108 protein-coding genes, 6 pseudogenes and 1 riboswitch (1 of these 115 only partly in view) are annotated in these 110,772 nt (G+C 72.2%); of the genes and pseudogenes, 59 read left to right on the plus strand and 55 right to left on the minus strand.

Going from position 1 to position 110,772, the window contains the following annotated elements; genetic code table 11:
* Positions 1-249: 249 nt before the first annotated feature.
* Positions 250-900 (minus strand): DNA-3-methyladenine glycosylase, encoded by a 651-nt coding sequence (locus LMU33_RS30295; protein WP_228623850.1) that lies wholly within the window; start codon positions 898-900, stop codon positions 250-252.
* A gap of 100 nt (positions 901-1,000) precedes the next feature.
* On the opposite strand from LMU33_RS30295, the gene LMU33_RS30300 reads away from it, so the two are divergent.
* The 3 genes from LMU33_RS30300 (at position 1,001) to LMU33_RS30310 (ending at position 3,043) form a co-directional block, all read left to right on the plus strand.
* Positions 1,001-1,783, plus strand: a complete 783-nt coding sequence (locus LMU33_RS30300) for a sporulation protein (protein WP_228623852.1) — start codon at positions 1,001-1,003, stop codon at positions 1,781-1,783.
* Positions 1,784-1,828: 45 nt separating this feature from the next.
* Positions 1,829-2,368: a YbhB/YbcL family Raf kinase inhibitor-like protein gene (locus tag LMU33_RS30305; RefSeq protein WP_228623853.1), complete on the plus strand. Its 540-nt coding sequence runs from the start codon at positions 1,829-1,831 to the stop codon at positions 2,366-2,368.
* A 168-nt stretch (positions 2,369-2,536) separates the two neighbouring features.
* Complete coding sequence (locus LMU33_RS30310) at positions 2,537-3,043, plus strand: HNH endonuclease (RefSeq protein WP_228623854.1); 507 nt, start codon at positions 2,537-2,539, stop codon at positions 3,041-3,043.
* Positions 3,044-3,095: 52 nt separating this feature from the next.
* Here the strand turns inward: LMU33_RS30310 and LMU33_RS30315 are convergent, their stop codons facing one another.
* The 3 genes from LMU33_RS30315 to LMU33_RS30325 form a co-directional block, all read right to left on the minus strand.
* On the minus strand, positions 3,096-4,064 hold the full coding sequence (locus tag LMU33_RS30315) for an SPFH domain-containing protein (RefSeq protein WP_228623856.1): 969 nt from the start codon (positions 4,062-4,064) through the stop codon (positions 3,096-3,098).
* A 105-nt stretch (positions 4,065-4,169) separates the two neighbouring features.
* A complete protein-coding gene (locus LMU33_RS30320; protein ID WP_228623858.1) occupies positions 4,170-4,604 on the minus strand; it encodes an NfeD family protein in 435 nt (144 codons plus the stop codon).
* A 94-nt stretch (positions 4,605-4,698) separates the two neighbouring features.
* The gene (locus tag LMU33_RS30325) at positions 4,699-5,490 is read right to left on the minus strand and encodes an ABC transporter ATP-binding protein (RefSeq protein WP_228623860.1); all 792 of its coding nucleotides are present in this window, start codon (positions 5,488-5,490) and stop codon (positions 4,699-4,701) included.
* Positions 5,491-5,640: 150 nt separating this feature from the next.
* On the opposite strand from LMU33_RS30325, the gene LMU33_RS30330 reads away from it, so the two are divergent.
* Entirely contained in the window at positions 5,641-6,429 is a 789-nt protein-coding gene (locus LMU33_RS30330) for an Rv1486c family protein (RefSeq protein WP_228623862.1), read from the plus strand.
* A gap of 170 nt (positions 6,430-6,599) precedes the next feature.
* Here LMU33_RS30330 and LMU33_RS30335 read toward each other — a convergent pair whose 3' ends face one another.
* The 3 genes from LMU33_RS30335 to LMU33_RS30345 form a co-directional block, all read right to left on the minus strand.
* Positions 6,600-6,845, minus strand: coding sequence for a chaplin (locus LMU33_RS30335; RefSeq protein ID WP_228623864.1), 246 nt, complete (start codon positions 6,843-6,845; stop codon positions 6,600-6,602).
* A gap of 159 nt (positions 6,846-7,004) precedes the next feature.
* Complete coding sequence (locus tag LMU33_RS30340) at positions 7,005-7,646, minus strand: response regulator (RefSeq protein WP_228623865.1); 642 nt, start codon at positions 7,644-7,646, stop codon at positions 7,005-7,007.
* On the minus strand, positions 7,639-8,784 hold the full coding sequence (locus tag LMU33_RS30345; protein WP_228623867.1) for a GAF domain-containing sensor histidine kinase: 1,146 nt from the start codon (positions 8,782-8,784) through the stop codon (positions 7,639-7,641). Before LMU33_RS30345 ends, LMU33_RS30340 begins: the two co-directional genes overlap by 8 nt.
* A 227-nt stretch (positions 8,785-9,011) precedes the next feature.
* Here LMU33_RS30345 and LMU33_RS30350 point away from each other — a divergent pair, with 227 nt between their 5' ends.
* The 3 genes from LMU33_RS30350 (at position 9,012) to LMU33_RS30360 (ending at position 11,832) form a co-directional block, all read left to right on the plus strand.
* Complete coding sequence (locus tag LMU33_RS30350) at positions 9,012-9,707, plus strand: SDR family NAD(P)-dependent oxidoreductase (protein ID WP_228623868.1); 696 nt, start codon at positions 9,012-9,014, stop codon at positions 9,705-9,707.
* A complete protein-coding gene (locus tag LMU33_RS30355; RefSeq protein ID WP_228623869.1) occupies positions 9,704-10,786 on the plus strand; it encodes an S-adenosylmethionine:tRNA ribosyltransferase-isomerase in 1,083 nt (360 codons plus the stop codon). The genes LMU33_RS30350 and LMU33_RS30355 overlap by 4 nt, the downstream gene beginning before the upstream one ends.
* 299 nt (positions 10,787-11,085) lie before the next feature.
* Positions 11,086-11,832 carry a transglycosylase SLT domain-containing protein gene (locus tag LMU33_RS30360; protein ID WP_228623871.1) on the plus strand — a complete coding sequence of 249 codons (747 nt, stop codon included), beginning with the start codon at positions 11,086-11,088 and terminating at the stop codon, positions 11,830-11,832.
* Positions 11,833-11,916: 84 nt separating this feature from the next.
* Here the strand turns inward: LMU33_RS30360 and LMU33_RS30365 are convergent, their stop codons facing one another.
* The gene (locus LMU33_RS30365; protein ID WP_228623873.1) at positions 11,917-14,511 is read right to left on the minus strand and encodes an ABC transporter ATP-binding protein/permease; all 2,595 of its coding nucleotides are present in this window, start codon (positions 14,509-14,511) and stop codon (positions 11,917-11,919) included.
* A 242-nt stretch (positions 14,512-14,753) separates the two neighbouring features.
* Here LMU33_RS30365 and LMU33_RS30370 point away from each other — a divergent pair, with 242 nt between their 5' ends.
* Together LMU33_RS30370 and serB are read left to right on the plus strand one after the other, a co-directional pair.
* On the plus strand, positions 14,754-16,655 hold the full coding sequence (locus LMU33_RS30370; protein WP_228623874.1) for a streptophobe family protein: 1,902 nt from the start codon (positions 14,754-14,756) through the stop codon (positions 16,653-16,655).
* A gap of 256 nt (positions 16,656-16,911) precedes the next feature.
* Entirely contained in the window at positions 16,912-18,135 is a 1,224-nt protein-coding gene (gene serB / locus LMU33_RS30375; RefSeq protein WP_228623876.1) for a phosphoserine phosphatase SerB, read from the plus strand.
* 64 nt (positions 18,136-18,199) lie between these two features.
* Here the strand turns inward: serB and LMU33_RS30380 are convergent, their stop codons facing one another.
* From LMU33_RS30380 to LMU33_RS30390, 4 genes are all read right to left on the minus strand, one after another.
* Positions 18,200-18,718, minus strand: a complete 519-nt coding sequence (locus tag LMU33_RS30380; RefSeq protein WP_228623879.1) for a SixA phosphatase family protein — start codon at positions 18,716-18,718, stop codon at positions 18,200-18,202.
* A 77-nt stretch (positions 18,719-18,795) separates the two neighbouring features.
* Positions 18,796-19,002, minus strand: a complete 207-nt coding sequence (locus tag LMU33_RS30385; protein WP_228623880.1) for a hypothetical protein — start codon at positions 19,000-19,002, stop codon at positions 18,796-18,798.
* Between the two features lie 183 nt (positions 19,003-19,185).
* Positions 19,186-19,305: an SGM_5486 family transporter-associated protein gene (locus LMU33_RS41505; RefSeq protein ID WP_283844224.1), complete on the minus strand. Its 120-nt coding sequence runs from the start codon at positions 19,303-19,305 to the stop codon at positions 19,186-19,188.
* Positions 19,306-19,999: 694 nt separating this feature from the next.
* Complete coding sequence (locus LMU33_RS30390; protein WP_228623882.1) at positions 20,000-21,415, minus strand: CynX/NimT family MFS transporter; 1,416 nt, start codon at positions 21,413-21,415, stop codon at positions 20,000-20,002.
* An 82-nt stretch (positions 21,416-21,497) separates the two neighbouring features.
* Between LMU33_RS30390 and LMU33_RS30395 the strand changes: the two genes are divergently transcribed.
* The gene (locus LMU33_RS30395; protein WP_228623884.1) at positions 21,498-22,190 is read left to right on the plus strand and encodes a FadR/GntR family transcriptional regulator; all 693 of its coding nucleotides are present in this window, start codon (positions 21,498-21,500) and stop codon (positions 22,188-22,190) included.
* Between the two features lie 10 nt (positions 22,191-22,200).
* On the opposite strand, the gene LMU33_RS30400 is transcribed toward LMU33_RS30395, so the two are convergent.
* The 3 genes from LMU33_RS30400 to fabG form a co-directional block, all read right to left on the minus strand.
* Positions 22,201-22,551 carry a hypothetical protein gene (locus tag LMU33_RS30400; RefSeq protein WP_228623885.1) on the minus strand — a complete coding sequence of 117 codons (351 nt, stop codon included), beginning with the start codon at positions 22,549-22,551 and terminating at the stop codon, positions 22,201-22,203.
* 155 nt (positions 22,552-22,706) lie between these two features.
* Positions 22,707-23,474 (minus strand): enoyl-ACP reductase FabI, encoded by a 768-nt coding sequence (gene fabI, locus LMU33_RS30405; protein ID WP_228623887.1) that lies wholly within the window; start codon positions 23,472-23,474, stop codon positions 22,707-22,709.
* Between the two features lie 5 nt (positions 23,475-23,479).
* A complete protein-coding gene (gene fabG / locus LMU33_RS30410; RefSeq protein ID WP_228623888.1) occupies positions 23,480-24,184 on the minus strand; it encodes a 3-oxoacyl-[acyl-carrier-protein] reductase in 705 nt (234 codons plus the stop codon).
* A gap of 249 nt (positions 24,185-24,433) precedes the next feature.
* Here fabG and LMU33_RS30415 point away from each other — a divergent pair, with 249 nt between their 5' ends.
* From LMU33_RS30415 to tyrS, 3 genes are read left to right on the plus strand one after another with little or no spacing between them, the layout of a single operon-like run.
* Positions 24,434-25,957: a TldD/PmbA family protein gene (locus LMU33_RS30415; protein WP_228623890.1), complete on the plus strand. Its 1,524-nt coding sequence runs from the start codon at positions 24,434-24,436 to the stop codon at positions 25,955-25,957.
* Complete coding sequence (locus LMU33_RS30420; protein ID WP_228623892.1) at positions 25,954-27,348, plus strand: TldD/PmbA family protein; 1,395 nt, start codon at positions 25,954-25,956, stop codon at positions 27,346-27,348. The genes LMU33_RS30415 and LMU33_RS30420 overlap by 4 nt, the downstream gene beginning before the upstream one ends.
* Before the next feature lie 56 nt (positions 27,349-27,404).
* Complete coding sequence (tyrS, locus tag LMU33_RS30425) at positions 27,405-28,673, plus strand: tyrosine--tRNA ligase (protein WP_228623893.1); 1,269 nt, start codon at positions 27,405-27,407, stop codon at positions 28,671-28,673.
* 84 nt (positions 28,674-28,757) lie between these two features.
* Here the strand turns inward: tyrS and LMU33_RS30430 are convergent, their stop codons facing one another.
* On the minus strand, positions 28,758-29,045 hold the full coding sequence (locus LMU33_RS30430; protein ID WP_228623894.1) for a GlsB/YeaQ/YmgE family stress response membrane protein: 288 nt from the start codon (positions 29,043-29,045) through the stop codon (positions 28,758-28,760).
* Between the two features lie 202 nt (positions 29,046-29,247).
* Here LMU33_RS30430 and LMU33_RS30435 point away from each other — a divergent pair, with 202 nt between their 5' ends.
* Complete coding sequence (locus tag LMU33_RS30435) at positions 29,248-29,640, plus strand: DUF3099 domain-containing protein (RefSeq protein ID WP_228623896.1); 393 nt, start codon at positions 29,248-29,250, stop codon at positions 29,638-29,640.
* A gap of 226 nt (positions 29,641-29,866) precedes the next feature.
* Complete coding sequence (locus tag LMU33_RS30440) at positions 29,867-30,085, plus strand: hypothetical protein (protein WP_228623897.1); 219 nt, start codon at positions 29,867-29,869, stop codon at positions 30,083-30,085.
* On the opposite strand, the gene moaA is transcribed toward LMU33_RS30440, so the two are convergent.
* The 3 genes from moaA to LMU33_RS30455 form a co-directional block, all read right to left on the minus strand.
* Positions 30,082-31,071: a GTP 3',8-cyclase MoaA gene (gene moaA / locus LMU33_RS30445; RefSeq protein ID WP_228623899.1), complete on the minus strand. Its 990-nt coding sequence runs from the start codon at positions 31,069-31,071 to the stop codon at positions 30,082-30,084. The two genes, LMU33_RS30440 and moaA, sit on opposite strands and share 4 nt — an antisense overlap.
* Positions 31,072-31,225: 154 nt before the next feature.
* Positions 31,226-32,845, minus strand: a complete 1,620-nt coding sequence (locus LMU33_RS30450) for a monocarboxylic acid transporter (RefSeq protein ID WP_228623901.1) — start codon at positions 32,843-32,845, stop codon at positions 31,226-31,228.
* A complete protein-coding gene (locus tag LMU33_RS30455) occupies positions 32,842-33,198 on the minus strand; it encodes a DUF485 domain-containing protein (protein WP_228623903.1) in 357 nt (118 codons plus the stop codon). Before LMU33_RS30455 ends, LMU33_RS30450 begins: the two co-directional genes overlap by 4 nt.
* 259 nt (positions 33,199-33,457) lie before the next feature.
* Here LMU33_RS30455 and LMU33_RS30460 point away from each other — a divergent pair, with 259 nt between their 5' ends.
* The 3 genes from LMU33_RS30460 (at position 33,458) to LMU33_RS30470 (ending at position 37,551) form a co-directional block, all read left to right on the plus strand.
* Positions 33,458-34,990, plus strand: a complete 1,533-nt coding sequence (locus tag LMU33_RS30460) for a S8 family peptidase (RefSeq protein WP_228623905.1) — start codon at positions 33,458-33,460, stop codon at positions 34,988-34,990.
* Between the two features lie 51 nt (positions 34,991-35,041).
* A complete protein-coding gene (locus tag LMU33_RS30465; RefSeq protein WP_228623907.1) occupies positions 35,042-36,418 on the plus strand; it encodes a CoA transferase in 1,377 nt (458 codons plus the stop codon).
* A gap of 122 nt (positions 36,419-36,540) precedes the next feature.
* The gene (locus LMU33_RS30470; protein ID WP_228623909.1) at positions 36,541-37,551 is read left to right on the plus strand and encodes a CopD family protein; all 1,011 of its coding nucleotides are present in this window, start codon (positions 36,541-36,543) and stop codon (positions 37,549-37,551) included.
* A gap of 4 nt (positions 37,552-37,555) precedes the next feature.
* On the opposite strand, the gene LMU33_RS30475 is transcribed toward LMU33_RS30470, so the two are convergent.
* The 6 genes from LMU33_RS30475 to LMU33_RS30500 form a co-directional block, all read right to left on the minus strand.
* Complete coding sequence (locus LMU33_RS30475; RefSeq protein WP_228623911.1) at positions 37,556-38,605, minus strand: zinc-dependent alcohol dehydrogenase family protein; 1,050 nt, start codon at positions 38,603-38,605, stop codon at positions 37,556-37,558.
* Positions 38,606-38,719: 114 nt separating this feature from the next.
* Positions 38,720-39,430 (minus strand): VIT1/CCC1 transporter family protein, encoded by a 711-nt coding sequence (locus tag LMU33_RS30480; RefSeq protein ID WP_228623913.1) that lies wholly within the window; start codon positions 39,428-39,430, stop codon positions 38,720-38,722.
* A gap of 39 nt (positions 39,431-39,469) precedes the next feature.
* Positions 39,470-40,699: an amidohydrolase family protein gene (locus LMU33_RS30485; RefSeq protein ID WP_228623915.1), complete on the minus strand. Its 1,230-nt coding sequence runs from the start codon at positions 40,697-40,699 to the stop codon at positions 39,470-39,472.
* Positions 40,696-42,009, minus strand: a complete 1,314-nt coding sequence (locus LMU33_RS30490) for an amidohydrolase family protein (RefSeq protein ID WP_228623917.1) — start codon at positions 42,007-42,009, stop codon at positions 40,696-40,698. Before LMU33_RS30490 ends, LMU33_RS30485 begins: the two co-directional genes overlap by 4 nt.
* 17 nt (positions 42,010-42,026) lie before the next feature.
* The gene (locus tag LMU33_RS30495; RefSeq protein ID WP_228623918.1) at positions 42,027-42,866 is read right to left on the minus strand and encodes an SDR family NAD(P)-dependent oxidoreductase; all 840 of its coding nucleotides are present in this window, start codon (positions 42,864-42,866) and stop codon (positions 42,027-42,029) included.
* Entirely contained in the window at positions 42,866-43,684 is an 819-nt protein-coding gene (locus LMU33_RS30500; protein ID WP_228623920.1) for an acetoacetate decarboxylase family protein, read from the minus strand. The genes LMU33_RS30495 and LMU33_RS30500 overlap by 1 nt, the downstream gene beginning before the upstream one ends.
* Positions 43,685-43,803: 119 nt before the next feature.
* Here LMU33_RS30500 and LMU33_RS30505 point away from each other — a divergent pair, with 119 nt between their 5' ends.
* The 6 genes from LMU33_RS30505 (at position 43,804) to LMU33_RS30530 (ending at position 49,427) form a co-directional block, all read left to right on the plus strand.
* Positions 43,804-44,463, plus strand: a complete 660-nt coding sequence (locus tag LMU33_RS30505) for a TetR/AcrR family transcriptional regulator (RefSeq protein ID WP_228623922.1) — start codon at positions 43,804-43,806, stop codon at positions 44,461-44,463.
* A 145-nt stretch (positions 44,464-44,608) separates the two neighbouring features.
* Positions 44,609-45,601, plus strand: a complete 993-nt coding sequence (locus LMU33_RS30510; protein ID WP_228623924.1) for a DEDDh family exonuclease — start codon at positions 44,609-44,611, stop codon at positions 45,599-45,601.
* A gap of 112 nt (positions 45,602-45,713) precedes the next feature.
* Positions 45,714-45,947 carry a metallothionein gene (locus LMU33_RS30515; RefSeq protein ID WP_228623926.1) on the plus strand — a complete coding sequence of 78 codons (234 nt, stop codon included), beginning with the start codon at positions 45,714-45,716 and terminating at the stop codon, positions 45,945-45,947.
* A gap of 34 nt (positions 45,948-45,981) precedes the next feature.
* Positions 45,982-46,791 (plus strand): SURF1 family cytochrome oxidase biogenesis protein, encoded by an 810-nt coding sequence (locus tag LMU33_RS30520; protein WP_283844226.1) that lies wholly within the window; start codon positions 45,982-45,984, stop codon positions 46,789-46,791.
* Positions 46,792-46,881: 90 nt separating this feature from the next.
* Positions 46,882-48,666 carry a glycoside hydrolase family 15 protein gene (locus LMU33_RS30525; RefSeq protein WP_228623930.1) on the plus strand — a complete coding sequence of 595 codons (1,785 nt, stop codon included), beginning with the start codon at positions 46,882-46,884 and terminating at the stop codon, positions 48,664-48,666.
* A gap of 5 nt (positions 48,667-48,671) precedes the next feature.
* Positions 48,672-49,427, plus strand: coding sequence for an SDR family oxidoreductase (locus LMU33_RS30530; protein WP_228623931.1), 756 nt, complete (start codon positions 48,672-48,674; stop codon positions 49,425-49,427).
* A gap of 16 nt (positions 49,428-49,443) precedes the next feature.
* On the opposite strand, the gene amaP is transcribed toward LMU33_RS30530, so the two are convergent.
* The 5 genes from amaP to LMU33_RS30555 are packed head-to-tail and all read right to left on the minus strand — an operon-like array spanning position 49,444 to position 51,757.
* Positions 49,444-50,025, minus strand: coding sequence for an alkaline shock response membrane anchor protein AmaP (amaP, locus tag LMU33_RS30535; protein ID WP_228623932.1), 582 nt, complete (start codon positions 50,023-50,025; stop codon positions 49,444-49,446).
* Positions 50,026-50,030: 5 nt separating this feature from the next.
* Positions 50,031-50,645, minus strand: coding sequence for a DUF6286 domain-containing protein (locus LMU33_RS30540; RefSeq protein WP_228623934.1), 615 nt, complete (start codon positions 50,643-50,645; stop codon positions 50,031-50,033).
* The gene (locus tag LMU33_RS30545) at positions 50,645-51,037 is read right to left on the minus strand and encodes an Asp23/Gls24 family envelope stress response protein (protein ID WP_228623936.1); all 393 of its coding nucleotides are present in this window, start codon (positions 51,035-51,037) and stop codon (positions 50,645-50,647) included. The genes LMU33_RS30540 and LMU33_RS30545 overlap by 1 nt, the downstream gene beginning before the upstream one ends.
* A gap of 6 nt (positions 51,038-51,043) precedes the next feature.
* Positions 51,044-51,238: a hypothetical protein gene (locus tag LMU33_RS30550; RefSeq protein ID WP_228623938.1), complete on the minus strand. Its 195-nt coding sequence runs from the start codon at positions 51,236-51,238 to the stop codon at positions 51,044-51,046.
* Positions 51,239-51,286: 48 nt separating this feature from the next.
* The gene (locus LMU33_RS30555) at positions 51,287-51,757 is read right to left on the minus strand and encodes an Asp23/Gls24 family envelope stress response protein (protein WP_228623940.1); all 471 of its coding nucleotides are present in this window, start codon (positions 51,755-51,757) and stop codon (positions 51,287-51,289) included.
* A gap of 97 nt (positions 51,758-51,854) precedes the next feature.
* On the opposite strand from LMU33_RS30555, the gene LMU33_RS30560 reads away from it, so the two are divergent.
* Entirely contained in the window at positions 51,855-52,577 is a 723-nt protein-coding gene (locus LMU33_RS30560) for a nucleopolyhedrovirus P10 family protein (RefSeq protein WP_228623942.1), read from the plus strand.
* Between the two features lie 38 nt (positions 52,578-52,615).
* Here LMU33_RS30560 and LMU33_RS30565 read toward each other — a convergent pair whose 3' ends face one another.
* From LMU33_RS30565 to LMU33_RS30580, 4 genes are all read right to left on the minus strand, one after another.
* Positions 52,616-53,419: an enoyl-CoA hydratase/isomerase family protein gene (locus tag LMU33_RS30565; protein WP_228623943.1), complete on the minus strand. Its 804-nt coding sequence runs from the start codon at positions 53,417-53,419 to the stop codon at positions 52,616-52,618.
* A gap of 128 nt (positions 53,420-53,547) precedes the next feature.
* Entirely contained in the window at positions 53,548-53,769 is a 222-nt protein-coding gene (locus LMU33_RS30570; protein WP_004002281.1) for a helix-turn-helix domain-containing protein, read from the minus strand.
* A gap of 357 nt (positions 53,770-54,126) precedes the next feature.
* Positions 54,127-55,725 (minus strand): ribosomal protection-like ABC-F family protein, encoded by a 1,599-nt coding sequence (abc-f, locus tag LMU33_RS30575; RefSeq protein ID WP_228623946.1) that lies wholly within the window; start codon positions 55,723-55,725, stop codon positions 54,127-54,129.
* Positions 55,726-55,843: 118 nt separating this feature from the next.
* Positions 55,844-56,353 (minus strand): hypothetical protein, encoded by a 510-nt coding sequence (locus tag LMU33_RS30580; RefSeq protein WP_308280824.1) that lies wholly within the window; start codon positions 56,351-56,353, stop codon positions 55,844-55,846.
* A gap of 63 nt (positions 56,354-56,416) precedes the next feature.
* Between LMU33_RS30580 and LMU33_RS30585 the strand changes: the two genes are divergently transcribed.
* Together LMU33_RS30585 and LMU33_RS30590 are read left to right on the plus strand one after the other, a co-directional pair.
* Complete coding sequence (locus LMU33_RS30585; protein WP_228624134.1) at positions 56,417-56,638, plus strand: hypothetical protein; 222 nt, start codon at positions 56,417-56,419, stop codon at positions 56,636-56,638.
* 312 nt (positions 56,639-56,950) lie between these two features.
* Complete coding sequence (locus LMU33_RS30590) at positions 56,951-57,364, plus strand: VOC family protein (protein ID WP_228623948.1); 414 nt, start codon at positions 56,951-56,953, stop codon at positions 57,362-57,364.
* Positions 57,365-57,380: 16 nt separating this feature from the next.
* Here the strand turns inward: LMU33_RS30590 and LMU33_RS30595 are convergent.
* From LMU33_RS30595 to LMU33_RS30610, 4 genes and pseudogenes are all read right to left on the minus strand, one after another.
* A pseudogene (locus LMU33_RS30595) lies at positions 57,381-58,109 on the minus strand (hypothetical protein); the annotation flags it as partial.
* 543 nt (positions 58,110-58,652) lie between these two features.
* Positions 58,653-59,195 (minus strand): annotated as a pseudogene (locus LMU33_RS30600) (hypothetical protein); the annotation flags it as partial.
* A gap of 333 nt (positions 59,196-59,528) precedes the next feature.
* A complete protein-coding gene (locus LMU33_RS30605; RefSeq protein WP_228623949.1) occupies positions 59,529-60,656 on the minus strand; it encodes an alpha/beta hydrolase in 1,128 nt (375 codons plus the stop codon).
* A gap of 217 nt (positions 60,657-60,873) precedes the next feature.
* Positions 60,874-61,548 carry a class II aldolase/adducin family protein gene (locus LMU33_RS30610; RefSeq protein ID WP_228623951.1) on the minus strand — a complete coding sequence of 225 codons (675 nt, stop codon included), beginning with the start codon at positions 61,546-61,548 and terminating at the stop codon, positions 60,874-60,876.
* Between the two features lie 190 nt (positions 61,549-61,738).
* Between LMU33_RS30610 and LMU33_RS30615 the strand changes: the two genes are divergently transcribed.
* From LMU33_RS30615 to cobI, 10 genes are all read left to right on the plus strand, one after another.
* Positions 61,739-62,485 (plus strand): lysozyme, encoded by a 747-nt coding sequence (locus LMU33_RS30615; protein ID WP_228623953.1) that lies wholly within the window; start codon positions 61,739-61,741, stop codon positions 62,483-62,485.
* Between the two features lie 143 nt (positions 62,486-62,628).
* Entirely contained in the window at positions 62,629-63,879 is a 1,251-nt protein-coding gene (locus tag LMU33_RS30620; RefSeq protein ID WP_228623955.1) for an inorganic phosphate transporter, read from the plus strand.
* 34 nt (positions 63,880-63,913) lie between these two features.
* A complete protein-coding gene (locus LMU33_RS30625) occupies positions 63,914-64,141 on the plus strand; it encodes a hypothetical protein (RefSeq protein ID WP_228623956.1) in 228 nt (75 codons plus the stop codon).
* A gap of 142 nt (positions 64,142-64,283) precedes the next feature.
* A riboswitch (cobalamin riboswitch) is annotated at positions 64,284-64,425 on the plus strand.
* Between the two features lie 104 nt (positions 64,426-64,529).
* Positions 64,530-65,495 (plus strand): cobalamin biosynthesis protein, encoded by a 966-nt coding sequence (locus LMU33_RS30630; protein ID WP_228623958.1) that lies wholly within the window; start codon positions 64,530-64,532, stop codon positions 65,493-65,495.
* On the plus strand, positions 65,492-67,000 hold the full coding sequence (locus LMU33_RS30635; protein WP_228623960.1) for a cobyric acid synthase: 1,509 nt from the start codon (positions 65,492-65,494) through the stop codon (positions 66,998-67,000). The genes LMU33_RS30630 and LMU33_RS30635 overlap by 4 nt, the downstream gene beginning before the upstream one ends.
* Positions 66,997-70,650, plus strand: coding sequence for a cobaltochelatase subunit CobN (cobN, locus tag LMU33_RS30640; protein WP_228623962.1), 3,654 nt, complete (start codon positions 66,997-66,999; stop codon positions 70,648-70,650). The genes LMU33_RS30635 and cobN overlap by 4 nt, the downstream gene beginning before the upstream one ends.
* Positions 70,647-72,638: a putative cobaltochelatase gene (locus LMU33_RS30645; RefSeq protein WP_228623964.1), complete on the plus strand. Its 1,992-nt coding sequence runs from the start codon at positions 70,647-70,649 to the stop codon at positions 72,636-72,638. The genes cobN and LMU33_RS30645 overlap by 4 nt, the downstream gene beginning before the upstream one ends.
* Entirely contained in the window at positions 72,638-73,237 is a 600-nt protein-coding gene (gene cobO, locus LMU33_RS30650; RefSeq protein ID WP_228623965.1) for a cob(I)yrinic acid a,c-diamide adenosyltransferase, read from the plus strand. Before LMU33_RS30645 ends, cobO begins: the two co-directional genes overlap by 1 nt.
* Positions 73,231-74,610: a cobyrinic acid a,c-diamide synthase CobB gene (locus tag LMU33_RS30655; protein ID WP_228623967.1), complete on the plus strand. Its 1,380-nt coding sequence runs from the start codon at positions 73,231-73,233 to the stop codon at positions 74,608-74,610. Before cobO ends, LMU33_RS30655 begins: the two co-directional genes overlap by 7 nt.
* Entirely contained in the window at positions 74,607-75,338 is a 732-nt protein-coding gene (cobI, locus tag LMU33_RS30660; RefSeq protein WP_228623968.1) for a precorrin-2 C(20)-methyltransferase, read from the plus strand. The genes LMU33_RS30655 and cobI overlap by 4 nt, the downstream gene beginning before the upstream one ends.
* Positions 75,339-75,568: 230 nt before the next feature.
* Here cobI and LMU33_RS30665 read toward each other — a convergent pair whose 3' ends face one another.
* A complete protein-coding gene (locus LMU33_RS30665) occupies positions 75,569-76,303 on the minus strand; it encodes a ZIP family metal transporter (protein WP_228623970.1) in 735 nt (244 codons plus the stop codon).
* Positions 76,304-76,421: 118 nt separating this feature from the next.
* On the opposite strand from LMU33_RS30665, the gene cobM reads away from it, so the two are divergent.
* Genes cobM through cobC form a run of 6 tightly spaced genes read left to right on the plus strand, consistent with a single transcriptional unit; the run spans position 76,422 to position 82,748 of the window.
* Entirely contained in the window at positions 76,422-77,240 is an 819-nt protein-coding gene (gene cobM / locus LMU33_RS30670; protein WP_228623972.1) for a precorrin-4 C(11)-methyltransferase, read from the plus strand.
* The gene (gene cbiE, locus LMU33_RS30675; protein ID WP_228623974.1) at positions 77,237-78,493 is read left to right on the plus strand and encodes a precorrin-6y C5,15-methyltransferase (decarboxylating) subunit CbiE; all 1,257 of its coding nucleotides are present in this window, start codon (positions 77,237-77,239) and stop codon (positions 78,491-78,493) included. Before cobM ends, cbiE begins: the two co-directional genes overlap by 4 nt.
* The gene (gene cobJ, locus LMU33_RS30680; RefSeq protein ID WP_228623975.1) at positions 78,490-80,193 is read left to right on the plus strand and encodes a precorrin-3B C(17)-methyltransferase; all 1,704 of its coding nucleotides are present in this window, start codon (positions 78,490-78,492) and stop codon (positions 80,191-80,193) included. Before cbiE ends, cobJ begins: the two co-directional genes overlap by 4 nt.
* Positions 80,194-80,198: 5 nt before the next feature.
* On the plus strand, positions 80,199-80,786 hold the full coding sequence (locus tag LMU33_RS30685) for a precorrin-8X methylmutase (protein ID WP_228624129.1): 588 nt from the start codon (positions 80,199-80,201) through the stop codon (positions 80,784-80,786).
* The gene (locus LMU33_RS30690) at positions 80,783-81,703 is read left to right on the plus strand and encodes a sirohydrochlorin chelatase (protein WP_228623977.1); all 921 of its coding nucleotides are present in this window, start codon (positions 80,783-80,785) and stop codon (positions 81,701-81,703) included. The genes LMU33_RS30685 and LMU33_RS30690 overlap by 4 nt, the downstream gene beginning before the upstream one ends.
* Positions 81,693-82,748 carry an Rv2231c family histidinol phosphate aminotransferase CobC gene (gene cobC / locus LMU33_RS30695; protein ID WP_228623978.1) on the plus strand — a complete coding sequence of 352 codons (1,056 nt, stop codon included), beginning with the start codon at positions 81,693-81,695 and terminating at the stop codon, positions 82,746-82,748. The genes LMU33_RS30690 and cobC overlap by 11 nt, the downstream gene beginning before the upstream one ends.
* A 73-nt stretch (positions 82,749-82,821) precedes the next feature.
* Here the strand turns inward: cobC and LMU33_RS30700 are convergent, their stop codons facing one another.
* The 5 genes from LMU33_RS30700 to LMU33_RS30720 form a co-directional block, all read right to left on the minus strand.
* On the minus strand, positions 82,822-83,724 hold the full coding sequence (locus LMU33_RS30700) for an SCO1860 family LAETG-anchored protein (protein ID WP_228623980.1): 903 nt from the start codon (positions 83,722-83,724) through the stop codon (positions 82,822-82,824).
* A gap of 158 nt (positions 83,725-83,882) precedes the next feature.
* Complete coding sequence (locus LMU33_RS30705) at positions 83,883-84,974, minus strand: amidohydrolase family protein (RefSeq protein ID WP_228623982.1); 1,092 nt, start codon at positions 84,972-84,974, stop codon at positions 83,883-83,885.
* Between the two features lie 18 nt (positions 84,975-84,992).
* Complete coding sequence (locus tag LMU33_RS30710; RefSeq protein ID WP_228623984.1) at positions 84,993-85,787, minus strand: amino acid ABC transporter ATP-binding protein; 795 nt, start codon at positions 85,785-85,787, stop codon at positions 84,993-84,995.
* Positions 85,784-86,617, minus strand: a complete 834-nt coding sequence (locus LMU33_RS30715) for an amino acid ABC transporter permease (RefSeq protein ID WP_228623986.1) — start codon at positions 86,615-86,617, stop codon at positions 85,784-85,786. Before LMU33_RS30715 ends, LMU33_RS30710 begins: the two co-directional genes overlap by 4 nt.
* The gene (locus LMU33_RS30720; RefSeq protein ID WP_228623988.1) at positions 86,614-87,465 is read right to left on the minus strand and encodes a transporter substrate-binding domain-containing protein; all 852 of its coding nucleotides are present in this window, start codon (positions 87,463-87,465) and stop codon (positions 86,614-86,616) included. The genes LMU33_RS30715 and LMU33_RS30720 overlap by 4 nt, the downstream gene beginning before the upstream one ends.
* 151 nt (positions 87,466-87,616) lie before the next feature.
* Between LMU33_RS30720 and LMU33_RS30725 the strand changes: the two genes are divergently transcribed.
* The 6 genes from LMU33_RS30725 to thpD all read left to right on the plus strand — a co-directional run bounded on the left by LMU33_RS30725 (position 87,617) and on the right by thpD (position 92,666).
* The gene (locus LMU33_RS30725) at positions 87,617-88,660 is read left to right on the plus strand and encodes a pyridoxal-phosphate-dependent aminotransferase family protein (RefSeq protein ID WP_228624130.1); all 1,044 of its coding nucleotides are present in this window, start codon (positions 87,617-87,619) and stop codon (positions 88,658-88,660) included.
* Positions 88,661-88,705: 45 nt separating this feature from the next.
* Complete coding sequence (locus tag LMU33_RS30730; protein ID WP_228623990.1) at positions 88,706-89,236, plus strand: DinB family protein; 531 nt, start codon at positions 88,706-88,708, stop codon at positions 89,234-89,236.
* Positions 89,237-89,498: 262 nt separating this feature from the next.
* A complete protein-coding gene (gene ectA / locus LMU33_RS30735; protein WP_228623991.1) occupies positions 89,499-90,017 on the plus strand; it encodes a diaminobutyrate acetyltransferase in 519 nt (172 codons plus the stop codon).
* Between the two features lie 13 nt (positions 90,018-90,030).
* Positions 90,031-91,302 (plus strand): diaminobutyrate--2-oxoglutarate transaminase, encoded by a 1,272-nt coding sequence (ectB, locus tag LMU33_RS30740; RefSeq protein ID WP_228623992.1) that lies wholly within the window; start codon positions 90,031-90,033, stop codon positions 91,300-91,302.
* Positions 91,303-91,361: 59 nt separating this feature from the next.
* Complete coding sequence (locus LMU33_RS30745) at positions 91,362-91,766, plus strand: ectoine synthase (RefSeq protein ID WP_228623994.1); 405 nt, start codon at positions 91,362-91,364, stop codon at positions 91,764-91,766.
* Between the two features lie 6 nt (positions 91,767-91,772).
* Positions 91,773-92,666: an ectoine hydroxylase gene (gene thpD, locus LMU33_RS30750; RefSeq protein WP_228623995.1), complete on the plus strand. Its 894-nt coding sequence runs from the start codon at positions 91,773-91,775 to the stop codon at positions 92,664-92,666.
* A 69-nt stretch (positions 92,667-92,735) separates the two neighbouring features.
* Here the strand turns inward: thpD and LMU33_RS30755 are convergent, their stop codons facing one another.
* The 4 genes and pseudogenes from LMU33_RS30755 to LMU33_RS30770 all read right to left on the minus strand — a co-directional run.
* Complete coding sequence (locus LMU33_RS30755; protein ID WP_228623997.1) at positions 92,736-93,842, minus strand: aminotransferase class V-fold PLP-dependent enzyme; 1,107 nt, start codon at positions 93,840-93,842, stop codon at positions 92,736-92,738.
* A gap of 59 nt (positions 93,843-93,901) precedes the next feature.
* Positions 93,902-94,630, minus strand: coding sequence for a DsbA family oxidoreductase (locus tag LMU33_RS30760; protein ID WP_228623999.1), 729 nt, complete (start codon positions 94,628-94,630; stop codon positions 93,902-93,904).
* A 75-nt stretch (positions 94,631-94,705) separates the two neighbouring features.
* A complete protein-coding gene (locus LMU33_RS30765) occupies positions 94,706-95,209 on the minus strand; it encodes a GNAT family N-acetyltransferase (protein WP_228624000.1) in 504 nt (167 codons plus the stop codon).
* A 40-nt stretch (positions 95,210-95,249) separates the two neighbouring features.
* Positions 95,250-95,770, minus strand: a pseudogene (locus LMU33_RS30770) (GlxA family transcriptional regulator); the annotation flags it as partial.
* Between LMU33_RS30770 and LMU33_RS30775 the strand changes: the two are divergent.
* Positions 95,757-96,056 (plus strand): annotated as a pseudogene (locus tag LMU33_RS30775) (MFS transporter); the annotation flags it as partial. The pseudogenes LMU33_RS30770 and LMU33_RS30775 overlap by 14 nt on opposite strands.
* On the opposite strand, the gene LMU33_RS30780 reads toward LMU33_RS30775, so the two are convergent.
* Both LMU33_RS30780 and LMU33_RS30785 read right to left on the minus strand, forming a co-directional pair.
* Entirely contained in the window at positions 96,016-96,624 is a 609-nt protein-coding gene (locus LMU33_RS30780; RefSeq protein WP_228624002.1) for a DUF1349 domain-containing protein, read from the minus strand. The pseudogene LMU33_RS30775 and the gene LMU33_RS30780 sit on opposite strands and share 41 nt — an antisense overlap.
* A 41-nt stretch (positions 96,625-96,665) precedes the next feature.
* The gene (locus tag LMU33_RS30785; RefSeq protein ID WP_228624004.1) at positions 96,666-98,195 is read right to left on the minus strand and encodes an aldehyde dehydrogenase (NADP(+)); all 1,530 of its coding nucleotides are present in this window, start codon (positions 98,193-98,195) and stop codon (positions 96,666-96,668) included.
* Positions 98,196-98,326: 131 nt separating this feature from the next.
* Between LMU33_RS30785 and LMU33_RS30790 the strand changes: the two genes are divergently transcribed.
* The 6 genes from LMU33_RS30790 (at position 98,327) to LMU33_RS30815 (ending at position 104,091) form a co-directional block, all read left to right on the plus strand.
* Entirely contained in the window at positions 98,327-99,097 is a 771-nt protein-coding gene (locus LMU33_RS30790; protein ID WP_228624006.1) for an IclR family transcriptional regulator, read from the plus strand.
* 49 nt (positions 99,098-99,146) lie between these two features.
* A complete protein-coding gene (locus LMU33_RS30795; protein ID WP_228624008.1) occupies positions 99,147-99,617 on the plus strand; it encodes a GNAT family N-acetyltransferase in 471 nt (156 codons plus the stop codon).
* Between the two features lie 78 nt (positions 99,618-99,695).
* Positions 99,696-100,640, plus strand: coding sequence for a hypothetical protein (locus LMU33_RS30800; protein WP_228624010.1), 945 nt, complete (start codon positions 99,696-99,698; stop codon positions 100,638-100,640).
* On the plus strand, positions 100,637-101,926 hold the full coding sequence (locus LMU33_RS30805) for a sensor histidine kinase (protein WP_228624012.1): 1,290 nt from the start codon (positions 100,637-100,639) through the stop codon (positions 101,924-101,926). The genes LMU33_RS30800 and LMU33_RS30805 overlap by 4 nt, the downstream gene beginning before the upstream one ends.
* Complete coding sequence (locus tag LMU33_RS30810) at positions 101,923-102,582, plus strand: response regulator transcription factor (protein WP_228624014.1); 660 nt, start codon at positions 101,923-101,925, stop codon at positions 102,580-102,582. The genes LMU33_RS30805 and LMU33_RS30810 overlap by 4 nt, the downstream gene beginning before the upstream one ends.
* A 54-nt stretch (positions 102,583-102,636) precedes the next feature.
* A complete protein-coding gene (locus LMU33_RS30815) occupies positions 102,637-104,091 on the plus strand; it encodes a peptidoglycan D,D-transpeptidase FtsI family protein (RefSeq protein ID WP_228624015.1) in 1,455 nt (484 codons plus the stop codon).
* Positions 104,092-104,098: 7 nt separating this feature from the next.
* Here the strand turns inward: LMU33_RS30815 and LMU33_RS30820 are convergent, their stop codons facing one another.
* Complete coding sequence (locus LMU33_RS30820; RefSeq protein WP_228624017.1) at positions 104,099-105,496, minus strand: NCS2 family permease; 1,398 nt, start codon at positions 105,494-105,496, stop codon at positions 104,099-104,101.
* Between the two features lie 169 nt (positions 105,497-105,665).
* Between LMU33_RS30820 and LMU33_RS30825 the strand changes: the two are divergent.
* Positions 105,666-106,022, plus strand: a pseudogene (locus LMU33_RS30825) (SigE family RNA polymerase sigma factor); the annotation flags it as partial.
* A gap of 210 nt (positions 106,023-106,232) precedes the next feature.
* Here the strand turns inward: LMU33_RS30825 and LMU33_RS30830 are convergent.
* Complete coding sequence (locus LMU33_RS30830) at positions 106,233-107,030, minus strand: HAD family acid phosphatase (RefSeq protein ID WP_228624019.1); 798 nt, start codon at positions 107,028-107,030, stop codon at positions 106,233-106,235.
* 108 nt (positions 107,031-107,138) lie between these two features.
* Between LMU33_RS30830 and LMU33_RS30835 the strand changes: the two genes are divergently transcribed.
* Complete coding sequence (locus LMU33_RS30835; protein ID WP_228624021.1) at positions 107,139-107,621, plus strand: hypothetical protein; 483 nt, start codon at positions 107,139-107,141, stop codon at positions 107,619-107,621.
* Positions 107,622-107,640: 19 nt separating this feature from the next.
* Positions 107,641-108,123, plus strand: a complete 483-nt coding sequence (locus LMU33_RS30840; RefSeq protein WP_228624023.1) for a hypothetical protein — start codon at positions 107,641-107,643, stop codon at positions 108,121-108,123.
* A 160-nt stretch (positions 108,124-108,283) separates the two neighbouring features.
* On the opposite strand, the pseudogene LMU33_RS30850 reads toward LMU33_RS30840, so the two are convergent.
* The 3 genes and pseudogenes from LMU33_RS30850 to LMU33_RS30860 form a co-directional block, all read right to left on the minus strand.
* Positions 108,284-108,652 (minus strand): annotated as a pseudogene (locus tag LMU33_RS30850) (carbohydrate ABC transporter permease); the annotation flags it as partial.
* Positions 108,653-108,738: 86 nt separating this feature from the next.
* On the minus strand, positions 108,739-110,472 hold the full coding sequence (gene araD / locus LMU33_RS30855) for an L-arabinonate dehydratase (protein ID WP_228624025.1): 1,734 nt from the start codon (positions 110,470-110,472) through the stop codon (positions 108,739-108,741).
* Positions 110,460-110,772, minus strand: the 3' portion of a protein-coding gene (locus LMU33_RS30860) for a dihydrodipicolinate synthase family protein (RefSeq protein ID WP_228624027.1). It continues 599 nt past the right edge of the window; 313 of the gene's 912 nt are visible here — the last part of the coding sequence; its start codon lies off the right edge, out of view; its stop codon occupies positions 110,460-110,462. Before LMU33_RS30860 ends, araD begins: the two co-directional genes overlap by 13 nt.

Raw genomic sequence — 110,772 nt, forward strand, 5'->3', positions numbered from 1 at the left:
CCCGGTCGGCGGGGTGTCTTCGGGGTTTTCGGCTTTCGGCCGTCCGCCCTTTCGACATTCACTACGTTAGCTCATTCTCTCGGCGACTCATAATCGAGTCTCGCGGGTTCGAATTCGGGCACGCGGGCGCGCCAAAATCCACCCCGGCGAGGGGTTGTAGCTGAGTAGTGGGTTGGCCGCTCCGGCTGCAGGCGATTGCCGTACCCGGTTCAGCGGCTCGGGATACATTACGCACCTCGGCAGGGCGCGTCAACTTCGGCGCCGCCGCGGTACATGTGCCCGGTAGGGGCTCACCGTGGGGTCGCCCGCCACCCAGTAGCGCCACGGATGGATGTCGCCGTTCCCGCCTTCGCCGGCGACTCCGGTGCGCGGGCCGTTTCGTACCTGGTCAGCGGCTACCGGCGTACCGGTGAGCATCCGCAGCGGGGTCTCGCCGGTGGCGCACGCGTCCGTGCCGTCCAGGGCGCGGTCGACTTCCAGGGCCGTGGCCAGACGGGCCGGACCTTTGGCCAGTTCCTTGTCGTTCCGGGCCGAAACTCGTCGTTTGCGGGCCAGTTCGACGCCGTCGACGACCTCGCCGGCGCGGAGCAGGACGGCGCTCGCCCGGCCCTCGGGGCCGCAGACGAGGTTCATGCAGTGCCACATGCCGTAGGTGAAGTAGACGTACACGTGTCCGGGCGGACCGAACATCACCGTGTTGCGGGGAGTGGGGCCACGGTAGGCGTGTGAGCCGGGGTCGTTCGGGCCGTCGTACGCCTCGACCTCCGTGAGGCGGACGGCGATCGGGCCGTCGGGTGTCGTACGGACCAGGATCCGGCCGAGGAGGTCCGGTGCCACCTCCAGGACCGGGCGGTCGAAGAACCCTCTGGGCAGGGGCGTACGGTCCGGGGGCGCGATCATGTCCTCCGAGGGTAATGCAGACGGGAGACCGCGCCGGCGGAACCGGTCGGGGGCGGATCGCGTTTGTAGGGGTCGAGGGTCCTTCGTAAAGGGAGAGTCAATGGCGTTCAAGAAGCTGCTCGCGAGCCTCGGGGCCGGTGGGGCGTCGGTGGAGACGGTGCTGACCGAGGTCAATGTCGTGCCGGGCGGTGTCGTCCAGGGTGAGGTGCGGATCCAGGGCGGGTCCGTGAACCAGGACATCGAGGGGCTGTCGGTCGGCCTGCAGGCCAAGGTCGAGGTGGAGAGCGGCGACGAGGAGTACAAGCAGAACATCGAGTTCACCAAGGTGCGGCTCGGTGGTGCCTTCGAGCTGCAGGCGGGTGCTGTGCACGCGGTGCCGTTCGGTCTGGAGATCCCCTGGGAGACGCCGGTCACGATGATCGACGGGCAGGCGCTGCGCGGGATGCACATCGGGGTGACGACCGAGCTGGCGATCGCGCGGGCGGTGGACTCCGGTGACCTCGACCCGATCAACGTGCATCCGCTGCCGGCGCAGAAGGCGATCCTGGACGCCTTCATCCAGCTTGGCTTCCGGTTCAAGAACGCGGACATGGAGCGCGGCCACATCCGGGGGACGCGGCAGCGGCTGCCGTTCTACCAGGAGATCGAGTTCCACCCGCCGTCGCAGTACCGGGGCCTGAACCAGGTCGAGCTGAGCTTCGTGGCCGACGAGCACGCGATGGACGTCGTGCTGGAGATGGACAAGAAGCCGGGCCTGTTCAGCGAGGGTTCGGACACCTACCGGTCCTTCCAGGTGGGGCTGAACGACTGGATGGGGACCGACTGGGCGGCTTATCTGAACCAGTGGCTGTCCGAGGTCGGCAGCAAGCGCAACTGGTTCTAGGCTCGGTAGCTGCTGGTTCCAGATCATCGATCAGGAGGTACCGAGGTGACCGAGCTCAAGCGGCGGCCGCTCCCCCACGACTTCCATCCGCCGGTGCCGTCGTTCACGGTGACGAGCGACGATGTCGAGGAGGGTGCGACGCTGAAGAGCGCCCAGGTCCATGCGGAGGGCAACACCTCGCCGCACCTGCGGTGGGAGGGCTTCCCGCCGGAGACCAAGAGCTTCGCCGTGACCTGCTACGACCCCGATGCGCCGACCGGCAGCGGGTTCTGGCACTGGGTCCTGTTCGACATCCCGGCCTCCGTGACGGAGTTGCCGGCGGGTGCGGGCAGCGGCAAGTTCGAGGGCCTGCCCGAGGGCGCGGTGCATGTGCGCAACGACTACGGGACGAAGGACTTCGGTGGCGCCGCGCCGCCGCCCGGGGACGGGCCGCACCGGTACGTCTTCACGGTGTACGCGGTCGACCAGGAGAAGCTCGGTCCGGACTCCGACGTCTCACCCGCCGTCGTCGGCTTCAACCTGCGGTTCCACGCGATCGCGCGTGCCCAGCTCATCGGTGAGTACGAGAACCCGGCGCAGGGCTGACCGCATAGTACGGATTCAGCCGAGCGTTCATTGAACGTTTGCCCGCCTCCGGTCTTGGAAGTGATCGGAGGCGGGCATTTTTTATTGCGTTGTCCATCTCGGCGCGCCCGTCCAGAGTTGATCCAAGCCCGCCGGGGGGTGGGCAGGTGCACACGGGAGGTGGGCTGGATGCGGGACACGCTGGTGCTGAACGCGAGCTTCGAGCCGCTGTCGACGGTGACGCTGAATCGAGCCGTCGTCCTGGTGCTGCAGGACAAGGCCGTCGTCGAGCAGGCCCATCCCGAACTGCGTATGCGCGGAGCGGATGTGGACATACCCGCGCCCCGGGTGATCAGGCTGTGCAGGTACGTACGGGTGCCGTTCCGAAGACAGGCTCCGTGGTCGAGGCGGGGTGTGCTGGTCCGGGACCGGCACCGCTGCGCGTACTGCGGGCGCAGGGCGACGACCGTGGACCATGTGCTGCCGCGGGCGCAGGGAGGGCAGGACACGTGGCTGAACACGGTCGCCGCGTGTGCGGAGGACAATCACCGGAAGGCCAACCGGACTCCTGAGGAGGCGGGAATGGCTTTGCTGCGGGAGCCTTTCGAGCCGACTCCAGCCGATGCGATGCTCCTGGCTCTGGGCGCCGAGGAGTTCGAGGCTCTGCCTGAGTGGCTGGCCCGGGATGCTGCCTAGTTCCCCGCGCCCCTGACGGGGCGCGGGTACGACCCGGCGTCGGAAGAGATCCTCAGTCGATGCTCGGCTTCTCGCGGCGTTCGGTGGCCGGCCCGTTGTTCTGTGCGGGCACGTTGGCTCCGCCGTTGCCCTGACCGCCGCCGCCCAGGGGGCCGAAGTTGCCCATGGCGCCGGAGAGGCCCTTGAGGGCGTCGCCGATTTCGCTGGGGACGATCCAGAGCTTGTTGGCGTCGCCCTCGGCGATCTTTGGGAGCATCTGCAGGTACTGGTACGACAGGAGCTTCTGGTCGGGGTCGCCGGCGTGGATGGCCTCGAAGACCGTACGGACCGCCTGGGCCTCGCCCTCGGCGCGCAGGGCGGCCGCCTTGGCCTCACCTTCGGCGCGCAGGATCTGCGACTGCTTCTCGCCCTCGGCGGTGAGGATGGCGGCCTGGCGCGTGCCTTCGGCGGTGAGGATCGCGGCGCGCTTGTCACGGTCGGCGCGCATCTGCTTCTCCATCGAGTCCTGGATGGAGGTGGGCGGTTCGATGGCCTTCAGTTCGACACGGTTGACGCGGATGCCCCATTTGCCCGTGGCCTCGTCGAGGACGCCGCGCAGGGCGGCGTTGATCTCCTCGCGGGAGGTCAGGGTGCGTTCGAGGTCCATGCCGCCGATGATGTTGCGCAGCGTGGTGACCGTCAGCTGCTCGATGGCCTGGATGTAGCTGGCGACCTCGTAGGTGGCCGCGCGGGCGTCGGTCACCTGGTAGTAGATGACCGTGTCGATGTTGACGACCAGGTTGTCCTGGGTGATCACCGGCTGCGGCGGGAAGGGGACGACCTGTTCGCGCAGGTCGATGCGGTTGCGGATGGTGTCGATGAACGGGACCACGATGTTCAGGCCCGCGTTCAGTGTGCGTGTGTAGCGGCCGAAGCGCTCGACGATGGCGGCGCTGGCCTGTGGGATGACCTGGATGGTCTTGATCAGGGCGATGAAGACCAACACCACCAGAATGACCAGGACGATGATGACCGGTTCCATCGTGTTCCCCGTACCCCTCTCGGCGCCTTCGGCAGATCTCGTGGTTGCAGAAGATCTTGCTGGTCGAGTCTGACAGACCATCGCCCAACTCGTGGGCATGATGCCTCAGATGACGATGGCGGTGGCCCCTTCGATGTCGACGACGTCCACTTCCTGGCCCACTTCGTAGGTGCGGTCGGTGTCGAGGGCGCGGGCCGACCAGATCTCTCCGCCGAGCTTGATGCGGCCGCCGCCGGAGCCGTCGACACGCTCGAGGACGACCGCCTGCCTTCCCTTCAAGGCGTCGACGCCGGTGGCGAGTTGCGGGAGCTGTCTGCCGTGCCGGGCCGCGATGGGGCGGACGACGGCGATGAGCGCGACGGAGACGACGACGAACACGAGGACCTGGATCACGGCGCCCAGGCCGAGGCCCGCGACGACGGCGGCCGCGATGGCTCCCACCGCGAGCATGCCGAACTCCGGCATGGCGGTGACCACGAGCGGGATTCCGAGCGCCGCCGCGCCGACGAGCCACCACACCCATGCGTCGATGTCGTTCACACGGTCATGGTAGGGCCGGGGCCGGGCGGCGGACAGGGCGCGAAAGGGAGCGGGCCGGGTTCGGGAGGGACTTGGGAGGGCGCTGGGCGAGGGGTCAGGACAGGGGCAGGCCCTGTGCCGTCCAGCGCTCACCGACCTGCTCCACGACGAGCGGGAGGCCGAAGCAGAGGGAGAGGTTGCGGGAGGTGAGTTCGAGCTCGATGGGTCCGGCGGCGAGGACCTTGCCCTGGCGGATCATCAGGACGTGGGTGAAGCCGGGGGCGATCTCCTCGACGTGGTGGGTGACCATGATCATCGAGGGGGCGATGGGGTCGCGGGCGAGCCGGCCGAGGCGGCGGACCAGGTCCTCGCGGCCGCCGAGGTCGAGGCCGGCGGCGGGCTCGTCCAGCAGGAGCAGCTCGGGGTCGGTCATCAGGGCGCGGGCGATGAGGGTGCGCTTGCGCTCGCCCTCGGACAGGGTGCCGAAGCGGCGGTCGAGGTAGTCGCTCATGCCGAGGCGGTCGAGGAAGGCGCGGGCGCGCTGCTCGTCGACCTCGTCGTACTCCTCCTGCCAGTGGGCGGTCATGCCGTAGGCGGCCGTCAGGACCGTCTCCAGGACGGTCTGGCGCTTGGGGAGCTTCTCGGCCATAGCGATGCCGGCCACGCCGATGCGCGGGCGCAGCTCGAAGACGTCGACCTTGCCGAGGGTGTCGCCGAGGATGGTGGCGGTGCCCTTGCTGGGGAAGAGGTAGCTGGAGGCGACGTTCAGGAGGGTGGTCTTGCCGGCACCGTTGGGTCCGAGGATGACCCAGCGCTCGCCCTCCTTCACCGACCAGGAGACCTGGTCCACCAGAGCCCGGCCCTCGCGGACCACGGATACGTCCTGAAGCTCCAGAACATCGCTCATGAGCGCGTTGTCTCCCCTTGCAGTGTGGCCGGTCTCGGCTGTCGCGTACGCCTGTGGCTCGGTCCGCCGCGCCTGTGGGCGCAGCCCTTATGAAATCTACGCCACGAGTGCCCCGCACCATTCCATCGGTCCGGTCCTTAGGGTGGGGGCATGCTCTCGGAACCGCGTTCAGGACGCCTTGCCGCTTGGGGAAATGCCCTTTTGGTCGGACTTGTCTCCCCGGATGACGCCGCGCTCGCCATCGTGGGCGAGGACGCCGTGCACCGGGTGGAGGGGCTGCCCGGGGAGTCCGCGCCGGTCGGGCTCACGCTCGCGCTGGGGCGGCTGCGGATGCTGGGGGCGACCGGGCTGCGGGTCGCGCTGCCGGCGCCGGGGCATCCGCTGGGGCTGAGCGGTCCGCCCGCGTTCAATGCGCGGGCGCTGGAGGCCGAGGAGGCGGTGGTCTGCCACGGCGCCGCGTTCGGGCTGGTGCCTCAGGTGTACGAGGCCGGGCCGGCGGGCGACGTGCATGCCGAGGTGGTCTGGCAGGTGCTGCCGGTGCGGGAGGCGCCGCCCGCCGATGTGCCGTCGCTGGGCGAGGCCGAGCGGGAGCTGGCGGAGGCGCTGCGCGAGGCGACCGAGGTGCTGTCGAAGCTGGACGTCGCCGGGTCGGGTCCGGTGGCGGAGGCGGCGATCGACGCGTACCGGGCGCGGGCCGAGCGGGGCCGGGAGGTGCTGGCGCCGGGTTATCCGCCGCGGGCGGTGCGGGTGCTGGAGCTGGCGCAGCGGGTCGCGCTGCTGGTGTCGCTGGCGTACGGCAACGGGCACGGGGGTGCGGTCAGCTCCTCGGAGATGGCCGCACGGGCGGAGGCCCTGCGGCCCGTCGAGCGGACGGCGCGGCGGGCGCAGGTGGCGGCGTACAACTCCATCGTGGAGGAGCGGGAGCGGGGAGCGCGGTAAGCCGAGGGGGCCGGGTGCCGGTGCGGGCGTACCTGGGGACTGCCGCCCCGGACCCCCTCGTCGGGGTGGCGGCCCTTGTTCTCGAGCGCCGGACGGGCCGGCGGTCGTACGACAACATGACAGGCCTCCCGGTGGGCACCGGGAGGCCTGTGGTCGTCGTCGGCCGGACCTCAGCCGTTGAGGCCGCTGTTGCCGAAGGCCGGGTTCAGCACGCCGACCACGCTCACGCTGTTGCCGACCGCGTTCACCGGGATGTGCACAGGGGCCTGGATGACGTTGCCCGAGATGACGCCCGGGGAGCCCTGGGCGTCGCCGCAGGCGTGGGCGCCCTCCGTGGCGGAGGCCATCCCCGCACCGGCCGCCACCAGGCCGCCGGCCACCATCGTCACGGCCGCGACCTTCTTCAGGTTCTTCACTTTCCAACCCCTCCTAGACGTTCACCGCGGCGGTTCGCCGCAGCACGCACTGGAGAACGGTGGAGATCGCCGGAGGATGCGCCGTCCGGGTGACATTCCCACGACGGTATGAATCTCAGCCTGGGTTGTTGCCGTGGGTGAGGCCTTGGGGAGGGCGTTTCAGCCGGTCACGCCATGGCGTACGGCCCAGAGCGCGGCCTGGGTGCGGTCGGCGAGGTCGAGTTTCATCAGGATGTTGGAGACATGCGTCTTGACGGTCTTCTCGGACAGCACGAGGGCGCGGGCGATCTCGCGGTTGGAGCGGCCGTCCGCGATCAGGCCGAGCACCTCGCGCTCCCGGTCGGTGAGCGAACCGCCTCTGCTGTGGCCGGAGTTGGCCTCCTCCTGGGAGAGCAGGGCGCCGGCGACCTCGGGCTGGAGCAGGATGTGGCCGGCGTGCACGGAGCGGATGGCTCCGGCGAGGGCGTCGGGGTCCACGTCCTTGTAGACGTATCCGGCGGCGCCCGCGCGCAGGGCCGGTACGACCGTGCGCTGCTCGGTGAAGCTGGTGACGATGAGCACGCGCGCGGGGTTGTCGAGTTCGCGCAGCCGGCGCAGGGCCTCGACGCCGTCCATGCCCGGCATCTTGACGTCCATCAGGACGACGTCCGGGCGCAGTTCCTCGGCGCGGGCCACTCCCTCGGCGCCGTCGGCGGCCTCGCCGACCACCTCGATGTCCTCCTGTACCTCCAGGAAGGTGCGCAGGCCCCGGCGGACGACCTGGTGGTCGTCGACGAGCAGCACCCTGATCGCGTCAGCCACCGGGGACCTCCATCTCGATCGTGGTGCCCTTGCCGGCCACCGACTCCACGGTCAGCGTGCCGCCGACCCCGCTCGCGCGGTCTCGCATCGAGACCAGGCCCAGATGCCGTCCGGCGCGGCGGACCGCCTTCGGGTCGAAGCCGCTGCCGTCGTCGGTGACGCGCAGCACGGCTCCGCAGCCGCGCCGCCCCACGCTCACCTCGACGTGTTCGGCGCCGGAGTGGCGCAGTGCGTTGTGCAGGGCTTCCTGGGCGACCCTGAGCAGGGCCTCCTCCTGGGCGGCGGGCAGGGCGCGGAAGCCGTTGCCGGTGAAGGTCACGCGCGCGGTGTGGGCGCGGTCGAGTACCTGGATCTGGGTGCGCAGGGTGGCGATCAGGCCGTCCTCGTCCAGGGCGGCGGGGCGCAACTCCACGACGGCGGCGCGCAGTTCGTCGGCGGCCTCGGCGGCGAGCGCGGCGACCTGGTGGAGTTCGCCCTTGGCGCGGGCGGGGTCGCGGTCGACGAGCGCCGCCGCGGCCTGGGCGGTCAGGCGCAGGGAGAAGAGCTTCTGGCTGACCGCGTCGTGCAGTTCGTGGGCGAGGCGGGAGCGTTCCTCGGCGATGGTCAGTTCGCGGCTGCGTTCGTAGAGCCGGGCGTTGGTGAGGGCGATGGCGGCGTGCTGGGCGAGGATGGCGAGCAGTTCCTCGTCCTCCTCGGTGAAGCCGCAGCTCCCGTCCCGCCTGGGGCAGTTCTTGTTCGCCAGGAACAGGGCGCCGATGACCTCGTCGCCGTCGCGAATGGGCAGGCCGAGGAAGTCGGCCAGATCCGGGTGTGCGGCCGGCCAGCCCTCGAAGCGGGGGTCCTTGCGCACGTCGGCGAGGCGCTCGGGGCGGGCCTCGCGCAGCATCGAGGCGAGGATGCCGTGCTGGCGGGGCAGCGGGCCGATGGCCTTCCACTGGGCGTCGCTGACGCCGTCGACGACGAACTGGGCGAAGCCGCCGTGATCGTCGGGGACACCGAGGGCGGCGTACTGCGCGTCGAGCAGTTCGCGGGCGGAGGCGACGATCGTCTTGAGGACGTCGCGCACCTCCAGATGCCTGCTCATGGCCAGCAGCGCGGAACTGACCGCTGCCAGGCCGGACCGGGGGCGGTGACTCATGTCCTCACGGTACCGGCGGGGTGTGACAAGCGGATCGGACCTGTGGCGGCGGGGCCCGGTCCGCTGGTCCTAGGGCGGCCGGTGTAGGTCCCGCGGCCCCGGACGTGCGGTGTACGCCGAAGGGCCCCTGCGCATTGGGGCCCGCGTCCGAGGCGGCCGGGACGGCGCCGTTCCTACGGTGTGGTCACCGCCCGACGCAGGCGGGAGGCGACGAGGGGACGGTAGTCATGCCGGTGGCGATCATCACGGGGGCCTCGAAGGGCCTGGGGCGGGCACTCGCAGAGGCACTCGCCGCGCGGGGCTGGGATCTGGTGCTGGATGCCCGGGGCGCCGAGGCCCTCAAGGAGGCCGCGGAGAGCGTCGCGGGGCACGGCACGCGCGTGGCGGCGCCCGCCGGGGATGTGACGGATGCCGGGCACCGGGCGGAGCTGGTGGCGGCCGCACGCCGGCTGGGCGGGCTCGACCTGCTGGTCGGCAATGCGAGCGCGCTGGGCGCCGAGCCGCTGGTGCGGCTGGCCGAGCTGCCCCTGGAGGGACTGCGGCGGGCGCTGGAGGTGAATGTGGTGGCCGCGCTCGGCCTGGTCCATGAGGCGCTGCCGCTGCTGCGGGAGTCGCCGGCCGGCACGGTGGTCGCGGTCAGCTCGGACGCGGCGGCCGAGGCGTACGCGACCTGGGGCGGCTACGGCGCCTCGAAGGCGGCCCTGGACCAGCTGGTGGCGGTCCTGGGCGTGGAGGAGCCCGGCCTGCGGGTGTGGGCGGTGGATCCCGGGGACATGGCGACTGACCTGTACGCGGCGGCCGTACCGGGCGACGACGACCATCGTCCGGCGCCGGAGACGGTCGTACCGGCGTTTCTGCGGCTGCTGGACGAACGGCCGGCCAGTGGGCGGTACGCGGCGCAGGCGCTGCTGGAGGCGCGGTGAGGACGGTCGTGCGCGTGCCGGAGGGGCTGTCCGCGCGCTTGCCCGCCGAGCAACGCGGTCCGGGGCTGGACCGGGACGCCGTACGGCTGCTGGTCTCGCGCGGTACGCAGGTGACGCATCACGCGTTCCCGGAGCTGGGGCTGCTGCTGCGGGCCGGGGACCTGCTGGTGGTGAACACCTCGCCCACGCTGGCCGCCGCGGTGGACGGACGCAGCGGCCACGCGCGCGTGGTGGTGCATTTCTCCACGCGCGGGGACGACGGCCGGTGGGCGGTCGAGCTGCGGGAACCGGACGGGCGGGGCACCACGCGCGCGCGTACGGGCACACATGCGGGTACGGAGGTGCTGCTGCCGGGGAGGGGGCGGCTGGTGCTGGAGGAGCCGCTGAGCCCGCGCGGGGAGCGGCTGTGGTGGGCCCGGGCGGACGGGGACGTCCCCGGGACGCTGCGCGCGCACGGGCGGCCCATCCGCTACTCCTATACCGAGCGCGACCAGCCGCTGTCGGCGTACCAGACGGTGTTCGCGCTGCCGTCGCCGGACGGGGCGGGCAGTGCGGAGATGCCGAGCGCGGCGCGCCCCTTCACCCCGGGCCTGGTGGCGGAGCTGGTGAGCCGGGGGGTGCAGTTCGCGCCGATCACACTGCACACGGGGGTGGCGTCGGCGGAGGCGCACGAGCCGCCGTATCCCGAGCGGTTCTCGGTTCCGGCGGCGTCGGCGCGGCTGATCAACACGGTGAAGGCGGGCGACCGAAGGGTGATCGCGGTCGGTACGACGGCCGTGCGGGCCGTGGAGTCGGCGGCCGGGCCGGACGGGGTGGTGCGGGCGGCCGAGGGGTGGACGGACCTGGTGGTGACGCCCGAGCGCGGGGTGCGGGTGGTGGACGGGCTGCTGACCGGGCTGCACGAGCCGGAGGCCTCGCATCTGCTGATGCTGCGGGCGGTGGCGGGACGGGCCGCGGTCGACCGTGCCTACGAGGAGGCGCTGAGGGGGCTCTACCTGTGGCACGAGTTCGGCGACGTGCATCTCATCCTCCCGGCGGAGAACCCTCACGCAGAGCGTTGCGACGGCAACTCCTGGTGAAACTGTTACGCGTCCGATGTGAGCCCGCGCATAGGGCCCACATCACGTACGACCGGGCATAGGAGATAAAGCATCCCGGCATGAACGGGAATAACGGTCTAGTCTGTCCGGTTTTGCCCTTCCCCGATCCACTAGGGAGGATCGTAGGTCACACCTTTGCCTGGGCATTTTGCGCCAGCTAAGAATTGCTCCGTCGCTCAGCGCCGTGGGTCACCGGCCCGCGGCGTTCGTGTGGGAGGAGCCGATTCCCCCGGCGGACGCAGGAGCGACCTCCGCGCTATCGAAGAGGTCCATCAGCCATGCCCAAGAACATCCTCAACCGTGCTCATAGTGCCCTGACCAAGCAGCACAAGATCGCCATCGCCGGCGTCGCCGCTCTCGGCACCGCCGCCATCGCCCTCTCGGCCGTTCCCAGCAACGCCGACACCGTCACCACCGGCTCCCCTGCCACGGCCGCCCAGGTCGCCGGCAGCACGACGCTGAAGAACGTCAAGGGCACGGTCACCGACCAGCTCGCCCCTCAGACGGTCAAGCTCGACACGCTCGCCGCGAAGAAGAAGGCCGCCGACGCGGCCGCCGCCGCCAAGCAGCGTGCCGAGGCCGCGAAGAAGAAGGCCGCCGCCGCAGCCGCCGCGAAGAAGGCCGCGCAGGACCGCGCCGCCAAGGAGGCCGCGAGCCGCTCCACCCAGCGGATCGACATGCAGCCGGTCGCCGCGAAGACGTACGCGAACAACCTGGACGGCTGGATCCGGCAGGCGCTGGACATCATGCACTCCAAGGGCATCCCGGGCAGCTACAACGGTCTGTACCGCAACATCATCCGGGAGTCCTCGGGCAACCCGATGGCCATCAACAACTGGGACATCAACGCCGCCAACGGCATCCCGTCCAAGGGCCTGCTGCAGGTGATCCAGCCCACCTTCAACGCCTACCACGTGTCCGGCACGTCGTGGAACATCTACGACCCGGTCGCCAACATCACCGCCGCCGCCAACTACGCGGCCCACCGGTACGGCTCGATGGACAACGTCAACAGCGCGTACTGAGGCCTGGCGCGGACCTCAGCGACGTGGACGCCGAAGGGCGGCACCCCCTCACGGGGTGCCGCCCTTCGCGTCGTACCGGCGCGGTTACTTGCGCATGACCTCCGGCTCGTGGCGGCGCAGGAAGCGGGCCACGACGAAGCCGCAGAGCACGCCCAGACCGAGCAGCACGCCCATGTCGGTGAACCACTGGCTGAGCTTGTGGTCCCACAGCGGGTCCGGGTTGGTGGGATCCCAGGGCAGCAGCACGTTCAGCTGGGCCGTGGCGCCCGCCGCCGACACCGCCCAGCGGGCGGGCATCAGCCAGGCGACCTGCTCGACGCCGACCTTGCCGTGCAGCTGGAAGAGGCAGCCGGTGAAGACGACCTGGACGATCGCGAACATCACCAGCAGCGGCATGGTCTTCTCGGCGGTCTTCACCAGCGAGGAGATGATCAGACCGATCATCATCGAGGTGAAACCGAGCGCCATGATCGGCAGGGTGAGCTCGAGGACCGGCGAGTTCTTCAGCAGCAGGCCCTCCTGCGGCACCTTGTCGCCGCGGAAGAGCAGGCCGATCGCGCCGATGATGCCGCCCTGCAGCATCGTGATCAGGCCGAGCACGATCACCTTGGACATCAGGTACGCCGAGCGGGACAGGCCGGTGGCCCGCTCCCGTTCGTAGATGACCCGTTCCTTGATCAGCTCACGCACCGAGTTCGCGGCTCCGGCGAAGCAGGCGCCCACGGCGAGGATGAGCAGGATCGTGCTGCCGTCCCGGTTGGTGAAGTGGGTCCTCGCGGGGCCGAGACCCAGACCGAACTCGGCGGGGATCAGCGTGCTCACCACGCCGAGCACGGCCGGCAGCAGGAACATCAGGGCGATGAAACCGCGGTCGGAGGCGATCACCGAGGAATAGCGACGGACCAGGGTGACCAGCTGCGAACCCCAGCTCTGCGGCTTGGGCGGCTTGATCGGCTGCATCGGATGCATCGGTACGGACTGCGGCGCAACGGCGTCGATGTCCGCGGCGTACATCTGGTAGTGCTGCGAGCCCTTCCAGCGGCCCGCCCAGTCGTAGTCGCGGTAGTTCTCGAAGGCGGAGAAGACGTCGGCCCAACTGTCGTAGCCGAAGAAGTTCAGCGCCTCCTCCGGCGGGCCGAAGTACGCGACCGCGCCGCCCGGCGCCATCACCAGCAGCTTGTCGCACAGCGCCAGCTCGGCCACCGAGTGGGTGACCACGAGGACCGTACGGCCGTCGTCGGCGAGGCCGCGCAGCAGCTGCATGACGTCGCGGTCCATGCCCGGGTCGAGGCCCGAGGTCGGCTCGTCCAGGAAGATCAGCGACGGCTTGGTGAGCAGCTCAAGGGCCACCGAGACACGCTTGCGCTGGCCGCCGGACAAGGACGTGACCTTCTTGTCCTTGTGGATGTCGAGCTTGAGCTCCCGCAGCACCTCGTCGATGCGGGCATCGCGCTCCTGCGCCGTGGTGTCGGCCGGGAAGCGGAGCTTGGCCGCGTACTTCAGGGCCTTCTTGACGGTCAGCTCCTTGTGCAGGATGTCGTCCTGCGGGACCAGACCGATGCGCTGGCGCAGTTCGGCGAACTGCTTGTACAGGTTCCGGTTGTCGTACAGGACCTCGCCCTGGTTGGCGGGCCGGTAGCCGGTGAGCGCCTTGAGCAGGGTCGACTTGCCGGAGCCTGACGGGCCGATGACCGCTATCAGGGACTTCTCCGGGACACCGAAGGAGACGTCCTTCAGGATCTGCTTGCCGCCGTCGACCGTGACGGTCAGATGGCGCGCGGAGAAGGAGACCTCACCGGTGTCGACGAACTCCTCGAGCCGGTCGCCGACGATCCGGAACGTGGAGTGGCCGACGCCGACGATGTCGGCCGGGCCCAGCTGGACCGAGCCGCCCTTGGGGATCGGCTGGCCGTTGACGTAGGTGCCGTTGTGCGAGCCGAGGTCGCGGATCTCCAGCCGGCCGTCGGGCGTGGCGTGGAACTCGGCGTGGTTCCGGGAGACCTGGAGGTCGGAGACGACCAGGTCGTTCTCCAGCGCACGGCCGATCCGCATCACCCGGCCGACGGCGAACTGGTGGAACGTGGTCGGGCTGCGGTCGCCGTAGACCGGCGGCGCCCCCGCGCCACCGCCGGGTGTGTTCTGCGCGTACTGATCCGCGGGCCCCGCCTGCTGCTGCGGGAACGCGGGCGCCTGCTGCTGCCAGCCCTGCTGCGGCTGCTGTGCGGGCGCCTGGTGCGGTACGGCCTGCTGCTGGGCCGGTGCCTGCGGGGCCGGAGCCTGCTGGGCCTGCGGCTGTGCGGCCTGTTGGGAGGCGGGTGCCTGCTGGGCCCAGCCCGGCGTCCCGGCGCCCTGCGCGGCGTACGGCGCCGGCTGCTGCCGGCCCACCGCGGCGCCCGACAGGTTCAGCCGCGGACCGTCGGTCGCGTTGCCGAGGTGCAGCGACGCGCCCGGCCCGATCTCCACCTGCTGGATCCGCCGGCCCTGCACGAACGTGCCGTTGGTGCTGCCATGGTCCTCGATGACCCAACTGCGGCCGTTGAAGCTGACCGTGGCGTGCCGCCAGGACACCCTGGCGTCGTCGAAGACGATGTCACCCTGCGGATCGCGGCCGAGGGTGTAGGGCCTGGACGGGTCCAACGTCCAGGTCCGTCCGTTTGATTCCAGTACGAGTTCCGGCACTCCATGCCCCACTGAGTTGTCCCCCGAATTACCCCCATCACAGGGAGTCTAGGGATGTCGAACATCGGGGGGAACTATTTCAGGCTCCGCCCGCTGACCGAAACCCGGGCCTTGTCAACGGGCGCCCGCGCACGCTTCAACTCGCCCCGTTGACGGGGTTGAAACCGGGCCGGAGAGTGGTAATCCCGGCGAGGGGGACAAGCGCGGCTCCGGTGCCGCGCCGCGGATCGGGGGGGTCTGCCATGAGGTCTGCCACGAACGCCGAGACCACGCCGCGCGCCGCCACGGTGCCCTGGAAGGACGTCCTGCTGTCCGCGATCGCCGCGGTGAGCTGGGCGTTGATCGCGATGGCGGGCACGGCCGCGCTCGGCCTGCACCTCCTGCGAGCGGACACGGCGGGTTCACTGGGCCCCATGACGGCGGCCGTTGTGGCCCTCGCGGCAGGTGGTTCGGTCACGCCGTCGGGCGATGTGTCCGCCTTCGGACTGAAAGGCGCCGAGGCCCACACCGCCATCGAGATCACGCCACTCGGGGTGAGCCTGGCCGGCGCCCTGCTGCTGTCGTGGCTCTTCCTACGGTCCCTGCGCACGGCCGGAGTTGTCGTCGCACCCGCCGAACTCCTCGCCCGCGCGGGCACCGTGGTCGCGCTCTTCGTCGCCATGCTGGGCGGTCTCGCCTGGGCCGGTCACGACATCGTCACGATCGACGGCGGCTCGCTCGGACTGGACAGGCTGCCGGGCGCGGGCGGCAAGGGAGGCGGCGGGCTGAGCATCCCCGGCCTCGGTGACGTGGGCGGACTGCTGCCGGACCGGATCGGCGGCCTCGTCCACGCCAAGGCCTCGGTCGGCTTCACCGTGGACACGGCGGCCACACTGGTCGGCGGCGTCCTGTGGTGTGCCGGGGTCCTGCTGATCGCCCTGCTCGCCTCCCGCCGCGCTCCCCTGCCACCCGGCTGGTCCGTCGTGCACCGGGCGGTACGGCCGGCGGTCTCGGCGCTGGTCGCCGTGCTGCTTCTGGCCGTGGCGGCGGGGCTCGCGGCGGCGGCGTACGCGGCGATCGGCGACGACCATCCCGGGCGGATCGCCGGCGCGGCCCTGCTCGGCACGCCGAACGGGGTCTGGCTCGGCCTCCCCCTCGGTCTCTTCGTGCCCTGGGACGGCCACGCCACCGGCGTCCTCGGCAGGTTCCTCCCCCACCCGCTGGACCAGCTCCTCGGGGCGCACACCGACCGGCCCGTGACGCTGGGCCGGCTGGCCGAGCTGGACGGCCGGGTGTGGCTGCTGGCCGTCGCCGCGGCACTGGCGATGCTGCTGGCCGGTGTCCTCACGGCGGTCCGCACACCGGTGGGACGGCCGGCCGACAGCGCCGGGGGGCGGCAGGCCGACAGCGCCCTGGCTTTCGCCGCCCGGTGCGGCCTGCGCCTCGGCGTCGCCACCGCGCTCGGCCTGCCGCTGCTCGCCTGGCTGACGGGCGTGTCGGTCGCCTCGTCCCTGTCCGTGCTCGGCTTCGACGCCTTCGGCGCCGGCCTCGAACTGCACGGCCGCCTCGGCACGGCACTGCTGCTCGGTGCGGGGTGGGGCGCGGGCGCCGGAGCGATCGGGGCGCTGACGGCCTGGGCGACCGGGGCGGCGGGGGCCCGGGCGGCGTGGGCGGCTCGGGGGGCGCCGGGGAAGGCGGCGGTCGGGGGTGACGGTGGGAGGCCGGTGTACGGCGGTGCGGGCGGGGGTGAGGCCGAGGGCTTGAGGTACGGGGGTGCGGTCGGGTCCGCTCCGTACGGTGGCCCCGGCGACGGCGGCGACGGTCGTCCCGGGCTCCGCGACGGGGTCGGGCCGTACGCGCCGGGTACGCCGTACCGGCCGCCGAACCCGGACACCAATCCCTATCTGCGGGTGCCGGAGGACCTCCAGGTGCCGCAGGACCTGCGCGAGGAGCCGCCGGGTGCCGGACCGACGGCCACCGGGGACGACGTGTACGGCGCCCCGACGATCGCCCGGCCGCTCGACGCCGCTCCCCCACCACCCCGGCGCCGTCCCACGGCGCGGCGGGGCGACCGCTCGCAGGGGTCGGACGGCACCGAATGGCCGCCGCCACCCCCTCCGCCGCCGCCCCCGGCACCGCCGGGGAAGCCGAAGCGCCGCGGGTGAGTCGGCCGAGCGTGTGCACGGGTGCGTCGGCCGGGGCGTGCACGGGTGAGTCGGCCGGGGCGTGCAAAGGGCGCATGTCCTGCCAGCCACGGCATCTCGTGGCACAGTCGTGGTGGGGCCGGGGGCCGCCGTGTGGGGGCGGGCGGTGTCTCCCGGTGGCAAGATCCCTGACACCGGCGCGACATCCATTGTTCCGTGTCCGTCAGTCGGACCTCGACGGCGGACGGCACTGGGTGCCGGATACGGTGGTGACACCATGAGCGCTTCGCAGACCTCCGCTGAACAGACCCCCGAGGCTCCCACCCTCCTCGTCAAGATCTTCGGCAAGGACCGGCCGGGCATCACGGCGGGCCTCTTCGACACCCTCGCCGCCTACGTCGTCGACGTGGTCGACATCGAGCAGGTCGTCACCCGGGGCCGCCTGGTGCTGTGCGCGCTGGTCACCCAGCCGCCGGCCGGTCTGGAGGGCGACCTGAGGGCCACCGTGCACAGCTGGGCCGAGTCGATGAAGATGCAGGCGGAGATCATCTCGGGGCACGGCGACAACCGGCCGCGCGGGCTCGGCCGTTCGCTGGTGACCGTCCTCGGCCATCCGCTGACCGCCGAGTCGACGGCCGCCATCGCCGACCGGATCGCGAAGGCCGGCGGCAACATCGACCGTATCTTCCGGCTGGCCAAGTACCCGGTGACGGCAGTGGAGTTCGCGGTCTCCGGCGTGGAGACGGAGCCGCTGCGCACGGCCCTGGTCACGGACGCGGCGGCACTGGGTGTCGACGTCGCGGTCGTCGCGGCGGGCCTGCACCGGCGCGCCCAGCGCCTGGTGGTCATGGACGTGGACTCCACGCTGATCCAGGACGAGGTCATCGAGCTGTTCGCGGCGCACGCCGGCTGCGAGGACAAGGTCGCCGAGGTGACGGCGGCGGCGATGCGCGGGGAGCTGGACTTCGAGCAGTCGCTGCACGCGCGCGTGGCGCTGCTGAAGGGGCTGGACGCCGCCGTGGTGGAGAAGGTGCGCAAAGAGGTCCGGCTGACGCCGGGCGCCCGCACCCTGATCCGCACGCTGAAGCGGCTCGGCTACCAGGTGGGGGTCGTCTCCGGTGGCTTCACCCAGGTCACGGACGATCTGAAGGAACGGTTGGGCCTGGACTTCGCGCAGGCCAACACGCTGGAGATCGTCGACGGCAAGCTCACCGGCCGGGTCACCGGCGAGATCGTGGACCGCGCGGGCAAGGCGCGGCTGCTGCGCCGGTTCGCCGCGGAGGCCGGGGTACCCCTGTCGCAGACGGTGGCGATCGGCGACGGCGCGAACGACCTGGACATGCTGAACGCGGCCGGGCTCGGCGTCGCCTTCAACGCCAAGCCGGTGGTCCGCGAGGCGGCGCACACGGCGGTGAACTTCCCCTTCCTCGACACGGTCCTGTATCTGCTGGGCGTCACCCGCGAAGAGGTCGAGGCCGCCGACACGCACGACGAGGGCTGAAGCGGCCCGGATGCGGCAGGGGCCCGGCACCATCAGGTGCCGGGCCCCTGCCGCAGGGGTGGGGTCACTCGGCGGGTGCCCAGTAGTCCTTGAGAGTGGCCACGCCCGGCTCGAGGCTCTTCCAGGGGCCGTCGAAGGACAGCAGCGCGAAACCGGCGGCCGGGAAACCGCGGCGGTTCATCCGGTCGCGGGCGTCGCCCTCGGCGGTGCCGGACAGGATGTCGGCCAGACCGTGGACGCCCGGGTTGTGGCCGATGAGGATCACGTGCCGCACATCGTCCGGGGTCTCGTTCAGCACGGCGATCAGTTCGCCGGGCGAGGCCTCGTAGACCCGCTCCTCGTAGATGGTCCTCGGCCGGTGCGCCAGTTCGTGGACGGCGAGCTTCCAGGTCTCGCGGGTCCGGATGGCGGTGGAGCACAGGGCGAGGTCGAAGGTGATGCCGGTGTCGGCCAGCTTGCGTCCGGCGACCGCGGCGTCCATGCGGCCCCGCTCGGCGAGCGGGCGTTCGTGGTCGGACACCTGGGGCCAGTCGGCTTTCGCATGCCGGAGGAGGACGAGACTGCGAGGTTCTGCGGCGCTCATGGGACCCAGCTTCGCATGAAACAGACCATGCGGCGCAGGGAGTTGACATGCGGATTCACCGCGTACGGGGCGCCTGGTCAGCGCGCGAGGAGCTGCTGGGCGCGCTCGAAGAGGTGCGTGATCGCCGGGTCGCCGCTCGCCGCGTGGGCGTCCGACGGGTTCAGTATCAGCGCCAGCAGTGCGATGAAGGCGAGCGCGGGGAGGGCGAGGGCCCACCAGGGCAGCCGGATGTCGACGCCGCCCGTGGTCGCCGGGTGGGTCCGGGGGTGGGTGCGGGCCGGCATGATCGCCTCCGTGGGTCTTCGAGGGGGTCCGTGACCGTGTCGTGCGGTCACATCTCGAAGTTACGGAAACCGGGGCCGCCAACCCATCCGGACTTCCACCCAGTTCACCCTGACCCTTTCCCCCTAGGGGATGGTGGAGCTAACCCCACCATCCGCCGGGAGAGGCGGGCCGGGACGCGGCCGTCAGGGGGACGCGAGGGTCGCGACGATGGCGATGATCACGAAGATGGCGAAGAACGAGCCGAAGACGATCAGCATCTTCTTCTGGCCGTTCTGCGGGTTCGGGTCGAGCACAGGCTGCATGCGCCCAGTCTCGCACCCTCCGCTCCCCAGAGGGCGGCCGGGGCCAGGTGTCGTCCTGCCCGGACCTGCCCGGACCGCCGGACGGGTCAGCCATCGCACAGTCGCCCGGGAGCCGGCCCGCCTGCGACGGACGACGACGTCGCTGTCTCCGCCCCGCGCCCCGGCGCGTGCCGGCCCCTCTCAGGCCGGTCTCGCCGAAGGCCGACGGAACCCCGTCCGCACCGGCCTGCCACCGGCCGTGGAGGTCGGCGCGTCGCACGCTGCCAGGTGCCCTCGGCGCAGATCGGCGCGACGCCCTCCGGGCCGGACCGTCCGCAGATCAACGCCTCACCGCCTCGCGCCCCGTCTTCGTGCCCACCCGCCCTGGCGCGTCGCCGCCGCCCTGCCGTCCTTGCGAGCCACCGCGTCGCCACCCGCCGAGCCCATCCGCGCGACTCGGTCCAGCGCCACCCACCGAGCCCGTCCACACGCGACACCCCGTCACCGCAGCCCGAGCCCGTCCCTCGCGCGAGTCAATCCATCGCCGCCGTCCTCCCCGTCCCTGCCAGGCACCGCCTCGCCGAGCCCATCCGCCGTCCGATTCAGGCCCGCCCCGCCACCCGAGCCCGTCCACACGCGACACTCCCTCGCCGCAGCCCGAACCCGTCCCTCACGCGAGTCAATCCAACGCCGCCGCCCGAGACCGCCGGGCGAGTCAGTGTGCGGTCGCCTCTTCCTCCACCGTGCGGTCGCGGCCCGCCAGGAAGCCCACTGCCATCTGCGGCAGCATCAGGACGGCCATGAGGGCGATCGGCAGGCCCCAGCCGCCGCTCTGCTGGTAGAGCACGCCGACCAGCAGCGGGCCGGGGATGGAGATCAGATAGCCGGTGCTCTGCGCGAACGCGGACAGCTGGGCCACGCCCGGCCCGCTCCGGGCACGCATGCCGACCATCGTCAGGGCCAGCGGGAAGGCGCAGTTGGAGACGCCGAGCAGCGTCGCCCAGGCCCAGGCGCCGGCGGCCGGAGCGAAGTACAGGCCGGCGTATCCGGCGAGCCCGCACACACCCAGGACCAGCACGATCGGTCCCTGATGGGGCAGCCGGGTGGCGACCCGGGGGATGACGAAGGCCAGCGGCACCCCCATCACCATGGTGACGGCAAGCAGCACCCCCGCGGTCCCGGCCGGGACGCCGGCGTCGCGGAAGATCTGCGGCATCCAGCCCATGGTGATGTAGGCGGCGGTGGCCTGGAGGCCGAAGAAGACGGCGAGCGCCCAGGCGGTGCGGCTGCGGGTGATGCGCAGCGGCACGTGCTGTGCCGCCGCCCCAGCCTGCCGTGCCCCCACCTGCCGTGCCCCCGCCTGCCGTGCCTCCGGGCGCCGTACCTCGCCGCCCTGTGCCTCCGCGCGCTCCTGCCGCCCCGCCCGCGCGGGCGCGGTGTCGCTGCCGCGGTCCCGGAGGAGCGGCAGCCAGGGCAGGATGGCGGTGCCCGCGAGGGCGGCCCACACGGCGAGGCCGGACCGCCAGTTGCCGCCGAGGGCGTCGGTCAACGGCACGGTCACCGCGGCGGCGAGGGAGGTGCCGAGGGCGAGGGCCATCGAGTACAGGCCGGTCATGGAGCCGACCCGGTCGGGGAACCAGCGCTTGACGATGACCGGCATGAGCACGTTGCTGAGGGCGATGCCCATCAGGGCGAGCGCGCTGGCGGCCAGGAACCCGGCCGTGTTGCCGACGAACGGCCGTATCAGCAGGCCGGCAGTGATGGCGGCCATGCCGGCGCACACCACGGCGGCCGGGCCGAAGCGGCGGGCCAGCCGGGGTGCGGTGACGCCGAAGACGGCGAAGCACAGCGGGGGCACGGAGGTGAGCAGGCCGGCCACGCTGCCGCTCATGCCGAGCCCGTCGCGGACCTCCTCCAGGAGCGCGCCGAGGCTCGTGATGGCCGGGCGGAGGTTCAGCGCGGACAGGACGATGCCCAGGACGACCAGACGGGTCGCCCACGCGCGCGTGCGGGCGGCGCCGGGGGTCGTCCCGGGCCTGCTCGTCGGGGCGGCCGTACCGCGTTCGGTCGGTGACATCGCCGTACGGGTGTCCACTGTCCGGGTTTCCTCACGTGCCATGAGACCCATCATAGAATCATGGGATGATTGGTTGTCCATTCGGTTCTCCGGTCCCGGGGCGTCCCCGCCCGGGCCTCGCGTGCGAAGGTGTGCCATGCCCTTGAGCCACCCGCGCCGTTCGGCGCTGTCCGAGCAGGTCATCGCCGAACTGCGCAACCAGATCACCTCGGGCGAGTGGCCGGTCGGCTCGCGCATCCCGACGGAGCCGGAGCTCGTCGAGCAGCTCGGCGTCGCCCGCAACACCGTCCGCGAGGCCGTCCGCGCACTCGCCCACAACGGGCTGCTGGACATCCGGCAGGGCTCCGGCACCTACGTGGTGGCGACGAGTGAGCTGGCCGGCGTGATGCACCGCCGGTTCGCCGACGCCGATCCCCGGCACATCGCCGAGCTGCGCGCCGCGCTGGAGTCGGCCGCGGCGAAGCTGGCCGCCGAGCGGCGCACCGAGAGGGACCTCAAGCAGCTGGACGCGCTGCTGGACCGGCGCGAGGCGGCCTGGGAGGCGGGCGAGGCGGAGGCCTTCGTGACCGCCGACGCCACCTTCCACCTGGCCGTCGTGGCCGCCTCGCACAACGACGTGATCACCGCGGTGTACGCCGATCTGGGCGAGGTGCTGCGGGACTGGCTGCGCGCGGACGTGGGCGCGGAACTGACTCCGGAGACGTACATGGACCACACGCGCCTGCTGGACGCGATCCGCGTCGGGGACGCGGAGGCGGCGGCCGCCGAGGCCGCGAGCTATCCCTTCCTGTGCCGCCCGGGCCGGTTCGGCGCCCCTTCCGCCGACTGACCCAGCCGGTTCAGTGCTCGTTCTGGTGACTGATCCACACCGAGCGGACCTCCTTCCAGCACCGCCCGGTGAGCCGTACGGTCATGGCGGGTCCGGTGTCCACCGGGGCGCTGTCGGTGTCGATGTCCCACCAGCGGGCGCACTCGATGTGCAGACGCACGCGATCGGTGTCGACATAGGGATTGTGGCAGTAGGCCACCACATGGGAGCCGTGGACGGTCGTACGGCAGGAGGCCCCGAAGAGGCTCGGCGCGGGGGGCTTTGCGTCGTCCACGCGCGCGTAGGGCATCGCGTCGTACGGCAGGGACAGCACGAGGGCCACGGCCACGGTCACCGGGGCCAGGCTTCGGGACAGGCGCACAAGGGGACCTCCTCGGCCGGGCTGGGGAGGAACGCGTGAGGTGAACGCTCAGTCCAGGGTGCGCCGCCGGGGCCGAGGGGCGCCCGACAGGTGGGCCGAACGGGTGACGCCCCGCTCCCCGCGCGCTGCGGGAAACGGGGCGTCGGGCACGAGGATCAGGCGCCGATCGCGTGCAGACCGCCGTCGACGTGGATGATCTCACCGGTGGTCTTCGGGAACCAGTCGCTCAGCAGGGCGACGATGCCGCGGCCGGCCGGCTCCGGGTCCTTCAGGTCCCACTCCAGCGGGGCACGGGTGTCCCACACGGAGGCCAGCTCGCCGAAGCCCGGGATGGACTTGGCGGCCATGGAGCCGATCGGGCCGGCGGAGATGAGGTTGCAGCGGATGTTCTGCTTGCCCAGGTCGCGGGCGATGTAGCGGCTGGTCGCCTCCAGGGCGGCCTTGGCCGGGCCCATCCAGTCGTACTGCGGCCAGGCGAACTGCGCGTCGAAGGTCAGGCCGACGACCGAACCGCCGTTCTGCATCAGCGGCAGGCAGGCCATGGTCAGGGACTTCAGGGAGTACGCCGAGACGTGCATGGCGGTGGCCACCGACTCGAACGGCGTGTTGAGGAAGTTGCCGCCGAGCGCGTCCTGCGGCGCGAAGCCGATGGAGTGCACGACACCGTCGAGGCCGCCCAGCTCCTCGCCGACGACGTCGGCCAGCCGGCCCATGTGCTCGTCGTTGGTGACGTCCAGCTCGATGACCTTGGTCGGCTTCGGCAGCTTCTTGGCGATGCGCTCGGTCAGCGTGGGCCGCGGGAACGCCGTCAGGATGATCTCCGCGCCCTGCTCCTGGGCCAGCTTGGCCGCGTGGAAGGCGATGGAGGACTCCATCAGCACGCCGGTGATCAGGACGCGCTTGCCCTCGAGGATTCCGCTCATGGTGATCAGTGACCCATTCCCAGTCCGCCGTCAACGGGGATGACGGCTCCAGTGATGTACGAGGCGTCGTCCGAGGCGAGGAACCGCACCGTCGCGGCGATCTCCTCCGGCTGCGCGTAACGGCCGAGCGGCACCTGCGAGACGATGTTGTGGCGCTGCTCGTCGGTGAGCACCTTGGTCATGTCGGTGTCGACGAAACCGGGCGCGACGACGTTGAAGGTGATGTTGCGCGAGCCCAGCTCACGGGCGAGGGAGCGCGCGAAGCCCACGAGGGCGGCCTTGGAGGCGGCGTAGTTCGCCTGGCCCGCCGAGCCGAGCAGGCCGACGACGGACGAGATCAGGATGACGCGGCCCTTCTTGGCGCGCAGCATGCCGCGGTTGGCGCGCTTGACGACGCGGAAGGTGCCGGTGAGGTTGGTGTCGATGACCGAGGTGAAGTCCTCCTCGGACATGCGCATCAGGAGCTGGTCCTTGGTGACACCGGCGTTGGCGATCAGTATCTCGACGGGACCGTGCTGGTCCTCGATCTCCTTGTAGGCCTGCTCCACCTGCTCCGGGTCGGTGATGTCGCACCTGACGGCCAGGAAACCGGCCGGCGGCTCACCCGAGCGGTACGTGATGGCGACCTTGTCGCCGGCGTCGGCGAACGCGCGGGCGATGGCGAGGCCGATGCCCCGGTTTCCTCCGGTGACGAGAACCGAGCGGCTCAACGGATCACCCTTTCGATAGCGGTCTGCAGATGTCGGACAACCCGCCCGAACACCTGGATGACAGGCGGCTTCACCGAAAACCTATCGGTACGGCCGGGCGCGTGGGCATTCGGGCACCGACAGTGGCGAGCGGGTGTCACTGTCGGGTCCCTACAGAACCGTCCCGGTCCGGGCTCGAAACATGTGGTCCGCCGGGCCGCTCCCACGACATGATCGGACCCGACAGGCCACGACAGCAGGGAGACCTCCGTGCCTCATTCCATCGACGAAGCCTTCACGGCGCTTCCGCTAAGGTCGCTCGCCGACGCCGCGCTGGCACGCGCGCGTGCGCTCGGGGCCGAGCACGCGGACTTCCGGTTCGAGCGCGTGCGCAGCGCGTCCTGGCGGCTGCGGGACGCCCGGCCCGCCGGATCGTCGGACACCACCGACCTCGGCTACGCGGTGCGGGTCGTGCACGGCGGTACGTGGGGCTTCGCCTCCGGTGTGGACCTGACCATGGACGCGGCCGCCAGGGTGGCCTCGCAGGCGGTGGCCATGGCCAAGCTGTCCGCGCAGGTCATCAAGGCGGCGGGCTCCGACGAGCGCGTGGAGCTGGCCGACGAGCCGGTGCACGCCGACCGGACGTGGGTGTCGTCGTACGAGATCGACCCGTTCTCCGTGCCGGACGAGGAGAAGGCGGCGCTGCTGACGGACTGGAGCACGCGGCTGCTGTCCGCCAAGGGCGTCAACCACGTGGACGCCTCCCTGCTCACCGTCCACGAGAACAAGTTCTACGCCGACACCGCCGGGACCGTGACGACCCAGCAGCGGGTGCGGCTGCATCCGCAGCTGACCGCGGTGTCGGTGGACGAGTCCAGCGGCGAGTTCGACTCGATGCGCACCATCGCGCCGCCGGTCGGGCGGGGCTGGGAGTACCTGACCGGCACCGGCTGGGACTGGGACGAGGAGCTGGCGCGGATGCCGGAGCTGCTCGCCGAGAAGATGCGGGCACCGAGCGTGCAGCCGGGCCTGTACGACCTGGTGGTCGACCCGTCCAACCTGTGGCTGACCATCCACGAGTCCATCGGGCACGCGACGGAGCTGGACCGTGCGCTCGGCTACGAGGCCGCCTACGCCGGCACCTCCTTCGCCACCTTCGACCAGCTGGGCAAGCTGCGTTACGGCTCCGAGCTGATGAACGTCACCGGGGACCGCACCGCCGAGCACGGCCTCGCGACCATCGGGTACGACGACGAGGGCGTCCAGGCGCAGTCCTGGGACCTGGTGAAGGACGGCACGCTGGTCGGCTACCAGCTGGACCGGCGGATCGCCCGGCTCACCGGCTTCGACCGGTCCAACGGGTGCGCGTACGCCGACTCCCCCGCACATGTGCCGGTGCAGCGCATGGCCAACGTCTCCCTGCGGCCCGACCCGGCGGGGCTGTCCACAGAGGACCTGATCGGGGGTGTCGACCGCGGTATCTATGTGGTCGGCGACCGGTCCTGGTCGATCGACATGCAGCGGTACAACTTCCAGTTCACCGGCCAGCGCTTCTTCAGGATCGAGAACGGCCGGATCACCGGGCAGCTGAAGGACGTGGCCTACCAGGCCACGACCACCGACTTCTGGGGGTCCATGGCGGCCGTGGGCGGTCCGCAGACCTACGTCCTCGGCGGCGCCTTCAACTGCGGCAAGGCCCAGCCGGGGCAGGTGGCCTCCGTGTCGCACGGGTGCCCGTCCGCTCTCTTCAGGTCCGTCAACATCCTCAACACGACCCAGGAGGCCGGTCGATGAGCGCCCGCACGAACAAGCCGCACGAGATCGTCGAGCAGGCGCTCGCGATGTCCCGGGCCGACGGCTGTGTCGTCATCGCCGACGAGCACTCCACCGCCAACCTGCGCTGGGCGGGCAACGCGCTCACCACGAACGGTGTGACGCGCGGCCGTACGCTCACCGTGATCGCGACCGTGGACGGCAAGGAGGGCACCGCCTCGGGAGTGGTGTCGCGCTCGGCGGTCACCGCTCAGGAGCTGGAGCCGCTGGTGCGGGCCGCCGAGACCGCCGCGCGCGGTGCGGGGCCCGCCGAGGACGCGCAGCCGCTGGTCGGCGACGTGCCGCAGTCGCCGGACTTCACGGACGCGCCCGCCGAGACCTCCTCCGCGGTGTTCGCCGACTTCGCCCCGGCGCTCGGCGAGGCGTTCGCACGCGCGCGTGCGGGCGGTCGTGAGCTGTACGGCTTCGCCAACCACGAGCTGGTGTCGACGTACCTGGGCACGTCCACCGGGCTACGCCTGCGCCATGACCAGCCGACCGGCACGCTGGAGCTGAACGCCAAGTCGCCCGACCGCCGGCGCTCGGCCTGGGCGGGCCGTTCCACGCGGGACTTCAAGGACATCGACGCCGGGGCGCTCGACGCCGAGCTGGCCGTACGGCTGGGCTGGGCCGAGCGGCGCGTGGAGCTGCCCGCCGGCCGCTACGAGACGCTGCTGCCGCCCACGGCCGTCGCGGACCTGCTGATCTACCAGCTGTGGTCGGCCTCGGGCCGGGACGCGGCCGAGGGCCGGACGGTGTTCTCCAGGCCGGGCGGCGGCACGCGCGTGGGCGAGAAGCTCGCCGAGCTGCCGCTGACCCTGCGCAGCGACCCGAACGAGCCGGGACTGGAGTGCCCGCCCTTCGTGGTCGCCCACTCCTCCGGCGGGGACCAGTCCGTGTTCGACAACGGGCTGCCGACCCACGCGACGGAGTGGGTCGCCGAGGGTGTGCTCAAGCACCTGACGACGACCCGGCACAGCGCGGGCCTGACCGGGCTGCCGGTGGCCCCGGTGCTGGGGAACCTGATCCTGGACGGCGGGGACGACCGCTCCCTGGAGGAGATGGTCGCGGCCACCGAGCGCGGGCTGCTGCTGACCTGCCTGTGGTACATCCGCGAGGTCGACCCGGCGACGCTGCTGCTCACGGGCCTGACCCGGGACGGCGTCTACCTCGTGGAGAACGGCGAGGTGACCGGGCAGGTCAACAACTTCCGGTTCAACGAGTCGCCGGTGGACCTGCTGCGACGGGCCACGGAGGCCGGGCGCACGGAAAAGACGCTGCCGAGGGAGTGGAGCGACTGGTTCACTAGGGCTGCGATGCCCGCCCTGCGGGTGCCCGACTTCAATATGAGCTCTGTCAGTCAGGGCGTATAACCTCGTAGGCGGTAGTCGCTCGACTGCCCGAGGACCATCAAGGAGATACGAGAACCGTGACGGACATCGTCGACGAGCTGAAGTGGCGGGGGCTCATCGCCCTTTCCACGGACGAGGACGCACTGCGCAAGGCGTTCGCGGACGGCCCCGTCACGTTCTATTGCGGCTTCGACCCGACCGCGCCCAGCCTGCACCTCGGCAATCTCGTGCAGATCCTGACCATGCGCCGGATCCAGCAGGCGGGCAACCGCCCGCTGGGTCTGGTCGGAGGCGCCACCGGTCTGATCGGTGACCCGAAGCCGAACGCCGAGCGGACGCTGAACTCTCCGGAGGTCGTCGCCCAGTGGGTGGAGCGGCTGCGCGCGCAGATCGCCCCGCTGCTGGACTTCGAGGGCCCGAACGCGGCGATCATGGTCAACAACCTGGACTGGACCCAGGGCATGTCGGCCATCGAGTTCCTGCGGGACATGGGCAAGCACTTCCGGGTCAACAAGATGATCGCCAAGGAGGCCGTGGCCCGCCGGCTCAACTCCGACGCCGGAATCAGCTACACCGAGTTCAGCTACCAGATCCTGCAGGGCATGGACTTCCTGGAGCTGTACCGGCGGTACGGCTGCACGCTGCAGACCGGCGGCAGTGACCAGTGGGGCAACCTCACCTCGGGCACGGACCTGATCCACCGGGTGGAGCAGAACGCCGTGGTGCACGCCCTGGGCACGCCGCTGATCACCAAGGCGGACGGCACCAAGTTCGGCAAGACCGAGTCCGGCACGGTGTGGCTCGACCCCGAGATGACCACGCCGTACGCGTTCTACCAGTTCTGGGTCAACGCGGACGACCGTGACGTCTCGAAGTTCCTGCGCATCTTCAGCTTCAGGTCCCGGGAGGAGATCGAGGAGCTGGAGCGGCAGACCGAGGAGCGGCCGCAGGCCCGGGCCGCGCAGCGGGCGCTCGCCGAGGAGCTGACGACGCTGGTGCACGGCGCCGACCAGACGGCCGCCGTGATCGCCGCGAGCCGTGCCCTGTTCGGGCAGGGTGAGCTGGCGGAGCTGGACGGTCGGACGCTGGCCGCGGCGCTGTCCGAGGTGCCGCACATCGAGGTCGCCGAACTGGGTCCGGTGGTCGACCTGTTCGCCGAGGTCGGGCTCGTCGCCAGCAAGTCCGCTGCGCGGCGGACGGTGAAGGAGGGCGGGGCCTACGTGAACAACGTGAAGGTCGCCTCCGAGGATGCGGTGCCCTCGTCCGAGGATCTGCTGGACGGGCGGTGGCTGGTGCTGCGGCGGGGGAAGAAGAACCTTGCCGCGGTGGAGGTTGTTTCCGCCTAGCGCCGTGGGGGCGTGGGTTGCGCCGCGGGCTGCGGCTTCGTCGTGGCCTGCCGCGCAGTTCGCGCGCCCCCTCACGGGGCGCTCTCACGCACCGACCCTCTCCTGCTTCCTCTTTCCCAGCGTCGCCATGTAGAGGGCGTCCACGGCCGCGACGATGATGATCGCGGCCACCAGCTGGAAGGCGTGCCGGGTCCAGTCGATGCCGCGCGTCGCGGCGACGCCGAGGGCGCCGGCGACCGCGTTGCCCACGATGGCGCCGAGCATGCCGCAGATGGTGGTCAGCCAGAGGGGGCTGTGCTGCTTGCCCGGGATGACCGCCTTGGCTATGACGCCCAGCACGAATCCCACGATGATCGCCCACAACCAGCCCATGGCTGCCTCCTCGTACGGCTCGACGTGAGCATTAGGGCCAGTCTGGGCGGGTGGGCCGTACGGCGCATGTCGGGTTCCCCCGTGCGCGGCACGGCCGGTGCCGTTACCGCAGGCAGCGGGCGACCCGGTCTCGTGGGCGGCGCAGCCACGGCGTAACGTAAGAAGGTCGGGGCGAGCCGAAGCGGGCGGATGGTGGAATGTGATGCGGAAACAGCACGGCGGCAGCGCCCAGGTGTTCCGGATCACCGGGGCCCGGACGGGACTCGCCGAGGACGTACGGGGCCGGCAGCGGAGGTACGTCATCTCGATGACGATCCGCACGGTGTCGGTGATCCTCGCGGTCTCCCTGTGGAACGTCGAGCGGTATGTCGCCATCGTCGCGCTCGTCGCCGGAGCGCTGCTCCCCTATGTCGCCGTGGTGATCGCGAACGCCGGCCGGGAGCGGCCGCCGTCCCTTCCCTCGACGTTCATCACCGCGCCGACGCGGCCGATGATCACGCCGCCGCCGGCGGAGGGGGCGCAGACGGAATCCGTTCCGGAGGACGCGGCGGCTCATCCGACGGGCGCGCGTGGTGAGCGCGCCGGCCCGAAATGAGCACGACGGGTACGCCGGAAGCGGAACGCAGCCGCCCGTCAAGCTCAAGAAAAGCTCAGATCAATCGTGTAGTTCCAGTGCCGGGCGACGGGGTAACCGTGACATACTGCGTACGCGCTCCGCATCCCCCGTCGGAGCGACGGACCGACGCCGGGCAGCTCCCCCCGTGGCTGCTCGGCGTCGCCTTGTTCGGGCCCTTTCTGTACGACGAACCCGAGACGAACCTGTGAGTGACGAGACCCCGATCTGCTCCGCCAAGGGCTGCCGTGCCGCTGCCGTCTGGGTGCTGGCGTGGAACAACCCGAAGATCCACACGCCGGAGCGGCGCAAGACATGGCTGGCGTGCGAGGAGCATCGCGAGCATCTGTCGCAGTTCCTCGGGGTGCGGGGCTTCCTGAAGGACGTCGTGAAGTTCGCCGACTGGCAGGATCCCGAAGGGGCCTAGCCGCCGATCGCCGACATCGGTCGGTCCGGCTGCACGAACGACGGGTCGTCCAGGCCCGCTCCCGCCTTCTTCCCCCACATCGCCAGCTTCCAGATGCGGGCGATCTCCTCGTCCGGGGCGCCGGAGCGCAGGGCCGCGCGGAGGTCGGTTTCCTCGGTGGCGAACAGGCAGGTCCGTATCTGCCCGTCGGCCGTGAGGCGGGTGCGGTCGCAGGCCGCGCAGAAGGGGCGGGTGACCGAGGCGATGACGCCGACGCGGTGCGGGCCGCCGTTCACCAGCCAGCGCTCCGCCGGGGCCGAGCCGCGCGCGTCGGCGCCCTCCGGGGTGAGGTCGAAGCGGGTGCGCAGGGAGGCCAGGATGTCCCCGGCGGTGACCATGCCCTCGCGCTTCCAGCCGTGCTGGGCGTCCAGCGGCATCTGCTCGATGAACCGCAGTTCGTAGTCGTGCTCCACGGCCCAGGCCAGCAGCTCGGGGGCCTCGTCGTCGTTCATGCCCGGCATCAGGACCGAGTTGACCTTGACGGGGGTCAGACCGGCCTCGCGGGCGGCCCGCAGGCCATCGAGGACGTCCTTGTGGCGGTCGCGGCGGGTCAGGGTCTTGAAGACGTCGGGGCGCAGGGTGTCCAGGGAGACGTTGACCCGGTCCAGGCCTGCCGCCTTCAGCGCGGTCGCGGTGCGCTTGAGGCCGATGCCGTTGGTGGTCAGGGACATCTGCGGGCGGGGGGCGAGGGCCGCCACGCGCTCGACGATGCCGACCAGGCCGGGGCGCAGCAGGGGCTCGCCGCCGGTGAAGCGGACCTCCTCGATGCCGAGCGTGCGCACGGCGATGTCGACGAGGCGGACGATCTCGTCGTCGGTGAGCAGGTCGGGCTTGGCCAGCCACTGCAGGCCCTCCTCGGGCATGCAGTAGGTGCAGCGGAGGTTGCACCGATCGGTCAGCGAGACCCGCAGGTCGGTGGCCACCCGGCCGTAGGTGTCGATGAGCACGTGGGCCCCCTCCCTCGATCCCGAGCACTTGTTTCCCGTCACTGAGAGCCTACGTGACACCACTGACAACGACAGCGGCCCGATCCGACGAGGTACGGCACGGCCGCGTCGTAGGACCGTACAGTCCCCTCACGACGCGGCCGCCGTACGAATGTCAGTGCGCTCCGGTGCCGGTCAGGGACCGCACCTCCAGTTCGGCGTACTTGCCGGCGTCCGGGACCTCCTTGGAGAGCAGGGTGCCCACGACGCCGAGCAGGAATCCGACCGGGATGGAGATGATGCCGGGATTCTCCAGCGGGAACCAGTGGAAGTCGACGTCGGGGAACATCGAGGCGGGGCTGCCGGAGACCACCGGGGAGAACAGCACCAGGCCGACCGCGGTGACCAGGCCGCCGTAGATCGACCACAGGGCGCCCGAGGTGGTGAACCGCTTCCAGAACAGGCTGTAGAGGATGGTCGGCAGGTTGGCGGAGGCCGCGACCGCGAAGGCGAGGGCGACCAGGCCGGCCACGTTCAGGTCGCGGGCCAGGGCGCCGAGGACGATCGAGACCGCGCCGATGCCGACGCTGGCCCAGCGGGCCGCGCCGACCTCCTGTTTCTCGGTGGCCTGCCCCCTCTTGATGACGTTGGCGTAGATGTCGTGGGCGAAGGAGGACGACGAGGCCAGGGTGAGGCCCGCGACGACCGCCAGGATGGTCGCGAAGGCGACGGCCGAGATGGTGGCGAGCAGGATCGCGCCCCAGTCGGAGTGGACGCCGCCCAGATGCAGCGCCAGGAGGGGTGCCGCGGTGTTGCCCGCCTTGTTGGAGGCGATGATCTCGTCGGGTTTGATCAGCGCGGCGGCGCCGAAGCCCAGGGCGAGGGTCATCAGGTAGAAGGCGCCGATCAGGCCGATCGCCCAGATGACCGACTTCCGGGCGGCCTTTGCGCTCGGGACGGTGTAGAAGCGGATCAGGATGTGCGGCAGGCCCGCGGTGCCCAGGACCAGGGCGATGCCGAGCGAGATGAAGTCCAGCTTGGTGGTGCCGGTGGCGCCGTACTTCAGGCCCGGCTCCAGGAACGCCGAGCCCTTGCCGCTGTTGTCGGCGGCCCGGCCGAGCAGATCGGAGATGTTGAAGTGGAACTTCAGCAGGACCAGGAAGGTCAGCAGCAGGGCGCCGGCGATCAGCAGGACCGCCTTGACCATCTGGACCCAGGTGGTGCCCTTCATGCCGCCGATGGTGACGTACACGATCATCAGGATGCCCACCAGGGCGACGATGCCGATCTTGCCGCCGTCGCTGGTGATGCCGAGCAGGAGCGAGACGAGGACGCCCGCGCCCGCCATCTGGGCCAGCAGGTAGAAGATCGAGACCACGATCGTGGAGGTGCCGGCGGCCGTGCGGACCGGGCGCTGGCGCATGCGGTAGGCCAGCACGTCGCCCATGGTGTAGCGGCCGGAGTTGCGCAGGGGTTCGGCGACCAGGAGCAGGGCTACGAGCCAGGCGACGAGGAAACCGATGGAGTACAGGAAGCCGTCGTAGCCGAACAGGGCGATGGCGCCGGCGATGCCGAGGAAGGACGCGGCGGACATGTAGTCGCCGGAGACGGCGAGGCCGTTCTGGAAGCCGGTGAACTGGCGTCCGCCGGCATAGAAGTCGGCGGCGTTCTTCGTCTGGCGGCCCGCACGGACGGTGATGACGAGGGTCGCGGCGACGAACACCGCGAACAGGGTGGTGATCAGCGTCCGGTGGTCGCTCGCCTCGCCTGCGGCCAGGGTGATCGCGGGGCTCATGCGCCGCCCTCCATCCGGGACTTGATGGCCTCCGCCTTGGGGTCGAGCTTCGCGGCGGCGTGCCGTGCGTACCACCAGGCGATGAGGAAGGTGGTGAGGAACTGGGCGAGGCCCAGGACGAGGGCGACGTTGACGTTGCCCGCCACCTTGGTGCCCATGAAGCCGCCCGCGTAGTTGGACAGCAGCACGTACAGCAGGTACCAGGCGGTGAAGGCGACCGCCAGCGGGAAGGCGAACGAGCGGTGGGCGCGGCGCAGTTCACCGAACTCCGCGCTCTGCTGCACCTCGGCGAACTCCTCGGTGGTGGGAAGTGGGGCCCCCGGTGTGGCGGGGGGTGGTGTCTCGGTGGCCACGGAGTCTCCTCGCGTTGCGGAAGCGATGACGAACGGGGGCTCGATGGTGCTGGCGCTCCCTGCCCAAGGTCCACGGCGCCACGCGAAGACCGGTTCAAGTCCTATGAGTTGTTTCGCAAGCTGTCTTGTCGAGCCATTGCCAAGACATTGCTGTGCGGTGGGTCGTGGGGTTAGCTTCTGCCTGCACCACGCGCCATGCACCTGCCCGAGCACCATCTGTGTCTCGGGCGGTTTCGTATCCGGATGAAGTGGAGATCCCATGGTTCATCTGCGTTCCAGACGCCGGCTCGCGCTCGCCGTGCCCGTCGTGCTGTCGCTGACCGCCTCGCTCGGCCTGCTGCCGGCGGCGGCCTCCGCGGCTCCCGGCACGGCCCGGGAGGTGCGGGCGGCGGACGACGGACCGAACCTCGCGTACGTGGTCAACACCCGTACGGATCACCGCACGATCGAGTCCGTGCAGCGGGAGATCGTCCGCAACGGCGGCTCGGTGGTGGCCAGTTACGACAGGATCGGTGTGATCGTCGTCCACTCCGCGACGGCGGACTTCGCCGCGCGGATGCGTGCGGTGCGCGGGGTGGACTCGGCGGGCGCGACGCGTACCGCGCCGCTGAGTGCCGCGGGGACGACCGACGAGGGTGCGGCGCAGGTCCTGTCGAAGGCGGAGGCCGCCCAGCTCGCCCGGGCCGCGGCCCCGGGCGAGGAGCCGCTCGAGGCGGACCAGTGGGACCTGCGGGCGATCGGCGCCGACCGGGCCGCGCGGATCAACCCGGGCAGCAGGAGCGTGACCGTCGGTGTCATAGACACGGGCGTGGACGACACCCACCCGGACATAGCCCCGAACTTCTCCGCCTCCCAGTCGGCGAACTGCGTGAGCGGCAAAGCGGACACGACGTACGGCGCGTGGCGCCCGGCGGACGCCGGCCACTACCACGGCACCCATGTGGCCGGTGAGATAGCCGCGGCCCGCAACGGCACAGGCGTGGCCGGTGTGGCGCCGGGCGTGAGGGTCGCGAGCATCACGGTGGCCCAGCCGGACTCGACGCAGCTGTTCTACCCGGAGAGCGTGGTCTGCGCCTTCGTGTTCGCCGCCGACCACGGCATCCAGATCACCAACAACAGCTACTACGTTGATCCGTGGCTGTACAACTGCATGGACGATCCGGATCAACGGGCCATCGTTGACGCGGTCAACAGGGCCCAGATGTATGCACAGCGCAAGGGCACGCTCAATGTGGCCTCCGCGGGCAACTCCAACGACGACCTGGACGCGCACGCGCTCGTGGACGACTCCAGCCCCGACGACTCGACTGCCACGACCCGCACGGTCGACCCGCACGAGTGCTTCGACGTGCCGACCCAGCTGCCCGGTGTGGTGACCGTGAGCGCGGTGGGCGTGAAGGGCGCCAAGTCGTACTACTCCAGCTACGGCCAGGGCGTGATCGACGTGGCGGGGCCGGGCGGCGACAAGTACCAGATCCCGGACACGCCGTCGAAGAACGGCCGCATCCTGTCCACGCTGCCGAACGACCAGTACGGCTTCCTCCAGGGCACCTCGATGGCCTCCCCGCACGTGGCCGCGGTGGCCGCGCTGCTGAAGTCGGCGCATCCGAACGCCACTCCGGCCCAGCTGCAGGCCCTGCTGAAGGCCGAGGCGGACAACCCGGGCTGCCCGAGCGGTCCGTACGACGGCGACGGTGACGGGGTCGTGGACGCGACCTGCGTCGGCGGCAAGCGCGTCAACGGCTTCTACGGCTTCGGCACGGTGGACGCGCTGGCCGCGGTGACCAAGTAGGGCCGGGCCGGTCCCTGAATCTTGATTCAGTCAATACTGCATAGTGCAGTCATGACTGCTATCAAGTTCGCTTGGTCCGCGCTGGGCGGCGACCCCGCCCACCTCGCGCGGCTCACCACCGTGGTGCGGGAGGGCGTGCTCGAGGCGCGCCTTCCCGTACGGGAGCTCGCCCGTGCCTGCGTCGGCGCCTGTGCGCTGGCCGCCGCGGAGCTGGCGGCGCGTCGGGCCGGACTCGCCGAGGTGCCCGGCGTCCGGGTCGACGACGGCGCGGTCGCCGCCGCGTTCCACAGCGAGCGCCTGCTCCGGGTGGACGGGCGCACGCCCGTCACCTTCGCACCCCTGTCGCGGTTCTGGCGGACGGCCGACGGCCGGGTGCGCACCCACGCCAACTACCCGCACCACCGGGCCCGGTTGCTCGGCGCGCTGGGCCTGCCGCAGGACGCCTCGGCGGAGGCGGTGGCCGACCGCATCGCCGAGCGCCCCGCGCTGGACGTCGAGGAGGCGGTCTACGGCGCCGGCGGCCTCGCGGTGGCCCTGCGCAGCCCGAAGGAGTGGGCGGCCACCGAGCAGGCCGCCGAGGTGGCCGCACGCCCGCTGGTCGAACGCGAACGCCTCGGTTCCACGCACGCGCGCGTGCTCACGCCGCTCGACCCCGCCGCCGCTGCCCTGCTGCCCGCCGCCGGGCTGCGCGTGCTGGACCTGACCCGGGTCCTGGCCGGCCCGGTCGCCACCCGCACCCTCGCCCTGCTCGGCGCGGACGTACTCCGCGTGGACGCCCCCTGGCTGCCCGAACTCCCCGACCAGCAGGCCGACACGGGTTTCGGCAAGCGGTCGGCGACGCTCGATCTCACCGCCGACCGCGACACCTTCGAGGAGCTGCTGGCCGCGGCCGACGTCGTCGTCACCGGCTATCGGCCGGGCGCCCTCGACCGGTTCGGGCTCGCGCCGGAGGCGCTGTTCGCGCGCAGGCCCGCACTGGTCGTGGCACAGGTGTCGGCGTGGGGCGCGTACGGCCCCTGGGGCCGGCGGCGTGGATTCGACAGCCTGGTGCAGGTCGCGACCGGCATCGCCGCCACCGAGGGCTCGGCCGAGGAGCCCGGCGCGCTGCCCGCGCAGGCGCTGGACCACGGTACCGGCTACCTCCTGGCGGCGGCCGTACTGCGAGCGCTGACCGAGCAGTCGTACGACGGGGGCGGCCGCCTCGTGCGGCTGGCGCTGGCCCGGACCGCGCGCTGGCTGACCGACGGGATCCGGCCGACCGCGGCCACGGGTGCGCCGTACGAGGGCCCGGACGCCTGGCTGGCCGAGACGGACGGCCCGCTCGGCCGGCTGCGGCACGCGCTGCCGCCGGTGTCCTTCGCGGGCGGCCCCGGCGACTGGGCGCGGCCTCCGGTGCCGTGGGGGTCGGACAGTGCCCGCTGGCGGTGAGCGCGCGGCCGGAAGCAGGTGGGCGCACCGGCGGCCGGAAGCGTATGTATGCGTGGAATTCCGTACTGCCAGTTGTTTTCCGGGACTTGCCCGGTTCTGCGGCGACTGGCGAAGATCACAGGGTGAGCTCGACACGACCGACCGCCGAGGCGACCGGCGAGGAGGGCCCCGCCCGGCGGTCCGGCACCGGCCGGGCCGTCGCCCTGCTGGCCCTGGTGGCGCTGGGCGCCCTGATCCCGCTACTCGGGCCGTCGGCGGCGCTGCACGGCACCGGGGAGGCCGCCGCGCCGGGGGTCGGCGGCATCGGGCTGCTGCGCGCCGTGCTGTTCGCCGGCCTGAGCGTGCCCCTAGGCGAGCTGTTCGTGCACCGGCTCGCCCGGCGTCTGCCCGGTGTCCCGCCCGAACGGCCCCGCAGCTGGGCGCCGTTGGCCACCGCCGCCGGTTTCGTCGCCGCGCTGGCGCTCGCCTCGGTGGTGTCCGCGGGCAATCTGGTCCCGCACGGTCTCGGCCAGATCGACGTCGGCGGCCTGTACGGCTCCCGCGACGGCCGGCTGGCCCTGCTGGAGGTCAACGCCTTTCTGCTGGCGGTCCTGTGCGCGTTCCTGCGCCGTCCGGCGGCCCAGGTGTGGCCGCTGGCCGCGGTGGTGGTCGCGGAGGCGCTGCGCGCCCACCCCGCGACCGAGCAGAGTCCGCTGACCGGCTCGGGCCTGACGCTGGTGCACCTGACGTGCGCGGCGCTGTGGACCGGCGGTCTGCTGCACGCCCTGCGGCTGGTCGGGCTGTGGCGCGGCGATCCGGCCGGGGCCGCGCTGCTCGGCCGTTACGCGCGCGTGGCGGCCGGCCTGCTCGCCGCCGTCACCACCACGGGCGTGTGCAGTTCGCTGCGCCGCATGCCGCCGGCCACGGTCCTGAACCAGCTGACGACGACGGCGTACGGACGCACCCTGCTGGCCAAGGTGATCCTGGTCGCCGCCGTCGTGCTGCTCGCCCTGTGGGCGCGGATCCGGCTGCGCCGTGCCGCCGACCCGCTGACCGCGTGCGCGCCCGCGCGGGCCGAGGTGATCGCCCTGGGCGCGGTCGTCGCGGTCTCGGGCCTGCTCACGGCGCTGCCGCTGCCGATCCGCTGGACCTGACTCGTCACCGGTCGTTGGTGACCAGGACCTTGAGGGCGATGCGCTCGTCCATCGCCTTGTAGCCCTCCGGCACGCCCTGGATGTCCACCGTCATGTCGAACACCGGCGAGGGGTCGATCGTGCCGTCGAGCACGTCGGGGAGCAGGTCCGGGATGTAGGCGCGGACCGGGGCGACGCCGCCGCGCAGCGCGATGTTCCGGTCGAACATGACGCCGAGGTCGAGGCCGGTGCCGCTGCCGTGCGGCACGCCCACGAAACCGATCGCGCCACCGTCGCGGGTGATGTTGACGGCCGTCCGCATGGACTGCTCGGTGCCGACGGCCTCCACCACGGCGTGCGCGCCCTGGCCGCGGGTGAGCTCACGGACGGCCTCCACGGCCGCGTCCCCGCGCACGGCGACGACGTCGGTGGCCCCGAAGCGGCGCGCGATGTCGGTACGGGCCTCGTGCCGGCCGAGCGCGATGATCCGCTCGGCGCCCAGCCGCTTGGCGGCCAGCACCGCGCACAGGCCGACCGCGCCGTCGCCGACGACGGCGACCGTGGCGCCGGGGCGGGCGCCCGCGCCGAGGGCGGCGTGGTGGCCGGTGCCGAGGACGTCGGAGAGGGTCAGCAGGGCGGACAGCAGGTGGTCGTCGGAGGCCGCGTCCTTGGGCAGCTGGACGAGGGTGCCGTCGGCGAACGGCACGCGCACGGCCTCGCCCTGGCCGCCGTCGTAGCCGACGGAGCCCCAGAAACCGCCGTGCTCGCAGGACGTCGTCAGGCCCTCGCGGCAGTAGTCGCAGACGCCGTCGGACCACATGAACGGCGCAACCACCAGGTCACCGCGCCGGACGGTGCTCACCTCGGAGCCGGTCTCCTCCACGATCCCGAGGAACTCGTGTCCGATGCGCTGCCCCGGCTGCCGGGCCGCCTCGCCCCGGTACGCCCACAGGTCGCTGCCGCAGATGCAGGCCCGCAGCACCCGCACCACGGCGTCGGTGGGCAGCTGCACCACGGGCTCGGGGACTTCCTCCACACGCATGTCGAACGGGGCGTGGATGGTGGTGGCGCGCATGGCGAGGGTCCTTCTCGTGCGGGTCGGTGCGGGGCGCTCAGGGGGTGGTCGAGCGCACCTCACGGTACGCCGTCACCGGCCCGGCCTGTGCGCCCAGGGTGCCCGGCCCGCGCGTCAGACGCCCGCCGCGCCCAGCAGGCTGCCCGCCGCGTAGGTGACCCCCATCGCGAGCGCCCCGCCCACCACGTTGCGCAGCACCGCGCGTTTCGGGTCGGCCGCGCCGAGCCGGGCGCTCTTCCAGCCGGTGAGGACGAGCGCGGCCAGGACGGAGACGACCGTCACACCCAGCCGCCAGCCGGCCGGGGGCAGGACGATGGCCAGCAGCGGCAGCAGCGCGCCCACCGTGAAGGCGAGGAAGCTCGCCCAGGCCGCGTGCCAGGGGTTGGTGAGGTCCTCCGGGTCGATACCGAGCTCCACGCGCGCGTGGGCCTTGAGCGGGTCCCGCGCGGTGAGCTGCTCGGCGGCCTCCCGGGCCACCTGGTGGGACAGTCCGCGTTCCTCCAGCAGCGTGGTCAGCTCCCGCAGCTCGGCCTCCGGCTGCTCGCGCAGTTCCCGTTTCTCCACGGCCAGCGCGGCCATCTCGGAGTCGCGCTGGGTGGAGACGGAGACGTACTCGCCGGCGGCCATGGACATCGACCCGGCGAGCAGGCCGGCCAGTCCGGCGGTGAGCAGGGCGGACCGGCTCTGGGTCGCACCGGCCACGCCGACGACGATGCCCGCGGTGGAGACGATGCCGTCGTTCGCGCCGAGCACGGCGGCCCGCAGCCAGTTCAGCCGCGAGCCGAGCGCGCCCCCGTGGGCCTCTTCGTGGGTGGGTTCCGTCACAGCAGGGAGGATCGCACTCCCGGGGCTGCCACCTCCACCTCACCACACCCGCAGTGAGGCCCCCCGGGCGAACACCGGGCTGGTCGCGTCCGCCGGTGGCTGCGTCAGGGGCTCGGCGACCTCCGTCACCGTGGGGCCCGCCTTCGCCGCGAGGGGGTCGAGGAGGGCGAGGTCGAAGCCGTAGACGCGGGCGGCGTTGCCGCCGAGCATGGCCGCGACCTCCTCGCGCGGCACGCCCGCGTAGGCGACGCGCAGGGCCTCGCGGGTGTAGGGATGGGTGCCCTCGTCGTGCGGGTAGTCGCTGCCCCACATGATCTTGTCGACGCCGATGCGGTCCCGCAGCGGCACCTCGTGCGGGCGCATGAAGCTGGCGCCGACGAAGCAGTTGTCCCGCCACACCTGCGAGGGGGCGGCGCCCATGCCGTCGGCCAGACCGGCGCCGAACCTGGCCTCGGCGGACCCGGCCTTCGCGGCCGCAGAGACCAGGCGGCCGTGGTAGTAGTCCAGCATGCCGAGCACCCCGGGGATCCAGCCCGAGCCCTGTTCGGTCAGGACGAGTTTCAGCTCGGGGTGCCGGCGGAAGGCACCGCCGAAGACCAGGTGCCACAGGGCGCGGTGGGAGAACCAGGTCGTCTCCACCATGAACACCGCGCGTGCGGCCGGTTCCTCGCCGAGCGGCGGGGAGGCCGAGCCGGCGTGGTGGTTGACCGGGACGCCGAGTTCCGCGCAGGTGGCCCAGATCGGGTCGTACGTCCGCGAGTACAGCTCGGGCAGCCCCGAGCCGGGCGGAGTGCCGGGCAGCATCAGGCCGCCCTTCAGGCCCGCCGAGGCGGCCCACCGGATCTCCTTGACGGCCTCCTCGACGTCGCCGAGCAGGATCTGGAAGACACCCGCCCGGCGGCCCGGCGCGGCGGCGCAGAAGTCGGCGAGCCAGCGGTTGTGGGCGCGCAGGCCCGCCCAGCGTCGCTCGAAGTCCTCGGCGCCGGGCGGCGGGGCCATCAGGGAGCCCGACGGGAAGAACGGCGGGATGGTGTTCGGGAAGATCACCTCCGCCACGATCCCGTCCGCCTCCAGCTCCGCGAGGCGCCGCTCGGAGTTCCAGTTGCGGTCGGCGGAGTCGGCGAGCAGGTCCTCGTAGGGGTTGACGTAGGTGGCGGCCCAGACGTCGAAGTCGTCGTGGTACCGCTTCTCCAGGTAGGACCTGTAGTCCAGCAGGTCGGCGCCGGCGTGGCAGTCGGCGGAGATGACGGTGTACCGGTCGTCGCTCATGCGGGCGCTCCCCCTGCGCGAAAGCCGGGGTCGGTCCCCAGCACCGGGAAGTCGTGTTCGGTCAGCCAGTGCCGGCCCGTCCGGCGCGAGCGCGCCCAGGACGCCTCGACGGCCGCCTGGCCGGCCGGCTGGCCGAGGTCGGCGGGGGTCGGCCCGATGCGGCGGGCCAGGGGGGCGAGCTTGTCCACGTCGAAGCCGAAGACCTCGGCCGCGGCGAGGCCGAGCATCCGGCGCGTCTCGGTGACCGGGATGTCGTGGAAGGTACGGCGCAGCCACGCGCGTGTGTCGGGCCAGGTGCCCTCGGGGTGCGGGAAGTCGCTGCCCCAGAGGATGTTGTCGACGCCGATCTCGTAGCGCTGGGCCAGCTCGCGCCGCTTGGTGTTGGTGGCGCAGACGAACACCTGCCGGTCCAGGTACTCGTGCGGCGGGCGCTTCAGCTCCTCGAACGGGGAGAGCTTCTTGCCGCCGTGCGCGCCGAGGTAGAGGCGGTCCATGAACCACAGCAGGTTCGGCAGCCACCAGCAGCCGGACTCGGCGACACCGAAGCGCAGGCCGGGGTGGCGTTCGAAGACGCCGGACCAGAGCAGGAACCACAGCGGCCGGGCCGGCCACCAGGTCACCTCGCTCACATAGATGCCGAGATGGTCGCCGTACTCCTCGCGCGGGGCGGCGCCGGAGTGGGTGAGCACGGGCATGCCGTACTCGGCGGCGGCCGCCCACACGGGGTCGTAACGGCGGTCGTGGTACGGCTCCTTGTCCGCCCACATGGCCGGGATCATCAGGGCGCCGAGGCCGGACTCCCGGGCCCGGTGGATCTCGGCGACGACCTGCTCGACGGGGGCCGTGACCGGCAGCAGGGCGACTCCGCAGTGCCGTTCGGGGTGTTCGGAGACGAAGTCCGCGAGCCAGCGGTTGTGCGCGCGGGCGCCCGCCATGCCCAGCTCCGGGTCCTGGTCGCCGCTCAGGCCGAGGCCCACGCCGAAGGGGGCGGCGGTGCGGCTGTCGACGGCGTCGGCGTCCGGGAAGACCACCTCGGCGGCCACACCGTCCCCGTCGAGCTCCTTGAGGCGCTGTGCGGTGTCCCAGCCGCCGCGCAGGCCTTCCTCGTTGGCCCGGAACCACTCGTCGGCGAAGGCCTCGTTGCGGATGCCGAGCCGGGTCATCTCCTCGCGGCGCCGGCCCCGGCCCGCGAGGAACGCGTCGAAGTCCCGGTGGAAACGGGACTCCAGATAGGGCCGGTACTCCTCGGTGGGCAGTCCGGCGTGGCAGTCGGAGGAGATGATCAGGTACGGGTCGTCGTATGCGCTCACCAGGGCCTCCTCTCGGTTCAGTCCAGGACGAAGCTTTCGAGGTACGACGGGTTCGCCCGGTCCAGCATCGACCGGGCCCGGGCGCGGATCTGCGCGTCGCTGTGCTCGCTCGCCGGCAGCAGCCAGAAGCGGTCGGCGCGGATGCCGTCCGCGACGAGGGCGGCGACCTCCTCCACGGGCGTGAAACGGACCTCCTGGCCGGCCGCGCGCATCGCCGCCTCCCACTGGTCGAGGCTGCGGTACGGCGTCTTGCGCGGGCTCCGTTTGGCGTAGCGGGCGGGGCGGTTGCGGTGCGACTCCCACAGGCCGGTGCGCAGCATGTGGGGGCCCGGGAAGAGCACCGATGCGCCCACGCGCGCGTGCTCGGCCCTCAGGTGCGCGTACACGGAGGCGGTCGGGAGGGGTGCGATACCGCCGTCGCCGGAGGACGTATTGACCACATGACCGGGTTGACCCGACTTGATCATCCTGGGCACGAACGCCTGGACACCATGGAAGACACCCCACACATTGACGGCGAAGGCCCACCGCCAGTCGTTCGGGTCGTGCTCCCACATCCGGCCCTCGGCGCCCGAGCCGACGCCCGCGTTGTTGCACAGGACGTGCACGGCGCCGTAGGTGTCGTACGCCGCGTCGGCCAGTTCCATGAGCTGGGCGCGCTCGCCCACGTCGACCACGCGCGCGTGCACGTCGGCGCCCTCGGCGCGCAGGCCGGCCGCGGCCTTGTCCAGGGCGGCCTCCTCGACGTCGGCGAGGACCACTTTCAGGCCCTCGGCGGCGAACCGCCGGGCCATCGCAAGCCCGATCCCGCTCGCCGCGCCGGTGACGACGGCAACCTGTCCGGCCCTGAGGTCCATCACACGCTCCCCTCGGGCGATGCGGACTGCGGCGGTCCGTCGAGGATCTGCAGCGGGTCGTCGTAGCGCTGGTGGACGTACGGCAACAGGGCCTGGGCGTCGACCCGTTCGACGACCCGGCCGCGCTGGTCGCTGGTCTTCTCGCCGACGGTGATCTCGCGCAGGCGCAGCACCGGCAGGTCGGCCACGGGGTCGTACGCCGACTCGCGCAGGACGACCTCCCCGGCCACCCGCTCCAGCCGGCGCACCCGCTCGTTGCGCACGCAGTGGACCAGCACCGGGTCGGTGTCGAAGCCGGAGCCGTCCACGGCGGGAAGGAACTTGAAGTAGAAGTCGGTCCTGCGGCTCGGCCCGGGCAGCGGCAGTTCGGCGCCGACCATGCCGCGGACCTCGACGAACGCGATGCCGTGCCGGCTCATCGACGCGTGCACGCGCGCGCCGTCGCGCTCGACGGTCACCTCGCCGAGCTTCTTGGGCTCGCCGAAGACCTCGCGCCCGCCGGTGAGGGCGCGCTCGTGGGTCATCGGCATGACCAGCGGGTACCAGCCCCCGACCGTGCCGTGCACGGCGGCGACCGCGAGGGAGCCGGCGCCGAGCGGGTATCCGGGCAGGCCGACCTTGCTGATGTTCACCCGGACGAGCGGACTGCCGGTGGGTTTCAGGGGCGGGGGCAGGACCGCGGCGACCGCGTCCGGGTCGGTCTCCCAGACGGCCACCACACCGGTGGACCAGATGCCGGGAAGCCGCGCGCTCGCGGTGCGCGTCGCGGCGATCTCCCGCTCGGTCCGTGCGCCGTACCGTACGCGTGCGTGTTCCATCGGCCGTACCGCCCTTCTTCTGACGGAGCCGCGATCCTGACGGACCGTCACCTGTAACACAGTTACAGCAGACCTCGTGCGGGGTAAAGACACGCGTACGGACGGGAGTTGGGGGGATCATGGCCGGCGGGACGAGGAGTGCGCTGACCCGGGAAGCGGTGCTGGACGCCGCCGCGGGCCTGGTGAAGCGGTACGGTCCAAACGCCCTCACCATGCGCAGGCTGGCCGCCGAGCTGGGCACCGCAGTGACGTCGATCTACTGGCATGTCGGCGGCCGTGAGGCCCTGCTCGACGCGCTCGTGGAGCGGACCGTGGCCGAGCTCGGCGAGATCCGGCCTTCGGGGCGCACGCCCGAGCAACGCGTGGCCGGCGTCGCCCGCGACCTGCGCCGGCAACTGCACGACCATCCCCATCTGGTGGCGCTGGTGCACGAGCGGGGGCTGACCGAGCGGATGTTCCTGCCCGCACAGCGCGTCCTGGTGCGCGAGGCGCACGCGGCCGGGCTGCGCGGCGCGCGGGCGGCCGAGTTCGTGCGGGCCGTGCAGTTCCAGGTCGTCGGCCATGTGCTGGTGGAGCGCAACCGGGAGCGGGCCCCCGTGCAGTGCCCCGGCGAGGAGGAGCTGTGGAGCGCCGAGGCCGCCGGGGACGACCCGGCGCTGGCGCGTGCGCTGGCCCGGCCGGTGGACACCGAGCGGCTGTTCGTGACGGCCGTACGAGCGCTGGTGCGGTCGCTGTTGGCACCGGCCCTGCCCACCCGCCCATCGGACTCGGCCGGCTGAGCGGCACAGGCACGGGCACGCACGCGTGGCGGAGTGGACAGAACACGCACGCGTGTGCGGCAGCCGCGCACCCGGACGGTGTCCGCGGGCGGGACCGGCACCTGAAGGTCAGCGGTGTCAGTCGCGGCCCGTATCCTCAGTGACCATGCTCGAAGACCGTGCGACCGCAGTGTCCTCCCCCACCCAGTGGCCGGCCGCGTATCCGAAGGGATACGCGGTCGTTGACGTGGAGACCACCGGCCTGGCCCGGGACGACCGCATCATCTCGGCGGCGGTCTACCGGCTGGACGAGCGCGGCGAGGTCGAGGACCACTGGTACACGCTGGTCAACCCGGAGCGCGATCCGGGACCGGTGTGGATACACGGTCTGACGAGCGAGGTGCTCGAAGGGGCGCCGCTCTTCGCGGACATCGCCGAGGAGTTCGCGGCCCGGCTGGACGGCCGGGTGCTGGTCGCGCACAACGCCGTCTTCGACTGGCAGATGATCGCGCGGGAGTACGCGCGCGCGGAGCGCGAGGCGCCGGTGCGTCAGCGGCTGTGCACCATCGCGCTGTCGAAGGAGCTGGGGCTGCCGCTGCCCAACTTCAAGCTGGAGTCGCTGGCGGCGCACTACGGCGTCGTGCAGCAGCGGGCGCACCACGCGCTGGACGACGCGCGTGTGCTGGCGGAGGCGTTCCGGCCGAGCCTGCGGGCCGCGGCGGCCGGCGGCGTGCGGCTGCCGCTGCTGGAGTGCCGGCCGCTGACGGAGTGGTCGGACCGTGCGGTGCCCCGGCAGTCGACCGGCGGACTCGGCGGCTACGGCGGTTACCGGCCGAACAGTTGGCGCCCCTCCCGCAAGAGGCCCGCATGCCCCCATCCCAACCCGGGCCGCTATGAAGACGGCAAACGCCTCAAACAGGGCATGCGGGTGGCGTTCTCCGGGGACACCTCCGTCGAGCGCGATCTGCTGGAGGACCGGGCCACCGAGGCCGGTCTGCACGTGGCGTCCAGCATCTCCCGGCTGACCAGCCTGCTGGTGACCAACGACCCCGACTCGGGCACGTCCAAGGTGGTCAAGGCGCGGCAGTTCGGTACACCGATCGTCGACGAGGCCGCGTTCGGACAGCTGCTGCGGGATGTCGAGCCCGCCGACGGATAGCGGCACGGAAGGCAGCGCCGAACCGACAGGTAATCGTACGAACGGGTGGTTGCCGGACGACTCACCCAGCGGCCGCTCGCCCACGCCTCGGTGACGGATCACCCTGTGGCGCATGGCGAAATGCGAAGTTTGCGGCAATGACTACGGAATGTCCTTCGAGGTCCACGCACAGGGCGCGGTGCACGTCTTCGACTGCTTCTCCTGTGCGATCCACCGGATGGCCCCCATCTGCGAGCACTGCCGGGTGCAGATCATCGGCCAGGGCGTGGAGGCCGACGGCCGGTTCTACTGCGGCGCCCACTGCGCCCGCGCCGAGGGGAAGGTGGGAATCGTCGACCGGGTGTGACCCGGTACCCGCCCGAATGCACCCCACGGCCCGGATGTACCGTCGTGGGGTGCACCGCTACCGCTTCCTGTTGTCCCGCCAGTGGGTCATCCTCACCCTCGTCGCGATCGCACTGATCCCGACGATGATCAGGCTGGGCTTCTGGCAGAAGCACCGGTACGAGGAGCGCACCGCACGCAACGAGCTGGTCTCCTCGGCACTGCACGCCAAGCCGGTCCCGGTCGAGCGGCTGTCCTCCCCCGGGCACGCCGTGACCCGCACCGAGAAGTACCGCACGGTCACCGCGACCGGCACCTTCGACACCGCCAGGGAGGTCGTGGTCCGGCGCCGGACCAACTCCGATGGCGAGGTCGGCTTCCACGTGCTCACCCCGCTCGTCCTCACGGACGGCAGGATCCTCCTCGTCAACCGCGGCTGGATCCCCGCGGACGGCGCCCAGACCGCCTTCCCTAAGATCCCCGCCCCGCCGTCCGGCCGGACCACGATCACCGGGCGGCTGATGGCCGACGAGACGACCGCGGCGAGCGGCATCAAGAACGTCAAGGGCCTCCCCGACCGGCAGATCATGCTGATCAACAGCGCGGAGGAGGCGCACCGGCTCGGCGCGCGGGTGCTCGGCGGCTATGTCGAGCAGACGGCGCCCACGCCCAAGGACGGCCCGGAGCAGATCTCCGACCCCGGCAGCGAGGACGCCCCGCTGAACTACGCGTACATGATCCAGTGGTGGCTGTTCGCCGCGGGCGTCCCGGTCGGCTGGTGGTTCCTGGTCCGCCGGGAGATCCGCGACCGGGAGGAGGCCGCGGCGGAGGCGAAGCCGGAGGAGAGCGTTCCGGCCACGGTGTGACCGGGCACACCCAAAAGCACCACGGGGGACACGTCACTCCCCCGGCGCATCACCTGATTGGCCCTCCGGCCCGCCGGGAAACCGGATCCCGTGAACGCGCGCATCGAGGACTACGCACTCATCGGTGACGAGCAGACCGCCGCGCTGGTCGGAAAGAACGGCTCGATCGACTGGCTGTGCCTGCCCCGCTTCGACTCCGGCGCCTGCTTCGCGCGGCTGCTGGGCGACGAGGACCACGGCTACTGGCGGATCGCCCCCGAGGGAGCGGACACCTGCACGCGCCGCGCCTACCGGCAAGACACCCTCGTCCTCGACACCGAGTGGGAGACCCCGGACGGCACGGTCCGGGTCACCGACCTGATGCCGCAGCGCGACCGCGCCCCCGACGTCGTACGCATCGTCGAAGGCATCAGCGGCCGGGTCACCGTCCGCAGCACCCTGCGCCTGCGCTTCGACTACGGCTCGATCATGCCGTGGGTGCGCCGCGCGGACGGGCACCGGGTGGCCGTCGCGGGCCCGGACTCGGTCTGGCTGCGCTCCGAGCCGGCCGTGCACACCTGGGGCGAGGACTTCGGCACCCACTCGGAGTTCACCGTCGCCGAGGGCGAGCGGGTCGCGTTCGTGCTCACCTGGCACCCCTCGCATGAGCGGCGCCCGCCGCTCAACGACCCCTTCGAAGGCCTGGAGTGCAGCGTCGCCGACTGGCAGGGCTGGGCCCGGCAGTGCTGTTACCACGGCCCCCACCGGGACGTGGTCGTCCGCTCCCTGATCACCCTCAAGGCCCTCACCTACATCCCGACCGGCGGGATCGTGGCCGCGGCGACCACCTCGCTGCCGGAGAAGCCGGGCGGGGTGCGCAACTGGGACTACCGGTACTGCTGGCTGCGCGACTCCACCCTCACCCTCGGCGCACTGCTCAACGCCGGCTACCACGACGAGGCCTCGGCCTGGCGCGACTGGCTGCTGCGCGCGGTCGCGGGCAACCCGGCCGACCTGCAGATCATGTACGGAGTCGGGGGCGAGCGGCGGCTGCCGGAGACGGAGCTGTCCTGGCTGCCCGGCTTCGCCGACTCCGCCCCCGTACGCATCGGCAACGGAGCCGTCGAACAGCTCCAGCTCGACGTGTACGGCGAGGTGATGGACTCCCTCGCGCTGGCCCGCAGCTCCGGCCTGCCCCCGCGGCCGCACATGTGGGCGATGCAGCGCGCCCTGATGCAGTTCCTGGAGTCGGCGTGGCGGCAGCCGGACGAGGGCCTGTGGGAGGTGCGCGGCGGCCGGAAGCAGTTCGTCCACTCCAAGGTGATGGTGTGGGTGGCCGCCGACCGGGCCGTGAAGACGCTGGAGCAGTACAAGGACCTCAAGGGCGACCTGGAGGGCTGGCGCAGATTCCGCGACGAGGTCCACCAGGAGGTGTGCGAGAAGGGCTTCGACCCCGAGCGCAACACCTTCACCCAGTACTACGGCTCCCGCGAACTCGACGCCGCACTTCTGCTCATCCCCCGCGTCGGCTTCCTGCCGCCCGACGACCCGCGGGTGGTCGGCACGGTCGACGCGGTCCGCGACGACCTCGGGCACGGCGGATTCCTGCGCCGGTACGACACCGAGGACTCGGTGGTCGACGGGCTGCCGGGCGGCGAGGGCGCCTTCCTGGCCTGCTCGTTCTGGCTGGCCGACGCGCTCCATCTGACCGGCCGCAAGGACGAGGCGCGGGAGCTGTTCGACCGGCTGGTGGGCCTGGTCAACGACGTGGGACTGCTGGCCGAGGAGTACGACCCCCTCGACGGCCGCCACCTGGGCAACTTCCCGCAGGCCTTCAGCCACATCGCGCTGGTGAACACCGCCCTCACGCTGTTCGGGGACGACCAGGCAGGATAGGGGCCATGGATCTTGGACTGAAGGACCGGGTGTACGTCGTCACCGGGGCGACCCGCGGACTCGGCAACGCCGCCGCGCGGGAACTCGTCGCCGACGGGGCGAAGGTCGTGATCAGCGGGCGGGACGAGAAGCGGGTGGCCGACGCCGCCGCCGAACTGGGCCCGAACGCGGTGGGCGTGGCCGTGCACAACGCCGACCCCGAGGCGCCGGAGCGGCTGATCGCGGCCGCCCATGACACTTTCGGCGCGTTCCACGGCGTGCTGGTGAGCGTGGGCGGGCCGGCGCCGGGGTTCGTCGCGGACAACTCCGACGAACAGTGGCGCGACGCCTTCGAGTCGGTCTTCCTCGGTGCGGTGCGGCTCGCTCGCGCGGCGGCTGCCGAGCTGGAGCCGGGCGGGGTGATCGGATTCGTGCTGTCCGCCTCGGTGCACGAGCCGATTCCGGGGCTGACCATCTCCAACGGGCTGCGGCCGGGGCTCGCCGGGTTCGCCAAGTCCCTCGCCGACGAGCTGGGACCGCGCGGGATCCGGGTACTGGGCCTGCTGCCGTCGCGCATCGACACCGATCGGGTGCGGGAGCTGGACGCGCTGTCCGCCGATCCCGAGGCCACCCGGGCAGCGAACGAGTCCCGTATTCCGCTGCGCAGGTACGGCACGCCGGAGGAGTTCGGGAAGGTCGCGGCGTTCCTGCTCTCTCCGGCCGCGTCCTATCTCAGCGGTGTCATGTTGCCCGTGGACGGGGGCATGAGGCACGGGTTCTGAACCTCGCCGTTCGCGGTCAAGTGACCCTCTCCGCGCGGTGCTTGACCGAGCCCAGCCGCACTTCCGCCGGCAGGGACGGCAGGCCCGCCGACTCACGCGCGTGGGCCAGGGCCTGCGCCGTAAACCCGGTCAGGGCCGTCGCCGGGTCCACGTGCGGCTCCAGCCGGAGCCACACCCTTGCCGTGGGCGTCGTACGGCGGCCCCGCAGGAGGATCTCCGCGTGAGCCACGCCCTCCTGCCGTACGGCGTCCTGGGCCAGGGCCGATTCCAGGGCCCTGGCGCGCAGGAGGGCGGACTCGTCGTCGCCGGTGTCGATCAGGATCTCGGCCAGCCGGCGGCGGCGCAGGACCGCCGTGAGCCACCACAGGCTGAGCAGGACGACGACGGCGAGGGCGGCGACGACCGCCGGCCACCACCAGCCCGCGCCGCGCCAGCGGGTGCGTTCGGCCTTGGTCAGCAGCACGTCGTGCGGGCCGGTGTGGATCCACCAGGAGGGCGGCGGCGCCCCCAGGCCGACGGCCAGCACCGCGCCGCCGAGCGCGAGCAGGAGCAGGCCGGCGAGGGCCAGCAGGACGCGGTTGAGGCCGCCGGTGCGCATCGTCCTCACCCCTTCCGTCCGGGCCGGGACACACGCAGCGACAGCGTGGGCGGCCGGGCCAGGCCGAGGCCCCGGATCGCGTCCGTGAGCGCGGTGTCCAGGTCGGTGCGTACCTCGTCCAGGTCACGGAAGTGGGACACGGCGCGGACGTCGGCCTTCTTGTGGCGGATCCGCACCCGGACCGACCGGACGCCGGACACGTCGATGGCCCGGTCCCGGAGCAGGAGCGCCGCCGCGTCGCGCCGGAGTGCGGCGCGCACATCGGGGCGCGGGCGCCGCATGGGCAGCAGTCCGCGCAGGCCGGGTGTGACCGAGAGGGTGATCAGCCACAAGCCGAGTGCGGCGGCGACGGCCGCGCCGGTCAGCACCCAGGTGTCGTCCAGGGGCCGTTCGGCCAGTTGCCGGGCGAGTGCGCGGCGCCAGTGCATCGCGGGGTGATGGGCGCGTACGGCGGCGATGTCGTACAGCAGCAGGCCGGCGCCGGCCAGCAGCAGGGCCGCGACGACGGCTGCCGGGACGCGGCGCGCGGACCAGAAGCGGCCGCTGCCCGTGGCGGGGGCGGGCGGGGTGGTGCCGGGTTCCTTGTCGAGGGTGGGGGTGGTCGACTGCGGTTCGCTCATCACGCCCTCCGGTGCGGTGCCGGGTGCAGCCGTTCGACCTGGACGGCGACCTCGGACACCGCCATGTCCACCAACGCGCCTACCCGCTCGGCGACATGTCGACGCACGGCGGCGCAGTGGGCGCCGATGTCGCAGGGGTAGCCGAGCTCGAGGTGCACACGGACGCGGGCCGCCGCGACGGCGGTCCCCCCGTTCGAGCGGGGCCGGGAGCGGGCGAGGACGACGACCGTGGCGTGCGGGGCGGCCGCCTCGGCGGGCGGCGGCGGCAGCGCCTCGCGGGCGGCCTGCGCGGCGATCTTCGCCACCACCCGGTCGGCGATCCGGGTGGCGCCGCGTTCGCCCGGCGGCACGAGGGCCGACGGCGGGCGCGCCGCGCCGGTCTCGGCACTCACCTCCGGTCACCGCCGCCGTTCGCGCCGGGCGCCGCGGGTGCGCAAGAACTCACCCGCATCCAGGTCGCCCTCCGCGAACCGGCCGACGACGAACCCGACCGCGCCCAGGGCCGCCACCAGCAGAAAGGCACCGAAGCCGCCGAAGTACCCGGCGAAGCCCAGCGCCATACCGGCAATCATGCCGACCACGGCCATGCTCATGGAGCGCTCCTCAGCTCTCGTCAGGCGTGCAGGGTCGGGGCCCGGGTCTCACTGGATCCGGGGCTCCGGTTCCTCTTCCTCTTCCTCGGGCAGCTTGACGTCGCTGACCGCGATGTTGACCTCGACCACCTCGAGTCCGGCCATGCGTTCCACGGCGGCGATCACGTTCTCCCGCACGTCGCGGGCGACATCGCCGATCGAGACGCCGTAGTCCACGACGATCTCCAGGTCGAGCGCCGTCTGCACCTCGCCCACCTCGGCCTTCACGCCCCGGGTGACCGACTTGGAGCCGCCGGGCACCCGGTCGCGTACGGCGCCGAAGGTGCGGGCCAGGCCGCTGCCCAGGGCATGGACGCCGACCACGTCCCGGGCCGCGAGAGCGGCGATCTTCTCCACGACGCCATCGGCGATGGTCGTCCGTCCACGGGTCGCGGGATCGCCGCCGCCGCGCCGTGTCGCCTTGCGGGTCGAGACCTGCGGCTCCTGGTCGCCCTCGGGGGTCGTCGTCATGTCGGTCATCGCCGTACGTCCCTTTCGGTCATCCCCCTGGATCGTCCTCTGCCCACCGTAAGCAAGGTTCCCCGGAAGCGCGCCGGTGATACGGCAGGCTGGAGGAATGACGGCGGACCGGTGGACACAGGTAGTCAGGCGCCAGGTCGGGCTGGGCAGGCTGCTGCCGCTCGGCGGGCCACGCGACGGCGTCTGGATCGCGGAGGGCGCGGCTGCGGGGGTTCTGCGACGCGCGGCGGCGGACGGGCTGCCCGGGGTGCGGCTCGGCGTGCTGCGGCTCGCGCTCGCCGATCCGGAAGAGGCGCCCGAGCCCGTCGTACCGGCTCCGCCGAGCGCGCTGCCGCCGGGGCCGCTGCGGCTGACGGCGGACTTCGCCGTGACGGCCGCCGAACCGCTGCCGGCGGTGGCGTCCAGGCTACGGCTGACCCTGGCGACGGCCGCGGCGGAGCGGCTCGGGCTCGCCGTGACGGAGGTGGACCTGCGGATCACCGACCTGCTGGAGGCGGAGGGGCCCGTCCCGGAGGTGCGCGGGCCGCGACCGGTACCCGCGCGGCAGCCCACGGACCCGGACGAGATCCGGGTGACCGAGGCCGTGCTGTCCGTCCCCGGGGTGACCGGGCTTACGGGTTTCCTCGGCGGTCTCGGCCGGGGGGTCCACCTGGAGGAACGCCCGGCCGGTACGGCACTGCCGCACCGGCACGCGCGCGTGGAGCTGACGACCGGCGCGGACCGCCGAGCCGTTGACGTGGCTCGGCAGGTCCGTACGGCCGTACGGGACGCGCTGGAGGACCGGCCGACGGTGGCCGTGCTGGTGACGGCGGTCGGCTGAACGGCCTGCTCGCGCAGGGCGCCCTACCGGCGCGGGGCTCATTCGCCGAGGCCGGCCAGATCCCGGAGTCGGCGTGCCTGGGCGGCACGCTCGGCCACGCGCTGGGCTTCGTAGTCACGGTCCGGCGCACCGCGCAGCAACGCCTTGGTCTCGACCACGGCGTCCCGCGGCGCAGCCAGCAGCGCGGCGGCCAAGTCCCGTACCGCGGCGTCGAGTTCGGAGGCCGGTACGGCAACGTTGGCCAGGCCGGACGCCACCGACTCCTCGGCGCCGACGAACCGCCCGGTCGCGCAGATCTCGAGCGCGCGGGCGTACCCGACGAGACCGACCAGCGGATGTGTGCCGGTCAGGTCGGGAACGAGGCCGAGGCTGGTCTCACGCATGGCGAACTGCACGTCGTCCGCGACGACCCGAAGATCGCACGCGAGCGCCAGCTGGAAGCCCGCGCCGATGGCGTGCCCCTGGACGGCGGCGATGGACACGACGTCGTTGCGCCGCCACCAGGTGAACGCCTCCTGGAACTCGGCGATGCTCGCATCGAGCCCCGCGTCGTCACGGCGCGCGAGTTCGATGAAGTTGGGCTCGCCCGGGATCCCCTCCGGGGTGAACATCTGCCGGTCCAGCCCGGCGGAGAAGGACCTGCCCTCGCCGCGCAGCACGACGACACGGACGGAGCCCGGCAGCAGCCGGCCGGCCTCGGTGAGCGCGCGCCACAGGGCGGGGCTCTGCGCATTGCGCTTGGCCGGATTGGTCAGCGTCACCGTGGCGAGCGCGTCGTCGACGGTGAGCCGTACGCCGTCCTTGTCGAGTACAGGAGCGAGGTCCTGGTCGGGCGAAGCCATGGGGCGCCTCCGATGGGTGCGGTCAGCCGGGCATGCCGTGGGCACGCTTAAGTGACTGCACAGTAACCACCCGGCCGGTCAGACCGCCGACCGGGTGGCCACCATCGAAGCCGATGGGCCGCCCGGAGTCAGGACGATGCGGCCTTCTTGCCCCGGGTCGCTCCGCCACGCCCACGAAGCGTGACGCCCGACTCACTGAGCATCCGGTGTACGAAGCCATACGAGCGGCCGGTCTCCTCGGCCAGCGCCCGGATGCTCGCACCGGAGTCGTACTTCTTCTTCAGGTCTGCCGCGAGCTTGTCGCGCGCGGCGCCGGTCACCCGGCTGCCCTTCTTCAGAGTCTCGGCCACCCGTGCCTCCTCATGGGAAGTGCGCTCTGGTCTCCTCATGATCACCCCTCTCGGGCCCGATGGCCACCCATTCGGCAAGGTCCGTGAGACATCGTTGTGACGACAGGAGTGGATCCCCACAAGCGGAATCCAGAATTCCAGGGGGTGGTGTCCGGGGGGCCGAACGGGTGGATTCGTGAAGTGCCAGGTCAGGGACGCGCGACGGCCGATCCCTTGGCACGCAAGGGATCGGCCGGGAATTCCGTGTACGACACACCTCGATACGAGGAGATCTCACACAGATGATGGATCACCGATGAGCCGAATGATCCATACGCTGTGGATCAGGCCTCGGTCAGGCATGGATCACGCTTTCGATCACGCGAGGGCGACGAGATCCGCGTAGTCGGAGCCCCACAGGTCCTCGACGCCGTCCGGCAGCAGGATGATCCGCTCCGGCTGGAGCGCCTCTACGGCGCCCTCGTCGTGCGTGACGAGGACGACCGCGCCCTTGTAGGTGCGCAGGGCGCCGAGGATCTCCTCGCGGCTGGCGGGGTCGAGGTTGTTGGTGGGCTCGTCGAGGAGCAGCACGTTCGCCGAGGAGACGACCAGGGTCGCCAGGGCGAGCCGGGTCTTCTCACCGCCGGAGAGGACGCCGGCCGGCTTGTCCACGTCGTCGCCGGAGAAGAGGAACGAGCCCAGCACCTTGCGGACCTCGACCAGGTCCATGTCGGGGGCGGCCGAGCGCATGTTCTCAAGCACCGTGCGGTCCGGGTCGAGGGTCTCGTGCTCCTGGGCGTAGTAGCCGAGCTTGAGGCCGTGACCGGGGACGACCTGGCCGGTGTCGGGCTTCTCGACCCCGCCGAGCAGGCGCAGCAGGGTCGTCTTGCCGGCGCCGTTGAGGCCGAGGATGACGACTCGGGAGCCCTTGTCGATGGCCAGGTCGACGTCGGTGAAGATCTCCAGGGAGCCGTACGACTTCGACAGGCCCTCGGCCATCAGCGGGGTCTTGCCGCAGGGCGCGGGCTCCGGGAAGCGCAGCTTGGCGACCTTGTCGGACATCCGGACCTCGTCGAGGCCGGAGAGCAGCTTCTCGGCGCGGCGGGCCATGTTCTGCGCGGCGACCGTCTTGGTGGCCTTGGCGCGCATCTTGTCGGCCTGGGCGTTGAGGGCGGCGGCCTTCTTCTCGGCGTTGGCCCGCTCCCGCTTGCGGCGCTTCTCGTCGGCCTCGCGCTGCTGCTGGTAGAGCTTCCAGCCCATGTTGTAGATGTCGATCGTGGACCGGTTGGCGTCCAGGTAGAACACCTTGTTGACCACGGTGTCGACGAGATCGACGTCGTGGGAGATCACGATGAATCCGCCGCGGTAGGTCCTCAGGTAGTCGCGCAGCCAGATGATCGAGTCGGCGTCGAGGTGGTTGGTGGGCTCGTCGAGGAGCAGGGTGTCCGCGTCCGAGAACAGGATCCGGGCCAGCTCGATACGGCGGCGCTGGCCGCCGGAGAGGGTGTGCAGCGGCTGGCCGAGGACGCGGTCGGGGAGGTTCAGCGCGGCGGCGATCGTGGCGGCCTCGGCCTCGGCGGCGTACCCGCCCTTGGTGAGGAACTCCGTCTCCTGGCGCTCGTACTGCTTGAGGGCCTTCTCGCGGGTGGAGCCCTTGCCGTTGGCGATGCGCTCCTCGTTCTCGCGCATCTTGCGGATCAGTACGTCGAGGCCGCGCGCGGACAGGACCCGGTCGCGGGCGAGGACGTCCAGGTCGCCGGTGCGGGGGTCCTGCGGGAGGTAGCCGACCTCGCCGGAGCGGGTGATCTGGCCCGCGGCCGGGATGCCCTCGCCCGCGAGGCACTTGGTGAGGGTGGTCTTGCCTGCGCCGTTGCGGCCGACGAGGCCGATGCGGTCGCCCTTGGCGACACGGAAGGTGGCGTTCTCGATGAGGATGCGCGCACCGGCGCGCAGCTCGATACCGGAGGCGGAGATCACGGACAGACTCCAGGGCGTACAGGGATTGGCGGGTGGGCGGCTGAGGACGTTCCCGCCGTCTAATGCGCGAGGAGAATGGCCATGGGGAGAAGTCTAACGGGGGGGTGCAAGCGGTTTTCTACGTCCGCGCGTTCGATCGGTGCCGCGGAGATCGTCGCGGAAGATCGTTGCCGAGCGGCGTGCGGCCCGGGACGATCCGGCCGAGGTCGTCGAGGGCCACGAGCTGCTCCGTCCAGGGCCCTTGCGCGCACGGCTGGGCGACCAGCAGGGCCGCACCGCGCCGTACGGCGGCCTCGGGCCGGAACGCGCAGCCGTCGCTCGCGGGCAGTACCCAGCGCAGGTCGCCGTCGGCGATGCGGTACGCGGTCACGCGGTGCGGGGTGACGGCCGCGAGCATGCCGCGTCCCAGGGGGCGCAGCACTCCGGTGCCGCCCTGCGCGGGGAGCCACTCGGCCGCGTCGGGCAGGGCCCGGTGCCAGCGCACCGAGCGCCCGTCGGTGTCGGTCAGCAGCCCGTCCTCCCACAGCGCGATCACCTCCGCGCGCGTGGTCAGTACGTCGACGGCCCGATGCCCCACGCGCGAGTACCGCCAGCGCAGGGCGCCGGTACGGGTGTCGTAGGCGGTCACGCCGGCGCCCCGCGCGCGCAGTGCCCAGGTTCCGGTGCCCGGCCGCCGCTCCCCTCGCGCGGCGTGGACGAGACGGTCTTCGTAGGGGACGGGGCGCATGTGGTGGGCGACACCGAGGAGGCCGAGGGCGAGGAGGACGCCACCGAGGATCCGCAGGGCGCGTGCGGTCCGGCCGTGGTGACGGGTGCTGTGCTGGGCGCGGACCATCGGGCGCGCTGCATGACGCGGTGGGTGACGGGGGTCGCGGTGGGGCGGGGCGCCGGTGCCGAGGTGGACCGCAGGTGACGGCTCCTCTGAGACGGCGAGCCCTGGTTCGCACGGGGCGGCTGCCACCCTTCCCCCTTCGCTGTCCTCGGCCTCGGATCAGGCGCAGAGCGTAGTCACGGGGGTCGGCCGGGGTGGGATGGCGGGGCGGGTGAGGGCGGGGAGTCGCCCGTTCGGGGGGTCGCCGGGAGCGGGGCGGCGGCAGCGGTGGGCCGACGGGGCTGCCGGACCGGCGTCATGAAGCAGCGCGACCCGTTGCGCGGAGGCGTTGTCGGTGGCGGCTGCAAGACTGAACGGGACGCCACGGAACCGACGCACGAAGGAGTGATCGCCATGGCAGGCACGGGCGGCGGACGGCCGAGTCTTTACCCCACGCTGCTGTACACGGACGCGCAGGCGGCGATCAAGCAGCTCACGGAGGCCCTCGGCTTCACCGAGCTTTCGGTGTACGAGACGGAGGACGGCAAGGTGATGCACGCCGAGCTGGTCCAGGGCAACGGCGCGGTGATGATCGGCTCCAAGGGTCGCGGCGGCCTCTTCGACACGGCGATGAAGGACGCCGGGCCCGCCGGGGTGTACGTCGTCGTGGACGATGTGGACGCCCACCACCAGCGGGCCCTGGAGCACGGCGTGGAGATCCTCATGCCCCCGACCGACCAGGACTACGGCTCGCGGGACTACATGGCCCGGGACGCCGAGGGCAACATCTGGAGCTTCGGGACGTACGCCCCGGAGATCGGCGCCTGAGCGGCCCCCGCCCCGCTCATCCTCCGGTGTGCACCTGGAAGGCGGCCCGGCGCACGGCCTTGGCCAGGGCCGGGTCGGGATGCGCGGCGGCTAGCGCGACCAGGACCTGCACGGTGCGCGGGTGCCCGACGGCGCGGACCTCGTCGAGCAGCTGGGGGACGGTGGGCTGCACCGCGGACTCCAGGTGCCGGACCAGCATCGGCGACTCGCCGTGGTCGGCGACGGCGGCGGCGGTGTCCACCCAGAGCCAGGTCGCCTCCTCCCTGGTGAGGACCTCGTGGGCGTCCTCCGGGTCGATCCCGTCGTGCTCGGCGAGCCACAGCAGGGCGTAGGGCCGCAGGGCCGGCTCGTCCAGGACGGCGTGCACGTCCGGCTCGGCGGGGGCGCCGACGACGCGCAGCGCCTCGAAGGCCAGGCCGCGCAGCAGGGCGTCCTCGCCGCGCGCGGCGTGGATCAGCTCGGTGACGGCGTCGCCGACGGTGCGGGCGGCGAGCCAGGCGCGGTATTCGGCGCGGGCGGCGTTGGGGCGGAGCTGGGCGCAGCCGCGGAGCATGTCCTCGGCGGACTGCTCGATGTTGCCGGCCGGGCTCTGCGCGGCCACACAGATCTGCTCCAGCTTGACCCACACCGCCCAGCTGCCCAGCGGGGTGAGCGTGGCCTGGCCGTCGCCGTAGGTCAGCGCGCCGACGGAGGCGAGGGCCCGCAACGCCCAGTCGAGGAGCGGTTCGAGCGGGGTGTCGCCGCTGGGCACGGGGTGTTCCGGGGCGGCGATCACGAGTTCCACCGGGCTCAGGGAGCCGGCCGCCGGACGGACACGCCCTGCCTCGGACGGCAGGCCCGGCTGAGCGGACCCGGACTCGGACGACTGCCGGGCCGCCGGCACGGCCGGCCGCGCGAGCGCGGGCTCGGCGGGCCGGTGCACGGCGGGTGCGGTGGCGGACCGCTGGGCGCCGGGCTCGGCGGACCGCTGCATGCCGGACTCGCCGGGCCGCTGCGTGCCCGGCTCGGCAGACCCGTGAGCCCCAGGCGCGGCGGACCGCTGAGCGCCGGGCTCACCGGGCCCCTGGGCGCCGAGGGCGGCGGACCGCTGAGCGCCCGGCTCGCCAGACCGCTGAGCGCCGGGGACGGCGGACCGCTGAGCCCCAAGGTCGGCAGACCGCTGCGTGCCGGAGTCGGCAGGCCGCTGAGCGCCAGGCTCACCGGGCCCCTGGGCGCCAGGGGCGGTGGGCCGCTGCGTGCCCGGCTCGGCAGACCCGTGAGCCCCAGGCGCGGCGGGCCGCTGAGCGCCGGGGGCGGCAGGCTGCTGGGTGCCAGGGGCGGCGGTGGGCCGCTGCGTGCCGGGCTCGTAGGGGACCTCGCAGCGTTCGGTGCGCAGTTCGGTGACCCGCTGCTGGAGCAGGTCGAGCAGCTGCTCGACCGGGACGGGCCCGGCGGACAGCTGGAGGAAGGAGAGCACCTGGGGCATGGCCGAGACGACCTCGGCGACGGCGGCCGGCTCGTGCGACTCGGGTTCCGGGGAGGCGAGCGACCAGGCGTCGAAGAGGGCGACCCAGCCGCGCAGTACGGCGCTGTCGTCGCGGTCCCAGGCGCGCAGCCGCCAGCCGGGGCACGCGCTGTCGCCGTGCACCTCGACGAGTCCGGCGAGGCGTGCGGTGTCCCAGTCGGCGCGGATCTGAGCGACGCTCAGGCCCAGGTCGACGGCGGCGCGTCGGGCCGTGGCGTCGGAGAGGGTGGCTTTGCCGTCGGCGGTGGCGCCGTCGCTGCCGGGGCCGAGTGCGGCGTCGGCCCAGCGAGCCACGCGCACCGGGCCGGCCAGCCCGATGCGAGCCATTCCGGCCAGTTCCGCGGGGGCGGGGGTGCCCTCCGGCGGCCGGGGTGCGGCGCGGCGCGGGCGCCGCTGGTTCACAGCTCTGGGGGCGGCGGCCAGGGGTCGCGGTCGGACGAGTCGAAGCCTGGAGTCGCGCGGGATACGGGACGTCACGGGTGCAGTCTTCCGGTTGACGGTCCGAAAACCCAAACGGAATGTCACGGCGGGCGACGGGGCTGGCCAAGGCACGGGGGCCGGGAGGGGCCGGGAGTGGTGATCAGGCCAGTCGTACGGCCTTAAACGGAATGCCGGGCACCGGGCCTCCCGGCGCCCGCCGGAGGGCCGGCGGGGGCGTACTCACACCAGCGGGGTCATGAAGCGGCGCAGCCGCTCCTCGTACTCCTTCGGGTCGGCGTTCCACATCGCCCCGTGCGGGGCCCGCGGGACGGTGTGCAGGGCGACCAGATCCGGGCGGCGGCGGGCGAGCCGGCGGGAGAACTCCCAGGGGGCCACCTGGTCGTCGGGCCCGTGGAAGATCAGGGTCGGTACGGTGAGCAGGTCGGGGTCGGTGATCTCGGGGACCCGGTCGGCGTACAGGCCGGTCCGGCCCTGGGCGGCGCGCACCGCGAGCGGCAGCAGCGGCGGCGGGGTGCGGCGGGCCCGGGCGAGGGCGCGCAGCGTGGCCTCCCAGCTGAGCACCGGCGAGTCGAGGACCAGCCCGGCGATGCGCTCGCGCACCGCGGAGTGCTCGGCGGCGCGCAGGGCCATGGTGGCGCCGGTGGACCAGCCGAGCAGGACGACCCGGCGGGCGCCGTAGCGGACGGCGTAGCGGATCGCCGCGTCCAGGTCGCGCCACTCGGTTTCGCCGAGGCGGCTGAGGCCGTCCGGCGGGCGCGGGGCGCCGAGGTCGCCCCGGTAGGCGAGCGCGAGGACCGGCACCCGGCGGGCGTGCAGCGGGGCCATGAGGTTCATGGCCTGTTCCCGGGTGGTGCCGAGGCCGTGCACGGCGATCACCCAGGTGTCCCGGGCCGCGGGCACGAACCAGGCGGGCAGCTCGCCGAGTTCGCCGGGCACGTCGATGTCGGCGTGGTCGAGGCCGAGGGCGGTGCCGGGGTTGCCGACGTACAGGTTCGGGGTGAGCCACACCGCGTCGCCGGAGGAGAGGGTGCCGTGGGTGACGCGTTCCAGGCGGCGTACGACGGTGTCGGCCTCGTGCGGGGCCGCGTCCAGGACGGGGCCGACGACCGCGTGGGAGCCGTCGCCGGAGAGGCCGTAGGTGCCGGGGCGCAGCGAGGCCAGGTCGCGGGTGAGGGTGATCTGGCCGGCGGCGGTGCCGTGCACGGTGAGGCGGGGTTCGGTGGGCAGCGGGCGGCCCGCGGGCGCCTTCAGTGCGGCGTCGCTGGCGATCCGGCCGGCGGCGACGGACGCCATTGCCACGCCGGCGGCTATGGCCGTGGTGAGGGCGGTCGCTTTGACGGTGCGCACGGGTCCAGTGTCGTGGGGGTTGCCGTGACCGGCCAGCGGAGATGTGGGGCCGGACGGGGAACGTCGGGGTGCTGGTGGATTGGGCACCGCCGGACATGTGCGGCGTGGGCGAGTGCGGTTGCGGTTGCGGCCGATCGCAACGACCGGCCTCAGCAGGGAGCAGAGCTGCCGGAACCGACCGGCAAGGGGCTGGAAACGAGCGCTGACGGGCAAGGTGTCACCTCCGTTGGCCGTACTCCCGCAAACGTTCCCCGACCTCGGCCAGTTGTGCCTCCGTCAGCAGGGACGGGGTCAGGCCCGGTACCGAGGACGCCGTCAGCCACAGGCGGCACATCCACTCCAGCTGGGCGGTGCGGTCGTAGGCCTGGTCGAGGGTGGTGCCGTAGGTGAGGGTGCCGTGGTTCTGCAGGAGGCAGCCGGAGCGGCCGGCCAGGGCGCGGAGCATGTTGCCGGCGAGCTCGTCGGTGCCGTACGTGGCGTACGGGGCGACGCGTACGGGGCCGCCGAGGGCGGCGGCCATGTAGTGGACCAGGGGCAGCTCGGGCACGAGCGTGGAGACCGCGGTCGCGTGCACCGCGTGGGTGTGGACGACCGCGCGGGCGTCGGTGGTGCGGTAGACGGCGAGGTGCATGGGCAGCTCGCTGGTCGGCACCAGTGTGCCGAGCACCTGGCGTCCGGTGAGGTCGACGCCGGTGATGTGGTCCGGGGTCAGCCGGTCGTACGGCAGGCCGGACGGGGTGACGAGCACCAGGTCGCCGACGCGTGCCGAGACGTTTCCGGAGGTGCCGACCACCAGCCCGTCGGCTACGGTGCGCCGCGCCGTCGCGACCAGCTCCGCCCGGATCCGCACCTGTTCCGCGTCCCGTTCCGCGTCCCGCCGCTGTTCAGCCATGCCGCGATCCTGCCAGCCGCGCCCTCGGGAGGGGGGTGGACGGTCGCTTCCGGCCGTAAGCACATGCCCCCGAATGGGCGAAAGTCATGGTGAATCGCCGCAAAAAGGCACCGATTCGAAGATCATCGGGCCTTCAATGGTCTCTCTTGCCCGCCGGAACGATCTTTCGTCCGCCGACCCGGGGAGACACATGGCCCGCGACCGCACCCTTCTCCGTCACCGCGCCGGTGTCCTCGCGGCGGCCGCGGCGGCGCTCGTCCTCGTGGGCACCGCGGCCGCACCCGAGGCGCTCGCCTCGGGCCGGCCCCGGGGGCACGACGTCTCCTCCTACCAGAAGCGCGTCGACTGGGCGGCCGCCCGGTCCAGGGGCGCGCGGTTCGTCTACGTCAAGGCGACCGAATCCACGGACTACCGCAACCCCTACTTCGCCCAGCAGTACACCGGTGCCCGCAAGGCGGGCCTGTACCGGGGCGCGTACCACTTCGCCCGGCCGGACAGGTCCTCCGGCGCCCGGCAGGCCGCGTACTTCGTCCGGCACGGCGGGGGCTGGCGGGCGGACGGCCGGACGCTGCCGCCCGCGCTCGACATCGAGTACAACCCGTACAGCAAGCGGCACAAGTGCTACGGGCTGGGCAGGACGCGGATGGTCCGCTGGATCCGGTCCTTCAGCAACGAGGTCAAGCGGGAGACCGGCCGCCGCCCGGTGATCTACACGACGACCCAGTGGTGGCGGCTGTGCACCGGCAACAGCCGCGCGTTCGCCAAGAGCCACGCCCTGTGGATCGCCCGGCACGGCACCTCGCGGCCGGGGAAGCTGCCGGGCGGGTGGCGGTACTGGACGTTCTGGCAGTTCGGCACCCGGGGCCGGCTGCCGGGTGACCAGAATCTCTTCAACGGCTCCACCGCCCGGCTGCGGACCTTCGCGCGCGGCCGGTAGCCAAGGTGCACCTGGGACACGGGAGCCGAGCGGAACCTCGATCCCCCTCTCTGGACACTCCCACGCCCGCCTCAGTTCATCTTCCGTTCACCCAGGTTGCCTACGGTCGTCCAGCCAATGACCTCGAACGATTGCCTGGGTAAATGGAAAGCTTCTCGCTGATCCTCGCGACAGTGGTGGTAACCGCTCTCGCGTTCGATTTCACGAACGGTTTCCACGACACCGCCAACGCGATGGCCACCACCATCTCCACAGGCGCCATGAAGCCCAAGATCGCGGTGGCGATGTCCGCCACCCTGAATCTGGTGGGCGCCTTCCTCTCCGTGGAGGTCGCCAACACGATCTCCAAGGGTCTCGTCGACGAGACCGGCATCCGTCCCGAGGTCATCTTCGCCGCCCTGGTCGGCGCGATCCTCTGGAACCTGTTGACCTGGCTGGTGGGCCTGCCCTCCAGTTCCTCGCACGCCCTGATGGGCGGTCTGATCGGCGCCACCGTCGCCTCCGCCGGCTTCGGCGCCGTGCACGGTGACGCCCTGGTCACCAAGGTGCTGCTCCCGGCGGTCGCCGCGCCGATCGTGGCGGGCGTCGCCTCGATGCTGGCCACGCGGTTCTCCTACGGGATCGGCGGCAAGGCCGAGGGCGAGGCCACCCGCAAGGGTTACCGCGCCGGCCAGATCGCCTCCGCCGGCCTGGTCTCCCTCGCGCACGGCACCAACGACGCCCAGAAGACGATGGGCATCATCACCCTCGCGCTGATCGCGGGCGGCTCCATCGCCCCGGGCTCGAACCCTCCCACCTGGGTCATCCTCTCCGCCGGCCTGGCCATCGCGCTCGGCACCTACATCGGCGGCTGGCGGATCATCCGCACCATGGGCAAGGGCCTGACCGACCTGGAGCCGCGCCAGGGCTTCGCCGCCCAGACCAGCGCCGCGACCGCCATCCTGGCCTCCTCCCACCTGGGCTTCTCCCTGTCCACCACGCACGTCGTCTCCGGCTCGGTGATGGGCGCGGGCCTCGGCCGCAAGGGCGGGGTGGTCCGCTGGTCCACCGCGACCCGCATGGTCGTCGCCTGGGTGCTCACCCTCCCGGCCGCCGCGCTGGTCGGCGCGGGCGCCGAGTCCGTCACCGATCTCGGTGACTGGGGCACCGCCGTGGTCGCCGTCTTCCTGGTCGCCGCGAGCGCCGCGATCTGGAAGATCTCCCGCCGCGAGGTCGTCGACCACACCAACGTCGTGGCCGAGACCGAGGAGCCGGCCGGCGTGGTGACGGCCGCCATCGCCGCGGTGACCCCGCCCCCGGCGGGCATGATCACCGAGGACCTGACGGCCACGATCGCCTCCCCTGCCGCCACCGAGCCCGCGACCGAGGCCGCCCCGCCGGCCGCGACCGTCTGACCCCGGCCCCACCGGTAACCAAGGAAGCAACCCCATGAAGATCGACTGGTCGGCCCTCGGCTCCGTCTTCGGCACCAGCCTCGTGTTCACCGTGGGCCTGGTGGCCCTGTTCACCCTCGGCATCAACGGTCTGGCCCGGCGCGAGAAGGCCGCGGCCCAGGGCAACTCCGCGACCCTCGCCGTCACCGGCGCCTACGTCTGCTTCGCGGCCTGCGCGGCGGCGGTGGCGTACGGCATCTTCCTGATCGTCTCCAAGTCCTGACGGACCACCACGAACCAGGCAACACGAAGGCTCCCCTCCAGGCGTGACGGAGGGGAGCCTTCGCCATGCCCACAGGCCACGGGCGCCCCACGGTGTGGGGATCGGCACACTCTCCCCTCGCAGGTCAACGGCAAGTTGACGGCCGTTCCGGGCGCGTGGTGGACTGCCCAGGCCATGTACGGCGGCAGAAGAGGAAGCCGGTGCGAATCCGGCGCGGTCCCGCCACTGTCACCGGGGAAGAACCCCCGGGAGCCAGGAACTCTCACCGCCGAATCTCGTCGAACCAGGGCGCGGACACCCTGAGTGAGGACATCGATCGCCATGCCCGGCTGCCGAAGGACAAGGACCCGCACCAGGCCCGCTCCTGTACCCACGGCCGGCTGAGCCGATGGGTGCCGATCGCACTTTCGCGTACGGCGCCGCCGCCGGTCTTCTCGGTGACCTGCTCCTCGGCGATCCTCGCCGCGGGCATCCGGTCGCCGCGTTCGGTCGTGCGGCCGCTGCCGTGGACCGCGCGTTGTGGCACGACCACCGCGGCTGGGGCGCCGTGCACACCGCCGTGTGCGCCGGTGGCGCCGTCGCGCTCGGCACGCTGGCCGCACGCGCCGTACGCCCCTCCCCCGCCGCCTCCGTCGCCCTGACCGCCGCCGCCACCTGGGCGGTCGTCGGCGGTACGTCGCTCGCCCGGGAGGCCCGCACGATCGGGCGCGCCCTGGAGTGCGGGGACGTCGAGGCGGCGCGGGCCCGGCTGCCGCATCTGTGCGGCCGGGACCCGCAGGCGCTGGACGCCGACGGGATCGCCCGGGCCGTGGTGGAGTCGGTCGCCGAGAACACCTCCGACGCCGTCGTGGGCGCCCTGGTGTGGGGGGCCGTGGCCGGGGTGCCCGGGCTGCTGGGGTTCCGGGCCGTCAACACCCTGGACGCGATGGTCGGTCACAGGTCGCCCCGCTACCGGCGCTACGGCTGGGCCTCCGCCCGGCTCGACGACGTCGCCGGCTGGCCGGGGGCCCGGCTGACCGCCGTACTCGCCGCCGTGGCCGGATCCGACCCGCGCGGTGCCCTGCGCGCCTGGAAGGCCGACGCCCGCAGGCACCCGAGCCCCAACGCCGGGCCCGTCGAAGCGTCGTTCGCGGGGGCGCTGGGGGTGCGGCTGGGCGGCACGCTGTCGTACGGCGGCCGGATCGAGCACCGCCCCGTGCTCAACGGGCGGGCCGGACGCGCCGTCCAGGTCACCGACATCGACCGGGCCGTACGGCTCTCCCGCCGCGTCGGCCTGCTCGCGCTCGGCACCACGGTCGCCGCGCGCCTCCTCCTCAAGGGTGTCGTCAAGGGTCTGAAGGGACGTGGCAAGTGAGCGGGGGTCTCCTCGTCGCCGGCACCACCTCCGACGCCGGAAAGAGCGTCGTGACGGCCGGGATCTGCCGGTGGCTGGTGCGCCAGGGCGTGAAGGTCGCGCCGTTCAAGGCGCAGAACATGTCGCTCAACTCCTTCGTGACCCGTGAGGGCGCGGAGATCGGGCGGGCGCAGGCCATGCAGGCCCAGGCGTGCCGGATCGAGCCGACGGCGCTGATGAACCCGGTGCTGCTCAAGCCGGGCGGCGAACAGAGCAGCCAGGTGGTGCTGCTGGGCAAGCCGGTGGGCGAGCTGAGCGCGCGCGGCTACCACGGCGGGCGCCAGCAGAAGCTCCTGGGCACGGTGCTGGACTGTCTGGCCGAGTTGCGGGGCACGTATGACGCGGTGATCTGTGAGGGTGCGGGCAGCCCGGCCGAGATCAATCTGCGCCGGACCGACATCGTGAACATGGGGATCGCACGGAACGCGCGGCTGCCCGTGCTGGTGGTGGGCGACATCGACCGCGGGGGCGTCTTCGCGTCCTTCTTCGGGACCGTCGCCCTGCTCTCACCCGAGGACCAGGAACTGGTCGCCGGGTTCCTGGTGAACAAGTTCCGGGGGGATGTCAGCCTGCTGGAGCCCGGGTTGGACATGCTCCAGGGCCTGACCGGGCGGCGGGCGTACGGCGTGCTGCCGTTCCGGCACGGGCTGGGCATCGACGAGGAGGACGGACTGCGGGTGTCGCTGCGCGGCACGGTCCGCGAGTCCACCGTGACCCCGCCCCTGGGTGCGGACGTGCTGCGCGTCGCCGTGTGCGCGATCCCGCTGATGTCCAACTTCACGGACGTGGACGCGCTGGCCGCCGAACCGGGGGTCGTGGTGCGGTTCGTGGACCGCCCGGAGGAGCTGGCCGACGCGGACCTGGTCGTCGTCCCGGGCACGCGCGGGACCGTACGGGCCCTTCAGTGGCTGCGCGAGCGCGGGCTGGCCGACGCGCTGGTACGGCGGGCCGCCGAAGGACGCCCCGTCCTCGGCATCTGCGGCGGCTTCCAGATCCTCGGCGAGCACATCGAGGACGAGGTCGAGTCGCGGGCCGGCGCGGTCGACGGGCTCGGTGTGCTGCCCGTGCGGGTGCGGTTCGCCCGTGAGAAGACCCTGACCCGGCCGGCCGGGGAAGCCCTCGGCGAGCCGGTCGAGGGGTACGAGATCCACCACGGCGTGGCCACGATCGAGGGCGGCGAGGCCTTCCTCGACGGCTGCCGGGTCGGCCGGACCTGGGGCACGCACTGGCACGGCTCGCTGGAGTCGGACGGCTTCCGGCGGGCCTTCCTGCGCGAGGTGGCGGCCGCCGCGGGCCGCCGCTTCGTGCCCGCGCCGGACACCTCCTTCGCCGCGCTGCGCGAGGAGCAGCTCGACCGGCTCGGCGACCTGATCGAACAGCACGCGGACACGGACGCGCTGTGGCGGCTCATCGAGTCGGGCGCGCCGCAAGGACTGCCTTTCATCCCACCGGGAGCGCCTGCATGAGCACAGTGTTGTTGTTGTCGACCGCCGACACGGATCTGCTGGCGGCCCGGGCCTCCGGCGCGGACTACCGCATCGGCAACCCGACGCGCGTGGACACCGAGCAGGAGCTGCCACGGCTGATCGAGGGCGCGGACCTCGCCGTCGTACGGCTGCTGGGCGGCAGGCGCGCCTGGGAGGACGGGCTCGCCGCGCTGAAGGCGGCCGGGATCCCGACCGTGCTGCTGGGCGGCGAGGCCGTGCCGGACGCCGAGCTGATGGCCGAGTCGTCGGTGCCTGCCGGTGTGGTGGCGGAGGCACTGAGGTACCTGGTCGAGGGCGGGCCCGCGAACCTGCTGGAGCTGTCCCGGTTCCTTTCGGACACCGTGCTGCTGACCGGCGAGGGCTTCGAGGAGCCGCGCAAGATGCCGGAGTACGGCGTCCACGGTGATCGTGCTGTCGTCGACGGACGCCCCACCGTGGGCGTGCTCTTCTACCGGGCGCACGAGCTCAGCGGCAACACCGCCTTCGTGGACACCCTGTGCGACGCCATCGAGGCGAAGGGCGCCAACGCGCTTGCCCTGTACTGCGGTTCGCTGCGCGGCGCGGACGCCGGGCTGTACGAGCTGCTGGGGAAGGCCGACGCGCTGGTGGCCACCGTACTGGCGGCCGGCGGCACGCACGCCTCGCAGGCCTCGGCGGGCGGTGACGAGGAGTCCTGGGACATCGGCGCGCTCGCCGACCTCGACGTCCCCGTCCTGCAAGGGCTCTGCCTCACCTCCTCGCGGGCCGCGTGGGAGGAGTCGGACGCCGCCCTCTCCCCCATGGACGCGGCGATGCAGGTCGCGATCCCGGAGTTCGACGGCCGGCTGATCACGGTGCCGTTCTCCTTCAAGGAGCAGGGCCCGGACGAGGTCCCGGTGTACGTCGCCGACCCGGAGCGGGCCGCGCGGGTGGCCGGAATCGCCCTGCGGCACGCGCAGTTGAAGCACAAGCCGAACGCGGAGAAGCGCATCGCGCTGGTCTTCACCGCCTACCCGACGAAGCACTCCCGGGTCGGCAACGCGGTCGGTCTGGACACCCCGGCTTCGGCGGTGCGGGTGCTGGACGCGCTCAGGGACGCGGGGTACTCCCTCACCGCATACCCCTCCGGCGGCGACGAGTTGATCCACCGGCTGATCGAGGCCGGCGGCCACGACGTGGAGTGGCTGACGGAGGAGCAGCTGGCGGCGGCGCCCGCGCGGGTGCCGCTGGCCGACTACCGGGCCTGGTTCGAGAAGCTGGACCCGGACCTCAGGCAAGGCATGCTGGAGGCGTGGGGCGAGCCGCCGGGCAGCCTGTACGTCGACGGCGACGACATCGTGCTGGCGTCCCTGCAGTTCGGCAACGTCGTGGTGATGATCCAGCCGCCGCGCGGCTTCGGCGAGAACCCGATCGCGATCTACCACGACCCCGACATGCCGCCCTCGCACCACTACATGGCGGCCTACAGGTGGCTGGAGAACAACTTCGGCGCGGACGCGATCGTGCACATGGGCAAGCACGGCACGATGGAGTGGCTGCCGGGCAAGGGGCTGGGGCTGAGCGCCGGGTGCGCGCCGGACGCGGTCCTCGGCGACCTGCCGCTGATCTACCCGTTCATCGTCAACGACCCCGGCGAGGGCACCCAGGCCAAGCGGCGCGGGCACGCCACGGTGGTCGACCACCTGGTGCCGCCGATGGCCCGCGCCGACACCTACGGCGACCTGGCCAAGCTGGAGCAGCTGCTGGACGAGTACGCGCTCGTCTCGGACCTGGACCCGGCGAAGGCCCCGGCCGTCCGCGCCCAGATCTGGACGCTGGTCAAGGCCGCCGAGCTGCACCACGACCTGCATGTGGACGAGCAGCCGGACGACGCCGAGTTCGACGAGTTCGTCATGCACATCGACGGCTATCTGTGCGAGATCAAGGACGTGCAGATCCGCGACGGCCTGCACATCCTGGGCGGCGGACCGGTCGGCGAACCCCGCGTGAACCTCGTCCTCGCCGTGCTCCGCGCCTCGCAGGTGTGGGGTGGGCAGGCGAACGCGCTGCCGGGTCTGCGCGCCTGCCTCGCCGCCCGCTTCGGGCTGGACGAGAAGGAGCTGCTGGGCGAGCCCGGCGCTCCGGTGAAGGTGCCGGTGGAGCTGACCGACCTGGTGGAGGGTCCGGCTCGTACCGCCTCCGACGCGATCGACCTGCTGGAGCAGCTGTGCCGGCGGATCGCGGAGGGCATGGAGGAACAGGGCTGGGAGCGCACGGCCGTACCGGCTGTCCTGAGTGACGTGCTCGGCATCGAACTCCCGGACGCCGTCGCGGTGCTGGAGTTCGCCTGCGCCGAGGTCGTGCCGCGGCTCGCCCGCACCACCGACGAGATCGGGCACATCCTGCGAGCCCTGAACGGCGGATATGTCCCGGCCGGCCCCTCCGGTTCCCCGACCCGCGGTCTGGTCAACGTGCTGCCGACCGGCCGGAACTTCTACTCGGTGGACCCCAAGGCCATCCCGTCACGGCTGAGCTGGGAGGTCGGCCAGTCACTCGCCGACTCCCTGGTGCAGAGGTATCTGCAGGACACGGGCGAGTACCCGAAGTCCGTGGGCCTGACGGTCTGGGGGACGTCCGCGATGCGCACCCAGGGCGACGACATCGCCGAGATCCTGGCGCTGCTCGGCTGCCGCCCCGTGTGGGACGACGCCTCGCGCCGGGTCACGGGCTTCGAGGTGGTTGCGCTGCAGGAGCTGGGGCGGCCGCGCATCGACGTGACGATCCGTATCTCCGGGTTCTTCCGGGACGCGTTCCCGCACGTCGTCGGCCTGCTCGACGACGCGGTACGCGCCGTGGCCGAGCTGGACGAGCCCGCCGGGAGCAACTTCGTGAAGGCGCACGCCGACGAGGACACCGCCGGTCACGGTGACCGGCGGCGCGCGACGGCCCGTATCTTCGGCTCCAAGCCGGGAGCGTACGGCGCCGGTCTGCTGCCGCTGATCGACGCCCGGAACTGGCGCTCCGACGCCGACCTGGCCGAGGTGTACGCCGTCTGGGGCGGTTACGCCTACGGGCGCGGGCTCGACGGGCGGGCGGCGCGCGGGGACATGGAGACCGCGTTCAGGCGGATCGCGGTCGCCGCGAAGAACGTCGACACCCGCGAGCACGACCTGGTCGACGCCGACGACTACTTCCAGTACCACGGCGGCATGGTCGCCATGGTCCGGCACCTGACCGGCACCAACCCGGAGGCGTACGTCGGCGACTCCGCCGTACCCGACCAGGTGAAGACCCGCACGCTCGGCGAGGAGACCCACCGTGTCTTCCGGGCCCGCGTGGTCAACCCGCGCTGGATGGCGGCCATGCGCCGGCACGGCTACAAGGGCGCCTTCGAGATGGCGGCGACCGTGGACTACCTGTTCGGCTACGACGCCACCGCGGGCGTGGTCGACGACTGGATGTACGAGAAGCTCAGCGCGGAGTACGTCTTCGACCCGGAGAACCGGGACTTCATGAAGAAGTCCAACCCGTGGGCGCTGCGCGGCATCACCGAGCGGCTGCTGGAGGCCGCCGACCGTGGCCTGTGGGCGGAGCCGGACGCGGAGACGCTGGAGCGGCTGCGCGCCACCTACCTGGAGCTGGAAGGCGACTTGGAGGGCGACGACCAGTGACAACCCCCTTCCCTTTTACGGCCGTTGTCGGTCAGGACGACCTGCGGCTCGCGCTGCTGCTGAACGCCGTGTCCCCGGCGGTCGGCGGTGTGCTGGTGCGCGGCGAGAAGGGCACGGCCAAGTCGACGGCGGTGCGCGCCCTGTCGGCGCTGCTGCCGAAGGTCGCGGTGGTGCCGGGCTGCCGGTTCTCCTGTGACCCGGCGGCCCCGGACGCGTCCTGCCCGGACGGGCCGCACGAGCCGGGGCCCGGTACGGCGCGCCCGGCCCGGATGGTCGAACTCCCCGTCGGTGCCTCCGAGGACCGGCTGGTCGGCGCCCTGGACATCGAACGGGCGCTCGCCGAGGGCGTGAAGGCGTTCGAGCCGGGCCTGCTGGCCGACGCGCACCGCGGGATCCTGTACGTCGACGAGGTCAACCTGCTCCACGACCACCTGGTCGACCTGCTGCTGGACGCGGCGGCGATGGGTGCCTCGTACGTGGAGCGCGAGGGCGTCTCCGTGCGGCACGCGGCCCGTTTCCTGCTCGTCGGCACGATGAACCCCGAAGAGGGCGAGCTGCGGCCGCAGTTGCTGGACCGGTTCGGGCTGACCGTGGAGGTCGCGGCCTCGCGGGAGCCCGAACAGCGGGTCGAGGTGGTGCGGCGCCGGCTGGCGTACGACGACGATCCGGCCGGTTTCGCCGCGCGGTGGGCCGAGGAGGAGGCCGCCGTACGTCAACGGATCATTGCGGCGAGGGAGTTGCTGCCGCAGGTGCGGCTCGGCGACGGGGCGCTGCGGCAGATCGCGGCGACCTGCGCGGCCTTCGAGGTGGACGGCATGCGCGCCGACATCGTGATGGCGCGTACGGCGACCGCGCTGGCCGCGTGGGCCGGGCGGACCGACGTGCTCGCCGAGGACGTGCGGCAGGCGGCGCTGCTGGCGCTGCCGCACCGCAGGCGCCGTAACCCGTTCGACGCGCCGGGCCTGGACGAGGACAAGCTGGACGAGACGATGGAGCAGTTCTCCGGCGAGGACGAGGGCGAGGACGACCCCGATCCCGACGGTCCCGGTGGCGGCGGTGGCCGGCCTGCGCCCGACAGCGGCCCCCAGGGCGGCGGTGACACCGCCGCGCGGCCCGAGGCCGGTGAGGCCGGGGAACCGCAGGCCTCCGGCGCACGGGAGCAGTCGGCCGTACGGGCCGCCGAGCCGTTCCGGACCAAGGTGCTGAGCGTGCCCGGGATCGGGGAGGGTGCCGCAGGCCGTCGGTCGCGGGCGCGCACCGAGCACGGGCGGACGACCGGGGCACGGCGGCCCCGGGGAGCGCTGACCAAGCTGCACCTGGCCGCCACCGTGCAGGCGGCGGCCCCGCACCAGCGGGCGCGTGGCCGGTCGGGGCCGGGGCTGGTGATCCGCCGGGACGATCTGCGGCAGGCGACCCGGGAGGGGCGCGAGGGCAACCTCGTGCTGTTCGTCGTGGACGCCTCCGGGTCGATGGCGGCGCGGCAGCGGATGGGTGCCGTGAAGGGTGCGGTGCTGTCGCTGCTGCTGGACGCCTACCAGCGGCGGGACAAGGTGGGCCTGGTGACCTTCCGGGCCTCGGCCGCGGAGGTCGCGCTGCCGCCGACCTCCTCCGTGGACGCGGCGGCGGCCCGGCTGGAGTCGCTGCCGACCGGTGGCCGTACGCCGCTCGCGGCCGGGCTGCTCAAGGCGCACGAGGTGCTGCGCGTGGAGCGGCTGCGGGATCCGGCGCGGCGGGCTCTCGTGGTCGTCGTGACCGACGGGCGGGCCACCGGTGGCCCGGAGCCGGTCGCGCTGGCCGGGCGGGCGGCTCGGCTGTTCGCGGCCGAGGGGGTCGCGTCGGTGGTCGTGGACTGCGAGTCGGGGCCGGTGCGGCTCGGGCTCGCCGGACAGCTCGCGGGTGAGCTGGGCGGTACGGCGGTGACGCTCGACGAGTTGCGGGCGGACTCGATCGCCGGGCTGGTGAAGGACGTACAGAGGAGGGCCGCGTAATGCCGCAGGGACAGCCGAGTGTCGTACCGGACGACGGCCTGACGACCCGTCAGCGCCGCAACCGGCCGCTGGTCGTCGTGCACACGGGCGTCGGCAAGGGCAAGTCCACCGCCGCGTTCGGGCTCGCGCTGCGCGCCTGGAACCAGGGCTGGCCGATCGGGGTGTTCCAGTTCGTCAAGTCCGCGAAGTGGAAGGTCGGCGAGGAGAACGCCCTGCGGGTGCTCGGCGCCTCCGGCGAGGGCGGCACCGTCGACTGGCACAAGATGGGCGAGGGCTGGTCGTGGGTCCAACGGGACGCCCAGATGGACAACGAGGAGAAGGCCCGGGAGGGCTGGGAGCAGGTCAAGCGGGACCTGGCCGCCGAGACCTACCGGCTGTACGTGCTGGACGAGTTCGCCTACCCCATGCACTGGGGGTGGGTGGACACCGATGAGGTCGTGGACGTGCTGCGGAACCGGCCCGGCACGCAGCATGTGGTGATCACCGGGCGGAACGCGCCGGAGAAGCTGGTCGACTTCGCCGACCTCGTCACCGACATGTCCAAGGTCAAGCACCCCATGGACGTGGGGCAGAAGGGCCAGAAGGGCATCGAGTGGTGACGTCGTCGGTGCCTCGGCTGGTCATCGCCGCGCCCTCCTCGGGCAGCGGCAAGACCACCGTCGCCACGGGGCTGATGGCCGCGTTCGCCGCGCGGGGGCTCGCCGTGTCCCCGCACAAGGTCGGGCCGGACTACATCGACCCCGGGTACCACGCGCTCGCGACGGGGCGGGTGGGGCGCAACCTGGACGCGTACCTGTGCGGGCCGGAGCTGGTCGCTCCGCTGTTCCTGCACGGGGCGCGGGGGTGTGACATCGCCGTGGTCGAGGGTGTGATGGGGCTGTACGACGGGGTGGCGGGCGAGGGGGAACTCGCGTCCACCGCGCATGTCGCCAAGCTGCTCAGGGCACCGGTGGTGCTGGTCGTCGACGCTTCGTCGCAGTCGCGGTCGGTGGCGGCGCTGGTGCACGGGTTCGCCTCCTGGGATCCCCAGGTGCGGGTCGGGGGCGTGATCCTGAACAAGGTCGCGTCCGACCGGCACGAGGAGCTGCTGCGGGAGGCGCTGGACTCGGCGGGAGTGCCGGTGCTGGGTGCCCTGCGGCGGGCCGGGCAGGTGTCGACGCCTTCTCGGCATCTGGGGTTGGTGCCGGTTGCGGAGCGGGGCGCTGCGGCGGTGGAGGCTGTGGCGGCGATGGCGGTGCAGGTGGGTCAGGGGTGCGACCTGGACGCCCTCGAAGCGCTTGCCCGTAGTGCAGGCGCCCTCCCTGGGGGCTCCGCCCCCTGGACCCCCGCCTCGGCCGCCCACCGCCCGAGACCGTCGGCTGGAAGGCGAGCGCCCGTGGTCGCCGTAGCCGGTGGGTCCGCGTTCACCTTCTCCTATGCCGAGCACACCGAGCTGCTGACCGCCGCCGGTGCCGAGGTCGTCACCTTCGATCCGCTCCGTGATGAGCAACTCCCGGACGGTGCCGCCGGGTTGGTCATCGGCGGCGGTTTCCCCGAGGTCCACGCCGCCGAGCTGTCGGCCAACGAGCCGCTGCGCAAGGCGATTGCCGAGCTGGCGCTGAGCGGTGCCCCGGTGGCAGCCGAATGCGCCGGACTGCTCTACCTATGCCGGGAGCTGGACGGGCAGCCGATGTGCGGCGTGCTGGACGCCACCGCGCGGATGACGGAACGGCTGACGCTCGGCTACCGGGACGCCGTGGCCGTCGGGGACAGTGTGCTGGCCGCCGCGGGGACGCGGATGCGGGGGCACGAGTTCCATCGGACCGTCGTCGAGCCCGGCGCCGGGGCTGCTCCGGCGTGGGGCGTGCGGGCGCCGGTCCGGCGGGTCGAAGGTTTCGTACAGCACGGCGTGCACGCGAGTTATCTGCACACGCACTGGGCGTCCGAGCCCGGTGTCGCCCGTCGGTTCGTGGAGAGGTGCCGGACGTCATGAGCAGCAGGCTGGTCGGAGTCGGGGTCGGTCCCGGTGATCCGGAGCTGGTGACCGTCAAGGGGGTCAACGCCCTGCGGGCCGCCGATGTCGTCGTCGTACCCGTGATGGACACGGGAGAGCGGGGCCGGGCCGAGGCGACCGTGTTGCACTACGTGCCCGAGGACAAGGTCGTCCGGGTGGTGTTCGCGCTGAACGAGCGGACGGACCGGGCGCGCCGGGAGGCCGCCTGGGACGCGGCGGGTGCCGCGGTCGCCGGGCTGCTGGAGCAGCACGGGTCGGTCGCCTTCGCCACCATCGGCGATCCCAACGTGTACTCGACGTTCACGTATCTCGCGCAGACGATCGCCGGGCTGGTGCCCGGTGTCGTCGTGGAGACCGTGCCCGGGATCACCGCCATGCAGGATCTGGCGGCCCGGTCCGGTGCCGTGCTGACCGAGGGCACCGAGCCGCTGACGCTGGTGCCGGTGACCGCGGGGTCCGCCGTGCTCAAGGAGGCGCTGGCCGGGCCCGGGACCGTCGTCGCGTACAAGTTCGGGCGGCAGGCCGCCGAGGTCGCCGAGGCGCTGAAGGAGAACGGGCGGCTGGCGGATGCCGTGTGGGGATCGGCGCTGGGGCTGCCGGAGGAGTCGGTACGGCCGGCCGCCGAACTGGACGGGACCCCGCTGCCGTACCTGTCGACACTGATCGCGCCCCCGCGGCGGGACGGCGGACGAGGCGGAAAGCTGTGAAGCAACCGGGGCGACCGGTCGGGACGGCGGCCACCGGAGACACCGGCCACACGTCACCAGTCCGTTCAGCTGCCGGCGAGACCGCTGGACGGGACCCCATTGCCGCACCTGTCGACACTGATCGCGCCCCCACGGCGGGACGGCGGACGAGGCGGAAAACTGTGAAGCGACCGGGGCGACCGGCCAGGGCGGCGGCCGCCGGGGGCGCCGGCCGCCCGTCGCCGGTCCGTTCAGCTGCCGGAGAGGCCGACCACCAGCCAGATGAACGCCGCGCCCGCCACCGTGCACAGCAGGGTGGAGCGCGCGGGGTGCTCGTGGTGGGCCTCGGGCAGGATCTCGGCGGCGGCGAGGTAGAGCAGGACGCCGCCGAAGAGGCCCAGGTAGCCGCCGAGCGCCGCCTCGGGGATGTGGAAGAACGCGGTCGACAGCGCGCCCAGCACGGGTGCGCAGGCGTCGGCCACCAGCATGGCGATCGCCCGGCGGCGGGCGTTGCCGTACAGGCTCGTGATGGTGAAGGTGTTGAAGCCGTCGGCGAAGTCGTGCGCGATCACGGCGAGCGCCACGGCCGCGCCCATGCCGCCGCCGACCTGGAAGGCCGCGCCGATGGCCACGCCGTCCATCGCGCTGTGGCCCACCATCGCGGCGGCCGCCACGAGGCCCACCTCGGGCGCCCGGTGGTCGTGCCCCTCGGCGCCGCCGTGCGCGGCCTGGCGGGCGGCCAGGGTCCGCTCCACCAGGTGGGCCAGGAGAAAGCCGGCCACGAACAGCAGCAGGGCGGCGGGTACGCCGAAGATCTCGCGGCCGGCCGCGTGCAGCGCCTCCGGCAGCAGGTCCAGGCCGACCACACCCAGCATCAGGCCGCCGGCCAGTCCCAGGACGAGATGGCGCCGGTCGGTCACGCGCTGTGCCGTCCAGCCGCCGGCCAGCGTCATCAGGAACGCGCCGAGCGCGACGAAGACCGCCATAGGCCCTTGCTATCCGATGGAGGCGCCTTCGCGCACATCCGGCGCCGATCACACCCCGCCAGACCCTGACATTTCACCCGCTTTTGATGTGTGTTTCCCGTACGAGAGGACCCTTCCCATGGCCGATGCCCCCACCGGCAAGGTGACGTTCGTCGGTGCCGGCCCCGGCGCCGCCGATCTGCTGACGTTCCGCGCCGCGCGCGCCATCGCGGAGGCGGACGTGGTGATCTGGGCGGCGAGCCTGGTCCAGGCGGAGGTCCTCGAGCACGCGCGCGAGGACGCGGAGATCCTGGACTCGGCGGCCATGCCCCTGGAGGAGGTCGTCGCCGTCTACCGGCGCGCCCACACCGAGGGGCTGAGGGTCGCGCGGATCCACTCCGGCGACCCGGCGCTGTGGGGCGGCACGCAGGAGCAGCTGGACCGGTGCGCGCAGATCGGGATCGACACAGAGGTCGTACCCGGAGTCTCGTCCTTCTCCGCCGTCGCCGCTCTCGCGCAGCGCGAGCTGACCATTCCCGAGGTCGCGCAGTCCGTCGTCCTGACCCGGCTGGGCGGCGGCAAGACGCCGATGCCGCCCGGGGAAGAGGTACGGGAGTTCGCCCGGCACGGTACGACGATGGCGATCTTCCTCTCCGCCGCCCGCAGCGGGCAGCTGGTGCGCGAGCTGCTGGAGGGCGGCTACCCGACGGACACCCCGGTTCTCGTCGCCTATCAGGTGACCTGGCCGGAGGAGCTGGTCGTGCGGTGCACGGTCGGCACACTGGAGGAGACGGTCAAGGAGCACAGGCTCTGGAAGCACACGCTCTTCCTGGTCGGCCCGGCGCTGGACGCGCACGGCACCCGCTCGCACCTGTACCACCCGGGGCACTTCCACGGCTACCGCAAGGCCGACCCGGAGGCCCGGCGGGCCCTGCGCGAGCAGAGGGCGAAGAGTTGATCACGGTCGTCGGCACGGGGACGGGCGCGCCGGTCGCCGAGGACGTCCTCGCGGGGGCCGCGCTGGTGGTCGGCGGGCGCCGGCACCTGGACGCGGTACGGCTGCCCGAGGGTGCCGAGCAGGTCGTGCTCGGGCCGCTGGCGCCCGCCATGGACACGATTGCCGGGTATGTCGACAAAGAGCTTCCGGTGGTGGTACTGGCCTCCGGCGACCCGGGGTTCTTCGGGATCGTGCGGGTGCTGGCCGAGCGGTTCGGCTCGCGGCTGCTGGATGTCCGGCCCGGGGTCTCGTCCGTCGCCGCCGCGTTCGCGCGGGCGGGGCTGCCGTGGGACGACGCCGTGGTCGTCAGCGCGCACGGCCGCGAGCTGCGTACGGCGGTCAACGTGTGCCGGGCGCGGCCGAAGGTGGCGGTGCTGACGGGGCCGGGCGCGGGGCCGGCGGAACTGGGGGCGGCGCTGCTGCACGAGCCGCGGAAGCCGGGGCGTGTCCTCGTCGTCGCCTCCGCCCTCGGCTGCGCGGACGAGCGGGTCGAGCGGGTCACGCCCGCCGAGGCCGCCGCCCGGGACTGGGGTACGGCGGTGAGCGTGGTGCTGTGTCTGGACGAGGCGCGGGCGCTCGGGCCGGTGCGCACGGTCGCCGGGGTGCCCGCGCGGCCTGCGCAGTGGGCGCTGGCCGAGGGCGGGTTCGCCCACCGCGACTCGATGATCACCAAGTTCGAGGTGCGCGCGCTGGCGCTGGCCCGGCTGGGGCCGGGGCTGGGCGACCTGGTGTGGGACGTGGGCGCCGGCTCGGGCTCGGTGGCGGTCGAGTGCGCGCGGCTCGGCGCGGCCGTCGTCGCCGTGGAGAAGGCGGCCGACGGGGTGGGGCGGATCCGCGCCAACGCACACGCCCACGGCGTCGACGTGGACGTGGTGCACGGCTCGGCGCCGGACGTGCTGGCGGGGCTCGCCGACGATCCCGACGCCGTGTTCGTCGGCGGCGGGGGGCGCGAACTGCCCGCCGTCGTCACCGCGTGCGCCCGGCGGGCCCGGCGTACGGTCGTCGTCGCCATGGCCGCCCTCGACCGGGTGCCGGCGGCGCGCGAGGCGCTCACGGCCGCCGGGTTCACCTGCGAGGGGGTGCTGCTGCAGTCCTCGCGCCTGGCGCCGCTGCCGGGGGATGTGACCCGGCTCGCGGCGACCAATCCTGTCTTTCTGCTCTGGGGTGAAAGAAATGTCGGAACCCCGGTGCCTAGTGAAGGAGTTCTCGAGTGATCGGCCTGATTTCCGCCACCGCGGCGGGGGCGGCGGCACGGGACCGGCTGGCCGCGGCCTGGCCGGGCCGTACCCGGGTGTACGAGGGGCCCGTCGGGGAGGCGGTGCGGACCGCGTTCGCCGAGTGCGAGCAGCTGGTGTGCTTCCTGGCGACGGGCGCGGTGGTACGGCTGCTCGCGCCGCTGCTCGGCGACAAGGCGGCCGACCCCGGTGTGGTGTGCGTGGACGAGGGCGGCCGGTTCGCGGTGTCGCTGCTCGGCGGCCACGGCGGCGGCGCCAACGAACTCGCCCGGGAGGCCGGCGAGCTGCTGGGCGCCGAGCCGGTGGTGACGACCGCGACGGACGCGGTCGGGCTGGCCGGCCTGGACACGCTGGGGCTGCCGTACGAGGGCTCGGTCGCGACCGTGTCACGCGCCCTGCTGGACGGTGAACCGGTCGCGCTGGAGGCCGAGTCGGCCTGGCCGCTGCCTCCGCTGCCGACCTCGCCGCAGGGCGCGTACACGATCCGGCTCACCGACCGGGACGTCGCACCCGGCGAGCGCGAGGTGCTGCTGAGGCCGCCGTCGCTGGTGGTCGGGGTCGGCGCGTCCCGGGGCGCTCCGGTGGAGGAGGTCCTCGGGCTGGTCGAGGGGGCGCTGCGCGAGGCGGGGCTGTCACCGAGGTCCGTGGCCGAACTCGCCACGGTGGACGCCAAGTCGGAGGAGCCGGGCATCGTGGCCGCCGCCGAGCGGCTGGGGGTGCCACTGGTGACGTACTCCGCCGAGGAGCTGGCCGCCGTCGAGGTGCCCCATCCGTCCCACGCGCCGCTCGCGGCCGTCGGCACCCCGTCGGTCGCCGAGGCGGCGGCTCTGGTGCGCGGTGGTGAACTCCTCGTGCCCAAGCGGAAGTCGGTGCGGGAGGACGGGCAGGCCGCGATGGCGACCTGTGCCGTCGTACGGCGTCCGGGGCGCGGGCGGCTCGCGGTGGTCGGCCTCGGACCCGGCGCCCGGGACCTGCTGACCCCGCGCGCGGCGGCGGAGTTGCGCCGGGCCTCGGTGCTGGTCGGGCTGGACCAGTACGTGGACCAGATCCGCGATCTGCTGCGGCCCGGCACCCGGGTGCTGGAGTCGGGGCTCGGCGCCGAGGAGGAGCGGGCGCGTACGGCGGTTGCCGAGGCCCGCAAGGGGCATGCGGTCGCGCTGATCGGCAGCGGGGACGCGGGCGTGTACGCCATGGCGTCCCCGGCGCTCGCCGAGGCCTCCGAGGACATCGACGTGGTCGGGGTGCCCGGGGTGACGGCCGCGTTGGCCGCCGGGGCGGTCCTGGGCGCGCCGCTGGGCCACGACCACGTGTCCATCAGCCTGTCCGACCTGCACACGCCGTGGGAGGTCATCGAGCGGCGGGTGCGGGCGGCGGCCGAGGCGGACATCGTGGTGACCTTCTACAACCCGCGCTCCCGGGGCCGCGACTGGCAGCTGCCGAAGGCGCTCGCGATCCTCGCCGGGCACCGGGAGCCGACCACGCCGGTGGGGGTCGTCCGCAACGCGTCCCGGCCGGACGAGGCCAGCCGGGTCACGACCCTCGCCGGGCTGGACCCGGCGACGGTCGACATGATGACGGTCGTCACGGTGGGCAATACGGCCACCAGGATCATCGCGGGACGCATGGTGACCCCGCGCGGCTACCGCTGGCAGGAACGCACTCAGGAGGGCGCCCGGTGAACCCTGTGGCCCGTGTGGTCCATCCGATCGAGCAGGAGTCCTTCCGGCGGCTGCGCGCCCGCCTGGACACCTCGCACTTCCCGCCGCTGACCCGGGCGGTGGTGGAGCGGGTCATCCACTCCGCCGCCGACCTGGAGTACGCGACCGATCTCGTCATGGACGAAGGCGACCTGGTGACGGCGCACGCCGCGCTGCACGCCGGGGCGCCGGTCGTCGTGGACGTGGAGATGGTCGCGGCCGGCATCACCCGCCGGGAGACCGTCTGCCGGCTCAGGGACGCCGGGTCCGGGCCGGGGCTGACCCGTTCGGCCCATGCCGTCCGGCTCGCCTACGAGCAGGTCGGGCCCGGCGCGCTGTGGGTGATCGGCTGTGCGCCGACCGCCCTGGAGGAGCTGCTCGCCCTGGACGCCTCCCCCGCGCTCGTCATCGGCCTGCCCGTCGGTTTCGTCGGCGCCGCCGAGTCCAAGGCCGCGTTGCGGATGAGCGGGCTGCCCGCCGTGAGCAACGTGTCCGAGAAGGGCGGCTCGGCGGTCGCCGCCGCCGCGCTCAACGCCCTTCTGTACCACCCCGTTTCGTCTGAGGAGACCTCGTGACCACCCCGCCCGCCCTGCTCATCGCCGGCCACGGCACCCGTGACGACGCCGGCGCCGAGGCGTTCCGCGACTTCGTGCGGCAGTTGCAGCTCCGCTCCGACATGCCGGTCGCGGGCGGCTTCATCGAGCTGTCCGCGCCGCCGCTGGGCGAGGCCGTCGCCGGACTGGTGGCGCGGGGGGTACGGCGGTTCGCCACCGTGCCGCTGATGCTGGTGTCCGCCGGGCACGCCAAGGGCGACATCCCGGCCGCGCTGGCCCGCGAGAAGGAACGGCACCCGGGCATCTCGTACACCTACGGCCGTCCGCTGGGCCCGCATCCGGCGCTGCTGAGCGTGCTGGAGCGGCGGCTGGACGACGCGCTGGGTTCCTCCGGGCGCAGCCCCGAGGACCGGGCCGATGTGACGGTGCTGCTGGTGGGCCGCGGTTCGACGGACCCCGACGCCAACGCCGAGGTGTTCAAGGCGGCGCGGCTGCTGTGGGAGGGCCGTGGGTACGCCGGGGTGGAGACGGCGTTCGTGTCGCTGGCGGCGCCGGACGTGCCGAGCGGGCTGGACCGGTGCGCGGCGCTGGGGGCGCGGCGGATCGTCGTACTCCCCTACTTCCTGTTCACCGGGATCCTGCCGGACCGGGTGCGGCAGCAGACCGAGGGGTGGGCGGCCGCGCACCCGGAGACCGAGGTGCTGTCGGCCGATGTCATCGGGCCCGAGCCGGAGCTGCTGGACCTGGTGGTGGAGCGGTACGAGGAGGCCGTCAAGGGCGATCTGCGCATGAACTGCGACTCGTGCGTGTACCGGATCGCGCTGCCGGGCTTCGAGGACAAGGTGGGGCTGCCGCAGCAGCCGCACTACCACCCGGACGACGACGGCCACCACGGGCACCACCATCACGGGGGGCACTCGCACAGCCATGCGCACTGAGGGCAGGGGACCGGATCTGCGTCATCACGGGGACGCCGAGGTGCGGGACGACGGGGCCGCGCTGGTCGACCTCGCCGTCAACGTCCGCGCGGACACGCCCCCTTCGTGGCTGCGGGAGGAGATCGCCCGCTCGCTGTCGTCCCTCGCGGCCTACCCGGACGGGCGGGCCGCACGGGCGGCGGTGGCGGCGCGGCACGGGCTGCCGGTGGAGCGGGTGCTGCTGACGGCGGGCGCGGCGGAGGCGTTCGTCCTGCTCGCCCGCGCGCTGAAGGTACGGCAACCGGTGGTCGTGCACCCGCAGTTCACCGAGCCCGAGGCGGCGCTCAGGGACGCGGGGCACACCGTGGAGCGGGTGCTGCTGCGGGAGGAGGACGGGTTCCGGCTGGATCCGGCGGCGGTGCCGGAGGACGCCGATCTGGTGGTGATCGGGAATCCCACCAATCCGACGTCCGTGCTGCATCCGGCGGAAGCGGTCGCCCGGCTCGCCCGGCCGGGGCGGGTGCTGGTGGTCGACGAGGCGTTCATGGACGCGGTGCCGGGTGAGCGGGCGGCGCTGGCCGGGCGGACCGATGTGCCGGGGCTGGTCGTGCTGCGCAGCCTCACCAAGACGTGGGGGCTGGCCGGCCTGCGCATCGGCTATGTGCTGGCTCCCGCGGAGATCGTCGCCGAGCTGGAGCGGGCCCAGCCGTTGTGGCCGGTGTCGACGCCGGCGCTGGCCGCGGCCGAGGCGTGTGTCGCACCGCGGGCGCTGGCCGAGGCGGGGCACGCGGCACATCGCGTCGCGGCGGACCGGGCGCATCTGGTGGCCGGGCTGGCGGCTTTCGCCGACCGGGGTGTGCGGGTGGTGGAGCCTGCGGAAGGGCCGTTCGTGCTGGTCCGTGTACCGGGCGCTGCCGTGGTACGGCACCGGTTGCGCGAGCTTGGTTATGCGGTGCGGCGGGGGGACACGTTTCCGGGGCTCGGCCAGGAATGGGTGCGGGTGGCCGTGCGGGACCGGGTGACCGTGAACGGCTTCCTGAAGGCACTGTCGGCCGTGCTTGCGTAGCCGGACCCGGCCAGGGGGTTCCGCTCCCCGCCCGGCGGGACGGCCGAGCAGGGAGCGGTACGGGGAAGCGGCGTCAGCTCTTACGGCGTCGGGCCACCGTCACCGCTCCGGCCCCGAGCAGCACCAGCGCCATCGCGCCACCCGCGATGTACGGGGTCGCGGAGCTGCCGCCGGTCTCCGCGAGGTCCTGTCTGGCTCCCTGAGGCTTCACGTCGGCGGCCGGGTCGTGGCTCGGCACCGGGTGTCCGGTGGGCGGGGCCGCCGGGGACTCGCAGGTCGCCCTGGCCAGGGTGACCGTGCCCTCGACATCGGCGACGTTGAGCTTCAACGGGTTGACGGAGACCTTGAGTTCGAGGGCGGTGGCGGCGGCGGTGCGGGTCGTGGTGCTGCGCCGGGCGAGGTCGAGGCGGACCTCGCCGACGCCGGGCACCTTCACCTCGGTCGGGCCGCCGGCGGTGAGGGTGACGCGCTTGCCGAGGACGGTGACGGCGCCGAGGACGTTCGCGGAGGCGGCCGGTGCCCTGCCGGCCTCGCAGGTCGCGTCGGCGGTGACCGTGCCGACCTCGATCAGGGACAGCAGGGGCAGGCCGGGGACGTGCAGCCTCGCGTGGACGAGCCGGACCGAGCCCTCGGCGCGCTGAGCGGTCACGGTGGCCTTCGCCGAGGCGACCTCCGCGCCGAGGACCGTGAACGGCTTGCCGCCGGCCACGCCGTCGAGCCGGGCGGTCAGAGCTGTCCTGTCGGCGCTCCGCGGTGCCTGGACCTCGTTGAGGGAGACCGCGAGCGGGACGTCGACGGTCTTGTTGAGCAGGGACACGTCGAGCCCGGTGCGCAGGACGACGGCGGAGGCGCGACCGTGGTCACCGGTCGCGTGCGCGGCGCCCGCGCCCAGGGCCGCGGGAGCCGCGGCCAGGGCGGTGACCGTCGCCACGGTGGCGAGACGGCGTGCGGACATACGGAAGTTGTTGCTGTTCAAGGCGGTGGGACCCCCAGTGGGAACATGCTTGGGACCCGTCAACCTTGTACGCACTGTGGGTGAACGGTCAGCGATCCTGGGTCACTTCACTCAAACGTGGATTTCCCGCACGCCGATTCGAATCATCGGGCACAGGCGTTCCCTCAGCCCCCGCGCCGCTACTCGACCACCATCCCGTTGAGCACCACCCGGCGTGGCGCCGCCAGCACCCGGACGTCGGCGCGCGGGTCGCTCTCGTACACCACCAGGTCGGCCGGGGCGCCCTCCTCCAGGCCGGGGCGGCCGAGCCAGGCGCGGGCGCCCCAGCTGGTCGCGGACAGGGCCTGGACCGGCGGGATGCCCGCGGTGACCAGCTCGGCGACCTCCTCCGCGACCAGGCCGTGGGCCAGCGAGCCGCCGGCGTCCGTGCCGACGAACACCGGGATCCCGGCGTCGTAGGCGCCGCGCACGGTGTCGTAGCGGCGCTCGTGCAGCCTGCGCATGTGCGCGGACCAGCGCGGGAACCTGGTGTCGCCGCCGGCCGCGAGCCGCGGGAAGGTGGCGATGTTGACGAGGGTGGGGACGATCGCGACCCCGCGCTCGGCGAAGAGCGGGATCAGGTCGTCGGTCAGGCCGGTCGCGTGCTCGATGCAGTCGATGCCCGACTCGACCAGGTCGCGCAGGGAGCTCCCGGCGAAGCAGTGCGCGGTGACGCGGGCGCCGAGCCGGTGGGCCTCGGCGATGGCCGCCTCCACCACCCCGCGGGGCCAGCAGGGGGTGAGGTCGCCGAGGTCGCGGTCGATCCAGTCGCCGACCAGCTTGACCCAGCCGTCGCCGCGCCGGGCCTCCTGGGCGACGTAGGCGACCAGGTCGTCCGGTTCGATCTCCCAGGCGTAGTTGCGGATGTAGCGGCGGGTGCGCGCGATGTGCCGGCCGGCCCGGATGATCTTCGGCAGGTCCTCGCGGTCGTCGACCCAGCGCGTGTCGGAGGGCGAGCCGGCGTCCCGGATCAGCAGGGTGCCCGCCTCCCGGTCGGTGAGGGCCTGCTTCTCGGCGGTGGCGGCGTCGACCGGGCCGTCCGTGCCGAGGCCCACATGGCAGTGCGCGTCGACCAGGCCGGGCAGCGCCCAGCCCTCGACGGTACGGACGTCCCGGGCCCCGGCGGGGCGGTCGTGGGTCACCCGGCCCCCGACCACCCACAGCTCGTCGCGGACGTCCTCGGGTCCGACGAGGACCCTCCCCTTCACGTGCAGCACGGCGCCATCGCTCATGTACTGCACCTTAATGAGCTACTGCTCGGGCCCGCCCAGCTGGTCCGAGATCTCCTCCTCGACCTCGGCCATCGCCGGGTCGAGCAGGCGGGAGAGGAAGTGGCGGGTGCGCTCGTGCCGCGGGTCGCCGATGACCTGCTCGGGGCTGCCGTCCTCGACGATCACGCCGCCGTCCATGAAGACGACCCGGTCGGCGACCTCGCGGGCGAAGGTCATCTCGTGGGTGACGACCATCATCGTCATGCCCTCGCGAGCGAGCATGCGCATGACGGCGAGGACGTCGCCGACCAGTTCCGGGTCGAGGGCGGACGTCGGCTCGTCGAAGAGCATGACCTCCGGGCCCATCGCCAGCGCCCGGGCGATCGCCACACGCTGCTGCTGGCCGCCGGAGAGGGAGGAGGGGTAGGCCTCCGCCTTCTCGGCCAGGCCGACGCGGGCCAGGTTCTCGGCGGCGACCTTCGCGGCCTTCGCCTTGTCCCGCCCGAGCACCCTGCGCTGCGGCAGCGTGAGGTTCTCGGTGACGCTGAGGTGCGGGAAGAGGTTGAACTGCTGGAAGACCATGCCGATCCGGCGGCGTACGGCGTCGATGTCGACGTCCGGGTCGGTCAGCTCGGTGCCGCCGACGAAGACCTGCCCCTCGGTGGGCTCCTCCAGCAGGTTCACACAGCGCAGCAGCGTGGACTTGCCGGAGCCGGAGGGGCCGATGACGCAGACGACCTCGCCCTGGTTGATCTCCAGGTCGATGCCGCGCAGGACGTGGTTGTCGCCGAAGGACTTGTGCAGGTCCCGGACGCGGATCTCGGGGCTGGTCACTTGATCTCCTTCTGGGCCTTGGCCTCCAGACGGCGGGCGACGAAGCCGAGCGGGATGGTGACCAGCAGGTAGCACAGGCCCGCGACCAGGATCGGCGTGGAGTTGGCGGTCGTACTGGCCAGGTCCCGGCCGAACTTGGACAGTTCGCGCTCCTCCAGGGTCACGCCGAGCAGCAGCACCAGCGAGGAGTCCTTGAAGAGCATGATCAGCTCGTTGGTGAGCGGCGGGAGGATGATCCGGAACGCCTGCGGGATGATGATGGAGATCATCGCGCGGGCGGGCGAGAAGCCCAGCGAACGCGCCGCCTCCATCTGCCCCTTGGGCACCGCCTGGATGCCGGCGCGGAACGTCTCCGCCATGTAGGCGGCCCCGATGAGTCCGAGGCCGAGGGCGCCCTTGCCGTAGGTGCCGCCGGGGATCTCCGTGCCCGGGAAGGCCAGCGGGACGGCGACCGCGATGAAGACGAAGATCAGCAGGGCGGGCAGGCCGCGGAAGATCTCGATGTAGATGCCGGCCACCCAGCGGTACGGCCCCACGGAGGACAGCCGCATCAACGCGATGACCAGGCCGAGCACCAGCCCGAGGACGAAGCCGGACACCGTGAACAGGACGGTGTTCTTCAGCGCCAGCGTGATGACGTCCGGCCACATCTGCTGGGCGATGCCGCCCTGCGCGAACTGGTTCTGCAGCCGGCCCCAGTCCGCCGAGACCGCGATGGCGATCACGGCGGCGACGAAGACGACGTACTGGATGCCGCGCGACAGCCGGCGCTTCTGGCGCCGCGTCAGCCCCTTCTTCCTCGGCTGGAGTCGTACGTCCGTATCGGTCATGAGGCGGCGGGAGAGGCCACGGAGGCCTTGTACGGGCCGATCCACTGCTCGTAGATCTTCTTGTAGGTGCCGTCGGCCTTGGCGTCCTTGAGGGCCTTGTCGATGGCCTCGCGCAGCGCCGTGTTGCCCTTCTTGACCGTGAAGCCGTACTGCTCGCCGGTCTTCAGGTTGTCGACGACCTTGAACTTGTCGGCGTTGGCCTTGTCCTTCAGCCAGCCCTGGACGACCGGGTAGTCGATGACGACGGCCTGGACCTGGCCGGTGCGCAGGCCGTTGAGGACCGCGTCGGAGGACTCGAAGGAGATCGGGTCGTAGCCCTTGCCCTTGACGTAGTCCTCGCCGGTGGTCTGCGCCTGGGCACCGAGCTTCTTGCCCTTGGCCTTGACGTCGGCGAGGGAGTTGATGCCGCTGTTCTTGTCGACGAGGACGGCCTGGGTGGCCTCGAAGTACGGGTCGGAGAAGTCGACGTTCTTCTTGCGCTCGGGCGTGATCGTCATGCCCGCGGCGGCCAGGTCGCACTGGCCGGAGTTCAGGAAGGCGCCGGTCTTGAAGTTCTCGAACGGCGTGTCGACGATCTGCTGCTTGACGCCGAGGTTCTTGGCGACGAGGTCGATGAGGGAGACGTCGAAGCCCTGCACCTTGCCGTTGATCTCCGACTGGAACGGCGGGTAGGGCAGGTGGGTGCAGGTGGTCAGCTGACCGGCCTTGACGAGGTGGACCCCCTTGACGGTGGCACCGCCGCTCCCCCCGTTGCCGTTCGAGGAGCAGCCGGCCACGACGAGGACCAGCCCGGCGGTCGCGGTGGTGGCAGCCAGGAGGCGGGTCCGGCGTCCGAGGAGCGTTTTCATGGGGGGATCTTCTCTGTGGGGAAACTGGGGGTTCTGATTATAAGGAAGAGTTTGAGACTCTCAAATTAAACCGATGGTTACGACAGCGTTGGACCTAAGATCGGTGGAGTTGCCCCCGGACATCGACCCCGAGAACGAAGAGAGCGCCGCCGTGACCCACCCGTTCCTGGACCTGCCCCCGCTGAGCGCCGAACGCTTCGCCGCCATCGAGGACGGGGTGGCCCGGCTGCTGGACACGCGGCAGGACGTGCTGATCACGCAGGGCGAGGCGCTGCTGCCGCTGGAGGGGGCGATCCGCGCGGCGGCCGGTCCGGGCACGGTGGCCCTGAACGTGATCACGGGCCCCTACGGGCAGACCTTCGGCAACTGGCTCCGGGACGCGGGTGCGACCGTGTACGACCTCTCCGTGCCCTTCCACACGGCGGTGACCGCCGACCGGATGCGGGAGGCGTTCGCCGAGCACCCGGAGATCGACTTCGTGTCGCTGGTGCACGCCGAGGCGGCGACCGGCAACACCAACCCGGTCGCGGAGATCGGCGAGGCGGTACGGGAGCAGGGCGCACTGTTCTACCTGGACGCGGTCGCCTCCGTGGGCGCGGAACCGGTGCTCCCGGACGCGTGGGGTGTGGACCTGTGCGTGATCGGCGCGCAGAAGGCGATGGGCGGCCCGGCGGGGGTGTCGGCGATCTCGGTGAGCGAGCGGGCGTGGGCCCGGATGGCGGCCAACCCCCGCGCGCCGCGCCGTTCCTACCTGTCCCTGCTGGACTGGAAGGAGCGCTGGCTGGACGCCGGCCGCAGGGCGCTGCCGCACGCTCCGGCGCAGCTGGAGATGCTGGCGCTGGAGGCCTGTCTGGAGCGGATCGAGTCGGTGGGTCTGGATGCGGTGATGGACCGGCATCGCAGCGCGGCGCTGGCCGCGCGGGCGGGTGCGGTCGCCCTGGGCGGGGGCCTTGAGCCCTATGTGCGCGAGGCCGCGGACGCGGCGCCGGTGGCCACGACGCTTCGGGTGCCGTCGGGGGTGGTGGCGTCGGAGGTGGTGGCCCGGGCGCTGGAGAGCGACGCGACGCTGCCGATCGCCGCCGGCGGCGGGGTGCTGGCCAAGGAGATGATCCGGGTCAACCATTACGGGCCGGACGCTTCGCCGGAGACCGTGCGGAGGTGTCTGGCGGCGATCGGTGCGGCGCTCGGCGTCTGAGGTCTGCCGGGTACCGGTGTCAGTGGTCCGTGTCACCCTGCTCGCATGACCACACCACAGGCACCCCACACCCTCCCCGACGGCCGCCCCATCCCCCTCCTGACCGGCCCCGAGCGCCCCATGCTGGAGAGCTGGCTGGACTTTCACCGGGCCACGCTGGAGCTGAAGTGCCGGGGTCTGGACGACGCGCAGGTGCGGCAGGCCTCCGCCGAGCCTTCGTCGCTGACGCTGCTCGGGCTCGTGCAGCACCTCGCCGAGGTCGAACGCACATGGTTCCAGCGGGTGCTGGCCGGGCTGGACGTGCCGCCGGTGTTCGAGGAGGAGACGGGGTACGTCCTCGATCCGCGGCGGGGGCTCGAAGAGGCGCTGGGCGCGTGGCGGCGGGAGGTCGCGCGTGGCCGGGAGCTGCTGGCCGGGCGGTCCCTGGAGGACACCGGGCGGATCGTGGACGAACCGATGACCGGCGTCGAGGTCAGCGTGCGCTGGGTGCTGATCCACCTCATCGAGGAGTACGCCCGCCACAACGGGCATGCCGACATTCTGCGTGAACGAATCGACGGAACCACCGGAGCCTGAATTCATTATTCAGTTCAGTTTCACAATTTCTGCCAATTCTGTCGGCGGTAGCTTCCCATCTTCTCCTGCCCGCTTTTTGCAAGCCTAAACGGGGAAGTTTCCTGGCGGTTTTTTGACGGTTTCCGTGGTGTGACACACTCCACAGCACTGCCGTTCTGTCCCGATTTGATGCGGGTCAATCGGGGCATTTCGCCGCACCCTCTGTACGGCGCAGCGACAGCGGCCGTGCATTTCCTAATTCGCCTCGCTAAATTCGTGCCGCATGACTGCCGCACCCGCAGACCTGATCGTCGACCAGCCGGCGGTGACGGACGGAGCCACGCTCTGGCGTCTCGCCAAGGACTCGAAAACCCTCGACCTGAACTCTTCGTACAGCTATCTGCTGTGGTGCCGGGACTTCGCCGGCACCTCGGCGGTGGCGCGCGGTGCGGACGGGGAGCCGGTCGGTTTCGTCACCGGCTATGTGCGGCCGGAGCGCCCCCGCACGCTGCTCGTCTGGCAGGTGGCCGTCGACTCCGCCCACCGGGGTCTCGGCATCGCCGCCGCGCTGCTGGACGGGCTGACCGCCCGGCTCGCCGCCGAGCGCGGCATCACCGACGTGGAGACCACCATCACCCCGGGCAACACCGCCTCCGAGCGGCTGTTCACCTCGTTCGCCGCCCGGCACGGCGCGCGGCTGGAGCGCGAGGTGCTGTTCCCCGCCGAGCTGTTCCCGGACGGCCCGCACGATCCCGAAGTCCTCTACCGCATCGGCCCGTTGACCGACCCCACCGCCCACTGAGGAGCGATTCACCGTGACCATCACCCAGCCCGACCTCAGCGTCTTCGAGACCCTCGAGTCCGAGGTGCGCAGCTACTGCCGCGGCTGGCCCACGGTCTTCGACCGCGCGCAGGGCAGCCGGATGTTCGACGAGGACGGCCATGCCTACCTCGACTTCTTCGCAGGTGCCGGCTCACTCAACTACGGCCACAACAACCCGGTACTCAAACGGGCGTTGATCGACTATCTGTCCCGGGACGGAGTGACCCACGGCCTGGACATGTCGACCACGGCCAAGCGGTCCTTCCTGCAGACCTTCCAGGACCTGGTGCTGCGCCCGCGCGATCTGCCGTACAAGGTCATGTTCCCGGGGCCGACCGGCACCAACGCCGTGGAGTCGGCGCTGAAGCTGGCCCGCAAGGTGAAGTCGCGCGAGGCGATCGTGTCGTTCACCAACGCCTTCCACGGGATGTCCCTGGGCTCCCTCGCCGTCACCGGCAACGCCTTCAAGCGGGCCGGCGCCGGAATCCCGCTGGTGCACGGCACGCCGATGCCGTTCGACAACTACTTCGACGGCACGGTCGAGGACTTCCTGTGGTTCGAGCGGCTGCTGGAGGACCAGGGCTCCGGCCTGAACAAGCCCGCCGCGGTGATCGTGGAGACCGTGCAGGGCGAGGGCGGCATCAACGTGGCCCGGCCCGAGTGGCTGCGGGCGCTGAAGGAGCTGTGCGAGCGGCAGGACATGCTGCTGATCGTCGACGACATCCAGATGGGGTGCGGGCGGACGGGTGCCTTCTTCTCGTTCGAGGAGGCCGGGATCACGCCCGACATCGTCACCGTCTCCAAGTCGATCAGCGGCTACGGGCTGCCGATGTCGCTGTGCCTGTTCAAGCCGGAACTGGACGTCTGGGAGCCGGGCGAGCACAACGGCACCTTCCGGGGCAACAACCCCGCGTTCGTCACCGCCACCGCGGCGCTGGAGGCGTACTGGACCGACGGCTCGGCCATGGAGAAGCAGACCCGCGCCCGCGGCGAGCAGGTCGAGCAGGCGCTGATCGCCATCACCGAGGAGAACCTCGCCGACGTCAAGGAGTACCGCGGACGCGGGCTCGTGTGGGGCATGGAGTTCCACGACAAGGACCGTGCCTCGCGGATCGCGCGGCGGGCCTTCGAACTCGGGCTGCTCATCGAGACGTCCGGCCCGGAGGGTGAGGTCGTCAAGCTGCTGCCCGCCCTCACCATCACCCCCGACGAGTTGGACGAGGGCCTGAGCGTCGTCGCCCGCGCCGTCCGCGAAACGGTCTGACCGACCGTCTGGTCAGCCCCTGATCAACCCTCTGATCAACCCGGAGAGAGAACCCCACCGTGATCGTCCGATCGTTCAAGGACATCGAAGGCACCGACCGGCACGTCAAGGCGAAGTCCGGTACCTGGGAGAGCAAGCGGATCGTCCTCGCCAAGGAGCGGGTCGGCTTCTCCCTGCACGAGACCATCCTGTACGCCGGCACCGAGACGTCGATGTGGTACGCCAACCACGTCGAGGCCGTCGTCTGCACCAAGGGCGAGGCCGAACTCACCGACCACGAGGCCGGGACGACGTACACCATCACGCCCGGCACCATGTACCTCCTCGACGGGCACGAGCGGCACACGCTGCGCGTCAAGGAGGACTTCCACTGCATCTGCGTGTTCAACCCGCCGGTGACCGGACGGGAGGACCACGACGAGAACGGCGTCTACCCGCTGCTCACCGAGCCCGAGGAGGTGTGAGAACCCATGACCACTGCCAGCGTCACCGATCTCTACCCGACCCGCGGCACCACCGAGGTGGCCGTCCCGCGTCAGGACCCGGTCGTCTGGGGTTCCCCGGACACTCCGGGGCCGATCCCCGCGGCCGATCTGCAGGCGTACGAACGTGACGGCTTCCTCGCCGTCGACCAGCTGATCACGCCGGACGAGGTCGAGGTCTACAAGCGCGAGCTGGACCGGCTGGTCGCCGACCCGGCGATCCGCGCCGACGAGCGCTCCATCGTGGAGCCGAAGTCGAAGGAGATCCGCTCGGTCTTCGAGGTGCACCGGATCAGCGAGGTGTTCGCGAACCTGGTGCGCGATCCGCGGGTGGTCGGGCGCGCCCGGCAGATCCTCGGTTCGGACGTGTACGTCCACCAGTCCCGGATCAACGTCAAGCCCGGCTTCGGCGCGAGCGGCTTCTACTGGCACTCGGACTTCGAGACCTGGCACGCCGAGGACGGTCTGCCGAACATGCGCACGGTGTCGGTCTCGATCGCGCTGACCGAGAACCACGACACCAACGGCGGTCTGATGATCATGCCGGGTTCGCACCGGACGTTCCTGGGCTGCGCCGGCGCCACGCCCAAGGACAACTACAAGAAGTCGCTGCAGATGCAGGACGCGGGCACGCCCTCGGACGAGGCGCTGACCTCGCTGGCGGGCGAGCACGGCATCCGGCTGTTCACCGGCAAGGCCGGCTCGGCGACCTGGTTCGACTGCAACTGCATGCACGGCTCGGGCGACAACATCACGCCCTTCCCGCGCAGCAACGTCTTCATCGTGTTCAACAGCGTGGAGAACACGGCCGTCGAGCCGTTCGCGGCTCCGGTACGACGCCCTGAGTTCATCGGGGCGCGGGACTTCACGCCGGTGAGGTAGCCGCCTGACGTACGGCTCCGGGCCGGGGCCTCCTCGTGTGGGACGGGGGGCTCCGGCCCGGTCATGCCGTCAGCCGGACAGCACGTCCAGCAGCCGGTCCACGTCCGCTTCCGTGTTGTAGAGGTGGAAGGACGCGCGCAGGTTGCCGGCCCGGTCGGAGACCTCGATGCCCGCCCGGCTCAACTCCGGCCGGCGCGCGCCCAGTCCGGGCACGGAGACGATGGCCGAGCCGGGGGCGGGCAGCGGTTCGTGGCCGAGCGAGGCGAGTCCGGTGCGGAACCGGTCGGCCAGCGCGAGGTCGTGCGCCTGTACGGCGGCCACGCCCAGCTCCTCGATCAGGGCGAGCGACCGTGCCACCCCGGTGTAGGTGAACAGGGCCGGGCTGACGTCGAACCGCCGTGCGGAGTGGGCGAGTTCGGTCACCGGGCCGTAGCAGCTGTTCCACGGCTCCTCGGCCGCCACCCAGCCCGCCAGCAGCGGGGACAGCCCGCCGAAGTCCTCGGGGACGACGAGGAAGGCCGCCCCGTGCGGGCCGAGCAGCCACTTGAAGGTGGTGGCGACGGTGAAGTCGTGGGCGCCGGCCTCCATCGGCAGCCAGCCGGCGGCCTGGGAGAAGTCGACGTAGGTGCGCGCACCGTGCGCGCGGGCCGCCTCGCGCAGGGCGGGCAGGTCGGCGATCCGCCCGTCGGCGGACTGCGCGGCACTGACGGCGACCAGGGCGGTGCCGGGGCGGACCGACTCGGCGAGCCGTTCCAGCGGCACCGCGCGCACCTTGAGGTCGCCACGCGCGTGGAACGGGTTGAGTACGGAGGTGAAGTCGTCCTCGGCGGTGAGGACTTCGGCGCCCGCGGGCAGCGAGGCGGCGATCAGCCCGGTCTGGGCGGAGACCGAAGGACCCGCTGCGACCCGGGTGACCGGCACTGCGGCCAGCCGGGCGAACGCGGCCCGGGCGACCTCCACGTCGTCGAACAGCGGGTCCAGTGGCCGGCCCTCGACCCGGATGGCCACCGCCTCGTGCAGCGCGGCGACCGTACGGGCCGGGAGCAGGCCGCTGCTCGCGGTGTTCAGATAGGTGTTCTTCGGGGCGAACTCGGCGCGGACGAGGTTGTCGAACGTCTCCGTGGTCTCCGTGTTCTTCATGGGTCCACTCTGCGGCCCGGTGAAGTCCCCGTCCATTGCGAATTTTTCCGTGGATCCGCTTAGGACTGCTTATACGTCCGCCCCTACCTGCGGTTTCAGCCCTGCTGCGGCACCGCGCACCCGTCGGGCCCGCAGGCCGCCCCGTCCCCCTGGTCCGCCTGCTCGACCAGCTTCAGCGGCGAGTGCTCGCCCCAGGCCTGGGTCAGCGCCCGGGTGAAGACCTCGGCGGGCTGGGCGCCGGAGACGCCGTACTTGCGGTCGAGGACGAAGAAGGGCACGCCGGTCGCGCCGAGCTCGGCGGCCTCGCGCTCGTCGGCGCGGACCTCGTCGGCGTACGCGTCCGGGTCGGCGAGCACCGCGTGGGCGGCCTCGGCGTCGAGACCGGCCGCCACGGCCAGCTCGACGAGCCGCTCGTCGCCCTCGGTGAAGACGGACCGCTCCTCGGCGAAGTTGGCCCGGTACAGGACCTGGATCAGCTCGTCCTGCCTGCCCTGCGCCTTGGCGAAGTGCAGCAGGCGGTGCATGTCGAAGGTGTTGCCGTGGTCGCGGCCCCGGGTGCGGTAGTCAAGGCCCTCGGCGGCGGCCTGGGCGCCGAGGTTGTCCTCGCCGGCCTGGGCCTGCGCCTCGCTCATGCCGTACTTCCTGGTCAGCATGGTGATCACCGGCTGGACGTCGCCCTTGGCGCGGCCCGGGTCCAGTTCGAAGGAGCGGTGCACGACCTCGACGTCGTCGCGGTGCGGGAAGGCAGCGAGCGCCTTCTCGAAGCGGGCCTTGCCCACGTAGCACCAGGGGCAGGCGATGTCGCTCCAGATCTCGACGCGCATGTCTTCGGCTCTCTCCAGGTCGTACGGGCGCGGAGGCTCTCTCCGCCCGGTACGTGAACGTTCAAACAGCCTGGTTCATTCCCGGGGCACGGTGAAGCACAGGAAGAGGTGGTGGTCGCCCTCGGCCGGTGGGTTCTCCGGGTCCGGGACCCAGCCCTGGCGGTCGTAGAACGCCTGGGCGCGCCGGTTGTCCACGTGGACGTCGAGGACCGCCGTCCGCTTGCCGTCGGCCCGCCACTCCTCCACACAGGCCGCGTGCAGGGCCGTACCGATACCGGAGCGCCAGTGGTCGGGGTCGACGTGGAACTGGAAGAGCTTGACCGTTTCCGCGGGGGCGCCCTCCGGGGTGCGGAAGGAGGCGATGCCGACGATCCGGCCCTGCTCGACGGCGCACAGCACATGACCGTCGGGGCGCTCGATGGAAGCGCGCCAGGCCTCGGTCCAGTCGACGTCGGCCTGCGGGACGCCGTCCGGGTAGTACGTCGAACGGGCCCGGAAGTGCAGCTCGGTGATGACCTCGGCTTCGGCGGACAGGGCGGTGCGGATCACCGGACCGGCCGTCACACGTTGACTGATCATGCAACGTAGGACGTGACCGCGCCGGACCCGGTTCCGAGGCGCTGAACCGGGCCCGGTACGCGCTCGGTGTGGGCCCGGTGCGGCGGACCATGTGGGCGCGCACGGAGTCGGCGGTGCCGAGGCCGCAGGCGCCGGCCACCTGGTCCATCGGAAACGTGGGGGTCTCCAGGAGTTCCTTGGCGCGCTCGATGCGATCGGTGAGGGTGAGCGGCCTGTCGAGGCTGCGCATGGCCCAGCCGCGGGTGTCGGCGCAGGCGCTGCCCCGCTCGGGCGGCAGCGGGGTGTGTGCGAACTGGGTCCGGCCGCCGGGGCGAGCGGGGCGACTTCGTTGGCGACGGCGGCGCCGCAGTCGCTGCGGATGATGTACAGGCACAGGTCGATGCCGGCGGCGTAGCCGGAGGAGGTGACGTACGGCTCGTCCTGGACGTACAGGACGTCGCCCTGGAGTTGCACCTGCGGGTACCGTCTGCGCAGTTCGTCGGCGTGCGCCCAGTACGTGGTGGCCTTGCGGCCGTGCAGCAGGCCCGCCTCGGCGAGCTGGAAGGCGCCGGTGCAGATGGTGTCGGTGCTGCTGGTGCCGCCGGCGCTGGGCTAGGCGCTGGCGGTGCCGCCGCTGACCGCCGCGATGATGGACGCCGTACCCGCCGAACGGGCGGGCCTGCCGGCCGGGGCGCTGAACTCGGCCCGGCAGGTGGCCGGCGGCCTGGGCATCGCGGTGTTCGGGGCGCTGCTCGGCCACGGCTTCCAGGCCGGTATGCGCTGGAGCCTGGCCGTCAGCGCGGCCCTGCTCACAGCGACGTTCGCGCTCAGCTTCCGTCTCGCAGGTCGCTCGGCCAGGACGTCCTGAACTCGATGCGGTCGTACGTGACCACGCACCCCTCCCCCAGCGGCGACTGGGTCATGAAGCCGACCAGCGCGTCACCGGTCTCCTCCTCGTCGCCGAGGGTGAACAGCCGGACGAAGGTCCAGCGCTCGCCGTCCCGGGAGGCGTGGAAGGCGAAGGCCCGCCCGGTCCGGCTGACCCGCAGCCACACCGAACTGCCCTCCACCGTGAAGGAGTTGGCATCGTCGGAGTGTCCCCGGGTGACCACCGTGCAGACGGTGGGCACGTCCGGGGAGTACTCCAGACAGAGCTTGGCCCAGGCCCGGTCGCCGACGTGGACGTACAGCACGCCGGCGTCGAAGGACGCGTTGAACCCGACGGTGACCCGGGCGATCAGCTGGAAGTCCCCTTCCGGCGCCCCCAGCAGCCGGGGCGCGTCGGAGGCGGGGTCCAGGGCTTCCCCGGTGGGCGTGACGAACCGGTCCTGCCGGGGGCCCGCCCATCCGGTGAGCACGCCGTCCTCATGAACCCAGTGTCCGTCGGGCCCGTACGTCCGGAGAAGGAAGGGCAGTTCGGGGATTTTCAGGTCCATGGGGCGAGTCTCTCAGCTTCCCGTGTCTCTCGTGCCGGTCTTCAGCGTTCTAGGCGCCCGTCGAACCGCCGGGGAAGGCCGAGGGGGTTGTCGTCCCGCAGCTCGTCCGGCAGCAGGGCCTCGGGCGCGTTCTGGTACACCACCGGCCGCAGCCACCGCTCGATGGCCGTACCGCCCACCGAGGTGGACGTGGAGGTGGTCGCGGGGTACGGCCCCCCGTGGTGCTGGGCCGGGGCCACCGCCACGCCCGTCGGCCAGCCGTTCACCAGGACGCGGCCGGCCAGCGCGGTCAGCTCGGCCAGGAGCTCCGCGCCCCGGCCGTTGCCTGCGGCTTCCTCCGCGGACAGCTGGACCGTGGCCGTCAGGTTGCCCGGAAGGCGGGACAGCACGGCCGCGGCCTCGCCCTCGTCCTCGTACCGCACCACCACGGTGACCGGGCCGAAGCACTCCTCCAGGAGCAGGTCGTACGCCCCCTCCTCGGTCAGCCTGCCCGCCGGTACCGTCAGGAACCCGGCGCTGACCGTGTGCTCGCCGCCCGCGCCCGGGGTGACCGGGGAGTCGACCCCGGGGAGCTGTGCGCGCTCGGCCACCCCGGCGACGAAGTTGTCCCGCATCCGGTGGTCGAGCAGCACGCCCGCCTCGGTGTTGCTCACCGCGGCCGTCAGGGCCTTGACCAGGCCGTCGCCCGCCGCGCCGGACGGCACCAGCACCAGACCGGGCTTCACGCAGAACTGCCCGACCCCCAGCGTCATCGATCCGGCGAGCCCGGTGCCGATCTCCTCGGCGCGCTCGGCGGCGGCGGCCTCGGTCACGAGGACCGGGTTCAGCGAGCCCAGCTCGCCGTGGAACGGGATCGGCGCGGGACGGGCGGCGGCCGCGTCGAAGAGGGCACGTCCGCCCCGTACCGAGCCGGTGAAGCCCGCCGCGGCGACCAGCGGGTGCCTGATCAGTTCGACGCCCGCCTCGAAGCCGTGCACGAGGCCGACGACGGCCTCGGGGATGCCGTGCTCGGCGGCGGCCCGGCGCAGCACCTTGGCGACCAGCTCGGACAGGGCCGGGTGGTCGGGGTGGGCCTTGACGACGACCGGGCAGCCCGCGGCGAGCGCGCTCGCGGTGTCGCCGCCGGCGACGGAGAAGGCGAAGGGGAAGTTGGAGGCGGAGTAGACGGCGACGACGCCGAGCGGCACCTTGTAGCGGCGCAGGTCCGGGACGGGCGGGGTCGCCGTGTCGTCGGGGTGGTCGATGACGACGTCGAGGAAGGCGCCCTCGTCGACGATGCCGGCGAAGGCCCGCAGCTGGTAGCAGGTGCGGGCGAGTTCACCGGTCAGCCGGACCGGGCCGAGGGCGGTCTCGGCGTCTGCGGTCTCGACCAGACCGCCGCCGGCCGCCTCGAGGCCCGCGGCGGCCGAGCGCAGGAAGGCGGAGCGCACCGTGCGGTCGGCGAGGGCGCCGCGTGCGGCGTGGGCCGCCCGGACGGCCGCGTCCACCTCCTGGGCTGTAGCCTCCACCGCAACCTGTTCACGCTGCTTCCCGGTACGCGGGTCGACACTCCAGACTGGTGCTGCTGCCACCGCGGGTCCCTCCAGTAAGGCCGCAAGAACTAGGGTCACCGATCAGCCGCGTTCGATATACTGAACGCTGTCTCTGATGATGAATATGCTGCTCGGAGACTATTTCCCGGCGATTGAAGGGGTCAAGGGCGATGTCGGCTGGCGAGACAGGCGCGGCGCAGGTCAAGTCCGCGGTGCGGACCGTTGAATTGCTCGAGTACTTCGCCGGCAAGCCCGGCATGCACTCCCTCGCGGCCGTCCAGGAGGCCGTGGGGTACCCCAAGTCCAGCCTGTACATGCTGCTGCGCACGCTCGTGGAGCTGGGCTGGGTGGAGACCGACGCGACGGGCACGCGGTACGGCATCGGGGTGCGGGCACTGCTGGTGGGCACCTCCTACATCGACGGCGACGAGGTGGTGGCCGCCGCCCGGCCGACCCTGGACCGGCTCTCCGACGACACCACGGAGACCATCCACCTGGCCCGGCTCGACGGCACCAACGTCGTCTACCTGGCCACCCGCCAGTCCCAGCACTACCTGCGCCCCTTCACCCGGGTCGGGCGCCGGCTGCCGGCCCACTCCACCTCCCTCGGCAAGGCGATCCTCGCCACGTACACCGACGAACAGGTGCGCAAGCTGCTGCCGGAGACCCTGCCCGCGCTCACCGAGAACACCATCACCGACCGGGAGAAGCTCATCGAGGAGCTGCGCCAGGTGCGGGAGCAGGGCTTCGCGGTCGACCGCGAGGAGAACACGCTGGGCCTGCGCTGCTTCGGCGTGGCGATCCCCTACCGCACCCCGGCCCGGGACGCGATCAGCTGCTCGGTGCCGGTGGCCCGGCTGACCCCCGCCCACGAACAGATGATCAAGGACGCGCTGTTCGACGCGCGCGACCGGCTGACCCTGGCGACCCGCAGGCTCTGAGCGGGAAGGTGGTGGGCCGGACGCCCGTGCCGTCGTAGGCTCGGGTCCCATGGAGATCGCGCTGCGGGCCGTCGAGGACAGTGACCTGCCGGTGTTCCACCGGCAGATGACCGACCCGGTTGCCGTCCGGATGGCCGCGTTCGGCCCGGAGAACCCGTACGACCGGGACGTCTTCGCGGCCTACTGGCAGCGCGTGCGCGACTCCGCCCACGTGCTGCGCACGGTCCTGGCCGACGGCGAGGTGGCCGGCAACGCGGCGGTCTACGGGGTGGCCGGCGAGCGCGAGGTGACGTACTGGATCGACCGCGCCCACTGGGGCCGCGGTGTCGCCACGGCGGCGCTGCGGGCCCTGCTCGCCGAGGTGCCCGAACGGCCGCTGTACGCGCGGGCGGCGGCCGACAACGCCGCGTCGCTGCGGGTGCTGCACAAGTGCGGCTTCCGCGAGACGGCCCGGGCCCGCGGATATGCGAACGGGCGGGGCCGGGAGATCGAGGAGGTCGTGCTCGTCCTGGACGACTGAGCCCCTCCCCCGTGCGGCGGAGACGGATCGTCGGTCCGCAGGAGGTGAACGCCCCTGCTCGCGCGGGAGCGTTGAGCCATGACGATCTCAACCGCCCCTGTCCCCGCCGGTGTCTCCGCCGGGCGGCGCTCGCTCCGGCTCGTCGCCGTCGCCGCCTGTCTGCCCTATCTGTCCCTCAAGGTCGCCTGGATCGCCGGGAGTCACCTCGGCATCCCGGCCGGCAGCCCGTTGCTCGAGCACCGGCTGACCATGATCCTCGCCAACGGACTCACGGTCTTGATGGACGCGGCCGTCGTGGTGCTGGCACTGCTGCTGACCCGCCCGTGGGGACAACGGGTGCCGGCCTGGCTGCTCGCGGTGCCGATGTGGCTCGCCGTGGGACTCCTCGCGCCCATCATGGTGGGCTTCCCGCTGCAACTCGTCCTCCACGGCACCGGCGGCGGGGGCGGCGGCTCGGGCGACAGGCCGTTCCTCGACGACTGGGTCTTCGGGGTGGTGTACAGCGGGTTCATCGTGCAGGGGCTGGCGCTGGGGGCGCTGTTCACCGGGTACGCCCGCGACCGCTGGGGGCACCTGTGGCGGGGGCGGATGCGGGAGCTCCCGGCCGGGGGCGCGGGCGGGGCGCAGCGGCGGACGGCCCTCGCGGCGGCACTGCTCGCGCCGGTCCCGGGCGCGGTGCGGCTGCTGCGGGCCTGCGGGGCGGCCGCACCGGACGGCAGCGGCGACCGGTCCATGCAGTGCGTGTACGTCCTCTTCCTCGCCGCGGCCGTCACCGGTGCCTGGCAGCTCGCCTTCCGCCGGGGCGGTGCGCTGCCGGTCGCCGTACCGCTGGCGTCGGCCTGGATCGGCTCCGGGGCGGTGGCCTGCTGGGGCGGATGGATGTCGCTGGCGGTGGTGGTGACGGGCGACCGGCCGGCACCGCTGACCGGCCTCGCCTACGCTGGACAGATGATCACCGGTTTCCTCGTGGCGGCCGTCATCGCCCGCTTCCTGACGGACCGGCCCGTCAAGGCGCCGCAGTGACAGGGGCGTTGGGGCTGCTCCTCGGCGGGCGGGCGCGGCGCCGCTGGATCCATCTGATCCTCGGCGGCGCGCTCGCCATGCCGTACGTCCTCGTCGGCTCGGTGATCGTCGGGCCGCTCACCGGCGTGGACGACGTCTTCCGGTCCCTGCCGCTCCAACTCGGCTCGTTCGCCGTCGGGTTGCCGATCGCCGCCGTCACGTCGCTGTTCCCGCTGACCAGGCCGCTGGAGTCGGCGGCGGTGAGGGCCCTGTGCGGGATCGACGCGGACTCGCTGGCCCACGGCCCGGCCCGGACACGTACCGAACGGGCCCGTACGGCGGCCTGGTTCACGCTGCACCTCGGCCTCGGCGGGATCATCGCCGGGATGTCGCTGGCCGTGCCGCCGTTCGCGGTGGTCCTGATCGTCCTGCCGGTGTTCGCCGGGCTCCGCCGCTCCCCGCTCGGCCTGCCCCATGTCCTCGACCACGGCTGGGCGTTGGCGCTGTCCCCGGTCGCGGGCCTGGCCATGCTGCTGGGGCTCGCCGCGTGCGCGGCCGGCTGCGGGGCCCTGCTGGCCCGCTGGGCGCCCGCGCTGCTCGGGCCCACCCCGCAGGACCGGCTGGCCGCCGCCGAGGCCCGCGCCGCCGACCTCGCCGTACGCAACCGGCTCGCCCGTGAGCTGCACGACAGCGTCGGCCACGCCCTGAGCGCCGTCACCCTCCAGGCGAGCGCGGCCCGCCGGCTCCTCGGCACCGACCCGGAGTTCGTCCGCGAGGCGCTCGCCGCCATCGAGGAGACCACCCGGCGCACGGTCGGCGAACTCGACGCCGTGCTCGGCGTGCTGCGGGACGGGGACGCGCCGGGCACCGCGCCCGCGCCGACCCTGGAGAGCGACCTGGAGGGGCTGCTGCGCCGGACCCGGGCCGCCGGGCAGCCCGTGACGGCCACCGTCGGCATCGAGCCGGCCGCCGTGCCGCCGCTGGTCTCCCGGGAGGCGTACCGGATCGTGCAGGAGGGCCTGAGCAACGCGCTGAAACACGCCGGCTCGCCCGTCGCCGTCCGCATCGCCACCGCCGACGGACACCTGGAGATCACCGTCGAGAACCCCCTGGGGGCCGGTCCGGCTCCCCGCCCAGGCGGCGGCCACGGTCTGCGGGGCATCGCCGACCGGGTGCGGCTGCTCGGCGGCACGGCTGAGGCGGGACCGTCGGCGGACCTCTGGCGCCTGTCCGTACGGCTGCCCCTGGCCACGCCCACGACACCACCCGGCCCGCTCACCCGACCGCTCCCGAAGGGATCCGCATGACCCGGCCCGCCATCCGGCTCGTCCTCGCCGACGACGAGCGCATGGTCCGCACCGCCCTGCGCGCCATCCTCTCCGCCGAGCCGGACCTGGAGGTGGTCGGCGAGGCCACGACCGGCGCCGAGGCGGTGTCCGTGGTCCGGGAACTGCGGCCCGACGTCGTGCTCATGGACGTGCGCATGCCGGAGGTCGACGGCATCCGGGCCACCGAGCAGCTCGTCGCCACCATGGCGGAACCGCCGCGGATCGTGGTCGTGACCACCTTCGAGAACGACTCCTACGTGTACGACGCCCTGCGCGCCGGAGCCGCCGGCTTCCTGCTGAAGCGGTCCGACGCCGACGCCCTGGTGCAGGCGGTACGGCTGGTCGCGCGCACCGACAGCCTGCTGTTCCCGTCGGCCGTCCGGGCTCTCGCGGCCGAACACGGGCGCAGGGCAGCCCCGTCCGCGCCCTGGGTGAGCAAACTCACCGGACGCGAGCGCGACGTGCTGCGGCACATGGCCGACGGACTGACCAACGCCGAGATCGCCCGGCGGCTGGAGGTGGGCCCCGCCACCGTGAAGTCGCACGTCGCGGCGGTGCTGGCCAAGACGGGCACCCGGGACCGCACACAGGCGGTGATCGCCGCGTACGAGGCCGGTTTCCTGAGCGTGGGATGAGAAAACGGGGCGTACGGGAACGATCGCCCCCGTCCCGATCGTCTTCGGAGCGGGATGAACAAGACGATCAGGCGGGCGTCCGTCTTCGCGCTGCTGCTCGTGCTCGCTCTGCTGGTCAGGGCGACCTGGGTGCAGTTCTACGACGGCAAGGCCCTCGCGGACGACAACGACAACCGGCGCAACGCGATCCAGACGTACTCGCGGCCGCTCGGGAACATCATCGTGGCCGGGAACGCGATCACCGGTTCCACCCGGACCAAGGGGAGCGACCTCGCGTACAAACGGACGTACACGGACGGCAGGCTCTACGCGGCGGTGACGGGCTACGCCTCGCAGGCCTATGCCCCCACCCAGCTGGAGGGCATCTACAAGGACCTGCTCAACGGCACGGACAACCGGCTGAAGACCGTGCTGGACACGCTCACCGGCAAACGCGCCGACCCGGGCAACGTGCTCAGCACGATCGACCCGGACGTGCAGAAGGCGGCCTACCGCGCGCTCGGCGGCAAGAAGGGCGGCGCCGTCGCGATCGACCCGAAGACCGGCAAGATCCTCGCGGCGGTGTCCACACCGTCGTACGACCCCTCCGCGCTGACCGACGCCAACACGGCCGGCTCGGCCTGGAAGCAGCTCAACGCGGACAAGGACAAGCCGCTCACCAACCGCGCGCTGCGCCAGCCGCTGCCGCCGGGCTCGACCTTCAAGCTGGTCGTGGCGGCGGCCGCGCTGGAGGACGGGCTGTACAAGAACGTGGACGAGCGGACCGACAGCCCGGCCCCCTACACCCCGCCGGGCACGACGCACGTCCTGGTGAACGAGAACAGCTCGGCGCCGTGCAAGAACGCCTCCATCCGCGTCGCCCTGCAGTACTCCTGCAACAACGTCTTCGGTCACATGGCCGTCCAGCTCGGCCAGGACAAGGTGAAGGCGATGGCCGAGAAGTTCGGCTTCAACGACGACAAGCAGGACGTGCCGGTGCGGGCCTACGCCAGCGTGTACCCCTCCGGCATGGACCAGCCGCAGACCGCGTATTCCGGCATCGGCCAGTTCGACGTCACCGCGACCCCGCTGCAGATGGCCATGGTGTCCGCGGCCATAGCCAACGGCGGCAAGCTGGTCTCGCCGCATCTGGTGTCGCAGATCACCGACAGTGGCGGTGATGTGCTGCAGAACTACGACGACAGCGCGGACGCCAAGGAGATCGTCAGCTCCTCCACGGCCGAACAGCTCCAGTCGGCCATGGAGACGGTGGTCAAGGACGGCACCGGCACGAACGCCCTGATCGACGGCGCCACCGTCGGCGGCAAGACCGGCACCGCCCAGCACGGCGAGAACAACAGCAAGACGCCGTACGCCTGGTTCACGTCCTTCGCCAAGTCCGACACCAGCGGCAAGGAAGTGGCTGTCGCCGTGATGGTGGAGCAGTCGGACGCGGCGAGGTCGGAGGTGAGCGGTAACGGTCTGGCGGCGCCGGTGGCGAAGGCGATGATGCAGGCGGCGCTGAAGTGAGCTGCCCTCACTTCACCCCGAGAATCTGCTCGACCGGGTCGATCGCGAAGTACACGAGGAACAGCGCCGACACGGCCCACAACAGCCAGTTGACCTCCCGCGCTTTGCCCAGCACCGCCTTGATGACGACGTAGGACAGGAAACCGGCCCCGATCCCGTCGGTGATGGAGTAGGTGAACGGCATCGCCGCGATGGTGAGGAACGCCGGGACGGCGATGTCGTACCGGTCCCAGTCGATGTGCTTGACGTGGGTCATCATCAGGAAGCCCACGGCGATCAGCGCGGGCGCCGCCGCCTGGAGCGGGACGATGGTGAGCAGCGGGGTGAGGAAGAGGGCGAGGCCGAACAGGCCGCCGGTGACGAGGTTGGCGAGGCCGGTGCGGGCGCCCTCGCCGACGCCGGCCGCGGACTCGATGTAGGCGGTGTTGGAGGAGGCGGAGCCGAGACCGCCGACGGCGGCCGCGGCGCCGTCGATGAACAGCACCCGGCCGATGCCGGGCACCTGCCCCTTCTCGTCCAGCAGTCCGGCCTCGGCGCTGATGCCGACGATCGTGCCCATGGCGTCGAAGAAGTCGGACAGGACGAGGGTGAAGACCAGCAGGACGGCGGTGAGGACGCCGGCCTTGGCGAAGCCGCCGAACAGGCTGAAGTGACCGATGAGCCCGAAGTCCGGTGCGGCGACGATCTTGTCGGGGACCTTGGGCGTGGTCAGGCCCCAGCTCTTGATGTCGGCGACGGCGTTGACGATGATCGCGACGACGGTCATCGTCACGATGCTGATGAGGATCGCGCCCTTCACCTTCCGGGCGATGAGCGCGACGGTCAGCAGCACGCCGAGACAGAAGACGAGCACGGGCCAGCCGGTCAGGCGTCCGACGGCGCCCAGTTGGACGGGCACGGTGGTGTGCGCGGCGTCCGGGATGCGGCTGACGAACCCGGCGTCGACGAAGCCGATGAAGGCGATGAACAGGCCGATGCCGACGCCGATGGCCTGCTTCAGCTGCTGCGGGATCGCGTTCATGATGGCCTGCCGCAGTCCGGTGAGGACCAGGAGGCAGATGAGGAGGCCCTCCAGGACCACCAGGCCCATCGCGTCGGGCCAGCTCATCAGCGGGGCCAGCTGGAAGGCGACGACGGCGTTGAGGCCGAGGCCGGCGGCGATGGCCAGCGGGAGGTTGCCGCCGACGCCCATGACGATCGTCATCACACACGCCACCAACGCGGTGGCGGTGACGAGTTGGCCGGTGTCCAGCGTGTGCCCGAACTTGTCCTTGGCGCTGCCCAGGATGATCGGGTTCAGGACAAGGATGTAGGCCATGGTGAAGAACGTGGCGAAGCCGCCGCGTATCTCCCGGCCGAAGGTGGATCCCCGCTCGGAGACCCTGAAGTACCGGTCCACTGACATGGTGCCACTCCTCGTGACCTGGTGATCGGCTTGCGGATGCTGGCTGGATTGTTCCCCCGTTCAACCTGTTTCAGGTTTTCCCTGTGTTACGGAATCCGGTTCGGTGGACCACACGTTGTCCGGCCCTCCGTACAGTCACTCCCGGAGCCGCACCGAGAGGAGGTCACCCGTGGGTACGGTCGTCGACGACGCCGCCTCCGTGGAGTTCCACGCCTTCTTCGAACGGCACCACACCGAACTCTCCCGTCCGGCCGCCCTGTTGACCGGGGACACGGACGCCGCCGACGACCTGGCGGCGGACGCGCTGGCCCGCACCCGGATCCGCAGCGCGGTGCGCGAACGCCGCAGGATCGCGCTGTTCTGGCCGCACCGCGAGGAGAGGACCGAGAACCCGGACGTGGCCGGAGTCGTGGACGTACAGGAGGCGCTGCGCAGACTGCCGTTCCGCAAACGGGCGTGTGTGGTGCTCCGGCATGCGTTCGACCTGTCGGAGAAGGACTGCGCTGTACTGCCGGCGGGCGTGTCTACACGGTGACCGGTGACTTTGCCGCGCACGGCGGCTCGGGCGGGTGACTCGTGAGTCACGGCTGCCGGACTCTCGTGAAAACAGCCGAACGGTCCGGGAGCCCATCGGCCCGGCGCACTGGACCGGCCAGTGGCCGGCCCCCGCCACGGCATGGTGCCGCCGGTGACGGGGGCCGGGTACGAGCGGCTGCTCAGGACGTACGGTCGGCGCTCAGCTGACGAAGTACGTCGGGTTCGGCAGCTTGTACGTGCGGTCGGCGTAGCCGCCGTCGAGGTCCGAGTACTGGTCGCCGAAGTTGGCGATGATCTCGTACCCCAGGTCGTCCTCGATGTGCTTGCGCGTCCCGGACTTGTACTGCACGGTCGTGCAGTTCCAGGCCGTCGGGGTGGCACAGTCGCTCAGGTAGGCCGGCGGGTTGGCCTTGTCCTTGAGGAACATGTGGTCCGTGTCGAGGTTCACATCGGCGCCGACCTTCTTCAGGTTCGCGACCGCGGCGGCGCGCTGGGCCTCGCTCAGGCCGGAGTTGTAGAAGACCTCCACGCCCTTGGACTCGGCGTACTGGACCAGCTCGGGGCTGCCGAAGACGGCCGGGCGGTCGGCGCGGTTCACGTAGTCGTTCCACGTGGTGGGGTTGTACGTGTAGTTGTAGCGCTTCTCGTAGTCGAGGCTGAGCAGCAGCGTGTCGTCGACGTCGAAGACGACGGCCGGCTTCTCACCGTGACGGTGCGCCTTGCGGGCCGCCTTGTCGATATAGCGCTTGGCGTCGGCGTCGATGCCGGCCAGGTCCTGGGCGTACGGGCTGTCCGGGGACGCCTGATAGACGCCGTTGCTGTCGGCGTGGGTGCCGTAGTAGGTGTCGATGTCCTTCACCAACTGCCCGATGTTGTAAGGCTCGTGGGTGGAGTTCGCCGTCGACTGCCCGGCGGTGGCCACGCCCGCGCCGTACAGCGCGACACCGGCGAGAGCACAGGCCGCACCGGCGGCAACGACTCTGTGGGACTTCCGCATGGATTCTCCGGATCTGGTGGATGAGAGTGATGTACCAGGTCAGGGACCATCTACGCGCATAACAACCTGCGCTGGGAGGCCTGTTATCCGATCGATACAGTGTTCTGCGTGATCAGCGCGCACGGGCAAGGGCACCGGGAGAACGAACCCGGGTACCGGCCGGAGGACTCCGCCGCGGACGGCGCTCTGTGCGACGTCTGCACCGAGCACGCCACCATCCCCGCGCTGCTCCGCCGGCAGCCGCCGGCCCGCGGGTTGACCCAGCGTGTCCTCGGCAAGCTGCTCACCGTGGACATTCCCGGTGCGAACGAGCTCAGGGCGCAGGTCGCCGAAGCTCGCGTCACGAGGCGCTGGGGAGAAGGGTCTCCGAGTGTGGATCTGGTCGTGCCGGAGTGGCTCCCGGCGGCACCGGTCGCCGACGGCCTTCTTCCGGTCGTCGGCAGGGTGCGGAACGGCTCCGGGGAGTTCATCGGCGAGCTGCTCGTCTGGGTGAGCGGCGGAAGGCTGTCCGCGCTCGAGTTCGCCTGGTACGGCGACGACGCTCCGACGGAGCTGCCGGAGCCCGGTCTTGTCACGGTGACGGTCGAGTGAGGCGGAGAGGATCGAGGACATGAGATTCGTCAGGACGCACTGGCAGGACCACGGATTCTTCGTCGACCCCACCGCCTACCTCGCCGAACTGCCCCGCCTGCGTGGCGTTCTTCCGCCGGGTGCCTGGGCGTTCGCCTCCGAGCCGGGGCACTACGACATCCCCGGCGCCGTCCGCTGCGTGAAGGATCTGGAGCTGGCCGGGATCCATCCGGCGACCGACAAGAGCGGGCGGCTGGTGCTGGAGTTCGCGCCGAACCGGTTCAAGCACGACTCGGGGCTGCGCATCAGCTACTCGGGCGTGCGGCACTTCTCCATCGACCACCACCATGCGATCGACTGGTTGCGCGTCGACACCGTGCTGCTCGACGAGATCCTCCCTGAGGAAGAAGCCGGCGAGGACGGTGTCGAGGGGGGTGGCTGTGTGCACGAGATCGCACTCACCGACGCCTCGATCACCGTCCGGTGCCAGGATCTCCGGGCCGAGTGGGGCAGCCCGCGCTGATCCCGGGCGTCGGTTCATCGTCGCGCCGGTCGTCGTTGCTCCCCGTCGTCAGGAACGTCGTGTCCGGCAGGGAGCCGTCCGGCTTGCGGGCGCCGTATGTCGCCGTGACGTCGGTGGAGATGATGGAGGGGGCGCTGACGCCGGAGTCCCAGTCGTTGCCCGCCCACGGGGAGAAGACCAGCGCGCGGCCCAGCGCCCGCCCGGCGAGGGTCTGGTTGACGATGAGCGCCGGCGCCAGGCCGAACAGCGGCTGCAGGCCGGCCTCGACCACGACCCACTTGGCGCTGAAGGTCAGCGTGTCCCGGAACCGGGGGTCGTGGGCGAAGATCTGCGTGAAGTTGCCGAGACCCGCGAAACCGTTCCGCCACGGCTTGGTCGGGCTGTAGTTCTCCAGGCTGTAGTAGAAGACGCTGAGCACCGGGCAGGCGATGAAGCCCAGCAGGGCCGCCGGGGCGATCAGCAGGTACGGCAGCCTGCGCGGGGTCGCGGAGGCACGGCGCCGCCGGGGTGGCGCGGGCGGTTCCGCCACGGCTGCGGCTTGGGGCTGTTACAGCGGGCACAGGAAGCGCTTGCCGCATACGCATGGGTGACGCGCTTCACCTCTCGATGCGTGGATCAGCCGGCGTAGGGGTCCGGCACGTGGCCCGGCCGGGCCAGGAACTCGAAGTCGCAGCCGGTGTCGGCCTGCGTGATCTGGCCGTTGTGGAGGACGCCGTAACCGCGCTCGTACCGGGCGGGCGGCGGGGTCCACGCGGCGCGCCTGCGCTCCAGCTCCGCGTCGTCCACGTGGAGACGGAGGCTGCGGGCCTCGACGTCCAGGGTGATGAGGTCACCGGTGCGCACGAGGGCCAGGGGTCCGCCGACGTACGACTCCGGGGCGACGTGCAGCACGCAGGCGCCGTAACTCGTGCCGCTCATCCGGGCGTCGGAGATCCGGACCATGTCCCGCACGCCCTGCCTGAGCAGGTGGTCGGGGATGGGGAGCATGCCGTACTCGGGCATGCCGGGGCCGCCCTTGGGTCCGACGCCCCGCAGCACCAGCACGCTGTCGGCGGTGATGCCGAGCGCGGGGTCGTCGATGGTGCGCTGCATGGTCCTGTAGTCGTCGAAGACGACGGCCGGGCCGGTGTGCTTCAGCAGGCGGGGTTCGGCCGCGATGTGCTTGATGACCGCGCCGTCCGGGCAGAGGTTGCCGCGCAGGACGGCGACCCCGCCCTCGCTCGCGACCGGGTTGTCGCGCGGACGGATGACGTCGTCGTGGTGCACCTGCGCGCCTTCCAGCTGCTCGCGCAGGGTGTCGTAGGACACCGTCGGCCGGTCCAGGTGGAGCAGGTCGGTGATCCGGGACAGGAAGCCGGGCAGGCCGCCCGCGAAGTGGAAGTCCTCCATGAGGTACTTCCGGCCGCCGGGGCGGACGTTGGCGAGGACGGGCACGGTCCGGGCGATGCGGTCGAAGTCGTCCAGGGTGAGCTTCACCCCGGCCCGGCCGGCCATGGCGATCAAGTGGATCACGGCGTTGGTGGAGCCGCCGAGGCCCAGCACCGTGGTGACCGCGTCCTCGAAGGCCTCACGCGTGAGGATCCGCGACAGCCTCCGGTCGCTGCGCACCAGCTCCACGGCCGTCATCCCGGCCCTGGCCGCCATCCGGTCGTGTCCGGAGTCGACGGCGGGAATGCTCGACGCGCCCGGCACGGTCACGCCGAGGGCCTCGGCGGCGGCGGTCAGCGTGGACGCCGTACCCATGGTCATGCAGTGCCCCGGGGAGCGCGCGAGCCCGCTCTCCAGCTCGGTCATCTCACAGTCGCCGATGAGACCGGCCCGCCTGTCGTCCCAGTACTTCCACATGTCCGTGCCGGACCCGAGCACCTCGCCCCGCCAGTGCCCCGGCAGCATGGGCCCGGCGGGCACGAAGACGGCGGGCAGATCGGCGCTGGCCGCACCCATCAGCAGTGCGGGCGTGGACTTGTCGCACCCGCCCATCAGCACGGCCCCGTCCACCGGATAGGAGCGCAGCAGCTCCTCGGTCTCCATCGCCAGCAGGTTCCGGTAGAGCATCGGCGTCGGCTTCTGGAAGGTCTCGCTCAGCGTCGAGACCGGGAACTCCAGCGGAAACCCGCCCGCCTGCCACACGCCCCGCTTCACCGCCTGGGCGCGGTCCCGCAGGTGCACATGGCACGGGTTGATGTCGGACCACGTGTTGAGCACGGCGATCACGGGCTTGCCCAGGTGCTCCTCGGGCAGATACCCGAGCTGCCGGGTCCGCGCGCGGTGACTGAACGACCGCAGCCCGTCGGTCCCGTACCACTGATGGCTTCTCAGCTTCTTCGCAGAGCCGCTCATATGGACCATCCGGCGGCGATGGCGGCGACCTCGGCGCGCTCGTCCTCGGGAAGCGGTCTGCTCGGCGGGCGGACGTCGCGGCGGCACAGGCCGAGCGCGGCCAGGGCTTCCTTGACGACGGTGACGTTGTTCGCGGAGCCGTGCGCGGCGCGGAGTTCCTCGAAGCGGCGGATCTGCTCCCAGATCTTCATGGCGGCCGGATAGTCGCCGGATCGAAGCGCTTCAACCATGTTCAGCGAAACGGCCGGGGCCACGTTCACGAGTCCGGAGGTGAAGCCGGTGGCGCCCGCGGAGAAGTAGGAGGGGGCG

The sequence above is a fragment of the Streptomyces barringtoniae genome, from assembly GCF_020819595.1.
Classification (GTDB): Bacteria; Actinomycetota; Actinomycetes; order Streptomycetales; family Streptomycetaceae; genus Streptomyces; species Streptomyces barringtoniae.

Coding starts and splice junctions, on each gene's coding strand:
- ectA (WP_228623991.1), top strand. CDS start 89,499: ATGACTGCCGCACCCGCAGACCTGATCGTCGACCAGCCGGCGGTGACG.
- LMU33_RS30505 (WP_228623922.1), top strand. CDS start 43,804: ATGGCCGGCGGGACGAGGAGTGCGCTGACCCGGGAAGCGGTGCTGGAC.
- LMU33_RS30630 (WP_228623958.1), top strand. CDS start 64,530: ATGGGTGCCGATCGCACTTTCGCGTACGGCGCCGCCGCCGGTCTTCTC.
- cobO (WP_228623965.1), top strand. CDS start 72,638: ATGCCGCAGGGACAGCCGAGTGTCGTACCGGACGACGGCCTGACGACC.
- LMU33_RS30430 (WP_228623894.1), bottom strand. CDS start 29,045: ATGGGCTGGTTGTGGGCGATCATCGTGGGATTCGTGCTGGGCGTCATA.
- LMU33_RS30465 (WP_228623907.1), top strand. CDS start 35,042: ATGACTGCTATCAAGTTCGCTTGGTCCGCGCTGGGCGGCGACCCCGCC.
- LMU33_RS30800 (WP_228624010.1), top strand. CDS start 99,696: ATGACGATCTCAACCGCCCCTGTCCCCGCCGGTGTCTCCGCCGGGCGG.
- LMU33_RS30510 (WP_228623924.1), top strand. CDS start 44,609: ATGCTCGAAGACCGTGCGACCGCAGTGTCCTCCCCCACCCAGTGGCCG.
- LMU33_RS30500 (WP_228623920.1), bottom strand. CDS start 43,684: ATGGAACACGCACGCGTACGGTACGGCGCACGGACCGAGCGGGAGATC.
- LMU33_RS30705 (WP_228623982.1), bottom strand. CDS start 84,974: ATGAGCGATGGCGCCGTGCTGCACGTGAAGGGGAGGGTCCTCGTCGGA.
- LMU33_RS30790 (WP_228624006.1), top strand. CDS start 98,327: ATGTCGGCTGGCGAGACAGGCGCGGCGCAGGTCAAGTCCGCGGTGCGG.
- LMU33_RS30795 (WP_228624008.1), top strand. CDS start 99,147: ATGGAGATCGCGCTGCGGGCCGTCGAGGACAGTGACCTGCCGGTGTTC.
- LMU33_RS30555 (WP_228623940.1), bottom strand. CDS start 51,757: ATGACCGACATGACGACGACCCCCGAGGGCGACCAGGAGCCGCAGGTC.
- LMU33_RS30830 (WP_228624019.1), bottom strand. CDS start 107,030: ATGCGGAAGTCCCACAGAGTCGTTGCCGCCGGTGCGGCCTGTGCTCTC.
- LMU33_RS30590 (WP_228623948.1), top strand. CDS start 56,951: ATGGCAGGCACGGGCGGCGGACGGCCGAGTCTTTACCCCACGCTGCTG.
- LMU33_RS30715 (WP_228623986.1), bottom strand. CDS start 86,617: ATGACCGATACGGACGTACGACTCCAGCCGAGGAAGAAGGGGCTGACG.
- LMU33_RS30420 (WP_228623892.1), top strand. CDS start 25,954: ATGAGCGCCCGCACGAACAAGCCGCACGAGATCGTCGAGCAGGCGCTC.
- thpD (WP_228623995.1), top strand. CDS start 91,773: ATGACCACTGCCAGCGTCACCGATCTCTACCCGACCCGCGGCACCACC.
- LMU33_RS30370 (WP_228623874.1), top strand. CDS start 14,754: ATGAGGTCTGCCACGAACGCCGAGACCACGCCGCGCGCCGCCACGGTG.
- LMU33_RS30540 (WP_228623934.1), bottom strand. CDS start 50,645: ATGAGCGAACCGCAGTCGACCACCCCCACCCTCGACAAGGAACCCGGC.
- LMU33_RS30325 (WP_228623860.1), bottom strand. CDS start 5,490: ATGAGCGATGTTCTGGAGCTTCAGGACGTATCCGTGGTCCGCGAGGGC.
- LMU33_RS30755 (WP_228623997.1), bottom strand. CDS start 93,842: ATGGACGGGGACTTCACCGGGCCGCAGAGTGGACCCATGAAGAACACG.
- LMU33_RS30610 (WP_228623951.1), bottom strand. CDS start 61,548: ATGGCTGAACAGCGGCGGGACGCGGAACGGGACGCGGAACAGGTGCGG.
- LMU33_RS30300 (WP_228623852.1), top strand. CDS start 1,001: ATGGCGTTCAAGAAGCTGCTCGCGAGCCTCGGGGCCGGTGGGGCGTCG.
- LMU33_RS30530 (WP_228623931.1), top strand. CDS start 48,672: ATGGATCTTGGACTGAAGGACCGGGTGTACGTCGTCACCGGGGCGACC.
- cobM (WP_228623972.1), top strand. CDS start 76,422: ATGGCCGATGCCCCCACCGGCAAGGTGACGTTCGTCGGTGCCGGCCCC.
- LMU33_RS30315 (WP_228623856.1), bottom strand. CDS start 4,064: ATGGAACCGGTCATCATCGTCCTGGTCATTCTGGTGGTGTTGGTCTTC.
- LMU33_RS30450 (WP_228623901.1), bottom strand. CDS start 32,845: ATGAGCCCCGCGATCACCCTGGCCGCAGGCGAGGCGAGCGACCACCGG.
- LMU33_RS30350 (WP_228623868.1), top strand. CDS start 9,012: ATGCCGGTGGCGATCATCACGGGGGCCTCGAAGGGCCTGGGGCGGGCA.
- LMU33_RS30380 (WP_228623879.1), bottom strand. CDS start 18,718: ATGAGCGCCGCAGAACCTCGCAGTCTCGTCCTCCTCCGGCATGCGAAA.
- LMU33_RS30345 (WP_228623867.1), bottom strand. CDS start 8,784: ATGAGTCACCGCCCCCGGTCCGGCCTGGCAGCGGTCAGTTCCGCGCTG.
- LMU33_RS30620 (WP_228623955.1), top strand. CDS start 62,629: ATGGAAAGCTTCTCGCTGATCCTCGCGACAGTGGTGGTAACCGCTCTC.
- LMU33_RS30560 (WP_228623942.1), top strand. CDS start 51,855: ATGACGGCGGACCGGTGGACACAGGTAGTCAGGCGCCAGGTCGGGCTG.
- LMU33_RS30460 (WP_228623905.1), top strand. CDS start 33,458: ATGGTTCATCTGCGTTCCAGACGCCGGCTCGCGCTCGCCGTGCCCGTC.
- LMU33_RS30295 (WP_228623850.1), bottom strand. CDS start 900: ATGATCGCGCCCCCGGACCGTACGCCCCTGCCCAGAGGGTTCTTCGAC.
- LMU33_RS30330 (WP_228623862.1), top strand. CDS start 5,641: ATGCTCTCGGAACCGCGTTCAGGACGCCTTGCCGCTTGGGGAAATGCC.
- LMU33_RS30810 (WP_228624014.1), top strand. CDS start 101,923: ATGACCCGGCCCGCCATCCGGCTCGTCCTCGCCGACGACGAGCGCATG.
- LMU33_RS30395 (WP_228623884.1), top strand. CDS start 21,498: ATGCCCTTGAGCCACCCGCGCCGTTCGGCGCTGTCCGAGCAGGTCATC.
- cobI (WP_228623968.1), top strand. CDS start 74,607: ATGAGCAGCAGGCTGGTCGGAGTCGGGGTCGGTCCCGGTGATCCGGAG.
- LMU33_RS30360 (WP_228623871.1), top strand. CDS start 11,086: ATGCCCAAGAACATCCTCAACCGTGCTCATAGTGCCCTGACCAAGCAG.
- LMU33_RS30730 (WP_228623990.1), top strand. CDS start 88,706: ATGACCACACCACAGGCACCCCACACCCTCCCCGACGGCCGCCCCATC.
- LMU33_RS30720 (WP_228623988.1), bottom strand. CDS start 87,465: ATGAAAACGCTCCTCGGACGCCGGACCCGCCTCCTGGCTGCCACCACC.
- LMU33_RS30765 (WP_228624000.1), bottom strand. CDS start 95,209: ATGATCAGTCAACGTGTGACGGCCGGTCCGGTGATCCGCACCGCCCTG.
- LMU33_RS30625 (WP_228623956.1), top strand. CDS start 63,914: ATGAAGATCGACTGGTCGGCCCTCGGCTCCGTCTTCGGCACCAGCCTC.
- LMU33_RS30840 (WP_228624023.1), top strand. CDS start 107,641: ATGAGATTCGTCAGGACGCACTGGCAGGACCACGGATTCTTCGTCGAC.
- LMU33_RS30485 (WP_228623915.1), bottom strand. CDS start 40,699: ATGAGCGACGACCGGTACACCGTCATCTCCGCCGACTGCCACGCCGGC.
- fabI (WP_228623887.1), bottom strand. CDS start 23,474: ATGAGCGGAATCCTCGAGGGCAAGCGCGTCCTGATCACCGGCGTGCTG.
- cobN (WP_228623962.1), top strand. CDS start 66,997: ATGAGCACAGTGTTGTTGTTGTCGACCGCCGACACGGATCTGCTGGCG.
- LMU33_RS30435 (WP_228623896.1), top strand. CDS start 29,248: ATGCGGAAACAGCACGGCGGCAGCGCCCAGGTGTTCCGGATCACCGGG.
- LMU33_RS30390 (WP_228623882.1), bottom strand. CDS start 21,415: ATGATGGGTCTCATGGCACGTGAGGAAACCCGGACAGTGGACACCCGT.
- LMU33_RS30475 (WP_228623911.1), bottom strand. CDS start 38,605: ATGCGCGCCACCACCATCCACGCCCCGTTCGACATGCGTGTGGAGGAA.
- LMU33_RS30310 (WP_228623854.1), top strand. CDS start 2,537: ATGCGGGACACGCTGGTGCTGAACGCGAGCTTCGAGCCGCTGTCGACG.
- LMU33_RS30820 (WP_228624017.1), bottom strand. CDS start 105,496: ATGTCAGTGGACCGGTACTTCAGGGTCTCCGAGCGGGGATCCACCTTC.
- LMU33_RS30550 (WP_228623938.1), bottom strand. CDS start 51,238: ATGAGCATGGCCGTGGTCGGCATGATTGCCGGTATGGCGCTGGGCTTC.
- cobC (WP_228623978.1), top strand. CDS start 81,693: ATGCGCACTGAGGGCAGGGGACCGGATCTGCGTCATCACGGGGACGCC.
- LMU33_RS41505 (WP_283844224.1), bottom strand. CDS start 19,305: ATGCAGCCTGTGCTCGACCCGAACCCGCAGAACGGCCAGAAGAAGATG.
- LMU33_RS30385 (WP_228623880.1), bottom strand. CDS start 19,002: ATGCCGGCCCGCACCCACCCCCGGACCCACCCGGCGACCACGGGCGGC.
- LMU33_RS30760 (WP_228623999.1), bottom strand. CDS start 94,630: ATGCGCGTCGAGATCTGGAGCGACATCGCCTGCCCCTGGTGCTACGTG.
- LMU33_RS30515 (WP_228623926.1), top strand. CDS start 45,714: ATGGCGAAATGCGAAGTTTGCGGCAATGACTACGGAATGTCCTTCGAG.
- LMU33_RS30495 (WP_228623918.1), bottom strand. CDS start 42,866: ATGGACCTCAGGGCCGGACAGGTTGCCGTCGTCACCGGCGCGGCGAGC.
- araD (WP_228624025.1), bottom strand. CDS start 110,472: ATGGTCCATATGAGCGGCTCTGCGAAGAAGCTGAGAAGCCATCAGTGG.
- LMU33_RS30520 (WP_283844226.1), top strand. CDS start 45,982: ATGTACCGTCGTGGGGTGCACCGCTACCGCTTCCTGTTGTCCCGCCAG.
- LMU33_RS30815 (WP_228624015.1), top strand. CDS start 102,637: ATGAACAAGACGATCAGGCGGGCGTCCGTCTTCGCGCTGCTGCTCGTG.
- LMU33_RS30665 (WP_228623970.1), bottom strand. CDS start 76,303: ATGGCGGTCTTCGTCGCGCTCGGCGCGTTCCTGATGACGCTGGCCGGC.
- amaP (WP_228623932.1), bottom strand. CDS start 50,025: ATGCGCACCGGCGGCCTCAACCGCGTCCTGCTGGCCCTCGCCGGCCTG.
- LMU33_RS30780 (WP_228624002.1), bottom strand. CDS start 96,624: ATGGACCTGAAAATCCCCGAACTGCCCTTCCTTCTCCGGACGTACGGG.
- LMU33_RS30565 (WP_228623943.1), bottom strand. CDS start 53,419: ATGGCTTCGCCCGACCAGGACCTCGCTCCTGTACTCGACAAGGACGGC.
- serB (WP_228623876.1), top strand. CDS start 16,912: ATGAGCGCTTCGCAGACCTCCGCTGAACAGACCCCCGAGGCTCCCACC.
- LMU33_RS30615 (WP_228623953.1), top strand. CDS start 61,739: ATGGCCCGCGACCGCACCCTTCTCCGTCACCGCGCCGGTGTCCTCGCG.